Below are 104,753 nucleotides of genomic sequence, written 5' to 3' on the forward strand. Positions count from 1 at the left end.
ACGAACCCTGAGCGCCGCCTCGCTGGCCCGCCCCCCCCCGCCCCCCACCGGCGGTCCCACCGTGCCCCGGACCCACCGGGGAGCGCGCCGACTGGTGGTGGTACGACCCATTCCAGCCACCCCCACCCACCACCAACTAGGCCGGGTCAGGCGGGTCACGAGCCGCACGCTGTGTCAGCTCAAACCAGTTGAGGCAGAATACAAATCGCCTGCACTGCGCGCTGCGATCCTCCTCAGATAGCGGGTTCCGGCGCGCGGACCGCCGCGAAGAACCCGCGCGGTGCGGCCTGACCGGTCGGCAAGGCCCATGCCAACTCGCAAGAATGGGATCGGTAGGTGTCCGGCGGTGCCCCATACTTCGAAGATGACCCTCGACGACCGGCCGGCGACGTCGCGCCAATACGTGGCATCTGCTGTCGTGCCGATCACCATCTCCGAACGGGTGCAAATAAATTTCAAATGGTGGCCCCTGGGGCTCATAGTGTCGGCCGTTCTCGTTAGCGTCGCGCAAGCGGCCGCCCCGGGACCATACATCGATTGGCTAGTGCCCATACCAGCCATTCTTTTCGGGTTGCCCCCTCTGGTGCTCGCCAGTCGGTTTGCTGTCCGCTTCTTGAGGTCCAGAAAGATCCTCGTTTGCGTCACGAGTAGTGGCCTGACCGTCAGCCGCTGCCCTGATGATGTGTTCTTGTTCAGTGAGGCACAGTTGGGCCGATGGAACTTTTCCGACCGCCGGTTCGGCGGGATGACGAACGGGACCGCGCTTCACCTACGAAGCGGTGATCACCGCTTCGTCCTCGGCGGACGAGATCATCGCGTGGGGGCCAAAGCACGGCTGCAAGCAGAGCCTGTTGACATCGTCGACGCATGGATGTGGGCCGGGGAGTTCACTGAACTTCTGAGCACGATCTCCGGCCGCAGCGAGCTGGATGTGCGGCCGCCTCTGCCGGAGGAACCGACGCGCTGTCTGCTGTTTCGAAAGCCGTCATATAAAGCCGTGGCCTCGAAACCGAGCAAGGCTATTGAGGTTGGCGCACAACAGATCTCGGTGATCAACTCAGATACGAGCGCGCGAATTGAGTCCGCTCCACCCGCCCAGGTGACGGCGACACCAGCACAATGGACCTTCTCCGGTCGGATCAAGAGCACCCTGCCCGTCCTGGTCGTGCGCGGTCCTGGAGTCCAACCGCTCAGCATCGGATGTCTGGATGGCATCGGCGTGCAAGGACCTCGATTCTCGTTCAACCCCAAGGGCCAATACCGCTTTGGGTGGCGCGGCGAAGTAGCTAAGACGAAGGAACCCGCGTATTGGGTCTCGGGCGCCGATTGGCTGGCGCTCGTTGAGAAATTCGGGCTGACCTCGCAGCTGGAAGACAAAGCACGTCATTGACCCCAATCCTCGAAGGCGCAGTCCGCACACAGCTCTTGCGCAAGGTCCCACGACGGCATTCGTGAGTTTCAGGCGGGCTCGGGCGTGCGCACGGTCACGAAGAACCCGCGCAGCGAACCCGCCAGGAGTGCTCGCACCGGCGCGCCAGAGATGACCACGTCGACCATCCCCAACGACTGATGGGTGTGGCCGCGCGCGCGGACATGCTGCGTCGGAACGCCGGCCGCATCGAGCGCGGCGGCGTAAGCCTCACCGTCGTCGCGCAGCGGATCGAACTCCGCCGTCACTACAATCGCCGGCGGCAGCCCGGACAGATCGGCGGCATGTAAGGGTGCGAAACGTGGATCGCCCCGATCCGCCGGGTCGATGTAGTGGTCGTAGAACCACCGCATCATCGCAGTGGTGAGGCCATAGCCATCCGCATTTTCGGCGAAGGATGCACTCGTCGTGCCGCCGGACGTTGTCGGCGTCAACAACGCCTGCCCGACGATATTCGGCCCACCCAGGTCCCGCGCCAGCTGGCATACCGCCGCCGCGAGCCCACCGCCCGCACTCCAGCCACACACCGCGAGTTGCCCCGGCCGGCCGCCGAGCGCCTGGGCATTGTCGGCGACCCACTGCACCGCCGCCATGGCGTCATCGATCGCAGCAGGGAATCGGTGCTCGGGCGCGTGGCGGTAGTCCGCCGAGACGACGACCGAGTCGCTGTGCACGCAAAGGTCGCGGCATAGCGGATCGTCCGAGAGCGCGTCGCCCAGAACGTAGCCGCCGGCATGGAAATAGACGACGACCGGATGCGGACCCGGGGTGGGCGGCCGGTAGAGCCGGTACGCCAAATCTTCTGCGGCGCCGGGCAGGACGCCGTCGACGATCTCACCGACCCCTGGCCCCGGCGGGCGGACCGTCGCCATCTGCGTGTAGCGGGCGCGGGCATCCGCCACCGACATCGATTCCATCGGCGGCAGATTCAGCGCAGCCACCGCGTTGAGGAACATCTCGACGTCCGGTTGCAACCGGCGCACCACTCCGTCGTTGCACTGCGAGGCGCCGGGTCCGGACAGCCTGAAGCCCAGGTAATCGCGGGCGACCACCTCCTCGCAGCTGAGATGGTAGAAGTCGAGGCCGGCGCAGTAGGGCAGAAAAACCCGTGGCTTACCAGGCACATTGGCGCCCATGTACCAGGAGTTCGCCGCCGGGTAGAGAGTGATGTCGGCGCAGTCGTGGACGTGTTGCGTCCAACCGGCTTCCGCAGTATCGGTTGGCTCGATGACATCGAAGCCGGCTGCAATCAGATAGCCGAGGCAGTCGAGCACCCAATCCGCGTGCTGTTCGATCGACACGGCCATGTTCGACAGCACCGAGGGACTCCCGGGACCGGTGATGAAAAACAGGTTGGGGAATCCGACCGTTGCCAACCCGAGGTAGGTGTGCGGCCCGTCGGCCCATTTGTCCTTCAGCGCCAAGCCGTTTCGGCCCCGGAAGTCGACGGCCGTTATCGCACCGGTCACGGCGTCGAACCCGGTCGCCAAGACGATCATGTCCAGGGTGAACGACTCGTCGACCGTATCGATACCGGTTTCGGTAACCTGTCGGATCGGATGTTTGCGGACGTTGACGAGGCGCACGTGCGGCAGGTTGTAGGTAGCGTAATAATCCGTATCCAGGCAAGGTCTTTTCGTCCCGATCGGGTGATCGGTGGGACACAGATCGGCCGCGGTCTCCGGGTCGTCGACGATGGAGCGGATCTTGTTCCGGAAGAACTCGGCGAATTCGTGGTTGGCGGCCGGGTTGCTCATCACGTCGGCGAAGGCGTTGACCGATTCGAACAGGAAGCCACCTTCCCAGACGCGCTCATAACGTTCCTGGCGTTCGGTTTCCGAGACACTGAACGTCGGCGTGATGCTGCGCTCCATCGGGATGCCGGCGGGCGACACGCGCGCCGCCGCACGGTATTCCGACTCATTCGCCAGTTGCGCGAGCTTCTCCGGCGACAACGGGCCATTGCGGGCCGGGATCGAAAAATTCGGGGTGCGCTGGAGTACCACGAGCTCTCGCGCTTCCCGGGCGATCATCGGAATTACTTGAACGCCAGAGGAACCTGTCCCGATCACCGCAACACGCTTGTCCCGAAAGTCTACTGGCTCGTGCGGCCAGCTGCTGGTGAAGTAGACCTCGCCGCCGAACCGGTCGAGTCCACCGATTTCGGCCGGCTTGGGCATGGACAAACAGCCCGTGGCCATAACGACGAAACGGGCGGTGACGTCGTCGCCACCGGAGGTGCGCACATGCCATAGCGACGAGTCGTCGGACCAGCGTGCCTCCTGGACCCGCGTCGAGAAGGTGATGTGGCGCCGCAGGTCGTGCTTGTCGGCGACATGGTTCAGGTAACTTAGGATTTCGGGCTGGGTGGCGTACTTCTCCGACCATTGCCAGTCGCGCTGCCAGTCCGGATCGAAGCTGTACATGTAGTCCACGCTGGGCACGTCGACCCGGGCACCCGGATACCGGTTCCAGTACCAGGTGCCGCCGAGGTCGTCGGCCGCTTCGAATACGCGGAACCGGTATCCAGCGCGGCTGAGACGGTAGGCGAGGTACAGGCCGGCAATGCCTGCGCCTACCACGATGACGTCGACGTCCGGCGTCGGTCGGTCTGTGCTGGCGGTATCGGTCATCGATCGATCATCGCGCCGCGCCGATCAATTGTCCTGAGTACGGCAATACTTGATTGCCATAGGCCCGGCGCCGGGCTGTGCACCGGGACGAGTCGTGGATGATGGTATCCGCCCTGACCGGGACTTATCGTGGTGACATGAGCGCGCAGACCGCCGAGTACTTAGACGTACTGATCATTGGCGCCGGGTTCTCGGGCATCGGCGCCGCTTACCGCATACGGGAACGCAACCCGCGGCTGAGCTATGCGGTACTCGAACGGCGCTCGCGACTTGGCGGGACGTGGGACCTGTTCCGCTATCCGGGCGTACGCTCCGACAGCGATATCTACACGCTGTGCTTTCCGTGGGAGCCATGGACCCGGCCCGAGATGATCGTCGACGGCGACCACATCTGGGAGTACCTGGACGAGACGGCGCGCAAGCAGCACATCTACGAGCACATTCAATTCAACACTTACGTGCGGTCCGCCGACTGGAGCTCCGAGACCGACACCTGGACAGTGCATACGCGACGGGACGGCGCCGAGAAGACCTTCGGGTGCCGATTCCTGTTCTTCGGGACCGGCTATTACGACTACGACAATCCCTATCAACCGACGTTCCCGGGCATCGAGGACTTCGCTGGCGAGGTGATACATCCGCAACACTGGCCAGAATCATTCGACTACGCGGACAAGCGGCTTGTGGTCATCGGCAGTGGTGCGACGGCGGTCAGTCTGGTCCCCGCCTTGGCCGAGAAAGCTGCGCACGTGACAATGCTGCAGCGCACGCCGTCCTATATGATCTCGGCGCCGAAGGTGGAGCCCACGGCCAATGCGCTGCGAAAAGCCTTGCCACTGCGCCTCGCTCACTGGATCGTTCGGTGGCGCAACGCGTTCGTCGCCCAACTCATGTGGGTTATCGCACGCAAGGCACCACAGTTCAGCAAATGGCTGCTGCGTCGCATGGCCGAGCGCAATCTGCCCGAAAACTATCCGATTGACACCCACTTCGCGCCGCCATACGACCCGTGGGATCAGCGACTGTGCTTCCTCGTTGAGGCCGACTTGTACAAGGCGATCAGTGACGGCAGTGTCGAAATGGTGACCGACCACATCGATCACGTCGACGTCTCCGGTATCGCGCTCAAGTCCGGCCGGCGCATCGACGCTGACGTGATCATCGCGGCGACGGGGCTACAGCTGCAGGCGCTGGGCGGCGTCACCGTGAGCGTCGACGGCAAGAAGATGGACCCGCACGAGCACTTCCTGTACAAGCGGCACATGTTCTCCGACGTCCCGAACATGGCCTGGAGTTTCGGCTACATCAATGCTTCATGGACGCTCGGGGCCGACCTGACCGCCCAGTCTGTCGCAAAACTGTTGGAGCACATGAACTCTCACGGTTACACCCACGCGTATCCGCACCTGGGCGAAGCGGAGATGGCTGAGCAGCCGACGTTCCACCTGGAGTCGGGTTACGTGCAACGTGGCCGAAGTGTGCATCCCAAATCCGGCACACGCAGGCCGTGGAAAGTCAGCCACAACTTTTTGAGTGATGCACTGAGCCGGCCCTTCGACCGCATCGACGAGTCGATGGTGTTCGGCCACGCCCGGGATGAACGCGCGTGGCAGGTCGGTGCGAGGCACGCGGTTAGTGGGTGAATGCCTGCGGGTAATGGGCCGACGAGTTCCGTTATGGCATCGCCTCAGCCCACTTGATGTGGCCCTCGAAACCTAGCGTTGTGGCCATGGCGCGGTAGCGGTTCCGATGGTCGCGGTAGGCGGCCTCTTCTCCGCGAGCGCGAGCAAGCAGCGCCCTCAGTCGAAGCAGCGAGATCTCGTTCAGTACGAAGCCGGGATCCGTCGGCACAGCCGCCAACTGATCCATCGCGTTCTCGGCCTCGTCGAGATCGCCTTCGCCGCCGCGTTGAACCAGTGCCTCCACCAGGACGGTGACTGCCAGCGCGGTCCAGATGCACCCACCGGAATTGAACATGTCGTCGACGACGGAGCGAGCCAATTCGATTGCGCCGCCCAGTTCGCCGGTCCGCGCCTTCTCCCGCGCGACGTGGATGTCGGCCATCGGCAAACTGGTCACCGTGAAAAGGTTGTTCGCGGCGCGCTCCCGCACTTTGGCCAGCAACTCGAAGCCATGTTCGCGCGCGGAGCCGTCCTGATACGCGAGAGCGAGGCCATGAACTCCTCGAGCCAGGTCGAGGGCGAGATTGTCACCCGATTGCTCTGATATTGACAGGAATTCCGCGGTGTGGCGCAGGGCTGTCGCGTCGGGCAGCAGCACCCCGTACGGGATCGCGTAGGCGTACGTGAACCACATGACACCCCCATGCGTTCCGGGGTCGGTCATGAGGGCGCGCGCCGTCGCGATGGCCCGGTCGAAGTCACCCTTCCAACCGGCAATGCCGAGGCACCATCGGGCGAAACCGCGCATGCTGATCGCCTGCGTCAAGGGAGACTCGAAGACTAGCTTCCCTTTGGCGGGATCATCCTCCGCAAGGTCAATGGCGAGCTGGGCAAAACGAAGCACGTCGGCCATTTCGGCGGTCTCGTGCTTGGGAATCATCGCGGCGAAGGACAGCGCGACCGTCAATGTGGGATCGCCAATCGCCTCCAGCAGTTCGACGAGTTCGTCGGCGAGACGCGATGCCTCGCGGCGGGTCGCTTGCATCGATCGCCACGTCAAGAAACCCGACATTCCAACGGCGAGCGATTGCCGATCTGCTGCAGCGGTGCACAGCTCACGCAGCTCCTCGAAGCCGGTATCTGCGCCACTGCCGCCCACTCGATACGCGGTCGCGCACAGCAGGGTGCGGGGCTGGATCCGCATGTTCAAACTGTCAGGGTCGTCGTGGGGGAGCCGATCGGCCACCTGCTGGGCCCGTCGCCAACTCGTCCGCCCCGCGCGCATGTCGCGGAAGACGGACCACGAGCCGGCGCGCATGTGCCAGTCGAAGGCCTCATGCAAATCCCCCGCCGCCTCAAGGTGTTCGGCGATCAGCGCCGCGTTCTCGTCAGCCGACCCGCCCGCCTCGATCGCTGCTGCTAGCCTCCGATGCGACTGCGCACGAACGGATTTCAGTTGTGACTCGTAGGCAACCGTGCGGATCAGCGGATGACGAAACGCATACTCGGCGTCCGGTGCGAACCTCACCTGAGTGACAAGTTCCCCCTGTATGAGCGGCGCCAGGTCCATGTCGGGAGTTAGTACGGCCAACAGATCGGCGTCGAAGCGCCCCCCGATGACCGCCGCGGCATTCAGCGTCCGTTTGGCCGACGCCCCAAGGCGATCTATGCGTGCGCCGATGGCGGCCTGCAGCGTGGCCGGTACATCGGCATCCGCAACGTCACCGCTCGGTTGGTAGGCACCGGGCTGGCCTCGCAGCAACCCTCGTTCAGCGAGATCGCGCACGATTTCCTCAACGAAGAACGGGTTTCCGGCGGCGCGACCGGAGATTTGTGCCACCAGTTCGTCGGTTGATGATCCAGCGCCGAGCAGCTCAGCCATCAATGCCCGCGTGTGCGCTTCGCTTAGCGGACGCAACGCAATTGTTTGGGCGCCAGGAACGCGGCTTAATGCGCCTTGGTATTCCGGGCGATAGGTGATCAGGACCAACGACGGAATCTGGGGCGTGACAGTCATAAACTCGGCCAGCATGGACTCGCTGATTTCATCGATCCAATGCGCATCTTCGACGATGTAGACCGCGGCGTCGGGCCGGTCCAGTGCTCCGGCATTGATCAGCGCGGTCAGTCGTCGGCGGCGCGCGTCGGCGGCGATATCCGGAAGCGGCATGGCCGAATCGCGGATACCCAGGAGATCGTCGAGCAGTAGCAAGTCTTCGGGGTCGGCCCACGGAAACCGTTCACGGACTTGGATGCGCGCGGCGTCGGCCGCAGATTCGTCGATTCCTAACGCCGACCGGAGCATCCTGCCTACCACGTGGAACGGGACATCACTGGTATGCGACTCGCAGTACGTACCGAACACCGGTACACCGCGGCCATCCGCCAGCGCGGCGGTTTCCCGGACCAGCCTGCTCTTGCCGATTCCCGCCGGCCCCACGATGTTGACGACGCAGCCCCTCCCGGCTATCGCCTCTTCGAGGATTCCGCTGATGGTCGTGAATTCCCAGCCTCGCCCGACCAGCTTGGACTCGGTGCGGCGATGAGGCCGGTGCTCGCCGATGGCCAACAAGCGCCGGGCGATCACCCGATTGCCGCCCTTGATCTCAACCGTTTCGGGCTCACCAAGGACGACGGCGCTCCCAACCAACCTGGCCGTCGAGTCGCTGAGCGCCACCCCATCCGGCGGCGCCACCGACTCCATCCGCTGAGCCATTCCGACTTGCTCACCGATGGCGGTATATCCCACTGGGCCCGAACCGATCTCGCCGGCAATTACCTGGCCGGAATTGAGGCCCACCCTCAATCGCAGGTCCACGCTGTCGAGTTCCCGGACATCGGCAGCAAGTCCCTGTGCGGCTTCCTGAAGCCCCAAGGCCGCCAGACAAGCACGAATAGCGTGGTCTTCCAACGCCACCGGCGCACCGAACACGGCCATGATGCCGTCGCCGGTGAACTTGTCCACCGTGCCGCCGTAGCGCTGGACCACCTTTACCGCACGATCAACCAGGTCGGCCATGATCTCTCGCAGGCGCTCGGGACCCACCGCGGCAGCGATCTCCATCGAATGCACGACGTCGGCGAAGAGAACAGTGACCTGCTTGTACTCCGCCGACTGCGCCGTCGTAACCGGTGCGCCGCACTCATTGCAGAACTTGGAGTTCGGCGGCAACTCGGTGCCGCACGAACCACACGTCAGTCCCGCCGCCGTGGGTGCACCGCGACCTTCATCCACGCCAGTCATCGTGTCATCGCTGGTAGACGATGTCTGCCATATCGATGTGTCGAGTCAGCAAACCACTATTCATCGTCCGGTGAATTGTGCTATGGTCGGAGATATTCATCAATCGATGATTTGTTATGGGAGGTCATCGCATGAGCACAGTTGACGTGGTTGTCGTCGGCGCCGGGCCCACCGGATTGATGCTGGCCTGCGAGCTCGCGATGCGCGGTGTTCGCGTGCGGGTCTTAGAGGAGCGGGGCGACCTGCCGAACATCACGCGGGCTTTCGGACTGCACGCACGCACCCTCGAGCTGCTCGACGCACGCGATATGGCCGATGAGATCGTGCAGCGCGGCGTTCCCGTCCGCGAGGTGGTGCCCGCCCCCGGGGCCACGCTCAACCTGAGGGAGCTACCTAGTCGCTATCCGATGGTGCTCATAGCGCCTCAGAGTCTCACCGAACGTGTGCTGTCTGCCAGGGCATCGCAACTCGGCGTCGACGTCGCGCACGGAAACAAGGTGGTCGGCCTCGAACAGGATCAAGCGGGTGTCGCCGTGCGACTAGCGGACGGCACCATTCAACGCGCCGACTATGTGGTGGGGTGCGACGGTGCGCGCAGCGCCGTGCGAAGACTGCTTGACATCGACTTCGTCGGCAAGCAATACCAGACACACATCCTGCTCGCCGACGTGCACCTGGCGCAGCCGCCGTCAGAAGGGCTGTCCGCCAAGGCAAGTGCTGACGGCGTCGTGCTCTTGGTGCCGTTCGGCGATGGGTGGTTCCGCGCGATCGCGTGGGATCGAACACGTGAACAGGCTCCGCTTTCCGAGCCCGTTACCTTGTCCGAGATCCGGGCCGCATTCCTCCGTATCGCGCACACCGACTTCGGCATGGCCGACATGCGGTGGAGTTCGCGTTTCCTTTCCGAACGACGGCAGGCCAGGCGCTACCGGGTGGGCCGGGCTTTTATCGCAGGCGATGCGGCGCACGTACATTCGCCACTCGGCGCGCAGGGCATGAACACCGGCATTCAGGACGCGATGAACCTTGGATGGAAGCTCGCCCAAGCAGTCGGCGGATCCGCGCCACCGTGGCTGCTCGACAGCTACGAGGAGGAGCGACACACGGTCGGGGCGAACGTGCTCAAGCTCACCGACGGCTTCAACCAGCTCGTGCTCGGTCGCAGCCTGTTGCGAAGGGTGGTGCGTCGAGTTGCCATCACATTGCTGCTGAACATCCCCGCGACCAGGCACATGCTGGAAGGCCGCCTCAGTGGGATCGGGATCAAATATCCCCACCCGCGCAACGCGCATCCATTGACCGGGCATCGGATGCCCGACATCGACTGCTCAGGCACGAGGCTGTACGAGCTGATGCGCGACGGTCGGTTCATCCTGCTGACGCGCGACAAGGTTGATATCGGCCGCTTCGACGTGACGGTCGCGGTGCACGTCCACGCGGGGCTGCCGTCCGGGGTGTTGGTGCGACCGGACGGATACGTGGCCTGGGCCGGTGAGCAGGCGGAAGCTGCGGCGGCGGTGGACCATTGGTGCGGCGCAACGCAGCCAAGCGCCAATCCAACGAAGTGATTCGGCACCGATCTTTGGTTGACACGGTCGGAAAACCGACGATAGTCAACTGGTATGGCGCTGCTGCCGGATCCTGATCCTCGGCAGCGACAACACGTCGTCATCTCGGTCGACGACCACGTCATCGAGCCGCCCGACATGTTCACCGGCCGGCTTCCCGCCAAATTGGCCGACAAGGCACCCAAGGTTCTCGAGACCGACGACGGTCGCCAGGTGTGGCGCTACGAAAACCGCGAGTACCCGAACATCGGACTCAATGCGGTGATCGGGCGCCCGCACGAGGAATGGAGCATGGAGGCCGCGCGGTTCGACGAGATGCGCCGCGGCTGCTGGGACATCGACGCGCGCATCGCCGACATGGACTTGGCCGGCATTTGGGCCTCGCTGAACTTCCCATCGCTGATCGCGGGTTTCGCCGGGACAGTGTTCTGGAAGAGCGACGACCTGGAGTTGGGTCTGGCGACATTGCGCGCCTGGAACGACTGGCACCTCGAGGTGTGGGCGGGCAGCTACCCGGATCGGATCATCCCGTTGCAGCTGCCGTGGCTTGCCGACCCTCAACTCGCTGCCGAGGAGATACGCCGCAACGCCGCGCGTGGTTTCAAGGCGGTCAGCTTCCCCGAACTACCTGCCCAATGCGGTATCCCGAGCCTGCACAGCGGCGCATGGGAGCCGTTCTTCGCGGCCTGCGAGGACACCGACACCGTCGTGTGCCTGCACACCGGATCGGCCCAGTGGGCGCCAATTCCGGCTCCCGACACGCCATTTGAGACAATCACCACCCTGTTCCCGGTCAACGGCCTGGTGGCCTGCGCGGACATGCTGTGGTCGGGCATTCCGGTCCGATACCCACGGCTGAACATCACCCTGGCCGAGGGGGGTCTGGGCTGGGCGGCCATGCTCGCCGACCGAGCCGACTACGTCCTGGCCCACTCCGCGTGCGGGCGTGAGGGCGGCTCCTGGAAGAGCGACCTGCTGCCGAGTGAGGTGCTGAAGCGCAACTTTTGGTTCTGCTCCATCGACGACCCGTCGGCGTTCGGCGCACTCGACGCGATCGGGGCCGAACGCATCCTCGTCGAAAGCGACTACCCGCACGCCGACTCCACCTGGCCCGACACCCAGCAGGTCGTCGCGCGCAACGTCGCCAACCTGTCGAAAGAGGACGCCGCGCGGATCACCCATCAAAACGCCGCGCAACTGTTCCGTCACCCCTTGCCGGACGACGGGTGGCTGGCGGCGCCAGTCTAGGGAGGCTGAAGTGCTCGACCTGTTGATCCGCGATGCCCAGATCGTCGACGGCACCGGCGCGCCCGCGCGGCACGGCGATGTCGGCATCAGCAACGGCCGCATCGCCGCCGTCGGCGAAGTCGATGAGCTTGCCACCAAAACCGTTGATGCCCAAGGCCTTACATTGGCTCCCGGCTTCGTCGACCTGCACACCCACTACGACGCTCAGCTGTTCTGGGACCCGACCGCCAGCCCGTCTCTCCAACATGGTGTCACTACCGTCTTCGGTGGCAACTGCGGCTTCACGCTGGCGCCCGCGACCGAGGACCAGCATGACTACCTCACCCGGATGCTCGCGCGTGTCGAAGGGATGCCGCTGGACGCGTTGCGGGCCGGACTGGATTGGGGCTGGGCATCTTTCGGCGACTGGCTCGACCGGTTAGAGGGCCGTATCGCCGTCAACGCCGGCTTCCTGGTTGGTCATTCGGCGCTACGACTGGCCGCGATGGGCGGCGACGCCGTCGGCGGTCACGCCTCGCCCGAGCAGATTGAAAAGATGGTCGGGGTGCTGCACGACGCCCTCGACGCCGGCGCGCTCGGCTTGTCGACGTCGCAATCGCCGACCCACAACGACGGCGCGGGCCAGCCCGTCCCCTCACGCAGCGCGTCACGCGACGAACTGGTGTCGCTGGCGGCGGGCCTGCGCGACCATCCGGGCACGACGCTGGAAGCCATCATCCCCGGCTGCTTGTCGGGATTCACCGACGAGGACATCGCGCTGCTCACCGACATGTCCGTCGCCGCGGACCGGCCGCTGAACTGGAACCTGCTGGCTGTTACGGCGGCCAACCCGGACGGGCACCGAAAGCAGTTGCGCGCCGGGGAGATTGCCGCCGAACGCGGTGGTCGAGTGGTGGCGCTGACCCTGCCCCAGGCCATGAAGATCCGGCTGTCCTTCCTGTCCGGCTTCGTGCTCGACGGGCTGCCCGGGTGGCGCGACACCATGCATCTGCCCGTCCCCGAGCGGCTGGCCGCCCTCGCCGACCCCGAAACCCGTCGACGCCTCGCCGAGGGCGCTTCGTCGAAGGAGGCGGGCATGCTGCGCGGCCTGGCGCAGTGGGACCGGCTGGTCCTGGCCGAGACATTCGCCGACGAGAACGCCGACGCCACCGGCCACAGCGTCGGCGAGGTCGCCGCCGCCCGCGGTAGCGAACCGTTCGACACGCTGTTGGACATCGTGATCGCCGACCAGCTGCGTACCGGGCTCAGTCCGCCGATGGCCGGCGACGACGCGGCGGACTGGCGGATGCGCGCCGAGGTGTGGCGCCATCCGGGGGCGGTGATCGGCGGCTCGGACGCCGGCGCTCATCTCGACATGATGTGCGGCGCGATCTATACGACGTCGCTGCTCGGCCGCGGGGTCCGCGAGCACCGGGTGGTGACGCTCGAGGAAGCGGTCCGGTTGATCACAGACGTGCCGGCGCGGTTCTACGGCTTGACCGAGCGTGGCCGCATCGCGCCGGGCTGGCACGCCGACCTGGTGCTGTTCGACCCGGCGACCGTCGGGCATGGGCCCGAGCGCACCCGCTACGACCTGCCCTCCGGCGCGCCGCGCTTGGTCGCCGACGCTCACGGCATCGCGTCGGTGCTGGTGGCGGGAGTCGAGGTATGCCGCGACGGCACGGCCACCGGCGCCCTGCCCGGCACCGTGCTGCGTTCTGGCCGCGACACGCAGACGGTGCCGGCTCATGGCTGACACCGCGACCGAACAGTTCGACCCCGCCACGCTGCAGGACGGGCTGCTCTTACAGGTCGACAACGTGCACGAACGGCTGCGCGAGGCACGGGCCCGGCACCGGGTGATGCGGGGAAATCCATTCGCCGAGGTCAGCGGGGGGCAGCTCAGAGATCTCGGGGTGACCGTACTCGGTTTCGACGAATGCCAGCACGTGCTGACCCATCCGGACACGTTCTCGTCGTCGATCTACGACCAGATCATGGGCCCGGTGATGGGTCGCACCATTCTCGAGCTCAGCGGCGCCGAACATCGCGCCCACCGGGCACTGGTGTCACCGTCGTTCCGATCGGCACTCTTGGAGCGGTGGCGCAGTGACCTGGTGGAGCTGGTGGTCGACGAACTCATCGACCGGTTCGCCGCACGGGGGCACGCCGAGCTGGTCCGCGAGTTCACCTTCGCGTTCCCGGTCCAGGTCATCGCGCGCATCCTGGGCTTGCCCCGCTCCGATTACCCTCGTTTCCAGCGGCTGTCGATCGAGCTGCTCAACGTGGTCTACAACTGGGACGCCGGTATCGCCGCGTCGACGGCGCTCAAGGCGTATTTCGGTGAGGTGCTTGCCGATCGGCGCCGCAACCCGCAAGACGACTTGGTCAGCACGCTGGCGGAATCCGAGATCGACGGCGCGCGGCTCAGCGACGACGAGATTTTCGCGTTCCTGCTGCTGATCCTGCCGGCCGGTGTGGAGACGACGTATCGCTCCTCGGGCAACCTGCTGGTCGCGCTGTTGACCGAGCCGGGACTGCTGGAGGCGGTGCGTGCGGATCGCGGCCTAGTCCGCGAGGCGATCGAGGAGGGGCTGCGCTGGGAACCGCCGATCAGCTCGGTGGTGCGGCTGGCGGTTCGCGACTGCGTGCTGGGCGGGGTGGAGATTGCGTCGGGAACGAACGTCAACGTGAGCGTCGCGGCGGCGAATCGGGACCCGGCGCACTACCCGGACCCGGACCGCTTCGACCCGACCCGAACACACATCACCCACCTCACGTTCGGCGGTGGCCCGCACCTGTGCCTGGGCATGCATCTGGCCCGGATGGAGACGACGGTCGCCCTCAACGCGCTGCTGGATCGGCTGCCCGACCTGCGGTTGGACCCGAGCGCGCCGCCGCCGAAGATCGCCGGAATCGCGTTCCGCTCACCGGCAGCGTTGCCGGTCGAGTTCACCGCGGCGTAGCCGGTGCCGACGATGTTGCTGCTCAGGTTGACCAGCGCGGTGCTGGCTGTGGCTGGTATCGCGGCGGCGGGATGCGCCTCACATTCGCCCAGATCGGCTGGGCCGTCGACGACCGGATCCGCAGCGGCCTCGTGGGTGGAGGATGCCGTCAGGTTTCCGGTGGGAGAGATGACGGTCTACGGCACGCTTCGTCACCCCGCCGGCGAGGGTAGGCCGGTGCCGGGCGCACTGCTGATCGCCGGCAGCGGGCCGACGGACCGCAACGGAGACTCAGCCATCATGCCCGGCCCAATCGACACCCTGCGGAACCTCGCCAACACCCTGTCCGACAACGGCGTGGCCAGCTTGCGCTACGACAAGCTCGGCACCGGTGAGACCGGCCTGGGGCCCTACGCCAGCGACCCGGCGAAACTCGACATGGCTGTTTTTCAAGATGAAGCGACCGCTGCGCTCGAGTTCCTGGCCGGCCACTCCGGCGTCGATCGTGATCATCTGATGGTGATCGGCCACAGCGAGGGCGCCCTGTATGCGCTGCTGCTGGCCACTGCCGCGCCCGGAACCACTCCGCCGGTGCGGGCCCTGGGTCTGCTGGAGCCGCAGAGCCGGCGCATCCTCGATCACATATCCCTGCAGGCGCACGCGCAGGCCGGCGCCGCGGTCAAGGCTGGACAACTCTCCGCCGCGCAGGCCGCCGAGAGCACCGCGGCGATTGACCGAGCCATCGCGGAGTTCCGCGCGACCGGAAACGTCTCGCCCGACGAACCAGCCGGACTGAAGCCGGTCATCAACCCCGCCAACGCGCGGTTTTTGCAGCAGGAAGATCCCATCGATCCGGCGGACTTGGCCGGCAAGCTGCCCAGCGGCATGCCGGTACTCGTCGCGTGCAGCGACGCGGACACACAGATCAGCTGCGAAGACGTCGACCACCTGGTGTCCGGCCTGACCAATGCCGGGACCAAAACCGATTACGTGCACTTGACCGGCGTGAGCCATGTCCTCAAGGAGGATTCCAGCAAAACAGCGGGCAACTACACCAAGCCGTTGCCGTTCTCCGCTCAACTCGCCGCGGCACTGGCGTCGTTCGTCAAACAGAACCTCGCGTGAGCATACGTGAAAGCTTCACAGAAACAGCGGATTTGGTGCTCTGCAGCACTCTTGCTATAAGCAGAGGTTTCGAGTGGCGGTCGGCCCATCGCCAGGCCCAATGGGATTAACGGCTTTCGGTGTGAGCTGACGGCTTTCGGTGTGAACTTACGGCTTTCGGTGTGACTGTAGGGTGGGAATCGGCGCTGATCCTCCGCCCAGGCTTCACACGCAAAGCCCAGGATTCACGCTCAAAGCCAAGAAATCACAACCAAACCCGAGATCAGGAAACCGCGGGCGACTGACGCGCCACAAAGGTCGCTGTGAGCCGGGCCCAAGCGGTGCCAGCGATGCACCGACGTCCGGCCACCCACGAACTTCGGTAACTGCAACAGTCCTTCTGATGGGGCACTTGCCCGCAAGCGGCGCTAGAGGTAACCCGTCTGGTTCACCAAGCGCACCGAAGATGCTCCGTCGGAATAGAATTCGGCGATGCTGAGCGACGCCAGGTCGAGGTGCAGCCGATACAGGATGCCCGGCCCGGCATCCAGCGCGAGCCGCAGCAGCATCTTGATCGGCGTCACGTGCGACACCACCAGCACCGTGGCACCTTGGTATCCCGCGATGATCCGTTCGCGGGCCCGGCGCACCCGCTCCAGTGCGGCGTCGAAGCTCTCCCCGCCCGGCGGTTCCGTGCTGGTGTCGCGCAGCCAGCGACGATGCAGCTCCGGATCGCGCTGAGCGGCCTCGGCAAAAGTCAACCCTTCCCAGGCCCCGAAGTCGGTCTCGATCAAATCGTCGTCGACGGTCACGTCCAGCCCGAGCGCCTTGGCCGCTGCCGCCGCCGTGTCGTAAGCGCGCTGCAGCGGCGACGAAATCACCGCGGCGATCCCGCCGCGCTCTGCCAGATAACGTGCCGCGGCCCCGGCCTGCTGCCGTCCCAGCTCGGTAAGCGCCGGATTGCCGCGCCCGGAGTAGCGGCGCTGCACCGACAACTCGGTCTGCCCGTGGCGCAACAGCAGCATCCTGGTCGGCGTACCCCGAGCACCGGTCCAGCCCGGCGGAGACTGGGGCGCAACATCTTTCGAGGACCCAATTACCGATGCCTCTTCGGCCACAATGGCCGCGGCGTCCATCGCCTCGTTGGCCAGCCGGTCGGCATGCGAATTGCGCTCCCGCGGAATCCAGCTGTAGCTGATCCGGTCGAATCGCGACGCCAGCGCTCGCGCCTGCGCGTAAAGGTTCGCGAGGCCATGGTTCTTGACCTTCCACCGGCCGGACATCTGCTCCACGACCAATTTGGAGTCCATGGAGACGGCCGCCTCGGTGGCGCCCAGTTTCACAGCAGCGTCCAGACCCGCGATCAGGCCTCGATACTCGGCCACGTTGTTGGTCGCGCGGCCGATGGCCTCCTTGGTCTCGGCCAGTACGGTGGCGCCGTCCGCGCTGCGGACCACCGCGCCGTATCCGGCCGGCCCGGGGTTCCCGCGCGATCCCCCGTCAGCCTCGATGCGCACCTTCACTGCTGAAATTCCTTGACCCGCAGCAGAATAGCGCCACATTCCGGGCAGCGAACGACGTCGTCTTCGGCGGCCGCGGTGATGCGAGCCAGCTCGCCGCGGCCGATCTCGATCCGGCAGGCGCCGCAGCGATGTCCCTGCAATGGCCCAGCGCCGGGTCCCCCGCGGGCACGCTGTCGTTCGTAGAGCGCGGAAAGGGCGGGGTCCAGTGCCGCTGCCAGCTGGTCGCGTCGTGACGAACGTTGCTGACGGGCCTGGTCGATATCGCCGACCGCGGCATCGAGGGCCTGCTGGGCGTTGGCCAGATCGGCCTGCAGCGCCTCGATCGCTTTCAGCTCGGCGGCGAGCTGCTCCTGCAGTTCCTCGCGGTGCTCCATCACCTCCAGCAGGGAATCTTCCAGGCTGGTCTGACGGCGTTGCAGAGTCTCCAGCTCGTGTTGCAAATCCGCCAATTGCTTGGCGTCCGTGGCACCCGACTTGAGCAACGACCGGTCCCGGTCTTCGCGCTGACGCACCGCATCGATCTCCGACTCGAAGCGCGACACCTCGGCGTCCAGATCCTCCACCGCGATTCGCAGGGCGCCCAGCCGATCATTGGCCGTGTCATATTCCGCCCGCAATCGCTCGCACGCCTCCCGCTGCGGCAGATGGCTGGCACGGTGCTCGATCCGGGACAGCTCAGCATCCAGCTCGGTCAACTCCAGCAGCGATCGTTGCTGTGCTACTTCAGCTTTCATCACTGACCTCGTCCGCCCACTCTGTTTCCAAGTTCCACGGGTCGGTGCGGACACTGCACACCCGAACCGAAAGTGCCTCATTGAACTTGCGCCGCAGCAACTCGGCAGCCTGGCCGCACCACGGGAATTCGCTTGCCCAGTGGGCGACGTCGATCAGCGCGACATCCGAGGCCCGCAGGTGCTCGTCGGCCGGATGGTGCCGCAGATCGGCCGTGACGTAGGCCTGCACATCCGCGGCGGCCGCGGCTCGCAGCAGCGAGTCGCCGGCGCCACCGCATACCGCTACCCGCGATACCAGCATGTCGGGGTCTCCCCCGGCACGCACTCCCCAGGATGTCTTCGGCAAGGCGGCGTGGACCCGGGAGACGAAGGCGCGCAACGGTTTCGGCCGCATCAGAGTACCGACGCGCCCCAAGCCGGTACCCGACGGCGGCGGTACCAGGGCGAAGATGTCGAACGCCGGTTCCTCGTACGGATGCGCGGCGCGCATGGCCGACAGCACCGCCGCCCGCGCCCGCGCCGGCGCGACCACTTCGAACCGGTCTTCGGCCACCCGCTCGACGGCGCCGACGCTGCCGATCGCCGGCGACGCCCCCTCCTGCGGCAGGAACTGACCGATGCCACTCACGCTCCAGCTGCAGTGCGAATAGTCGCCGATGTGACCGGCGCCGGCCTCGAACACCGCCGCCTGGACGGCTTCGGCGTTCTCGCGCGGGACGTAGATGACCCACTTGTCCAGATCGGCGCCGCCCGACGACGGCTCGAGCACCCCTTCGACGGTCAGGCCGAGCACGTCCGCCAAGGCGTCGGACACGCCGGGCACTGCCGAGTCGGCGTTGGTATGGGCGGTGAAAAGTGAACGGCCGGAACGGATCAGGCGGTGTACCAACGCGCCCTTGGCGGTGCTGGCCGCGACGGAGTCGACGCCGCGCAGCAACAGCGGATGATGCGCCAGCAGCAGGCCGCCGTCGGGGACCTCGTCGACCACCGCGGCCGTGGCGTCCACCGCGACGGTCACCGAATCCAGTAATTCGTCGGGGTCGCCGCACACCAGCCCGACCGAATCCCACGACTCGGCAAGCCGCGGCGGGTATGCCTCGTCCAGCACGTCGATGACTTCGGCCAGGCGCACGCTCATCGGGGCATCTCAGCGATCGCCTCGACCAGCGCCGGCCACTCCGGGCGCACCGCCGCGCGCAGATAATGCTCGTCCAACCCGACGAACGTGTCACAGCGGCGAATAGCAATACCCTTGTTGTGCAAGCTCTTTCGTATCGTTTCGGCGTCAGGGACGGTGAACAACACAAACGGAGCCCGGCCGTCGACCACGTCGGCGCCCACCGATTCCAGGCCGGCTGCCATCTGGGCGCGCAACGCGGCCAACCGCACTGCCCCGTCGGCAGCGTGGGCGACCGCTTCGGCCGCGCAGCACGCCGCTATCGCCGCCAGTTGCAACGTGCCCAGCGGCCAGTGCGCGCGCCGCGCGGTCAGCCGGGCCAGCACCTGCGGCGCGCCGAGGGCGTAGCCCACCCGCAGCCCGGCCAGCGACCAGGTCTTGGTCAGGCTGCGCAACACCAGCACGTCGGGTAACGACTCGCCGGCCAGCGATTCCGGTTCGCCAGGAACCGAATCGGCGAACGCCTCGTCGACCACCACAATCCGGCCCGGCCGCCGCAGCCTGAGCAACTGCTCGCGGGGATGCAGCACCGCGGTCGGGTTGGTCGGGTTGCCGACCACCACCAGGTCGGCATCTTCGGGCACGTCCGCGTCGGCCAGCCGGAACGGCGGGCTCAGCACCACCTGCTGCACGGGCACCCCCGCCGCGGTCAGCGCCAGCGCCGGTTCAGTGAACGACGGCGCGATGATGGCCGCCCGCGCCGGCCGCAGATTGGGCAGCAGAGCGAACCCCTCGGCCGCCCCGGCCAGCGGCGCGACCTCGTCGGGACGGCAGCCGTGGCGCTCGGCGACGGCGTCGCAGGCTTCCCGGAGGTCCTCGGCGCTGGGATAGCGCGCCAGGTCCGGCAGCCGCGCGGCCAGCCGTTGCAGCAGCCACTGCGGCGGCTGGGTATCGCGCACGTTGACGGCGAAGTCCAGCATGCCCGGCGTGACGGCCTGATCGCCGTGATAGCTCAGACTCGCCATCCCCGAAACATTAGTGCGCCGCCGCGCGGCGGCTATCTGGGCACCACGCTCATCGTGCATCGAACTTGGCTGGCACGACCCAACCGTGCATCGGCTGTCACTAGCGCACAATCGAGAGCTTCGGCCAGCGCGACATACGTGGCGTCGTACGCCGACAAGTCCTCGCGAAGTTCCCACATGCGTTCGAACAGGCCATATGCGGGGTAGCGGGTCACGGCCAGCCGGCGCCATGTCTGCAGCGCAGTCCACCCGTGGGCCGCGCTTACCCGATCTCGCTGAACTTGCCTGCGCAGCCCGCTGACGATCTCCGAATCAATCAGATGCGGGGCATGTACCCGCTCGGAGCCAATCAAGTGGCGCGCCGGCCCATCGTTGAGCAAGGCAGCCAACGCAGCCGAGGCGTCGACCACGATCATCGACCGGCACGCTCGGCGTCCATATCACCGACCAGCTCGGCCATATTGACATTGACGTCCGGCAGGTCCCCGAGCAAGGCAGGATTGTCCACGCGCCGAGAAGCCTCGGCAAGCTCACGCACGGCGACCGCCGAGACTGAGGTCCTGTCGCGTTCGGCGAGCCGTTCCAGCCGCTCGACGACGTCGTCGGGCACGTTGCGCAGGTACAGTGTCTTCACCACACCCAGGTTAGCACTGAGCTAGCTCAGCGCTTGTGCAATGCTAGCAGCCGTGCTCCTCCCGGTTGACCCGCCACCGGATCACCCACAATGGGAGCGTGACTGACACGATGCGGCCGAGCGAGACGAAGACCCCGCAACTGGTCGTCTTCGACCTCGACGGCACCCTCACCGACTCCGCCGAGGGGATCGTCGCCAGCTTCCTGCACGCGCTCGGCCACATCGGTGCGCCGGTACCCGAGGGCGACCTGACCGCCCGCATCGTCGGCCCGCCCATGGACGAAACCTTCCACGCGATGGATCTGGACGGGCGCGCCGACGACGCGATTGCCGCCTTCCGAGCCGAATACGGCAGCCGGGGCTGGGCGATGAACACCCTGTTCGACGGCATCGCTACCCTGCTGGCCGATCTGCGGGCCGCCGGCGTCCGGCTGGCCGTCGCCACCTCCAAATTGGAGCCGACAGCGCGGCGCATCCTCGCCCACTTCGGCCTCGACCAGCATTTCGAGGTCATCGCCGGCGCCAGCCCCGACGGCTCGCGCAAGACCAAGGAAGAGGTGCTGGCGCACGCGCTGGCACAGCTGGAGCCGCTGCCCGAACGGGTGCTGATGGTCGGCGACCGCAGCCACGACGTGGATGGCGCGGCCGCCCACGGTATCGACACCGTGGTGGTCGGCTGGGGTTACGGGCAGGCAGATTTCGCTGACGGGTCAAGCCCAGCGACGCACGCCGCAACCATCGACGACCTGCGGAGGGCGCTGGGTGTCTGACCATCCGCTGCACGTCACGTTCGTGTGCACCGGCAACATCTGCCGGTCACCGATGGCCGAGAAGATGTTCGCACACCAGATCCGCGAGCGTGGTCTGGCCGATGCGGTCCGGGTGACCAGCGCGGGGACCGGTGACTGGCATGTCGGCAGCGGTGCCGACGTGCGGGCCGCGCGAGTGCTGCACGCCCACGGCTATCCCACCGATCATCGCGCCGTCCAGGTCGCCGACGATCATCTGACGGCCGACCTGCTGGTGGCTTTGGGACGTAACCACGTTCGCTTGCTGCAGCAACTCGGCGTCGACGAAGAGCGGATACGCATGCTGCGGTCATTCGACCCGCGTTCGGGAGCCTATGCCCTCGACGTCGACGATCCCTACTACGGCGACCATGACGACTTCGAGGAGGTTTACGACGTCATCGAGGCCGCCCTGCCCGGCCTGCACGCCTGGGTCGACGAACGACTGGCGCAGAACGGACACGGTTGATGCCCCGTTTGACGCGGGGCCTGACGTTCCTGCTGCGGCCGGGCTGGATAGCGCTGATCCTGGTGGTCATCGCCTTCACCTACCTGTGCTTCACGGTGCTCGCGCCCTGGCAGCTCGGAAAGAACACCAGGACATCGCGGCAGAACCACCAAATCGAGACCTCTCTGAACACCCCGCCGGTGCCGTTGAAAACCCTGCTACCGCAGCAGGATTCGCCGGCGCCGCACCAGCAGTGGCGCCAGGTGACGGCGACGGGGCATTATCTGCCCGACGTTCAGGTGCTGGCCCGGTTGCGCGTGGTCGAGGGCGACCAGGCGTTCGAGGTGCTCATGCCCTTCGTCGTCGACGACGGACCGACGGTACTGGTCGATCGTGGCTACGTGCGTCCTGAGCAGGGCTCGCACGTGCCGCCGATCCCGCGTGCGCCGGAGGGCACGGTGAGTATCACCGCGCGGCTGCGAAACTCCGAGCCACTCGTCAAATTCAAGGAACCGTTCTCCAGAGACGGTGTGCAGCAGGTGTATTCGATCAACACCCAACAGATCGCGATTCTGACCAAAGTCCCGCTGGCCGGGTCGTACCTGCAGTTGGTCGACAACCAACCCGGCGGCCTCGGCGTGATTGGCGTGCCGCACTTGGACGCCGGCCCGTTCCTGTCCTACGGCATCCAGTGGATCTCGTTCGGCATCCTCGCTCCGATCGGCTTGGGTTATTTCGCCTACTCCGAACTGCGTGTCCGACGTCAGGAAAAGCAAAAGGCACCCCGGCCCGACGCTCCGATGACCGTGGAGCAGAAGCTCGCCGACCGCTACGGCCGTCGACGATAAGCCAGCAACCCGGCGAGCACCGCCGCGGCCGCCTGCACTACCCGCGACAGCCGCACCGCGCGGCGCAGATCGGCCACCGTGGGTGCCCGGCCATCGCCCAACTGCGGCCGGATCTGCAGCCCATGGTGGTACTGAGTAGGCCCGCCGAGCCGCACGCCGAGCGCCCCCGCGAAAGCGGCCTCGACGACGCCGGCGTTCGGGCTGGGATGACGGGCGGCGTCGCGCCGCCAGGCCCGCACCGCACCCGACGGCGATCCTCCGATGACCGGCGCGCACACCGCAACCAGATTTGCTGTCACCCGGGCAGCTATGTAGTTGGCTACATCATCGAGACGTGCTGCAGCCCAACCGAATCGCGCGTACCGCGGCGAGCGGTGACCAATCATCGAGTCCAGCGTGTTGATCGCGCGATAACACAGCACGCCGGGCGCGCCTCCCACCGCCGCCCACAGCAACGGCGCCACCTGCGCGTCGGACGTGTTCTCGGCGACCGATTCCAGCGCCGCGCGGATCAGTCCGGACCCGTCCAGCCGGGTTGGGTCGCGCCCGCACAAGGACGGCAGCAGACGTCGGGCGCCCTGGATGTCGTTGCCTTCCAGCAACTCCGACATCAAAATGCCGGTGCGCACCAATGACGTTCCGCCCACCGATATCCAGGTGGCTACCGCGGTGGCCGCGACGGCTGAAAGCCGGCGCTGCAGCGTCACGCCAAGCAATCCCACCGCGCCGACCAGGAGACCCACGTGCACCGCGCCGGCCATCCGCTGGTCGCGGTAGGTGATCCGCTCCAAATGCGTCGCGGCCGTGCCGAACAACGCAACCGGATGCCCCGTCGCGGGGTCAGCGAACGCGAGGTCGGCCAGGTAGCCGGCGGCGACACCGACGGCCTGGGGCTGTCGTGTCGCGGCAAGCATCCCGGCAGCGTCTCATAACGGGCTAGACGACCAACAGAACGACCAATATGACAACTACGAAAAGCTGCGAACCTAGCAGCCACCACACCTCTGGGTCGTGCTTGAAAGTTCCCTCCGACAGCCCGGAATAGGGGCTGGTAATCGGTGGAGAACCGGCGTCGGCGGGCGACGGTTCAGTTGACATGCGTCAAACATGCCCGTTTCCGGGCCCGCTAATCGCAGGCCGTCGAAAAAATTCTGCCCGGCAGCGCCTCATACGTGGTCTACTCGCACTTATGACGCCATCCGGCGGGCATCAGCGATGAAGCGGCCCGCAACCCGAGTTGCCGACCTGTTGAACCCGGCGGCGACCTTATTGCCGGCCGCCAACGTGATCATGCAGCTGTCGTTGCCGGGCGTCGGTTACGGCGTGCTGGAAAGCCCGGTGGACAGCGGCAACGTCTACAAGCATCCGTTCAAGCGGGCCCGCACCACCGGCACCTACCTGGCGGTAGCCACCATCGGGACCGAGTCCGACCGCGCACTGATCCGTGGCGCCGTGGACGTCGCGCACCGCCAGGTGCGATCAACATCGGCAAGTCCGGTGTCCTACAACGCATTTGACCCCAAATTGCAGCTGTGGGTGGCCGCGTGCCTGTACCGCTACTTCGTCGACCAGCACGAGTTCCTGCACGGCCCGCTCGACGACGCCAGCGCCGACGCCGTCTATCTCGACGCCAAGCGGCTGGGCACCACCCTGCAAATACCCGAACGCATGTGGCCGCCGGACCGGGTCGCGTTCGACGAGTATTGGAAGCGCTCGCTCGACGAGCTGCAGATCGACCCGCCGGTCCGAGAGCACCTGCACGGGGTGGCCTCGATGGCGTTCCTGCCCTGGCCGTTGCGAAAGCTGGGTGGACCGTTGAATCTGTTCGCGACGACGGGATTCCTGGCCCCCGAGTTCCGGGCGTTGATGCAGCTGAACTGGTCGGAGTCGCAGCAGCGCCGCTTCGAATGGCTACTGTCCGCGCTGCGGCTGGCCGACCGGCTGATTCCGCACCGAGCCTGGATTTTCGGTTACCAGCTCTACCTGTGGGACATGCGCTCACGCGCGCGGCGCGGACGGCGGATCGTCTAGGCCCATGACCTTCCCGGCGCTCAACCATGTCGCTGTCACCGTTCGTGACCTCGAGATCAGTGGCCCCTGGTACCGCAAGCTGCTGGGCGAACCAGTGCTTGACGAACACACCGACGCGGGCTTTCGGCATCTGGTGTGGCTGCTCGACGGCCGCACGTTGTTCGGTATCCATCAGCATGACCGTCCGGCGGCCGACGAGAAATTCAGCGAATTCCGCGTCGGATTGGACCATATCGGCTTCGGGTGTGCGAACCGCGCCGAGTTGGATCAGTGGGTCACCCGACTCGCCGAGCTGGGCATCGAACACGGCGGCATTGTGGACGCGCCCTACGGCTCGGGGTTGAGCTTCCGCGACCCCGACGGGATTGCCCTGGAGTTCTTCGCACCGCCCGGCTAGAGCGACCCGGCACTCGCTTGCGCGGGACTGCTCACCGGACCGTCGCGAAGAACGCGCGCACGTCGTGGACAAACAGCTCGGGTTGCTCGAATGCCGCGAAATGCCCGCCGCGCGGCATGCTGGTCCAGTGCGTGATGTTGTACACCGGCTCGCACCAGCGCCGCGGCGCCTTCAACAGCTCACCGGGGAAAGCGGCTACGCCGGTGGGCAATTCGACGCGGTCCATTTGGCCCCAGACCTTGAAGCTCTCCCAGTACAGGCGCGCCGAGGAAGCGGCGGTGCCGGTCACCCAGTACACCATCACGTTGTCGAGCAACTCGTCGCGGGTGAGCACGTTCTCCGGGTTGCCGTCGCAGTCCATCCACGCTTCGAATTTCTCGACGATCCACGCCAGTTGACCCACCGGCGAATCGACCAGGCCATAGCCCAACGTCTGCGGCCGGGTGGACTGCTGCTTGGAATAGCCGGTGCCCCACTGTCGGTGCTTGGCCAATTCGGCCAGCGCGTACCGCTCTTCCTCAGTCGGATCAGCCATCGCCTCGGCCGTCGGCCTGCCGATCGGCATGTTCAGATGGATGGCCGCGCAGTGCCCTCCAGAAAGGCTACTGTCGCGGCCCATCTGCGTGGTGACCGCGGCGCCCCAGTCGCCACCCTGGGCGCCGTAACGCTCATAGCCGAGCCGCAACATCAGCGTCTCCCACGCCTGCGCTATCTTCTCGACACCCCAGCCCATGCGAGTTGGCTTGCCCGAGAACCCATATCCCGGCAGCGACGGGCATACCACGTGAAAAGCATCCTCGGGCCGCCCACCGTATGAGGTCGGATTCGTCAGCGGCTCAATCACCTTGTGGAACTCGACGATTGAGCCCGGCCAGCCATGAGTGATCACCAGCGGAAAAGCATCCTCATGCGGGGATCGCTGATGAATGAAATGGATGTCGAGCCCATCGATTTCGGTGACGAACTGATCAAACCGGTTCAGCGCGGCCTCCCGCGAACGCCAGTCATATCTGTCGGCCCAATACGCGGCCAACTCACGCGTGTAGGAGAGTGGAATGCCCTGACTCCAGTCGTCGACACATTCGGCCTCCGGCCAGCGGGTGCGCGCCAACCGCGACCGCAAATCGTCAAGAACATCATCGGGAACCTCGATACGAAACGGCTTCACCCGTTCATAGTGCCGGGTGCCGCTCGCGAGCGTCCCTGAAATGCCGGCCAAAGCGGCTTTTCGGTGTACAAGTACGGACGCTCGCGTCTAGAGCTTGCCCACTTTGTCAGCGATCTGGCGGGCGATGTTGACCGCGGCGCCGGCCGCGGGGTTGGTAGCGCACGCGGCGACGTCGACGACGACGTTGTTGCTTGCAGTCAGTGCGCGCTGGCACGCCCAGCCATTGCCGTCCTGCAGCGTATCGGTTGTGCTCAGGACGTTGTTGGTGTTGTCGATCGGTCCCATGGTGAATACCTTGTCCGGTCCGCCCGGCGACAAGACTTGGTATTCGTGGTTGGCGCACAGCGGCCAGAATTCGGCAGATGCCTTGAAGAAGTTCGAAGCGCCCTTGGCGTCAGGGAATTGCACGACGGCCTGGATGACGTGATGAGCAAAGTTGGGCACAGGTTCCTGCAGCTCCTGCGACCGCACGGCTTTCCACCCGCTGCTCGCGTATATCGTGGACTCCGCCGGTTGGGTGAATCGGCAATTCTTGTCTGGCTTTCCGGCGCTGGTGTCGGCCATCTGAGTGAGCGTCGCCTTGACCGGCACCTCGGCGTCCGCCGCCATCGCGGTACCGATCTCGGCCGGACTGAGCAACAGCCCGTCGAGGGCGTCCGCCGCAACCGGGGGCCGTGATGGCGCTGTGGAGCCGGATGTACCGCTCGTTCCGTCGGAGTTTCCGCCACTGCCGCAGCCGGCGAGCAAAACGACGGCGGCGGCCGCCACCGCTAACCGCTTCGAAGGGTCCAATCCCCCTTGGCCTTTGAACATGGAACTCAGCACGAAAACCACTCGGTGGCCGTCACCAGTCCACCGAGAGCCGTTGACCCGTTCACGCTCCCGACCTTGCCACACCCTCCCTAACTGGGCAAACAACTCTGGTGGCCGGACGCGACGTAGGCATACCCGAGCGGCAACTATCGGCAATTTTGCCGATGATACGTAGCACTGGCGCGCCACATGCTGGCTAGCATGAGCGAATCAGAGCGAAGCGACCCAGAGATGGTTGAACTGCCCACCGGAACCGTGACGTTGCTACTGGCCGACGTCGAGAGTTCGACGCGGTTGTGGGAAACCCAGCCCGAGGCGATGAAGGCCGCGGTCGCGCACCTGGACCAGGTACTTGCCAAGGCGACCGCCACGCACAACGGTGTACGGCCTGTCGAACAGGGCGAGGGCGACAGCTTCGTCATCGCGTTCACGCGGTCCGCCGACGCCGTCGCCTGCGCGCTCGACCTGCAACTGGCCGCGTTGACACCGATCAAACTGCGCATCGGTGTGCATACCGGCGACGTACAGCTGCGCGACGAAGGCAACTACATCGGCCCGACGATCAACCGCGCCGCACGCCTGCGCGACTTGGCCCACGGTGGTCAGACGTTGTTGTCAGGCACGACGGAACCACTTGTCGTCGACCAATTTCCGCCGGAGGTCACCCTCACCGACCTTGGTACCCATGCCCTTCGTGATCTACCCCGCCCGGAACGCGCAATCCAACTGTGCCATCCGGACCTGCGAAACGACTTCCCACCACTACGCACGTCGAATGCTGCTGCGGCCGAGCGTCTTCCGCTGCAACTGACGAACTTCATCGGTCGTCAATCAGAGATGAAAGACATCCGCGCGGCACTTGCCGAGAACCGACTCGTCACCCTGACCGGCGCTGGCGGCGCCGGTAAGACGCGGCTGGCGGTCCAGGTCGCCGCGTCAGTTGCGTCGGAATACGCCGGCGGCGTCTGGTATGTCGATCTGGCGCCGATCACCGACCCCGACGTGGTACCGACGACCGTGGCTCGCGCGTTGGGCCTGCCTGACCAACCCGGTCAACCCGTCACAGAGCTGATCCTGCGGTTCATTCGCGATCGCCACATGCTGATGCTGCTGGACAATTGCGAACACCTACTCGACGCCAGTGCCGATTTGATCGCCGCCTTGCTTGCCGGCTGTCCGGCATTGACCTTGCTGACCACCAGTCGCGAACCGATCGGCGTTCCGGGCGAGGTGAGCTGGCGGGTACCGTCGCTGTCGCTGGCCGACGAAGCCGTCGAACTGTTCAGTGATCGCGCCCGACGGACCAAGCCCGACTTCCGCATCGCCGCAACCAACAAAGACACCGTCACCGAAATATGTCGCAGGCTGGACGGCCTGCCGCTGGCCATCGAGCTCGCCGCGGCCCGGGTCCGCGCCCTGTCGCCGAACGAAATCCTGCACAGCCTGCACGACACGTTCCGCCTGCTGACCGGTGGAGCTCGCACCGCCGTACGCCGCCAGCAGACCCTGCGCGCATCCGTCGACTGGTCGCACGCATTGCTCAGCGAACCCGAACAGGTGCTCTTCCGAAGGCTTGCAGTGTTTTTCGGCGGATTCGACCTGGACGCGGCCCAAGCAGTTGTCGGTGAGATGGAGCGGTATCAAGTGCTCGACCAGCTCACGCTGCTCGTCGACAAGTCGCTCGTCGTCGCCGAGGACAGCCCGCAGGGCACCCGCTACCGGCTGCTGGAAACCGTCCGCCAGTACGCACAAGAAAAGCTTCACGAGTCTCGCGAAGGCAACGACGTCCGCGCTCGTCACCGCGACCACTACACCGCGATGGCCCGTCTGCTCGATGCACCGGCAGACGCGGCCCACCAACGGCGTATCGACGCAGCCGGAACCGACATCGACAATCTGCGAGCAGCTTTCGCATGGAGCCGGGAAAGCGGTGACACCGAACTTGCGCTGACATTGGCGTCGGCGCTGTTATCTCTTTGGTTGTCGCGCGGCCTGATGCGAGAAGGGCTGAATTGGCTCGCAGCCGCGCTTTCCGATGCGGACCGCGACGGTGTCGATGCTCCGGTGGCGCGGGTGCGGGCTGCTGTGGCCAGCGTCGTGTTGGAGTCTTTCCGGGGCCTGACCGTGGATCTCGACGATGCGGAGCGAATCCTGCCGAGGACGCGCGAATGTGGCGACCCGACGCTGGTAGCGCGAGCACTGACAGCCTGCGCCTGCCGCGCCGCCGACGATCGCGAATTGTGCGTTACCTACTTCACCGAAGCGGCGGAAATCGCGCGTGACATCGGCGATTCATGGTGGCTGGGGCAGACACTCGCTCTAGAGGCAATGTACGCATTGTTGTTCGGCGAATCCGTAGTCGCGGGACAGGTCGCCGCCGAAGAAGCCCTCCAGATCGCCGACAGGATCGGTGACGTGTTCGTATCCCACCAGTGCCGCTACGTCCGGGGTTGGGCGCAAATCTTACGCGGCGACCTGACCAACGCCCTTACGCAGCTTCGCGAGGTCGACGAGGAAACCACAGCGGCCGGCGAAGCGATGTTCTCGATGCAGGCAGCGTCGATTCAAGCAATCGCGCTTGCCTACCAGGGTCAGATCGACGCTGCCCGAACGACGGCCGAAGTTGCCCTCGAACGCGCAACCGACCTCTTTGACACCTACTCGGGAATCGTCTACGCCGCGTCGGCTCACGTCCACCTGGCCGTGGGCGACGGGTCCGCGGCGTGGGAGGCGTATGAAGCGGCGCGCGAACGCACCGCTATGGACCCGCAGCTGGCGCCGATGCACATCTGGGCGGCTTTGGCCCCGTTGGCTTGTGGTGATCTGGCCGCGGCCCGTCGGTGGGCCGATGACGTGGTGTCCTTGACCAAAGGCTGGAGTCTGGCGGCGGCCACGATAGCGCGGGCACGCGTAAAGATCGCGCAGGGAGAACTCGACTCCGCCGAACGCGACGCCTACGACGGACTTGACCTGGCCGCTCGGGTCGAGGGTGATCTACTCATTCCGTTTGCTCTCGACTGCCTCGCGATTACGGCCGCCGACGCCGGAAATCACCCGATATCGGCGCGACTGTTCGCTGCGGCCGACGCAGCCCGCCAGCGGATGGGCATGGTCCGCTTCAAAGTTCTCGAAGACATCGACGACGCCTGTATGGCCGTGGTACGGGAATCACTGGGCGACAAGGACTTCGACGTGATATGGGCGGAGGGCGCTGCGCTGTCACTCGACCAGGCGGTCGCCTACGCCCAACGCCGCAGGGGCGAACGTAAGCGGGCCAGTAGCGGGTGGGCATCGCTGACGCGAGCCGAACACGACGTCGTGAAGTTAGTCAGCGAAGGCCTGGGCAACAAGGAAATCGCCGCACGGCTTTTCGTGTCACCTCGGACCGTCCACGCTCACTTGACCCACATCTACACCAAGCTCGGGCTGAGCTCGCGACTGCAGCTTGCCCAAGAAGCTGCGCGTCACAGCGGCTAGCGTCGAACCGGGCCTAACCGCCCGTACCGCTCAACGAGCACACCCGCTTGCCGGTCGGCCAGTGCCATCACGGTCAGCATCGGGTTGGCCATCGGGCTGGATGGAAACAAACCCGTGTCGCACACATAGACGTCGTCGAGACCATAGACAGCGCCGAATGAGTCCGTCACATGCCTGCGCGGATCGGCACCCATCGCCGTCGAACCGAACACATGGTTGGACGCGACCGGAATATCCTGCGGCTCAAGGCGTGCGCTGCGAATGACGTCCGCGGCCCCAACATCGTCGTACCGCGACGCCAGTCCGTGGATCCCCGGAAGCACACTGCGCGCTCCGGCGGCGAAGAACATCTCGACAAGCCGCGCCATCCCCTCCTGCAGACGGCTGACGTCGCCTGCACCCAAGTCGTAGCGAAAGCAGGACCCGCCGCCGGGCCGAATCCGCGCGCTTCCCAACGAATCCGCGCCATTCACCCACACCGCCCACGGCGCCATCCGGCCGATCTCCGCTCCGACGCCGAGAGGCGGGACGCCGAGTACCGAAGGGCTGGACCACACTGACTCGAGCGTGATGCCCTCGTCGAGAGACCCGGTCACATGATAGCCCTGCGTTGCGCCACTCCACGGCGACACGTCATCGTCGAAGATTCCGAAAACGATTGCACTGGGGTGCATTCGGACGTTACCGCCGAGGCAATCGGCGCGGTGTCCACTGCGCTGCAGGATCAGCGGCGACGACAGGGCCCCGGCGCAGAGCACGGTGCACCGGGCGTCGACTCGGACTCGGTGTGTGCGTCGCCCGGTGATCGGATCGATGACGGCACCGCGCACCCCGCGAACACGATTCCGGTCCATGACGGCCTTGTCGACATGCACGGATGTGTACACCCGCCCGCCGGCGGCCAATAGTTCGGAGACGACGCTGCAATTTTGACCGTTTCGACAGAACGGCTCGACCCGATACCCGAGCGATTCGGCGCCCGCGCGGAACAGTTCGTTGCGACGGCCCTGCACCTCGTCGCCGACGGGATGCGCTCCCATGAAGCGCTCCACCGCGTCGTAGTGGCGGGCCATGACTTCGGCCGAAAGTCCGTCGACGCCATCCACATCCGCCCATTGCCGGAACACGAAGTCGGGGGCGCGCATACGGATGGCGGAGTCGAACACCGAGCCGCCACCAAGGCATCGTGCCTGCAGGGTCGGCAGTCTCACGTTGCCTCGGGTAGTGCGCAGTCCACCGTCCCAGAAGAACCGAGCCAGAGTCTCCCCCGCCTCGCCACCCTTGTCGTGCTGCGCCAGAACGGGTCCGGCTTCGAGCACCACCACGTCGAGCCCGGCCGTCGCCAAGCGCTTCGCGAGCACCACACCCGCCGGACCGGAGCCCACCACGCAGACATCGCACTCGAGCGCCAGCGCCCGGTCGTACTCGGAATGCACACGCACACGCGCGGTTTGCGCCGCCACACTCATGTTCGGCGCAGGCCGTCGCGCCTCCAGCTTGGCCTGAACACCGTGGACCACATGCCGTGCCGCTCCGCCGGCCAGGCCGGCGACTGGTCCCGATACCGGCCGACGATATCCCGCCAGCACCTCCTCGAACGCTTCCAGGAAGCGCCGTACGTCGGGCTCTTCGAGGATCAGCGGCGGAAGGAGTTTGATCGCATTGACCCCAAAACCCGGTATATGCACCAAGATACCGCGCCGGTGCAGGTCGACATGCACTGCGGCGGCGAAACCGGCCGGCTCTGCGGCACTCAGGATGCGCTGCTGAACACGCAACGCCAGGTGGGCCGAAGTCTTGAAGTGAATGCCGATGATCAGTCCGGCACCGGTGATCCGGTCGATGACGTCGTATCGTTCGGCCAGTTCCCACAGGCCGCTGCGAATCCGGTCGGACAGCGCCTTGGCGCGGGCGGGTGCGTCGAGCTCGTCGAGCACCTCCAACGTTGCCAGCCCGGCCGCCATGGACAAGTTGTTCTCGGCGTAGGTATTCCAGTAGATGGGCCCGGACTTGAAGTCGGCATAGACGCGGTCGTAGATATCCTGGGTGAGCAGCGCCGCACTCACCGGCGCCTCCCCGCCCGACAGGATCTTGCTGATGGTCAGCATCTGTGGCCGAACACCTGCTGCGTGGCAGGCGAACCATGAACCCAGCCGTCCCAATCCCGTTTGCACCTCGTCCATGACAAACACCGTGCCGTAGCGTTCGCACAGCTGCTCCGCCGCGCGCAAGTACTCGTAAGACACCGCCTCGCAAGTCATGCCCTGAACCGCCTCGACGACGAGTGCCGCGACGTCACCATATGCCAGCTCGCGGCGCAGTGTGTCAATGTCGTCACGCGGCACCGGCGTACACGTCGGCATCAGCGGTTCCTGGCCGGACTTCATCTCGGCGAAGCCGCACAACGAGATAGCGCCATAGGTGCGCCCGTGAAACGCACCGTCGAGGTATAGCCACCGACGCCGCCCGGTCACCTGCCGGGTGAAGCGGAGGCAGATGTCCACCGCCTCGGAACCGGAGTTCGCGAACACCACCTTCTGGAACGGCGGCCCGGCCAGGGTCAACAGGCGTTCCGCGAGTAGACCGCCCAGCACCGATGCGTTGACCGCGGTCAGGTTCGGCAGATCCATGTCCAGGACGTCGCGCAGCGCCGCACGCACATGCGGATGATTGCGGCCGACGAAGTAGACACCGCCGCCGGTGAGCATGTCGAGAAACTCACGCCCGTCGTCGGTCCACAGGTAGGCGCCCTGGGCGCGGGTGAAAACCGCGTCCATTCCGGCGATTTCGAACATGTGCAGCAACCGCGGATGGACATGGCGCTTTGCTAAGTGCGTGCTCGAGTGCAGATGTTCCTGCACGAAATCGCCGAACGTCATGATACGCGATGGTCGGTCGAGTAGCCGTACTCGGTGAATACGGAACTCCAGTGTTTACGCACGAGATCGGCCAGGTGGTCGTCGATGGTCAACACGTTTGTTCGGTATCCCTTCAAGCTGTCGAGGTATCTGCCGATAGTGGCGTCGTACTCAGGTACTTTCGGCAGGTCGAGGTGGCGGTAGATCTGGTCGAGGACGTCACGCGGGCGTGCGTCGAGATCCGCGTAGGTTACTTCGATGAAGTTTTCGGGCGGGATGAGCGCGCGGTCTTCGAAGAAGCGCTCGTAGAGACGCTGGCCGACCACCACCACCTGATTGGCACGTTCGGCGATGTACTCAGCTTTGGGCACCTGCAGGAAGTTGTCCCAGTCGACGTGGCCACGCATGTGCACGGTCGACGCGGCTACGACGAACGGATTCCGGTGGATGTGAACGAATTTCGCGTCGGGAAACACGTCCAGCAACATTCTGATCCGCGCGGTGTGCAGGCAGCTTTTCACGACGGGCCGCCGTCCGCCGGAGTGCATCCGGACCTTTGCGACGAACCAGCGCAGTGCTGCCTTCCACTCGTCGCGCTCGTCCTCACGGGCCTCGAGGAAGTCGATGTAACGCTCGAATCTCGGCGAGCGGTCGGGCATCATGACCGACAGGAACGGCGACAGCCCGGTCAACTTGGCCAGCGCGATCTCGTCCTCGCCCTCCTCGTCCCAGCCTTGCGCCATGTTGTCGAATCCTCTTGTCTCCGAGAGGAAGCCGGCGGTGAGTTTAGGAAAGATCGTGCGGCTGGTCGTCATGAACGTGGTGGGGAAAACCACTTGATACATAGTTGTGTGCGTGTTCGCGGGGTCGCGGCCCAACAGGTTGTGCAGATGTGTGGTGCCGGTTCGCCAGTGGCCCAGGATGATGATCGGCGGTGGGTCCACGACGCTTTCGGCGATGCGCCGATCGTATCGGGCGCGCTCTATCGACCCCACCGCGGTGGCAGCGACGCTCCATGCGGTGATCCACGCCGCACGGGGAAGGTAGCGGGCACTCACTCGAAACCGGGCTTCGGCGAGTATCCGAAACCACATCGGCAGCTCGATGCCGGTGAGGATGTGATCGGTCGAGAAATACCGCTCGAGCCGCTGGACCCGCGGGGCCGCGGTCAGTCGGTCGGCCGAACGCCGGACCGGCGCGGGTGGCTGCGGAATGCCGGCGGGAATGCCGATCCGCTGCTGTACTTCAGGGTCTGCCAGGTAACCGAGGGTGAAAATCCGCTGCAGCGTGGCGAATTGGGTGCGCACGGGGTAACGCTCGGATAGTTCCCACGAGCGGAGCCGGGCAACTCGTTCGTCGAGGGCTGCCGCTGAGAACAGCCTGCCGCGTCGCTGTATTGCCGTCCCGACTTCGATCATCAGCAACAGGGTTCGCAGCTGCACCCGTTTGGCGAGCGGAAGCCGGGCCAGCAAAGTGTCCACGTACGACGCCACCCCTGTTGTCGCTGCGCCGGTTGGCTCGCTTGACGAAAACAGAGCCTCGGCGATCGCAGTGACGACGACGCATTCTCTGGTGGTCAGCACGTGCACAGGGACCCCCACACGTCGTCATCAATCAGGTAACTGTAGTCCCGATCGGGCGGTTGAAGGGGCGGATCGCAGGACGAAAACGGATCCAGGGTCCAGTTGCTGGCTGTCTCGTCGGCAAAGGCCCGTAAGGTGCCGCAGACCTGGTGCGCAGGCAGTTCCTCGTGGGCCGAATTCGAGCCACGCCGCCGCACTAGTTGATGGTCACCCCGGCATCGACCTTGAACTGCAGTCCTGTGACCCATTTGGACTCGTCGGAAATGAGGAAGAGCACGGCATTACTTACATCGACGGGCTCCACGGCCGGCGTGGGCATCGCATTGACGAAGATGGGGATCAGATCGGCCCGCTCCTCGCCCAGGATGGTTCCGAAGGACGGCGGAATCATCCCGGTATGTGCACCGGTCGGAAGCACAGAATTGACGCGCACATTCTTCGCTGCCAATTCGTTGGCCAGGGCCAGCGTGAGGCCGACCACGCCGTACTTTGCCGCGGTGTAGGGCGACTGTAAGGGAAAGCCCTTGATGGCACCCGCCGAGCTGATGTTGACCAGGCTGCCGCCGCCCTGGGCGAGCAAGTGGGGAATCGCGGCGGCACAGGTGTTCCACACTCCGATCAGATTTACGTCGACCACGGTGCGCCACTGATCTGCAGTCGTCTTGTCCCATGTCGCGACCGTCAGCACACCGGCGTTGGCCACCGCACCGTCCAGTCCGCCCAGCTCGGCGACGCCATCGTCGACGGCGGAACGTAACTGTTCCTCGTCGCGGACGTCGGCGACGCAACTCACACAGCGACGGCCGAAATCCCTTACCAGACGCGCTGTTTCGGCGAGGTCCTGTTCCGTCGCCAACGCATACTCCAGCTCTGGAAGGGATTGGCAGATGTCGACCAGGATCAGGTCCGCCCCTTCCTCCGCGAGCCGCAGCGCGTGGCTGCGCCCCAAACCTCGGGCGGCACCGGTGATGAGTACGCGCTTGCCGCCAACGCGTCCCGACGGTGATGCCTTCACCTACCGGTCGTTCCACATCAGCCCGCGCATCGTCGCGGACAGAGGTATGTCCTCCACCGCGACGAGGCCTTGCGGCGCGCGACATACCCAATCGATGGCGTTGACTGCTCGACCCGCCGTCGAGATACAACCGGCGTCAGTGGGATCGAGAACCGGATGTGAAACGTGCGTGTTGATCTCCACCCTTGGTTCTCCCTCCACGACCACGCGGTGTACGCCGGTGTGCCCGTCGGGTGGGAATTCCCAGTCGGGCGCGGCGGCGGTGGTAAGTCGGGTGACGTGCTCGAGGGTGATCACCGGTTCGCCGTCGCGAACACCCTCGGTGGCGAATCGAACCGCGGCCATCTGTCCTGGTTCAACAGTCATCATTGTGCAGTCGATCCGCTCGGGCGTGAACCAGCGTTCGGTGCGCTGGCGTACTTCGTCGAGTTTGATGTCGAGATGGCCGGCCAGACTGCGCACCTGACCACCCCACATCGAAACCACTACCCCGGGCAGGAACAGCATCGGCGGGTCGTCGTCAGCGGCGGTACCGAAACCCATTGCCGCACCGGTGAATTCAGCATCATCATAGTTGCCGTAGTCAAAGATCTCCTGCACGGTGATCGACGAGACACGGGTGGTCAGGCTGACGGCGGCGTGCACCAGCGTATCGCCAGAGAATCCGGGATCGATGCCATTGACGTAGAGCGAGGAGTTCCCGGCCTCACAGGCACGCTCCAGGGGCGCCCGCAACCAGTCGTCGGCGTGATGCGGCGTGACGAGCCAAACCATCGACGTGCCGACGACATTCGTGCCCGCCGCAAGGAACTTGACCATCTGATCGATTGCCTCCATCGGCCGAGTCTCGCCCTGTGACGTGTAGACGACACAGTCGGCGCCGAGGGACACCAGGGCGTCGACGTCATCGGTGGCAATGATGCCGGTCGGCTCGTCGAGTCCGCACAGCTGCGACGCATCCCGGCCGATCTTCTGGGCGCTGGCCGCATGCACTCCGACCAGTTCGAGGTCCGGTCTGCCGATGATCGCGCGCAGCGAATGCCGCCCGACGTTCCCCGTCGAGAATTGAATTACTCTGCGCACTGCAGGCTTCCCCTTCGCCACTTCAGGATCAGTAGTCGGGTATCGGCAGCGGCGAATTGTTCGAGTCGATGCCGCCGTCCACGTGGAATGTCGCGTTGGTGGCGTAACAGTCGCGCGTGCAGAGATACACCGCAAGCCGGCCGAGATCCTCCACGTGGCCCAGACGATGAAGCGGCGTGGCCTCTTGCATCTTCTCCAGCGACCCGGGCATCAGATCCAGGCTGCTCTGCAGACCGTCTGTGGCGAATGAGCCAAGCGCGATGGCGTTGACACGAATCTTTGGCGCCAGTTCTTGTGCCATGGCGCGCGTCAGCGCCTCGAGACCGCCTTTGGCGACGCAATAGGCGGTCAACGCCCGAATCCCGAACCGGGCTGAACCCGACGAGATGTTGATGATGGAACCATGTCCGGCATCGAGCATGTGCGGGGCCACGAGCTGACTCATGATGAAGGCCGAGGTCACGCACCAGTCGAAGGTATGCCGGAAATCTTCGTCGGTGATGTCTAGGAAGCGCGCGTAGGTAGAGCCACCGACGTTGTTGACGAGAATGTCGATGCGGCCGAAGCGCTCCATGGCCGTGTTGACGACGCGCTCTCCGTCCGAACGGCTCATCGCATCGGCAACCAGTGCCAGGCCCTTGCCGCCAACCTCCTCGATGCCCTCAATTGAGCGCACGATCTCCGACTCGGTACGTGCGGTGCCCACAATCGTGGCGCCGGCCTCTGCCAAGACCCGGGCGATCCCGGCCCCTACCCCACGCCCCGCACCCGTGACAATCGCGACCTGTCCATCCAGCCGGAACTGCTCCAATGCCATGCTGGCCCCTTCATTCGTATCGTGTGCGCCGTTCAATCTAAGAACGCAGCCTGACTAAAGTCAATGAACGGGTCAGCGCTAAACACGCTCCTACATTGTCAGTGCGACGAGGGCCGAGGCGGACAAGCCTTTCTGAGGAGCACGGATCATGATGTTTGCGTTACTCTCGTAAGTCCTGGGTGAGTCAGGTCAACTGTGAGGAAAGAAATGGCTGTGACGGACAGGCTGTCTGCGCGAGAAGCGAAACGCTTGCAGACGAGGGAGCGATTGATGGGTGCCGCGATCGCGGAGTTCACCAGAGCGGGGATGGCCGAGGCCGACGTAAGTGCCATTGTGGCGGCAGCGGGGGTCGCCCACGGAACCTTCTTCTTCCACTTCCCGACCAAGGAGCATGTCCTGCTGGAGTTGGAGCGTCGGGAAGAAGACCGCATAGCCAGGCAATTCGCGCAGTTCTTGAAGTCCGACCACGATCTTGCATCCGCCTTGCACGAGGCCGTGCTCCTGGTCGTCGGATTGGAACGTCGACTGGGCTATCTCCTCTTCAATGACTTTCTTGCGCTGCACTTTTCCCAGACTCGTCCGCCTACTGAAGACGGCAGGGATCACCCCTTGATCGTCTTGGTTGCCCAGGAGATCGCGCTGGCTCAGGAACGCGGTGAGGCGGACGAGAAAGTGAATCCCATGAACAGCGCGGTGTTCTTCTTGCTCGGCCTCTACGCTTTGTTGGTCACTACGAATCACTGGCCGACCGGCCACGCCCTGCTGGAAGACTACGTCGCGAGGACGTTGCGGAGTGTGAAGCCCTGATCCGCGCGCGTCAGGGGCGTATCACTCCGCGCAGGGGCATGAGCCCGAGTTCCTTGTGGGAGAGGAATCCCGGCGGTGCGTCGCAGACTGCGGGGATCGCGTTCGCGGGACCCATCGCCGTCCAGGTGTAGCCGGGCAAAGCGTAGCCGCCGTCCGGGTCCTGAGCCCCTTGGAGGATCAACTCCGTGGATGAGTCGCCTTCGATCACGATCCGGTAGTGATAGTGCTGAGGCCAATTCTCCTGTGGCTCAATGGCATCGTAGGTGTCCATTGTGTAGATCTCGTGAAAGACGATGAGCGGCCGGCCCTCGACCCACGCTGTCCATTTGTGATGCTGGCGGGCGACGGTGCCCGCCTTGATCACGCCCTTGAAGCCCGGCATGTCGCTGGTCTCCCCTCCTTCGAAGGGAATGTCACGCGTGGCGGCCCCAAGCTCCACCTCCGTCGTGTACCGTTCGACCGTTTTACCCATATTCTCGACGATCATGGCCATCGACTGGGCGAACAGTGGCCAGGCTTGCCCCAGCAGATTCGGGCCGTCCTCGAACCCGGCGGGATCGCTCCCCATCCCCATCTCGAACAAGTACTTCAGGGTGTCCCTGCCGAAATTCACGACTTCGTAGATGTGGATGATGTCGATCTGGCTGACGATTCGGGCCAGCGTCAAGACAAGAAGATCTCCCGCGAAACCGGGGTTGATACCACCTGCGTGGAACGACGTACCGCCCTCCAGGCACGCGGCATGGATCTTGTCGATGTCCGCCTGACTGTGCTCGGTTCGGTACCACCACGCGCCACCCGACGCCACCACATTTTTCCCGCCGCGCAGCAGGCGGCACACTTCATCGGGATCGGACCACAGCGGCGCATAGAACACGCAGTCGGCATCCAGGGCCTCGATCGCTGCCTTGTCGTCGGTAGCGAGCACCCCGGTCGGTGGTTTACCGCAGAGCTCGCCGGCGTCCTTGCCAACCTTTTCCGGCCGGTTGCAAAGCACTCCGACCAGTTCGTAGGCCGGGTTATGGGCAAAATGGCGGAGCGCCACCGTTCCGACGTTGCCGACGCCCCATTGGATGACCCGATACTTCCTCTCGGCCACCGGCTTTCGAGTCGCTGTCTGCTCGTGGGTGAGCGTCATTGCTACTCCTTTGCATGCACCGACACTTCGACCAACCAGTGGCTCTTCGCCGGACACACGGCGCCGGCGCAGGAGGCTGGGCGCCCGCTGAGCGTAGGCACTTCCTGAACAGCATGTCAACGGCGTAAAGGCTGACTATAGTCAGTCTGTTATAGTGCACGAGCGTCTCCACTCAGCCTCTGATGAGGAGGGTTCGTGAATCTGCCGAAGCTACAACAGCGCAAATCCGGCGGCGTTGGCACCGCGGGAGAAACCGACTCCGCGCGACCCGAGCTGACTTTCGACGAGCACATGGAGCAATCGCAACGCGCACAACGTCAGGCTGACAAATGGCTTATCTCTGGCAGTCTCCTGATCGGCACCGCCGCCTTGGGCATCTTCGGGCTGCCACTTTTTCTCTGGGGAGTGCGGTTGCTGCGCCGCGCCCAGCGGGACGGACTCTCGGTTCGTCCGACATTGGTCACGTTGCTCGGCTATCTCGTCATCATCGACGCTGCCATCAATACCGTGGGATGGGCGCTTGACCTGATCGCGAATCACAGTCTGCTGGCTCGCGTGCTGCTGAACGGCTGGGGCAACATGTTTGATGCGGGCTATTTCTGGCATTACAACGAGCTGTGGGTCGGCGGTGCGGCGGGCCCGGGCGAAAAGGCTTGGGAAGTCGGCCTGATTCTGACCGTCTTCACCATGCGCATTGCCGCCGCCATCGGCTTCCTGCAAATGAAACGTTGGGGCCACCAGTGGATGGTCATCACCTGCTGGATGGGTGTGGTGATCTGGGTCGGATACGTCTTCAACATGACGATGTTCGCCGACGTGCGCTTCGCCGGTGTCGTGTTGCCGGTTGTCGGCTGGTGGCTCTACGACATCTTCTACATCACTCCCTTCCTCGCGATTCCCTATCTTCATACCGTCAACCGAGAAATCTTTTCCGACTGATTACGTTCTCACCGAGGGTATTTCGATGATCGACAGCAATGAGCAAGCCTCGCATGGGCAGGCGTTTGGATCCCTCGGCGGCCTAGACAGACGTCCGCCGCGACCGTTACCGTTGACTTCAATCAGTAAAACGGAGGGCAAAGGGTGGGCCATGCTGTCACCGGCTAACAGCTCCGAACGGGATCCGCGTGTCAGGCGCCACCCACGGGCCGCGGCTCGGATGTCTGCGCTGCGGATCACGCGTCTGTTGGCTGGGAGTGCGTCGCCAAGGAGGTTGAATTATGGGTTATCTGTGGGAGATCCTTCGCTACGTCGCCGCTTGGGGCGGGACCGGCCTGATCATCCTGTTCTGGTATTGGCTCTTCTCCAACATCGGTACGTTCTGAGCGGTCGCCGCGAGCCGGGTAGCCGAGCTGCGTGGGATCACGGCAATGGCTGAACTCGCCGATGCGCACGCGCTGGCGCTCGAACGAAGTTGTGCCGTGACAGCGGTCGCACTCAGTGAACGACGCCGCGAAGGTGTCCGCCTGGTCACCGGTGACCGGCGCGCTTTTGGGTTGAGCGGAAAGCTCAACTTCGTTCATGTCCCCTATCCCGCCCCCGAGCTGTCCAGGTCTGAATGGACGCGCAGAACCCTGACATGCGGTGTGGCCCTGCAATGTTCGCCTTCAAAGGAGCGCGTCACCGAATATCGCCTGAACGAGTTAACCGGTCGCGAACTGCGCGCACTCACACTTGTCGAAGCCGGTGTCGCCCTCGGCTGGATCGCGTCGCGCTGGCCGGGACTGCTGTCCGAAGTCCGACGCGTGCTACCGGAACTCAATAGCGAAGCCGCTGACATGGATGCCACTGAAATGCTCAACCGAGCTGTTGCGCTGGCAGCGACGGGGCAGGCGCTCACGGTGCACCCGCTGCTGGGCCGCCTGCCGCTGGCCTACACAATGCCGCAGGGTTTGGCCGACAAGTTGCGGCGCAGCTTTGGCCGGATGCCTTGGACGACAACGCAGAAGCGGGTGCCGCGACCGTATTCGGTTCCCGTCGGCGGCGACGGCGGCGTCCGCAATCCCAACCTGCCGCCGCCGAGCCGGCCGCAGGACAACGACTTCGACATCACGCCCGATCATCGGCCCGGCATTCCCTATCCAGAGTGGAATGCGTGGACGAAGAGTTTCATGCGGGACCACGTGGCGGTTCTCGAGCGGGTGCACACCAGCCGCAGTGGGCAACCCGCCTCCGTCTCCGCCGACCTTCGAAAATGGTTTGAGGAACACACCCATCGCGCGATGCAGAATCGCCTAGAAGATGGCTCCGACCTGGATGTCGAACAATACGTGAGCCACTATGTCGACACGGCGACCGGCGAGGCGAGCCAACCCCGTATCTTCCGCGAACTGCTGCCCAGCGGCCGCGACGTCACCACCGCGCTGCTGCTGGACGGGAGTTCATCGTTGGGTGTGCACGGCGGCCGCATCTTCCGACTGGAATTGGCTTGTGCCGACGCGCTTTCGCGCGCGATGAATCGTGCCCGCGAGCGCCACGGCATCTTCATGTTCACCGGAAATACCCGCCACCGCGTCGAAGTTCGGTGCCTGAAGGACTTCCAGGACCCCCGGTTTGTGCCGCCCGGCGCCCTGGGGCTGCAGACAAGTGGCTACACCCGACTCGGTGCGCCCCTTCGCCATTTGACGAGCCGGCTGCTGGAGCAGCCGTCCGAGCGGCGCCTGCTCATCGTCATCGGCGACGGTCTGATCTCCGATGAAGGCTATGAGGGCCGCTATGCCTGGGCAGACGCTGCACACGCGGTCGATGAAGCCAACGAAGCAGGGGTGTCGATGTATTACGTCGGCGTCGGTCCAACCCGAGTCGATCCCCTACCGGAGGTGTTCGGGCCCCGTCGTTCGCAACGCATCCGGCGCGTAGAGGAGCTTCCGCGAGTGCTGGCTCATGTCCATCGTGAACTGGTCGCCGCATGACGGATACCTATCTCGCTAACGGCAACGAAGTCCAGCTCTTCGAACAGGCCTTCCGCCAACACATGCCGGTGATGCTGACCGGCCCGACTGGGTGTGGCAAGACACGGTTCGTGGAACACATGGGCCTGCTGTTGGAGCGGCCGGTGGTCACCATCAGTTGCCACGACGATCTGACCAGCTCCGATCTCGTCGGCCGCTTCATGGTCACCGGCGGCGATGTCGTCTGGACCGATGGTCCACTGACCCGGGCCGTCAAAGCCGGAGCGATCTGCTACCTCGACGAAGTCGTCGAAGCCCGCCACGACTCGTTGGCCATTCTGCATTCGCTCACCGATCACCGACGATCGCTTTACCTCGACCGTGCCGGCGAGGTCGTGAAAGCGCCGGACACGTTCATGCTCGTGTGTTCGTACAATCCGGCATATCGCAGCTCGCTCAAGGAACTCAAACCGTCGTTCCGGCAGCGGTTCGTCACGCTCGCGATGACGTATCTGCCACCCGACCGCGAAGCCGAGGTCATCGTCGCCGAAGCCGGAATTCCCCTGGCCACGGCGCAGCGGCTGGTCAGATGCGCGGTCGCGATCCGCACCGCCGACGAAGCCTTTCACTTCGAGCCGCCGTCGACCAGGGTGCTGGTCACCGCTGCGCAGTTGATCGCCGCCGGCGCAACCGAATTGGACGCGGCCGACGCTTGCATACTCGCACCGCTGAGTACCGACGGCGCCGTCACCGACGGTCTACGTGAAGTCGCGGCAGCCAGCCTGGCCACCCCGAGCGCTTCGAGCAATTCGCCCTAGGAAGGAGCAACCTGCATGGATCGACAGGAGCAGAAGCGCAAACGGGCGCTCATCGTATTCCAGATCGTCATTTACGGCTATCTGCTGGTGATGTTCGGAATCCAACTCTATATGTCATTTGCCCGAGGCTGGTGGGATCTGTGAATCTCCCTCTGCTCAACCGTCTTTCGGGCAGCGGATCCACCACTGCGGACTCAGGCACCCTTGAGGATCACCATGACGCATCTCGCCAAGCTCAGCGTCGTGCCGACAAATGGATGATCATCGGCGCCGCGTTGATGGGCATGTGGGCCCCGGGTCTGATCGGGTTTCCCATTTTCATGCGCGGCGTCTGGCTACAACGTCAAGCCCTTCGTGCCGGCCTGTCGGTCCGGCCCATGATCGTGACGCTGATTGGTTATCTGGTCCTGATCGACGGAATGCTCAACAGCCTGGGCTGGGCGCTGGACCTGGTCGCCAACCACACGTTGATCAACCGGGTTCTGATGGTCGGGTGGGGCAACATGTTCGATGCGGGCTACTTCTGGCATTACAACGAACTCTGGGTCGGCGGAGCGGCGGGGCCAGGCGAAAAAGCTTATGTGGCAGGGCTGATCCTGACGGTCTTCTCCATGCGGGTCGCCGCGGCGATCGGGTTCTTGCAGATGAAGCGGTGGGGTCACCAGTGGATGGTCATCACGTGCTGGATGGGTGTGGTGATCTGGTCTGCCTATGTGTTCAACATGACGATGTATGCCGATGTCCGCTACGCCGGCGTCGTGTTTCCGGTCATCGGCTGGTGGCTCTATGACATCTTCTACATCACTCCGTTCCTCGCGATCCCGTATCTGCACACGGTTAACCGCGAAATCTTCTCCGACTGAACAGGTTCAAGGAGCATAGCGATGACGACCCCATCAACTACCGAAGAACAAGGCGCGGCGCACGAACTCGAACCGGGTACCACGCCGTACTACGCGCGTATGCATAAATGGATCAAGCGCGCCGTCTTGGTGTGCCTCGTGGCGCTGGTGATCGAAGGCGCATTCACCTTGCCATTCATGGCGGTCTATTACGGGTACCCCACCCTTAGCCTCACCGAAATCTGCAGCGAGTTGCTGAAGGTCCGGTACTCCAACGACACGCTCGAGTGCCAGTACCCTTACCCAATTCTCGGACCGCCGGAGGGCGCCGCGGGCAAAAGCACCGCTCAGGATGTGTGGGGGATCCAGCCGACGCCGAAGTACCACCGCCTCGGGTTCCGCGAACTCGTCAGGATTCACAACGAACGCCTCGCTCGCCAAGCCGCCCAACAGCACGCGGCGCCGCATCCATGACGTATCGCGTCGTGCAGTGGACGACCGGTAACGTCGGCAAGAGTTCGGTGCGGGCGATAGCGTCGAACCCAACCTTGGAGCTTGTCGGCTGTTATGCCTGGTCGCCGGAGAAGGTCGGGCGCGATGTCGGCGAGCTTTGCGGAATCGGACCTCTCGATGTGAAGGCCACCAACGACATTGAGGCGCTGCTTGCGCTGAAGCCAGACTGCGTGATCTACAACCCGATGTTCGCCAACGTCGATGAGCTTGTCCGCATCCTCGGCGCGGGCATCAACGTGGTGGGCACTGCCGGGTTCGTCACCGGCCACTTCCTCGGCACCGGACGTGATCGCATCGCCGAGGCCTGCGAGCAAGGTGGGTCGACCATCTTTGGCAGCGGCATCAATCCGGGTTTCATTCAGATGTTCGCCATTGTGTCGGCAGGGCTTTCGGACCGGGTAGACAAGGTTTCCATGTTGGAATCCGCTGATACCACCATCTACAACTCCCCCGAGACCGAAAAACCAATGGGCTTCGGTTATCCCATCAATCAACCAGATCTGCCGACGATCACCGAGCAGGGCTCCGGCGTATTCCGGGATGCGGTGCTGCTGGTGGCCGAGGCTCTGGACGTCGAGCTCGACGAGGTGCGTTGCGACGTCGAATATGCCCAAACCGTCGAGGATCTCCATCTGCCCGGCGAGTGGACGATCGCAAAAGGCTGTGTCGCCGGCGTGGATGTCCGCTGGAAGGGAATTGTCGCAAACCACGAAGTCATCGAGATCCGCGGGCGATGGCGCAAGGGCCAAACGCTGGAACCGGATTGGCCATTGGACATGGGCTACACCATTGAGGTGCAAGGCCAACCGACGATCAAGACCACACTGAGTTTCCTTCCGCCACCAGACTTTAAGGGCGAGACACTCGACGACTACATCATGTTGGGTCTCACCATCACCGCCATGCCCGCGATCAACGCGGTTCCTGCCGTTGTCGCCGCTCCGCCCGGCATCGCCACCTACAACACCCTGCCGCTGCTACTTCCACGGGGAGTGCTGGCACGAAGCTGAGGGGACGCGCGTTTGACGCCTGACACGAAACCCGGAGGTCATGGATGAACGACTCGCCGTCGCGGTTGCATCACGTCGTCTTCGCGGTGGCTCGCGAGCGACACGATGTGGTGGGAGAACTGTTTACGAAGCTGGGCTTCAGCTTCGACGAGATCGATTTGGCCCAACTCGGGCTGCGGGTGCTCCTGGACTGGAATCGGGGCATCGAGCTGATCAGCCCGAACCCGGGATCCACGAGTGAGGTAGCTGCATCGGTGACCGAATTCCTGACCAGCCACGGCGATGGTGGCGTTTTTACCGTAGTGGTACAGGTTCCCGGAGCGTCAGATGCAGAGGACATCGCCAAGCGTTACGGTTCGGCCACACGTTTCCGGCAGAGCTTCGAGGGCGAGGGCAACTATCTCGAAGAAATCGACTTATCGGTGTTCGGGTTGCCCCTGACATTCCTGTCGACCAACCTGCCGTGAGAAAGTATGAAAATCTATGCATCAATCCCTTTCTCGCAAAAGCTGTTTGAGGAGTTGAACCACATTCGAGACTGGAAGCCAGGGAGACATCATGACCATCGGTGCGGCAAAGCCCAGTGTTTTTGACGCCGGGCTACCGGTACTGACCTACAACGTCGCGGACACACCACAGGAGATCTATCCACAGTTTCGGGCTGCCCAACAGGTGGCGCCAATCGCGCTGGGTCCCGTTGGGCCAGAGGTGCTTTCCTACGAACTTGCCAGAACCGTGCTCGGCGACCCACGGTTCAGGATCCCTCCGGGCATTCACCTCACCGCTCACGGCATAACGTCGGGTGAGCTATGGGACCGCGTCGTGCGCAGCATCCTGTGCATGGAGGGCGCCGAACATCGTCGGTTACGTAGCCTGGTGTCGAAGGCCTTCACCCCGCGGGCCACCGCGCGCATGGATGAAACGATCCACGCCGTCATCAACGAGCTCGCCGATATCGTTGTCGCGGAAGGAAGTTGTGAATTCGTCGAGGAGATCGCGCGGCCATACCCGATCCCGGTGATTTGTGCCCTATTGGGCGCGCCCCGGCAAGACTGGCAGCTGTTCTCGGAATGGGCACAGGACATATTCAAGGTAGTCAGCTTCGACTGCAACCTCGCCGACGAAGAGCCCAAGGTCCTGAAGGCCTGGGATGCTTTCGACGAATACATCAACGGGATGATCGCCGATAGACGCAAGGCCCTGACGGAAGATCTACTCTCCGAACTCATCCGGGCGGAAGATCGCGGCGATCGCCTCGACGCCGGGGAGGTCCGGATGCTGGCGTTCAGCATCCTGCTGGCGGGAACCGATACCACGCGTACGCAATTGGCGGCCTCGATGCAAGTACTGTGTGAGCACCCGCAACAGTGGGAGTTGCTACGCGACAGGCCCGAGCTCGCGATGAACGCCGTCGAAGAAACCATGCGGCACTCCCCGTCGATGTGCAGCACCCTTCGCAGTGTCACTGACGCCGTCACGGTCGGCGACCACACATTTCCGGCCGGCACTTTCATCATCGTGAACACCTATGCCGCCAATCGGGACCCGTCTATTTACGACGACCCCACGCGTTTCGATATCACTCGCAACGACCCACCGCCGATCCTCACCTTCGGCGGCGGCGCCCACTACTGCCTGGGTGCGAACCTCGCCCGGCGAGAACTGTCCGAAGCGCTCAAGATTCTTGCCCATCGTCTGCCGCATCCGCGGTGCATCGAAAACCCCCCGTGGCGGCCACTTCTCGGCATGAGCGGACCCACGCGTCTACCGCTCGAGTTCGATACCTGAGACGCGATCGAGGCGTTCCTCGTGCATCGCTCACCTCAGAGCCTGTACAGCAGGCTCGCATTGAAATAGGTCAGGTAGACAACTGTGGCGGCCACTGCCGCTCGACGAGTGCGAGAATTGAGTAGCGCTAAGCCCAGGCCCGCTTCGATGCTGCCGTTGATAAGCACGTGGGCGCGAATGCGGTCCGTGAAGGCCATTCGATTCACCGATTCGAACGCACTCGGGCACAGCAGGTGCGCAATACCGGAAGCCATGAGTCCTAGCCCTCCAAGCAAGGCCCATTTTTCGGATCGTGCGGACTTCAAGGGGTCGACCTCGCGTGGAGAACGACGGGAAGGTGGGTTGGGCCACGCAGAGAGCTGTTGGTGGACCACGTTGTGGGTCCGGTGAGCGAGATGCGGGACACGCGGTCGACCAGTTCACGGAGAACGGCTTGTGCCTCCATCCGTGCCAGCGGCGCTCCTAGACATAAGTGTGGACCGTAACCAAATCCGACGTGCGAGCGCGGGTTTCGGTCCGCGCGGAAGGTGTTGGGGTCATCGAAGGCAAGTGGATCGCGGTTGGCCGCTCCAAATGACATCAGCACACGTGAACCCCTTGGGATGGTGACGTCGCCTACTTGATAGTCGGCACGGGTGTAGCGGTAGAGGTTTTGAATGGGACTGGTGTAGCGGACATGTTCTTCGATGGCCTGAGGGATGAGGTCGGCGTTGGCTCGGATCACGTCGTATTGATCGGGGTAGTGGGCGTAGGTGTGGAGCATCCCGCCGAGAAGGTTAGTTGTGGTCTCATTACCAGCGATCAAAAGCAAGATGGCGATATAGAACAACTGATTGTCGGTCAACGCACCGTCAGTGTTGTGCTCCAACAGCCGGCCGAGTACGGTGTCCGATCCCTTGAGGTGTCCATCTGCGAGGTGCTTCAGGAAATAGCGGCGCAGCGCTACTGCGGCACGCATGGACCGCGCCGTATTCGCAACGCCGTTCACAGTGGGGGTGAAGTTGATGATTTGGGTGGCTTCGTCTGACCAACGGCGGAAGTCGGCGATGTCGCTTTCCGGGACGCCGAGGATAGCGGCGATCACCCGGAGCGGCATCGGCATTGTGAGCCGCTGTACGGCGTCACACTCGCCGGCAGCGATCATGTCATCGACGAGTTCGGCGGCGAGCTTGTCGATGATGTCGCGCCAACTGTCCAGAGCGCCTTTTGTAAACGCCGGCTGGACTTGTCTCCTGAGGCGGCTGTGCTGCTCGTCGTCGGTAACCACGACGAGATCGGCGACCATTTGTACTCGGGTCACTCCATGACTGCTGGTCACCTGATCTGTGTCGCGTAGGGCTGCGCGGACATCGTCGAGTCTGTGCAGAATCCATGTCGCGCGCCGAGGGTTGTAGTGAACACGTCCGCTGCGGTGCAGGTCGTCGTACGCAGCGTGGGGCTGCGCTGCGACGGCTGGGTCCAACGGGTCGTAGTTGCTATTGACCGCACCCGTCCACCCGCTGTACCCACGGCGGCGTGTGCGTATCGCCGCAGAGACGTTCAATCGCGCCGCCGCAATGAGTGGCGAGAACATCGTTGTGGCACCGTTAGCGGGCCTTCCTCCGACGTTCACAATTCAGCGCACCTTTCCCAACAGCACGTATCCCAGCGTCGGTACCGAACGCGCAGGCGGTCAATAGCTGGCAGCGAAGTTGAAAAGTCCCCCGCACGAGGCCGAGGAGCACTTCTGGTCCCAAATCGGCAGAAGCTGCGCATACTGATGAGACGTCCAGTCCAACGTGTCTCGCCGTGATAGAACCGATTTGTTGTGGCTGTTGTCGTGCTACGGGTTACGCCGGTCGGAAGTGCTCGGCCTGCGGTGCAGTGAGGTGCTTACCTGCACCGATTACGGTGGGCGCGGACGGGATCGAACCGCCGACCGCTGGTGTGTAAAACCAGAGCTCTACCACTGAGCTACGCGCCCATTACCCGCCGGGCAGGCTACACGCCCGAGGGCCAACCACCCAAAACGGTCAAGATCGCAAAGCCATCAGCGCGTCGGTCCACGCCCGCTGGTCGCGGGCCTCTCCGGGCTGCTTCATCTCCGCGAACTGGATGATCCCGGACCGATCGACGACGAAGGTCCCGCGGTTGGAATAGCCGGCGTCGCTGTTGAACACGCCGTAGGCCTGGCTGACCTGGCCGTGCGGCCAGAAGTCCGACAACACCGGGAAGGTGAACCCACTCTGGGCCGCCCAGATCTTGTGGGTCGGCGGCGGGCCCACCGAGATGGCCAGCACCGCGCTGTCGTCGTTCTCGAATTCGGGCAAGTGATCGCGCAACTGGTCGAGTTCGCCCTGGCAGATCCCGGTGAAGGCCAGCGGGAAGAACACCAGCAGGACGTTTTGGGATCCGCGGTAGTCGCCGAGGCTGACGGGCTGATGGTTCTGGTCGCGCAGGGTGAAGTCCGGGGCTGTGGTCCCGACAGCCAGCATCAGCGCTTACCGGCCCGCGACTTGGGCTGTACCAACCGACTGGCGCTCCAGTCACCGAGGTTGACCGACGACGTCGGCATCAGGCCGGCGGTGGGGGCCGCTTCGGCGATCTCGGCGGGCAGCACGTGCCCGGGTCTGCCGGTCTTGGGGGTCAGCACCCAGATCACGCCGTCTTCGGCCAGCGGAGAGATCGCGTCCATCAAGGTGTCCACCAGGTCCCCGTCACCGTCTCGCCACCACAGCAGCACAACGTCGATGACCTCGTCGGTGTCTTCGTCGAGCAACTCACCGCCGCAAGCTTCCTCGACCGCTGCGCGGATGTCGTCGTCGGTGTCTTCGTCCCAGCCCCACTCCTGGACCACTTGGTCTCGTTGGATGCCCAGCTTGCGAGCGTAGCTCGGGGCGTGATCCGCCGCGACCACCGTGGGACCTCCTTTAGCCATGCACGCGCCGTGCGATGGGCTTAATCGTCGCACATGTCGCGCACGTCGAACATGCCCGCCTCAGGAGGCCACACACAGTTTCAATGACTTGGTCTTGGCCGCGTTGAGACGGTCGACCCGTCTGTTGAACTCCGCCGTTCCCACGTGCGTGGCGATCGCGTTGGCAACGCCGCGCACCGCGTCGACGTACTCGCGGAAGGCGTCCTGCATCTCCTGCGACAACGGGGGCCCGATGCTGCTCTCCACGGTGTTGCCGCTGTTGTTGCTGGCGTCTATGGCCGGGCCTTCGGCGGGGCCGGTGTTACGTCCCGCGTTGAACGCCGCGACGAAGGCGTTCACCTTGTCGATGGCGTCCTTGCTGGTGGTGGCCAGACCGTCGCACGCGCTGCGAATGGCGCGGGTCGTCAGCGACTGTTGCCGCTGGGTCTCCCGGATACTCGACGATGCCGCCGACGCCGACACCGACATCGACACCGACGAGCGGTAGGCCGGGGCCAGACTGCCGTTGGCCTTGCCGGTGCCGCTGGTGACCTTGGTACAGCCTACGATCCCAATCACCACAACCGCCACACAACCGAGCGCCAGAGCACCTCGCCTGGGGAACTCCCCCACGTGCCTGCGAGGGTAGGCACGCCATCCGATGAGCACGGCTCCTGACGTTACCGGGTCGCGGTTGCTGCCGCCGTGGACGCACCGATTTCGCGCGACTAAGTCGAGCCCAGCCGCGATCGGACGGTAGCTACCCGCCCGGCGCATCGGTGCGGCACGATAGGAGGAAGATCGCCAAGCAGATACCCCGCCAACTACAGGAGCGGAAGTTGACCACCGAGTTCGCGCGCACCGATTTGGCCAAAACCCCAAGCAGCACAAGCGAACCCGACCGTGTTCGGGTGATCCGCGAAGGTGTCGCGTCCTACTTGCCCGACATCGACCCCGAGGAGACGTCGGAGTGGCTGGAGTCCTTCGACCAGCTGCTGGAGCGCTCGGGACCCGCGCGGGCGCGTTATCTGATGTTGCGGCTGCTGGAACGGGCCGGCGAACAGCGCATCGCCATCCCTGCGCTGACGTCAACCGACTACGTCAACACCATCCCGACCGAGCTCGAACCGTGGTTTCCCGGCGACGAGGACGTCGAACGCCGGTATCGGACCTGGATCAGGTGGAACGCCGCGATCATGGTGCATCGCGCGCAGCGGCCCGGCGTTGGCGTCGGCGGCCACATCTCGACCTACGCGTCGTCCGCCGCGCTCTACGAGGTCGGCTTCAACCACTTCTTCCGCGGCAAATCGCACCCCGGCGGCGGCGACCAGATTTTCATCCAGGGCCACGCGTCGCCCGGTATCTACGCGCGGGCGTTCCTGGAGGGTCGCCTCACCGCAGATCAGCTAGACGGATTCCGTCAGGAACACAGCCACCCCGGCGGCGGCCTGCCGTCCTATCCACACCCGCGGTTGATGCCCGATTTCTGGGAATTCCCAACGGTGTCAATGGGACTCGGCCCGATGAACGCCATCTACCAAGCCCGGTTCAACCACTACCTGCACGACCGCGGCATCAAGGACACCTCCGACCAACACGTGTGGTGCTTCTTGGGCGACGGCGAGATGGACGAGCCGGAGAGCCGCGGGCTGCTGCACCTTGGAGCGCTTGACGGCCTCGACAACCTGACCTTCGTGATCAACTGCAACCTGCAACGCCTCGACGGCCCAGTGCGCGGCAACGGCAAAATCATTCAGGAGCTGGAGTCCTTCTTCCGCGGCGCCGGATGGAACGTCATCAAGGTGGTGTGGGGACGCGAATGGGACGCGTTGCTGCACGCCGACAAGGACGGCGCGCTGGTCAACCTGATGAACGTCACGCCGGACGGCGACTACCAGACGTACAAGGCCAACGACGGCGCGTATGTGCGCGACCATTTCTTCGGTCGCGATCCGCGTACCAAGGCGCTGGTGGCGGACATGAGCGACGACGAGATCTGGAACCTCAAGCGCGGCGGCCACGACTACCGCAAGGTCTACGCCGCCTACCGCGCCGCCATCGACCACAAGGGACAGCCGACGGTCATCCTGGCCAAGACCATCAAGGGCTACTCGCTGGGCGCACACTTCCAGGGCCGCAACGCCACTCACCAGATGAAAAAGCTTGCGCTGGCTGACCTCAAGTACTTCCGCGACGCCATGCGCATCCCGATCAGCGACGCCCAAATCGACGAAGACCCCTATCTGCCGCCGTACTACCACCCCGGCCCGGATGCCCCCGAAATTCGCTATCTGCTCGACCGGCGCCGCACCCTGGGCGGCTTCATCCCGGAGCGCCGGACCAAGTCCAAAGCGCTCATGCTCCCCGGGCGCGATGTCTACAAGGCGCTGAAGAAGGGGTCGGGTCAACAAGAAGTCGCCACCACCATGGCGACCGTGCGCACCTTCAAAGAAGTGTTGCGCGACAAGGAAATTGGACCGCGGATCGTTCCCATCATTCCCGACGAAGCCCGAACCTTCGGGATGGACTCCTGGTTCCCCAACCTCAAGATCTACAACCGCAACGGCCAGCTGTATACCGCCGTGGACGCCGAGCTGATGCTGGCTTACAAGGAAAGCGAAGTCGGGCAGATCATGCACGAGGGCATCAACGAGGCGGGGTCGGTGGCCTGCTTCACCGCGGTCGGCACGTCGTATGCCACGCACAACGAGCCGATGATCCCGATCTACATCTTCTATTCGATGTTCGGGTTCCAGCGCACCGGCGACGGGTTCTGGGCGGCTTCCGACCAGATGGCGCGCGGCTTCGTGCTCGGGGCCACCGCCGGGCGCACCACGCTGACCGGTGAGGGCCTGCAACACGCCGACGGCCATTCGCTGCTGATTGCCGCGACCAACCCGGCGGTGGTGTCCTACGACCCGGCGTTCGCCTACGAGATCGCCTACATCATCGAAAGCGGGCTCTCGCGGATGTACGGCGAGAACCCGGAGAACGTGTACTTCTACATCACCGTCTACAACGAGCCCTACGTGCAGCCGCCGGAGCCGGAGAACTTCGACCCCGAAGGCGTGCTGCGCGGCATCTACCGTTACCAGGCAGCCAAAGAGCGACGCGCAAACACCGCGCAGCTCCTGGCGTCCGGGGTGTCGATGCCGTCGGCGCTGAAGGCAGCGGAGATGTTGGCCGCCGAGTGGGATGTCGCCGCAGACGTCTGGTCGGTGACCAGTTGGGGCGAGCTGAACCGCGACGGTGTCGCCATCGAGCGGGCGAAGCTGCGTCACCCCGACCGTCAGCCCGGGGTGCCATACGTGACTCAGGTTTTATCCGAGGCACAAGCCTCGGGTGCGGCCGGGCCCGTCGTCGCCGTCTCGGACTGGATGCGCGCCGTTCCCGAGCAGATCCGGCAGTGGGTGCCCGCCACCTACGTCACGCTGGGCACCGACGGCTTCGGCTTCTCCGACACCCGGCCCGCCGCGCGCCGCTACTTCAACACCGACGCCGAATCGCAGGTGGTCGCGGTGCTGGAGGCGCTGGCGAGGGACGGGGAAATCGACCCGTCGGTGCCGGTCGCGGCCGCCCGTCAGTATCGGATCGACGACGTGCTGGCCGCGCCGGCGCAGACTTCCGATCCGGGGCCGGGCGCCTAGCAAGCGCCACCCACCGCGCCGAGCGCCACGCCAGCATGGCCGTCGACGTCGAGTGGCACGCCGGCGTGACACCCGCTCGACGCCTTTGGCGGAAAGTTCCAGAAAACTCTTGTAGCTTTTAGGGATGAGCGACAACCAATTCGTCCGCCCGAAATCGCCGCTCGAACTCCTGGACACCGTGCCCGACTCGCTGCTGCGGCGGTTGAAGCAGTATTCGGGCCGACTGGCCACCGAGGCGGTCTCGGCCATGCAGGAGCGGCTGCCGTTCTTCGCCGAGCTGGAAGCGTCCCAGCGCGCCAGCGTGGCACTCGTGGTGCAGACGGCCGTCGTCAACTTCGTCGAATGGATGCAGGACCCGCACAGCAACGTCAGCTACACCGCGCAGGCATTCGAGCTGGTTCCCCAGGACCTGACCCGACGGATCGCATTGCGCCACAGCGTGGAGATGGTCCGCGTCACCATGGAGTTCTTCGAAGAGGTGGTGCCCATGCTGGCCCGCTCCGAAGAGCAGCTGACGGCGCTCACCGTGGGCATCTTGAAGTACAGCCGCGACCTGGCGTTCACCGCCGCCACGGCCTACGCCGACGCGGCCGAGGCGCGCGGCACTTGGGACAGCCGGATGGAGGCCAGCGTCGTCGACGCGGTGGTACGCGGTGACACCGGCCCCGAGCTGCTGTCCCGCGCGGCCGCGTTGAACTGGGACACCACCTCGCCGGCGACGGTGGTGGTGGGAACGCCCGCGCCCAGCCGCGGCGAACCCAACGCGGAACTCGACAGCGAGCGCGCCAGCCAGGATGTCCGCGATATCGCCGCCCGCCACGGCCGGGCCGCACTCACCGACGTACACGGCACCTGGCTGGTGGCGATCGTCTCGGGCCACCTGTCGCCGACCGAGAAGTTTTTGGGCGACCTGCTGGAGGCGTTCTCGGACGGCCCAGTGGTCATCGGACCTACCGCGCCCATGCTGACCGCGGCCTACCACAGCGCGAGTGAGGCGATTTCCGGGATGAACGCGGTCGCCGGGTGGAGCGGCGCCCCGCGGCCGGTGCTGGCCAGAGAACTGTTGCCGGAACGGGCCCTGATGGGCGATGCGTCGGCGCTCGTGGCACTGCATACGGACGTGATGCGGCCCCTGGCGGACGCCGGTCCGACGCTCACCGAGACCCTTAACGCTTATTTAGATTGTGGCGGCGCGATTGAGGCCTGCGCGCGCAAGTTGTTCGTTCATCCAAACACCGTGCGGTACCGGCTGAAGCGGATCACCGACTTCACGGGCCGCGACCCCACGCAGCCACGGGACGCGTACGTCCTGCGTGTGGCCGCGACGGTAGGCCAGCTGAACTATCCGGTACCTCAGTCCAGTGCCGGGAACAACGCCCTGACTCAGCTTCCCGCGCCGGTCAGAGGCGCTGTTGTCGGCGTGTCGGAACTATAGTGACTCAGATGACAGATCGCGGGACGATATCAAACGGGTAGCTTACGGAGCTGTTTTGTAGGGTGTACACAAAAACCTAAGATAAGGTTCATAATCTGTTACACCCGCTAAAACCGTTTCCACAGTGTTCTCTTAGACACGTGATTGCGTTTCTTGCTCCCGGACAAGGTTCCCAGACCGAGGGGATGCTGTCGCCGTGGCTGGAACTGCCTGGCGCAGCAGACCGGATTGCATCGTGGTCGAACGCCAGTGGCCTGGACCTCGAGCGGCTGGGTACCACCGCGTCGATGGAGGAGATCACCGACACCGCGGTCGCCCAGCCCCTGATCGTCGCGGCCACCCTGCTGGCTTACCAGGAGCTGACTCGGCGCGAACTGCTGGCCGACAAAGAAGTTATTGTCGCCGGCCACTCCGTCGGGGAGATCGCCGCCTATGCGATCGCCGGAGTCATGGCCCCCGACGACGCCGTCGCGCTGGCCGCCAGCCGCGGTGCCGAGATGGCAAAAGCCTGCGCGCTCGAGCCGACCGGCATGTCGGCGGTGCTCGGCGGCGACGAGGCCGACGTGCTGGGCCGGCTTGAGCAGCTCGACCTGGTGCCTGCCAACCGCAACGCCGCCGGCCAGATCGTCGCGGCCGGCGCGCTGACCGCGCTGGAGAAGCTTGCCGAAGACCCGCCGGCCAAGGCGCGGGTGCGCGCATTGGGCGTGGCCGGAGCGTTCCACACGAGGTTCATGGCTCCCGCGCTAGACGGCTTTGCCGCCGCGGCGGCCGGCATCGCGACCGCCGAGCCCACCGCGACGCTGTTGTCCAACCACGACGGCAACCCGGTAGCCTCGGCCGCAGCCGCGATGGACACACTCGTCGCTCAGCTCACCAAGCCGGTGCGCTGGGACCTGTGCATGGCCACCTTGCGTGAACACCCCGACTATCAAGTCACGGCGATCGTGGAGTTCCCGCCCGCGGGAACCCTCAGCGGTATCGCCAAACGAGAACTTCGGGGAGTGCCGGCGCGTGCCGTCAAATCACCCGCAGACCTGGACGAGCTGGCCAACCTCTAACGCCGGCTTGGCCTCGGCGAGACCAGTACAAAGCAAGTCAATTCCATTTGCACACAACAACGAAGGGAAGCAAGAACGTGGCCGTAACTCAGGAAGAAATCATCGCCGGTATTGCCGAGATCATCGAAGAGGTAACCGGTATCGAGCCGTCCGAGATCACCCCGGAGAAGTCGTTCGTCGACGACCTGGACATCGACTCGCTGTCGATGGTCGAGATCGCGGTGCAGACCGAGGACAAGTACGGCGTGAAGATCCCCGACGAGGACCTCGCTGGTCTGCGTACCGTCGGTGACGTCGTCGCCTACATCCAGAAGCTCGAGGAAGAGAACCCCGAGGCCGCCGAGGCGCTGCGGGCCAAGCTCGAGACCGAGAACCCCGACGCCGTTGCCAACGTCAAGGCGAGGCTGGAAGCGGAAAGCAAGTGACCAAGCCTTCCACTGCTAATGGCGGTTACCCCAGCGTTGTGGTGACCGCCGTCACAGCGACGACGTCGATCTCGCCGGACATCGAGAGCACGTGGAAGGGTCTGTTGGCTGGCGAGAGCGGCATCCACGTACTCGAGGACGAGTTCGTCACCAAATGGGACCTGCCCGTCAAGATAGGTGGCCACCTCAAGGAGCCGGTCGACAACCACATGGGCCGGCTGGACCTGCGACGCATGTCGTACGTCCAGCGGATGAGCAAGCTGCTCAGCGGCCAGTTGTGGGAGTCGGCGGGCAGCCCCGAGGTCGATCCCGACCGGTTCACCGTCGTGGTGGGCACCGGTCTGGGTGGCGCCGAGCGAATCGTGGAGAGCTACGACCTGATGAACGAGGGCGGGCCCCGCAAGGTGTCCCCGCTCGCCGTTCAGATGATCATGCCCAACGGCGCCGCGGCGACCGTCGGGCTCCAACTGGGGGCGCGGGCCGGGGTGATCACCCCGGTGTCGGCCTGTTCGTCTGGCTCGGAGGCCATTGCCCACGCATGGCGTCAGATCGTCATGGGTGACGCGGACATCGCCGTCTGCGGCGGCGTCGAGGGACCCATCGAGGCGCTGCCCATCGCGGCGTTCTCCATGATGCGGGCCATGTCGACCCGCAACGACGAGCCCGAGCGGGCGTCGCGCCCGTTCGACAAAGACCGCGACGGCTTCGTGTTCGGCGAGGCCGGTGCGCTCATGCTCATCGAGACCGAGGAGCACGCCAAGGCCCGCGGCGCCACGCCGTTGGCAAGGCTGATGGGCGCCGGTATCACCTCGGACGCCTTCCACATGGTGGCGCCCGCGGCGGACGGTGTGCGGGCCGGCCGGGCCATGACGCGTTCGATGGAGTTGGCGGGTTTGTCCCCCAAGGACATCGACCACGTCAACGCCCACGGAACTGCCACTCCGATCGGTGATTCCGCCGAGGCCAACGCGATCCGGGTCGCCGGTTGCGAACACGCCGCGGTATATGCGCCGAAGTCGGCGCTCGGTCACTCGATCGGCGCGGTCGGCGCGCTCGAATCTGCACTCACGGTGTTGACCCTTCGGGACGGCGTCATTCCACCGACTCTCAACTACCAAACCCCGGATCCCGAGATCAATCTGGATGTTGTCGCGGGCGAACCGCGCTACGGCGAGTACCGCTACGCGATCAACAACTCCTTCGGGTTCGGCGGCCACAACGTGGCGCTCGCGTTCGGGCGTTACTAGGCCGGACAGGCACGGCGTCCGGAGACGATGCGGGCTGCAAGCGGCCCGAGGAGGAGCCGGACAACACGGAAGGAACATTCGCTAGACCAATGGCCAAGTTGAGTACGGGAAACGGCTTTCCCGACGTTGTCGTCACGGGCATCGCCATGACGACCGCCGTGGCAACCGACGCGGAGAACACCTGGAAGCAGTTGCTCGACGGACAGAGTGGGATCCGCACGCTTGAGGACCCGTTTGTCGAGGAGTTTGACCTCCCGGTCCGGATCGGCGGGCACCTGCTCGAGGAGTTCGACAGCACCCTGACGCGCATTGAGCTGCGTCGGTTGTCGTACCTGCAGCGGATGTCCACCGTGCTGGGCCGGCGAGTCTGGGAGAACGCCGGGTCGCCCGAGGTCGACACCACTCGTCTGATGGTGTGCATCGGCACCGGAATGGGCTCCACCGAGGAGCTCATCTGGGGTTACGACGAGCTGCGCGAGCGCGGCACAAAGGCTTTCAACCCGTTGGGAGTGCAGAAGTACATGCCCAACGGCGCGGCCGCGGCGGTCGGGCTGGAGCGGCATGCCAAGGCCGGGGTGAGCGCTCCGGTGTCGGCGTGTGCGTCGGGCGCCGAAGGCATCGCCCAGGCCTGGCGGCACATCGTGCTCGGCGAGGCCGACATCGCGATCTGCGGTGGCGTGGAGACGAAGATCGAAGCTGTACCGATCGCGGCGTTCGCGGCCATGCGCATCGTGTTGTCGACCAACAACGAAGACCCGGCCGGCGCCTGTCGCCCGTTCGACAAGGACCGCACCGGCTTCGTGTTCGGCGAGGCCGGCGCGCTGATGGTGATCGAGACCGAGGAGCACGCCAAGGCCCGCGGCGCCAACATCCTGGGCCGGGTCATGGGGGCCAGCATCACTTCTGACGGCTTCCACATGGTGGCTCCGGACCCCAACGGCGAGCGCGCCGGGCATGCGATCAAGCGGGCGGTCGAGCTCGCCGGGCTGACCCCCAGCGACATCGACCACGTCAACGCGCACGCCACCGGCACGCAGGTCGGCGACCTCGCCGAGGGCAAGGCCATCAACAACGCCCTCGGCAGCCACAAGCCGGCGGTGTACGCTCCCAAATCTGCTCTCGGCCACTCGGTGGGTGCGGTCGGTGCAGTGGAGTCAATCCTGACCGTGCTCGCGTTGCGGGACCAGGTGGTCCCGCCGACACTGAATCTGGAAAATCTCGATCCCGAGATCGACCTGGATGTGGTGGCGGGCAAGCCGCGGCCGGGTGATTACCGGTATGCGGTCAACAACTCGTTCGGATTCGGCGGGCACAACGTGGCGATCGCTTTCGGGCGCTACTAGACGACGCCTTTTAGACGGCGCTTTTTAGAAAATGCCAAGGACCATCGGCTAAACCTGAGCACCACCCGGAACTAGGAGACCTGCGATGACAATCATGGCCCCCGAGGCGGTTGGCGAGTCGCTCGACCCCCGCGATCCGTTGTTGCGTCTGAGCAATTTCTTCGACGACGGCAGCGTGCAACTACTGCACGAGCGTGACCGCTCCGGTGTGCTCTCCGCGGCCGGCACCGTGAACGGCGTCCGCACCATCGCGTTCTGCACCGACGGGACCGTGATGGGCGGGGCCATGGGTGTCGAGGGCTGTGCGCACATCGTCAACGCCTACGACACCGCCATTGAGGAGCAGAGCCCGATCGTGGGCATCTGGCACTCCGGTGGGGCCCGCCTCGCCGAAGGCGTGCGGGCGCTGCACGCTGTCGGGCAGGTTTTCGAGGCCATGATCCGCGCATCGGGCTACGTCCCGCAGATCTCGGTGGTCGTCGGCTTCGCCGCCGGCGGCGCCGCCTACGGACCGGCGCTGACCGACGTCGTCATCATGGCGCCGGAAAGCCGGGTCTTCGTCACCGGGCCGGACGTGGTGCGCAGCGTCACCGGCGAGGACGTCGACATGGCGTCGCTGGGTGGTCCGGAGACTCACCACAAGAAGTCCGGGGTCTGCCACATCGTGGCCGACGACGAGCTCGACGCCTACGAGCGTGGCCGTCGTCTGGTCGGATTGTTCTGCCAGCAAGGGCATTTCGACCGCGGCAAGGCCGAAGCCGGTGACACCGACATCCACGCCCTGCTGCCCGAGTCGGCTCGGCGCGCCTACGACGTGCGTCCCATCGTCACCGCGATCCTGGACGAAGAAACGCCTTTCGACGAGTTCCAGGCCAACTGGGCGCCGTCGATGGTGGTCGGGCTGGGCCGGCTGTCCGGTCGCACGGTCGGCGTTCTGGCGAACAACCCGCTGCGCCTGGGCGGCTGCCTGAACTCCGAAAGTGCCGAGAAGGCAGCACGTTTCGTGCGGCTGTGCGACGCGTTCGGTATTCCGTTGGTCGTGGTCGTCGACGTGCCGGGCTACCTGCCGGGTGTCGACCAGGAGTGGGGTGGCGTGGTGCGCCGCGGCGCCAAGCTGCTGCACGCGTTCGGCGAGTGCACCGTTCCGCGTGTCACGCTGGTCACCCGAAAGACCTACGGCGGGGCCTACATTGCGATGAACTCCCGCTCGTTGAACGCCACCAAGGTGTTTGCGTGGCCGGACGCCGAAGTCGCGGTGATGGGCGCCAAGGCGGCGGTGGGCATCCTGCACAAGAAGAAGCTCGCTGCCGCACCCGACGACGAGCGCGAAGCGCTGCACGACCAGCTGGCTGCCGAGCACGAGCGGATCGCCGGCGGCGTGGACAGCGCCATCGACATCGGTGTGGTCGACGAGAAGATCGATCCCGCGCACACTCGCAGCAAGCTCACCGAAGCGCTGGCCCAGGCGCCGGCTCGCCGCGGTCGCCACAAGAACATCCCGCTTTAATAGCGCGAGCTGGGCCCACGCGCGCCAGCTGGGGAACGCAAAATCCCCCGACACGCGGTGCGTGCGGGGGATTTTGAGTCTGCTCACCCGCGGCACAGGATCGTCGAAAGCGCTTGGCGTAGCTGGCTTTCTGGATCCGAGGGCAATAGCTCGGCCCGCCAGCCGACGAAATTGTCGGGGCGCACCAACAGCGCACCTTCGGGCGCGAGTCCGGTGACATGGGCCCATTCGTCGCTCTGGATGCAATGCGTTGTGATCGGAACGCCGAGGGCGGACGACACCGAGGATGCAGCCGCGCGCCAGCGATCGTCGCCGGTGAAGACGGTGAACCCGGTACCGAGCAGGTCTATCGTCGACACCCGCTCGCCGCGATGCTGCACCCACACATGCGGCACCCGGGTGCCGGGCTGTCCGCGCAACTTGTCCACCAGCGCTCCGGCGTCCGCCTCACCGTCGACAATTGCGGCCGACCGGTATCGGTAGCCGATCAGCAGCGCGAACATCGGCGCTTCCTCGTCCGCAGGCAGCCCCGGCCCCTGGTCTTTGAGCCGCAGAAATGCCAACGCCGGCCCGATCAGGGACTGACGCGCATTGAAGCGCCCAACCGGGTGTCGCTCGGCGTGATAGGTAGCGAGCAGCGGAGGCTCGGCGTTTCCTTGCAATACCGTGGCCAGCTTCCAGGCCAGGTTGTGCGCGCTCTGGATGGCCGTGTTGGCGCCGCCACCCTTGAACGGCGGCATGGTGTGCGCTGAGTCGCCGACGAGAAAGACTCGGCCGCTTCGGAATTGGTCGGCCACCCGCTCGTACGGCTGCCATGGCGCCACATCGATGATTTCCACCTCGATCGGCTCACCAACGGCTTTGACGAGCAGCTCGCGGCAATGCTGCGGCGTGAACTGAGCGGCGGTCTCACCGTTGTCGGGAAAGTAGGTGGTGATGAACATGCCCAGGTCGTCGCGCACCGGCAGAAATATCCCGTTCACATCCGCGTTGTCAACTTGCACGGCATCGCCATCGCCGAGCTGGGGGACGAACTTTCGCCACGGCGCCCGGAAATAAATGAAGACGACATAGATCGGCAGGGCTCCGTAGCCGGAGGTCGTCACGCCGAGTGCATCCCGGATCGGACTGTGCACGCCATCGGCGGCCACCAGATAGTCGGCGCGCACGGTTTCCGAACCACCCGAATCCCGGTCGCGCAACACGGCATTCACGCCGGTGTCGTCTTGTTCGAAGGAGCACAACTCGGTGTGATAGCGCGCCTCGTTGCCGGACCGTCGGACGTGGCCGAGCAGGATCGGTTCCAACGCGCTCTGTGGGCAATACTGTCCGGCGGGCTCAGGACTCAGTCCATCGAACGGCGAGAAAATGGCGTTGGCGTCGAACGCCTGCTTCTGCTCGGTGGCGGCCAGCGTGGGCTTGCTCACCATGTCCGAAACTCCGTCCGCGATCGCGTGGACCTCGTCGGCGAGGCCCAGACCGCGCAGGATCTCCAAACTGCGGAAGCTCAGGTTGCGTGCCTTCGGATAGATGAACACCTCGCCGCGCTTCTCCACCAAGAGCGAGTGGATGCCATGTCTGGCAAGCAGCGCCGACATGGTCAGGCCACCGGCGCCGGCGCCGACGATGAGCACGGGGACGTGGTTGGCATTCATCGTCATCTCCCCATCTGTACGGAACGAATCAGTTCCGTTTCAGCCCATGCTGGCACTCCGGCAGGGAACACGCAAACTGCTACGGGGCCGATCCGCCGGCTAGCGGCAACAACACGTCTTCGAGTACGCGGCGGACATAGACCCGATCGACAGGTCGACCGGTCAGCAGCCGCAGCACGTTGAGGCCCAAGGCGACGTCCGGCATCAGGCTCAGATCGCGACCGGACGGGATTTCCCCGCGCGCCACCGCTTGGTCGAGCACACCTCGCACGATGTTGCGTGGCCTGGACAGCACGAGATCATCCAGGGCAGCGGCCAGGACGGGATTGTGCATTGCGGCCGTCGCCACTCCGACAACCACCTGCATCGTGCCGTAAGCAGTGTCATCGATGTCCGGGACTGCGGCGACCAGTGCCTCGATGTCACCGCGCAGGCTGCCGGTGTTGGGCAGCTCGACGGGTCCGAGCTGCCGGCGCCAGTGGGCGATCGCGTCGGCCACCACCACCGCCTTCGACGGCCAGCGACGATAGATTGCGGCCTTGCCGACACCCGCGCGCGACGCGATGTCGTCCATGCTCAGCCGGTCGTACCCCAGTTCGGCAACACCGACCAACGCCGCGTCGAGGATGGTTCCGTCCAGGGACCGGTCCAGCCGTCGCGGACTTCGTGCGCGCGCTACGCGATCATTTCCGGCGCTCCCATCGGCCATCGCGGTGACCTCATCCTCTCGATACGATACGGTTCCGTCTAAACATACTCCGTGTCCGGCCACTCGTGCCGGGCAGCCGCAAAAGCTCCCGAAACCCGGCCTTGGCCTGAGTGGGTGCACGTCGTTGTCGCGCGCTATGGCCCGTGCCCGGTGGCCCCGGACGTGGGGGGTCGCTCCGAAGAATCCTCCAAGGCGGCCCGCTGGATTCTCATCGATATCACGTTGCGGCCAAGGGGGCGACGCAGCAGAGTAGAGAAATAGTGAATCTGATCACGTCAGGCCGGGCGATCGCGGAATCCGCGCTCGCGCTGTCGCCGTGGGTTCCGGCGCCGAAGCCTCGGTCGGCGGTGGACGTCGATGCGACGTGGATAACGGCGGTATTCGGTCAGCGGGTGCCAGGCGCGGTCGCGCTTCGCGTCGAGACCATGGAGGGCACGTCAGGGCTGACCGACCGGCGACGTCTGGCCATCGAGTGGAACGCCGCCGGCCAGGACGCCGGGCTGCCCACGGGCGTGTTCGTCAAGGCGACGCCGTTGTCAGCGAAAAACCGTGCGATGGTGGCCGCCCTCGATATGGCGATGAACGAAGTCGGGTTCTACCAGGCGATCCGGCCAGGACTCGGGGACGACGTCGCGCCGCAGGTGTACGCGTGCCACGCGGGCCATGGTGGCCGTTACCTGCTCCTGTTGGAGGACCTCGCCGGGGCTGGCGCAACCTTTCTCGAGAGCCCTCACGACCTCGACCTGCCCTACGCGGAGGGCGTCGTGCGCGCCCTGGGCCACCTGCACGCGGCGTTCTGGGACAGCCCGCGTCTGAATAACGACCTCTCCTGGATCGCGTCGGAGAGGCAGCGGCCTGGATTTGCCGTCATGCTTTGGCAGTTCCGCCGCATGCGCAAGAAACTACTCGCTTCCGCCGAATACGAACTGCCACCGTCGGTGCGACGCATGGCCGAATTCGTCAACCGCAACGATCATGCGCTGCACGCTAAGTGGAAGGTCGGTCCGCAGACAGTGCTGCACGGCGACGGGCATGCCGGCAACACCTACGGTCTTCCGGACGGGCGAAGCGGGCTTCTCGACTGGCAGCTGATCCAGCGTGGACCCGGCATCCGTGAGATCAGCTACTTCTTCACGCATTCGCTGCCGATCGAGTTGCGCAGGCAGCATCAGGAAGACCTGATCAGGCTTTACCTGTCGACCTTGCAGGAATACGGCTTGACCGACCCGCCGACGTTTGACGAGGCGTGGCAGGCCTACCGATTCTTCGTCTTCGACGCGTGGGATTTTGTCGGCCTGTGCATGGTATGGCCTGGGCTCCAGCCCCCGGGCTTCGCCGAGGAAGGATTTCGCCGTGCGAACGCCACGGTCGCCGATCTGGAGGTCGACAAGGCGGTGATGGCCGCGCTGTCGTGACCCGGGACGTAACTGTGAACTTGGATCGGCTGGGTCCACGAGACTGGATGTTGGACAAGGCTTTTGAGCCGGTGCGGCAAGGAGGGCAACCATGTTGAAGGCGGAGATCATCCCCGCAATCCTGGCCCTGCTCGGCGCGCTGTCGGCCGCGATCGGAATTGTGATCCGTCATCGGTCCGCTCATTCGGTCACCGAGGGAGACGTTGGCCACCTGACGCTGTTCAGCATGCTGGTGCGCAACCGCCGCTGGTGGCTGGGTGGTATCGGGGACGTCGCCAGCAACGTATTCATTGCTATAGCCCTATACGATGGCTCGGTCATGCTGGTCACCTGCCTGCAGGTGACGGTGTTGCTATTCGCCATGCCCATCTATGCGCGGGTGAGCGGTCATCGCATCACCCGCTCGGAGTGGGTGTGGGCGGTAGTGCTTGCCGCGGCGTTGGCGCTGCTCATCATGGTCGGGGATCCGACGGCGGGCGAGCCCCGGGGCGCGGTGAGCGACTGGCTCATCGTGGCCATGGTGATGGGCCCGGCGTTGGTGCTGTGCGTGCTGGGGGCCCGGGTTTTGAAAGGCCGTCCGGCCTCGGCGGTGCTGCTGGCCGCGGTGAACGGGTCGTCGATAGCATTGTTCGCCGTCCTGACCAAGACCATCGTCCACGTGCTGCATCACGGCGACCACCAGTTGCTCGACAAGTGGGAGTTCTACGTCTGGATCCTGGCCGCGGTGTCCGCGATTATCTTCCAGCAGTCAGCGTTCCGCGCTGGCTCTCTGACCGCCTCCCTCCCGACGATGATCGTCACACGGCCTGTGGTGGCCGTGATACTGGGCGTCGCCGTGCTCAAGGAGACGCTGCAACTAAAAGGCCACCCGGAGTGGGCCATGCTGATAGCGCTAACGGTGCTGGTGATCGTGGCCACGGTAATGCTGGCTCGCGGTGAGGCCGCCACCATGGAGGAAGACAAAGAACACGACGTGCATGACGTAACAGCCGGTGACGAACCGGACCAGGTGCCATCGGAACGCATGGGCGACGGACGCCTACCCGGCAGCGCTTCTACTGGGTGACGGGACGGGCTGCGCTGTCGACGGACTGCACGGTCTGCTCACGACACTGAACTCAGAAACTCCTCCGCCACCGCGACCACCCGTTCGCGGTCGCGTGGCACCAAACCGATGCGCGTGCGCCGGTCGAGGATGTCGTCGACATCCAGTGCACCCTCATGCGTCACCGCGTATTCGAACTCCGCGCGAATGACGTCGATGCCCTCCGCGACGGGGTCGGTCGGCCGCTCGCAACTAGCGGTGACGATGACGTTGGGCGCCTCGGCCCCGTACCGGTCTACGAGGGAAGCCGGCAAACCGCGTCCCGGGCCGGCCGCAGGCCCGGGGTTGGCGGGCGCTCCGATCAGCGGGAGGTTGCGGGTCCGGCACTCCGCGGCATGTAAGTGCCGCAGGCGGATGGCATGGTCGAGGACATCCTCTGCCATGTAACGGTATTCGGTCAGCTTGCCGCCGATCACGCTGATCACCCCCGAAGGCGACTCGACCACGGCGTGATCGCGAGAAACGTCGGCAGTGCGACCTTCGCCGGCGTCGATCAGCGGCCGCAGACCGGCGTAGGCACCGATGACGTCGCTCGTCGCCAACGCAGTCCCCAATGCGGTGTTCACCGTGTCCAGCAGAAATGTGATCTCCGCCGAAGATGGCTGTGGCACATCGGGAATCGGCCCCGGCGCGTCCTCGTCGGTCAGCCCGAGATACACCCGGCCCAACTGCTCGGGCATGGCGAACACGAAGCGGTTCAACTCTCCCGGTATCGGAATCGTCAGCGCCGCAGTCGGATTCCCGAAAGATTCAGCGTCGAACACCAGATGCGTTCCGCGGCTGGGGCGCAACTTCAACGTCGAATCGATGTCGCCTGCCCACACACCCGCCGCGTTGATGACGGCACCGGCCGACACATAGAAAGACTGATTGGTGCGCTGGTCGGTCAGCCGCACCGAGGTACCGGTTGCCTCCGACGCTGCCACATAGGTGAGGATGCGTGCGCCGTGCTGTGCTGCGGTGCGTGCCACCGCGGTGACCAAGCGGGCGTCGTCGATCAACTGCCCGTCGTAGGCGAGCAATCCGCCGGCAAGCCCGTCGCGCCGGACGGTGGGCGCCATCTCCACGACGCGCCGCGCCGGGATCGATCGCGAACGTGGCAGCGTCGCGGACGGCGTGCCGGCCAACTTGCGCAATACATCGCCGGCCAGAAAACCGGTGCGCACCAGCGCACGCTTGGCTTGATTCATCGACGGCAGCAACGGAACCAGCTGCGGCATCGCCCGTACCAGGTGAGGCGCGTTGCGGGTCATCAGGATCCCGCGTTCGATGGCGCTGCGCCGGGCAATTCCGATGTTCCCGCTGGCCAAATAGCGCAGCCCGCCATGGACCAGCTTGGAACTCCAGCGGCTGGTGCCGAATGCCAGATCGTGCTTTTCCACCAGCGCCACCCGAAGGCCTCGCGACGCGGCGTCCAACGCGATTCCGGCGCCGGTGATGCCGCCGCCGATCACGACGACGTCCAGCGGCTCTCCGTCGGCAAGAGCGGCGAGTTCCGCGCTGCGGCGGGCAGCGTTCAGAGCAGTCGAGTCGGTCATTACGACAGGTATCCGTTCAGTGCGTAGGTGAGTTCGCTGGCCAGGGCTTCAGCGTCTAGGACGGGCTGGACGATGTCCGCGGATTGAATGGTCGACTGGGTAATCAGCAACACCATGGTCGCCAGTTGCATGGGGTCGCCGGTCCGGACGCTGCCGTTGTCTTGGGCGACCTTCAGCCGGGCCGCCAGCCCCTCGATGAGGAACTGCTGACTGGTTCCGAGGCGCTCGGTGATGTACACCCTGGCCAGCTGCGAGTGCATCACCTTCTTGATCAGCTCGTCGTCGCGCAACCGGTCGGCTACCGCGACGGTCTGTTTGACCAGCGCGTCCCGGTCGTCGCCGTCGAGCGGCACTTCGCGCACCACCTCGAGGAGATGGCCGGTAAGCAGGGCCGACATGATCGACGGCGTGTCCGGCCAACGGCGGTATACCGTCGGGCGGCTCACGCCCGCGCGCCGGGCGATCTCGGCGAGCGTCACCCGGTCCACGCCGAAGTCGAGAACACAACTCGCCGCTGCCGCAAGAATGCGGTCTCCGATGTCCTCGCCCGCATTACTGATTGACAACATGTGTAATACTGTAACGCATGACGCATCTCGAGGAACTCCTTCCGCCGATGAAATGGAACGCGTGGGGAGATCCCGCCGCCGCCAAGCCACTCTCCGACGGCATCAAAGCTCTGCTGAAGCAGGTTGTGGGCCTTGAGGATTCGGGTGAGGCCGAGCTGAAACCCGACCAGGTGCAGCTGCGTCCGTCGGCCCTGTCGCAAGCCGATCGAGAGGCACTGGCCAAGATCGTCGGCGAAGAGTACCTGCGCACCGCGGACCGCGACCGGCTACTGCGCGCCGGCGGCAAGTCCACGCCCGACATGCTGCGCCGAAAGGACCGCGGCATCCAGGACGCGCCCGACGGGGTGCTGCTACCCGACGCCGAAGACACCGTCGCCGCGATCCTGCGGTATTGCTCCGACCACGGCATCGCCGTGGTCCCATTCGGCGGCGGCACCAGCGTGACCGGCGGGCTCGATCCTGCTCGAGGTCAGTTCAGCGCGGTGATCTCGTTGGACTTGCGCCGCTTCAACGAGCTGCATTCGCTCGACGAGGTGTCCGGCATCGCCGAATTGGGCGCCGGCGTCACCGGTCCGGACGCCGAACGCCTCCTGGGCGAACGGGGGTTCTCGCTCGGGCACTTCCCGCAGAGCTTCGAATACGCCACCATCGGCGGCTTCGCGGCGACCCGATCATCGGGTCAGGATTCCGCGGGTTACGGCCGCTTCAACGACATGATCATCGGGCTCCGCATGATCACTCCCGTTGGGGTGCTGGATGTGGGCCGGGTAGCGGCGTCGGCGGCGGGCCCCGACCTGCGCCAGCTGGCGATCGGCTCGGAAGGGGTCTTCGGCGTCATCACCAAGGTGCGGTTGCGGGTGCACCGGGTGCCGGAGACCACCCGCTATGAGGCGTGGTCGTTTCCGGACTTCGCGACGGGCGCCGCGGCTCTGCGCGCAGTCACCCAGATCGGTACCGGACCCACCGTTGTGCGGCTCTCCGACGAAGCTGAGACCGGAGTCAATCTCGCGACCACCGAGTCGATCGGCGAAAACCAGATTACCGGCGGCTGTTTGGGATTGACATTGTTCGAGGGGACCAAGGACCATACCGAAAGCCGGCACGCCGAGACGCGCGCGCTGCTGGAATCCCTGGGCGGCAAATCGCTGGGCGAAGGCCCGGCGCAGGCCTGGGAACGTGGGCGGTTCGCCGCGCCCTACCTGCGCGACTCGCTGCTGTCGGCGGGCGCACTCTGCGAGACGCTGGAAACCGCTACCGATTGGTCCAACTTGCCGGCGCTGAAAGCCGCTGTCACGGAGGCTCTTACGTCGTCGCTGGCCGAGTCGGGAACGCCGGCGCTGGTGATGTGCCACATCTCGCACGTCTACCCCACCGGCGCGTCGCTGTACTTCACTGTGCTTGCCGGACAACGCGGCAATCCGGTCGAGCAGTGGATGGCCGCCAAGAAGGCCGCCTCCGACGCGATTATGGCCACCGGCGGCACCATCACCCACCACCATGCCGTCGGCGCCGATCACCGCGCCTGGATGCGTGACGAGGTGGGCGATCTGGGCGTGCAGCTGCTGGCTGCCGTCAAGGCGACATTGGATCCGGCCGGAATCCTCAACCCCGGCAAGCTGATTCCGTGAACCGGCGAGAGATCAGCAAGGTCACGGCGCTGACCAATCCACTGTCGGGGCACGGCGCCGCGGTGGCGGCCTCGCAGCGCGCGATCGCCCGGCTTCAGCACCGTGGTGTGGAAGTCATCGAGATCGTCGGCGAAAATGCCGCAGACGCACGGTATCTCGTCGCCGCGGCCGTCGAGAAGGGAACCGACGCAGTGGTCGTCACCGGCGGTGACGGCGTCATCTCCAACGCGCTGCAGGTGCTGGCCGGCACCGACGTTCCGCTGGGAATCATCCCGGCGGGCACCGGCAACGACCACGCCCGTGAATTCGAGATTCCCACAAAGGATCCCGAAGCCGCCGCAGACGTCGTCGTCGACGGCTGGACGAAAACCATTGACCTGGGCCGGGTTCGGTCCGACGACAACGGCGGCCAGAAGTGGTTCGGGACCGTGGCGGCAACGGGATTCGATTCCCTGGTCACCGACCGGGCCAACCGGATGACGTGGCCACACGGGCGTTTGCGCTATTACGTTGCGATGTTCGCCGAACTGTCGCAGCTGCGGCTGTTGCCCTTCCGGTTGGTGCTCGACGGAGCACAGGAGATCGAGGCCGATCTCACGCTGACCGCCTTCGGCAACACCCGCAGCTACGGCGGGGGGATGCAGATCTGCCCCAACGCCGACCCCTCCGACGGCCTGCTCGACATCACCATGGTGGCGTCGGCATCGCGAACGAAATTGGTCCGCTTCTTTCCCACCGCTCTCAAAGGCACCCACATCGAGTTGGACGAGGTGACCACCACGCGTGCCAAGACCGTGGAAGTCGAGTGCCCCGGGATCAACGTGTATGCCGACGGTGACTTTGTCTGCCCGCTACCCGCGGAGATCTCGGCGGTGCCGGCCGCGTTGCACATTCTGCGTCCGCACGCCGCCAGCGGCTAGAGGGGTATCTCCTTTGAGATGGTGATATCACCGGCGACATCGCATTTCAGAAGTGGAAGAGCCTGCCGCGGCGGTGCTGAAGTGACGCATGTGGCTGGGACCGACCGCGTCAGCCGACTCCCCGACTGAGCCACGTCACCTCACCGGCGTCGCCGCCGTCGCGGTAGACCTCGAGCGCCTCGTCCCACGCCGTTCCCAACACGGAGTCGAGCTCGGCGGCAAGTGTGTCGGCACCCTGCGCCATCAGCGCCCGCAGCCGCATCTCCCCGACCATGATGTCGCCGTTGGCGCTCATCGACCCGCTCCACAAGCCGAGCTGCGGAGTGTGGCTGAATCGCTGGCCGTCGACCCCCGGACTCGGGTCCTCGGTGACCTCGAACCGCAATACCGACCAGGAGCGCAGCGCGTCGGCCAACCGGGCGCCGGTGCCCACCGGCCCCACCCAGTTGGTGACCGCGCGCAGCTGTCCCGGCATGGCCGGCTGCGGCGTCCACACCAGGTTCGCCTTGGACTGCAGAGTCGACGACAACGCCCACTCGACATGTGGGCAGACCGCCGCGGGCGAGGCGTGCACGTACACCACGCCAGTCGTCACATCGGCGAATTGATTCGATGCACGCATCTGCTGCTCCTTCGGTTCCACGAGGGACGTCTTCCCCAACGACCTGGTGAACCCGATAAGCAGGATGCTCAAGATGTATTTGTGTCTTGCGTGTCTATTGTGCCTCGTGATACCCGTGTTGCGCTAGTGTCCAGTTTCTATCAGATGTATTGCGATAGGACCGCATCTGAAAGTGCTGGCCAGAGGTCCAGCGCCCATTCGCCGAAATCGCGGTCGGTCAGCACCACCAACGCCACATCCGCCTCGGGATCTGCCCAGACGAAGCCGCCCGCCTGGCCGAAATGGCCGTACGTGCGCGCCGAGTTGCGCGAGCCGGTCCAGTGCGGCAACTTGTCATCCCTGATCTCGAAGCCCAGCCCCCAGTCGTTGGGCCGCTGCGCGCCGTAGCCGGGCAAGACACCGTCCAGCCCGGGAAACTGCACGCTGGTGGCCTCGGCGTGCATCGAAGCGGAGACCGTCGACGGCCGCAGCAGCTCCCCGGCAAACGCCGCAAGGTCAGCAACCGTCGAGGCTGCCCCGAACCCGGCGGCCGCAGCGCCACCGTCCAACCGGGTGGCCTTCATCGCGAGCGGCTCGCACACCGCCTCGGCCAGGTAACGGTCGAACTCGATCCCCGACTCTTGCTGCACCGTCTCGGCCAGCACCGTGAAGCCGGTGTTCGAATACACCCGTCGGGTACCGGGCCTTGCCAGCACCTTGTCGGAAGTCATCGCCAGGCCCGAGGCGTGCGCCAGCAAATGCCGGACGGTGGAACCCGGCGGGCCCGCCGGAGTGTCCAGGTCGACGACGCCCTCCTCGACGGCTACCTGCACCGCACGGGCGACCAGCGGTTTGGTGACCGACGCCAACGCGAAAACCCGGTTGGTGTCGCCGTGGGTGGCCAGCACACCGGTGGGTGCTATGACCGCCGCGGCAGCCGTCGAAACCGGCCAATTTTCCAGGATCTCGAGCGCGGCCATCAACTTCCCTGCTATTTCCGGGCGATGTAGTAGAGGTTGATCGGATCCGACTCGACCTCTGCCACTTCCACGTCGTCGAACCCGGCGTCAGCAAGCATCGAAACCGCCAACTGCCGTCCCCATACTGCGCCCAGCCCGGCGCCGTCCATGGCCAGCGACACCGTCATGCAGTGCATCATCGAGGTGGCGTAGAGGTAGGTGCTCATCGGGACGCCGACGTTTTCCTCGAGCCGGCTAGACGCCTTGACGTCGGCCATCAAGAGGACACCGCCCGGCCGCAGGGCGCGATGGATGTTTTCCAGCACGCGGGCCGGCTGGGCCTGATCGTGGATGGCGTCGAACACCGTGATCACGTCATATTCGGCGACCTTGTCCAAGTCGGCCAGATTGTGGCTCTCGAAGCTCGCGTTCGTCAGACCCAGCTCGGCCGCTTCCGAGCGCCCGGTCGCGATCGCCTCTTCGGAAAAGTCGACGCCGGTGAATCGGCTGGCCGGGAACGCCCGGGCCATCAGGTTGATCGCATGCCCGCTGCCGCATCCGAAGTCGGCCACGTCGGCTCCGGCTCGCAGGCGCTGAACCAGGCCGTCGACCAACGGCAGCACCACATCGATCAGCGCGGCATCGAAGACCACGCCGCTCATCTCGGCCATCAGCGCGTGAAAGCGGGGGAATTCGCTGTAGGGCAGGCCGCCGCCGGCCCGCACGCAGCCGATGATCTTCTGCTCGACTTCGCTGAGCAACGGGATGAACGAGGCCACGACGGCAAGGTTGTTGGGCCCGGCCGCCCGGGTCAGCACGCCGGCGCGGTGGGCGGGCAATGCATACGTCGCGGTCTGCGCGTCGTAGTCGACGACGTGGCCGGTGGTCATGCCGCCCAGCCACTCCCGGACGTAACGCTCGTTGAGGCCTGCGGCCGTAGCGATTTCGGCACTGGTGGACGGCGGCAGCCCGGCCATGGTGTCCAGCAGACCGGTCTGGTGCCCGATGCTGAGCAGAATCGCCAGACTGGCGCTGTCCAGAGCCGCGGTCATCCGCTCGGTGAACTGCTCCGCCGTCTCGGTCATGCTCTGGGACGCTACACCCGCCTAATGGCGCGTCGAGCCTGCCGTCAGGGCGCCCGACTTCGCCTAATCGAGTGCCTCAGCGCAGGATCGGCGCCACCACGGCAGACTCGATGACTATTGCGGATGGTGGCGACTAGTTTGGTGCCCATGAGTCAGACAGTGCGAGGCGTCATTTCCCGCAACAAGGGCGAACCGGTCGAGTTGGTCGACATTGTCATCCCTGATCCCGGGCCCGGCGAAGCCGTGGTCGACGTCATCGCCTGCGGGGTCTGCCACACCGATCTCACCTACCGCGACGGCGGCATCAACGACGAATACCCGTTCCTCCTCGGGCACGAAGCCGCCGGGACCGTCGAAGCCGTCGGCCCCGGCGTGACCGCCGTCGAACCCGGAGACTTCGTGATCCTGAACTGGCGCGCGGTCTGCGGCCAGTGCCGGGCCTGCAAACGGGGCCGGCCTCGCCTCTGCTTCAACACCTTCAACGCCGAACAGAAGATGACGCTGACCGACGGCACCGAACTGACCCCGGCGCTGGGCATCGGGGCATTCGCCGACAAGACCCTGGTGCATTCCGGCCAGTGCACCAAAGTCGACCCCCAGGCCGATCCCGCCGTCGCCGGTCTCTTGGGCTGCGGAATGATGGCCGGCATCGGTGCGGCGATCAACACCGGCGGTGTCACCCGCGACGACACGGTGGCGGTCATCGGCTGCGGCGGGGTGGGCGATGCCGCGATCGCCGGTGCCGAGCTGGTCGGAGCCAAACGCATCATCGCCGTCGACACCGACAACACGAAACTGGACTGGGCCCGCAAGTTCGGCGCCACCCACACCATCAACGCCCGCGAGTTAGACGCCGTCAAAACCATCCAGGACCTCACCGACGGCTTCGGCGCCGACGTGGTGATCGACGCCGTCGGACGACCCGAGACCTGGAAGCAGGCCTTCTACGCGCGCGATCTCGCCGGAACCGTGGTGCTGGTCGGGGTGCCTACGCCCGATATGCGTCTGGACATGCCGCTGGTGGACTTCTTCTCCCACGGCGGGTCGCTGAAGTCGTCGTGGTACGGCGATTGCCTACCCGAACGCGACTTCCCCACCCTGATCGACCTCTACCTGCAGGGCCGGCTACCGCTGGACAAGTTCGTCTCCGAACGAATCGGGCTCGGTGACATCGAGGAGGCATTCCACAAAATGCACGACGGCAAGGTGCTGCGTTCGGTGGTGATTCTGTAATGGTTGCAATCGAAAAGGTCGTCACGCACGGCACATTCGAACTCGACGGTGGCAGTTGGGAAGTCGACAACAACATCTGGCTGGTCGGCGACAACTCCAATGTCGTGGTCTTCGACGCCGCCCACACCGCGGAACCGATCATCGAGGCCGTCAACGGCCGCCACGTGGTCGCGGTGGTGTGCACACATGGCCACAACGATCACGTCACGGTGGCTCCCGAGCTGGGCAAGACACTCGATGCACCGGTGCTGCTACACCCCGGCGACGATGTGCTGTGGCGAATGACGCACCCCGACAAGGACTTTCAAACTATTTCCGACGGGCACACACTGACCGTCGCGGGCATGCAATTGCAGGCGCTGCACACTCCGGGCCACTCGCCCGGATCGATGTGCTGGTATGCCTTCGACCTGGGTGTGGTCTTCAGCGGCGACACGCTGTTCTCCGGCGGCCCGGGCGCGACGGGCCGTTCGTACTCCGACTTCCCGACGATTCTGCAGTCGATTTCCGAACGGCTCGGACAGTTGCCCGGCGAGACGATCGTGCACACCGGCCACGGCGACGACACAACCATCGGCGACGAGATCATTCATTACGAGGAGTGGGTCGCCCGCGGACACTAGTCACCGCCTCGTCGAGCGTGCGCAAAATGCCGGCCATTCCGCCGTATCGCGGTACAAACACGCACCCTCGCGGTCAGATCTGCGTGGCCATCACCGCCGACCTCACGGTGCGCCTGCTGCGCCCCAGCCACATCACCGAAAGGGCCAGATCGGCCAGGCCCACCACGAACAGTCCGACGAATACCCACACCAGATAGCCATACGAGCTCTGATGGCCGAAGGACAGCCGCGGACTGATGTAGCCGTTGACCTGGCCGTCGGTCGTGACGTTGTAGGTGCCCTCGGCCGGAACGTGCACCAGCCAAACCCGGACGTGCGCATCGTTGTTGACAGTCGTTGTGCTACCGATGCTTTCGGTGACGACGGGCTGCGCAACACCTTCCGGCGGGATGATCGTCACACCTAGCGGCGGCACCGGCAGACCACCGCCGTTGGTTCCGCCGATCACCACCGTGTGCAGGCTGGCGGTCACCTCACCGGCGGGCAGGTGCACACTGCCCGAGCCCGGGATCGGCACTTCGCCGTAGGCGTCGTACTTGTCCAGAAAGAACGCGTTGAGGATCAACGTGGTGATGAACCCCGCGACCGACACCACCAAGATCACGATGGCGGCAGCTACCGAAAACTTGGCGAGCCGTCTGCTGCTCATCCAGGCAGTGTGTCACGTACCAGCCTGCGGCGCCGACTGAGTACCGCAAAGCAAACGGTGGCGCCCAGAACGACGAACGCCGTCACCAATACCCAGTCGTCGAGCCGTTGGTACAGCGTGGCATTCGACCCCAGCGGGACATTGACGACGGTGACGCCGCGGAAGTCCGACGGACACCAGGCGAGCCGACGGCCCCGGGTGTCGAAGACCGAGCTGTCCCCGGACAGCCCGACGTGAACGGCGGGGCGGCCCACTTCGACGGCACGCACTGCGGGCTGGCCGGCCAGCTGCGGCTGTGCCCAACTTCCCTGGAACGACGAGGTCGAACTCTGGTACACCAATAGCCCGGCACCGAGCTGTGCCTCACGCCGGCTCAGATCGGGAAAGGTCATCTCGTAACTGATCAACGGGCCGATGGCCAGTCGGCCGGCATCGAGCACCACCGGCCCGGAACCTCGTTGCCGGTCGGCGGCGGCCGCCTTGGTGTGGCGGGTGATCCAGCCGAAAAGCGTTCGCAGGGGCACATATTCGCCGAACGGCACCAACCGGGTCTTGCGGTAGCTGCCCAACAATCCGTGTTCGCCGATCAGCACCGCCGACTTGTAGATGCCACCGCTGGGCGCCGGCGCATCCACGTTGACCAACAACTCCGCCCCCACCCGCCGCGACAACTCCGTGAGGCGGTCCAGCACCTCCGGATGGCTGGTGAGGTCTTGTCCGACACTGCTTTCACCCCAGACCACCAAGTCCGGCCGCTGGCCGGCCAACGTAGCGGTGAGCGCTTCGCTGGCCGCCTCACGCGCTACGGCGTCGGCGATGTCGCCGGTTTGCACCAACGCCACACGCACGGTCGCAGCTCCGGACGGCACCGGCCCCAGCAGGTACCACGCCGGGCCGAGCGCCGTACACGCCGCGGCACACGCCAACATGACGAGCCGAGCTGCCAACTGCCGGTGCAGGATCACGCCGACGATCGCGGTATTGGCCGCGACCAGAAGAAAACTCGTCAGCCACACCCCACCCACGGAAGCCGACGCCAGCGTCACGGGCTGGTTCCACTGCGATGCTCCTAACGGTGCCCATGGGCCTCCGATCCACGGAAAAGATCGCACCGCTTCGGCCGCAACCCACGCGCTGGGCATTACCACCAAGGCGGCAACCGTGCGACCGATGACGAGCGGCGACAGCAACCGGCGGGCGATCCAACCCCATGGCAGCCACAGCGCGCCGAGCCCGAAGGCCAACGGCCCGAGCGCCGGCCCGATGCTGCTCGCCAGCCAGTATTGCGTGGTGAGCACGAATGCGCTCATACCCAGCCAGGCCCGCACCGCGCCCGCCCACGGCGACGGCGCAGCACGGACCACCAACAGCAGCGGCACCAAACCGATCCACGCCAACCACCAGCAGGACGGCGCCGGAAACGCGAACGCGGGTATGGTCCCGAAGACCAGCGCCGCCGCCCAACCGGGGAAGCCCATGTCGATCAGAATGCCGCTCCGATTCGCACACGGCGCCGGAAAGAGCAGACTGGGACGCAGACCCACGGGAAAGGAGAGTGATTCGCATGGCCAACGATCTCGTCACCACGGTGCCCGATCTGACCGGCAAGCTTGCAGTCGTCACCGGAGCCAACAGCGGTCTGGGGTTCGGGCTGGCCCGACGGCTGTCCGCGGCCGGAGCCGACGTGGTCATGGCGATTCGCAACCGCGCCAAGGGTGAGGAAGCGATCGAGAAAATCCGCGCGACGGTCCCGGACGCCAAGCTGACCATCAAGGCGCTCGACCTGTCGTCGCTGGCGTCGGTCGCCGCGTTGGGCGAACAACTCAACTCCGAGGGTCGCCCGATTGACATCCTGGTCAACAACGCTGGCGTCATGACGCCACCGGACCGCGACAAGACCTCGGACGGATTCGAATTGCAGTTCGGCAGTAACCATCTCGGCCACTTCGCGTTGACCGGACACGTGCTGCCACTATTGCGCGCGGCCGAGGGCGCACGAGTTGTCTCACTGAGCAGTCTCGCGGCACGGCAAAGCGGCAAAATCCACTTCGACGACCTGCAGTTCGAGAAGTCCTATGCGCCGATGGCCGCTTACGGCCAGTCGAAGCTGGCGGTGTTGATGTTCGCCATTGAGCTGGACAAGCGCAGTCGTGCGGCGGGATGGGGCATCGTCTCCAGCGCGGCGCACCCCGGCTTGACCAAGACCAACCTGCAGATCAGCGGACCTTCACACGGCAGAGAGAAGCCCGCCCTGATGGAGCGTTTGTACAAGACGTCATGGAAGTTCACGCCCTTCCTTTGGCAGGAGATCGAGGAGGGCATCCTGCCCGCGTTGTATGCGGCCGCGACGCCCCACGCCGAGGGAGGCGCGTTCTACGGACCCCGCGGCGTCTACGAGCTCGCCGGTGGCGGTGTGAAACTGGCCCACGTTCCCAAACGCGCCCGCAACGACGACGACTGCCGACGACTGTGGGAGATCTCCGAGGAGCTCACCGGCGTCAGCTACCCCAAGCCCGACTGACGTTCGCGCTACACCAAATGAGTTGGGGTGCAGTGCGATTCCCGCAATGCCACTGAATACTGTGGGTCCGGTTGCAATGAGGCGGCGACGCAGGAGCCTTTCGGCGTCGTGCTTGACGGTGGCGTCAACGATCCGCGCGGCACTGAATTGAATTCAATAGCTCGGGGTCCGGCATTACGCGGCCGCCGGCGCCTATGCGAATTTGCTCGCGTTAATTGTGCTGGCCAAATGGGAATACTCAGCGTTTCGACACCGCGCTACAGCGGGTAACCCTGACCGAAGGGTGGTCGCCAACCATAACTCCAAAAGGGGGCAACGCATGACAACCCAGGAAAACGTGCCGGACTCGGCCGACGAGCGCGAGCGTTCGTCTGAGGAATCGCGCGAGCCTTCGTCAGAGGAATCCCGGGCTGACCAAGAGGCTTCGAAGAACAAAGAAGCTCCATCCGACAAGCAAGAGGGATCCGACCAGCAAGAAGGATCCGACAAGCAAGAAGGATCAGGCGACTCAGAAAACCTGACCGAGAAGCCAGAGCCGGACGAAGACGACAAAGAAGAAGCCAAGAAGATGATGACGGCCTACGAACCCCGGCCGACGCTGGTGCTGCCGGGCACAGGCGGGGCGGTTTCAGGCACGGCGGTCAACGACTGGCTCGACGACGAGGGAAACCCGAGTGCCATGGGCGACGACGATTCTCCTGCGGCCAAGGCCGAGTCAGAAGGCGATGAGTCTTCCGGCGAAGCCAAGTCAGGCGAGACGAACCCATCAGGCGTGCGAAAGTCAGACGAGGGCGAGTCTTCGCACGACGCTCGCTCCTCTGATGATGAGAAGTCATCCGAAGAGGAGGAGTCGTCCGATGAGGGGCTCTCCATGGAAGAACAGATAGAAAAAGACAAAGAATTCAACAAGGCAGTCATCGAACAGGCCGAGCATGAGGAAGGCAAGAGCGAGGAAGAACTTGCCGAGGCCGAACAAGAAGAGAAATCGGTAACCCGATAGGTTCAGCGGTCCGAGTTCGCCCCGGCTACCGTTTCGCGGGCATCCTCGAGACCACGTGTTGCCCGCAGCGCGCCCCCGACGGCTGCCGCCAGCTGTGGACGCGGCGTGGTGACTACGGGGATATGTAGGCGCGTCGAAAGCGTTGTGGTCACCGCGGGTATCTGCGCCGTCCCGCCCACCGAGACCACCGCGACCAGATCCGAGTTGCGAATTGCATTGCGCGACAACGTTTCTGGTACCGCCGCTATGAAGTTGTCCAGCGGCCCACGAATGGCGTCGTCGAGTTCGCCGCGGGTCAGCCGGATATCGCTGCGCAGGTCCGACTCCTCGGACAGCGTGGTCACCGTGCTCGACGAGAGCTGCTCCTTGGCGATCCGGCAGCCGGTCCGCAGGCGGCTCAACGAACCGACCGCGGAGCTAGCGCCCCGAACGAACGCACCCGCGCTCGGCATGTTGTCTAGGACCGCGGTCAGCAGCGCCTGATCAACCAGCCGGCCGGAGAAGTCGTGGTGCCGCACGGTCGGGGCGACGGGCTGATACTCGGCGCTGGCGTCGACCAGCGTGATGCTGGTGCCGCTGCCGCCGAAATCGCACACCGCGACGATGCCGTCGTCAGGTATGCCCGGGCTGGCCCGCACGGTGAACAGCGCCGCCGCAGCGTCCGAAATCAGGGTCAGCGGCTGCGTGCGGTTCGACCATTCGGACACCCGGCTCAGCGCCGAGCCCAGCGCGTCCACCGCCCTGGCGCCCCAATGTGCGGGGTAGGTCACCGCGACACGCTCCGGTAAGGGCCGTCCGCCGGTTGCCGCGTAGGCGAGGGCCCGCAGCCCGTCGGCAACCAAGGCCTCACTGCGGTGTGCCGAACCGTCGGCCGCCACGATGCCCGCCGCGTCACCCACGCGGTCCACGAAATCGCTGATCACCAGGCCCGACTCGTCCAGCCTCGGGTTCTCCGACGGCACGCCGACCTCGGGCGGACGCTGACGATACAGCGTCAGCACCGGCCGGCGGGTGACCGCGTGATCGAGGGTTACCGCAGCCAGGTTGGTGGCACCGATCGACAGGCCCAGCGCCGGCATCGCTAGTTCGGCCATGTTCAATGCCCTGGTCAGCGTATTGTTCCGGCGCCGGGAATCAACGGTAGGTCCAGTGCGGTGACCCAGCCCGGCGAAAGATCGTTGACCGCCGGGACCGCGTTCAGCGCCCGCATCCCGGTGGCCAGGCAGCCCGCCGCGGCAGCGTCGCGGCCGGAGCCGTCAGTGAACCGGAACGCAGTCTCCTGGAAGATGCTCGGGGTCCCCTCGATATCTACGCGGTAGACGTCGTTGTCGTGACCGGTCGGCCAGTCGGGTGCGGCGTCGAGCCCAATGCGGTTGACATGTTCCAGCTGTATGCGGGTCTCGCCCTGGTAGACACCGTTGATGGTGAACCGCACGGCTGCGACATGGCCGGCCTTGATGACGCCTTTGGCGGTGCTGCGTTCGGTGGGTGTCACCCACTTTTCCCAGGTGGTGGTGATTTCGTCGAGCATGATTCCGGCGGCGTGGGCGATCATCGGGACGGTGGCGCCCCACGCAAAGATCAGCACGTCGCGGTTTTCCAGCATCGGACTGTATTCGGGCTCGCGGCCGATGCCCATCTCGACTTCGTAGTCGCCTTCGTAGTTGGTGTAGTCCAGCAGCTCCGACGCGCGCACTCGCCGCACTTCGGAGCACAGGCCCATCAGGGTCATCGGGAACAGGTCGTTGGCGAAGCCCGGGTCGATGCCGGTGGTGAAGCATGACGACTCCCCCAGCTCGCAGGCCTGGGTGATGGGCTCGATCCACTGCGGCGGATTCAGGTGCATCGTCGGCCACACCCACGGCGTCATCGCGGTCGAGCACACGTCGATTCCGGCGCGCAGGAAACGGGTGATCAGCGAAATGTTCTCCTTGGCTTTCATCGCGGTCGGGCCGTAGTGCACCAGCGCGTCGGGTTTCAGCGCGATCAGGGCGTCGACGTCGTCGGTGGCGGTGACGCCGACCGGTTCGGCCAATCCGCAGATGTCACCGATGTCGCGGCCGACCTTGTCCGGGTTGCTGACGCCGACTCCGACCAATTCGAACATCGGGTGCTTGACGATTTCGGCGATCACCATCTTGCCGACGAAACCGGTGCCCCAAACCACCACTTGCTTCTTGTCGCGTACCGACATACGCCGCCACCTTCCGATCCCCCGATGTCCGCTTCACCTTAAGCATGTCGAGCGGCTGATAGAAAAAGCTCGCTTGTGGTCGCGGGTTTTGACAGCATGGGAAACCATGAAGCATCTTCGTGGCGCCTCGGCCCTGTTCGCTGTCGGCATCGGATTCGCGGCCACTTGCGGTGTGGCACACGCCGGCGACTTTCCGGAAATCCGCTACGAAGTCAGCGGCAGCGCCGGCGTCGCCGAGCTGATCAACTACCAAACCGACGCCGGTCAGCAGCGTGCCGTGAATGCGCGGCTGCCGTGGTCGGCGACTTTCACCTCGTTCGGGGGGCAGGTGTTCGTGCTCAGCGCACAGGCGCAAGGCAGCGTCACGTGCCGAATCGTCGTCGACGGCAACGTGATCAAGGAGGCGACGGCCAACGGCACGCCGGCTCATACCGTCTGCTCGCAGTGAGTTCTGTGCTGAGCGGCCGCGAGGCGCTTTGCCTGCGATGGCTTTTGGGGCTAGGAGGTTCGATGTGACGAGCGGTATCGCGAACCGGGTAAACGGAGCGGCCCCGCCGGAGATTCCGCTTGCCGATATCGATCTCGGCTCGCTCGACTTCTGGGAACTCGACGACGACATTCGCGACGGCGCCTTCGCGACGCTGCGGCGCGAGGCCCCGATCTCGTTCTGGCCCGCGATCGAGCTGGCCGGATTCCCGGCCGGCGAGGGGCATTGGGCCCTGACCAAGCTCGACGACGTGTTCTACGCAAGCCGTCATCCGGACGTTTTCAGCTCCAACCCCGGCATCACCATCAACGACCAAAACCCAGAGGTGGCCGAGTACTTCGGCTCGATGATCGTCCTCGACGATCCGCGGCATCAGCGGTTGCGCTCGATCGTCAGCAGGGCGTTCACCCCGAAGGTGGTGGCCCGCATCGAGGCGTCGGTGCGCGAACGGGCCCGCCGGCTGGTCAGCTCGATCATCGCCAATCACCCTGACGGACAGGCCGATCTGGTCAGCGAACTCGCCGGACCGCTACCGCTGCAGATCATCTGCGACATGATGGGCATCCCCGAGGAGGACCATCAGCGGATATTCCACTGGACCAATGAGATTCTGGGCGTCGGCGACCCGGACCTGACAGTCGATCCCGAGGAGTTCATCAAGATCTCGATGGACATCGGCGCCTACGCCAGCGAGCTGGCCGAGGACCGACGGGTCAATCACCACGACGATCTGACGACGAGCCTGGTCGAAGCTGAGGTCGACGGCGAGCGACTGACGTCGGCGGAGATCGCGTCGTTCTTCATCCTGCTGGTGGTGGCCGGCAACGAGACGACGCGCAACGCGATCAGCCACGGAGTGCTGGCGCTGACCCGTTATCCGGAGCAGCGGGAGAAGTGGTGGTCGAACTTCGACGCTCTGGCGCCGACCGCGGTCGAGGAGATCGTGCGATGGGCATCGCCGGTGATCTACATGCGCCGCACCCTGACTCGGGATGTCGAGCTGCGCGGCGTCAAAATGGCCGCCGGAGACAAGGTTTCGCTGTGGTACAACTCGGCCAACCGCGACGAGTCGAAGTTCGCCGATCCCTGGACTTTCGACGTGGCACGCGAGCCGAACCCGCATGTCGGGTATGGCGGCGGGGGTGCCCATTTCTGTCTGGGCGCCAACCTGGCCCGCCGCGAGATCCGGGTGATGTTCGAAGAGCTGCACCGCCAGATTCCCGACATCGCCGCGACGGCGGAGCCGGCGCGGCTGCTGTCGCAGTTCATTCACGGCATCAAGAGCCTGCCGGTCACCTGGTAGCGCGAGCAGACGCAAAATCCCCTCAGACACGGCGTGTCGAGGGGATTTTGCGTCTGCTCGGCATTGACTGCTCGGCTTTATAGCGGTAGGCCTAATCACCATGGCTGACGTCGACGTTTGCGTGGTGGGCGGGGGTTTTGCGGGTCTGACTGCGGCCCTTCGCCTCAAGCAGGCCGGCCGTTCGGTGGCGCTGCTGGAAGCCCGCGACCGCGTCGGCGGCCGGACCTTCACCGTGAGCCGCGACGACGGGTCGTGGATCGATAAGGGCGGCGCGTGGGTCGGCCCGACGCAGGACCGCATCTATGCGCTGATGAACGAATTCGGCGTCCAGACTTTCAAGCAGTACACCGACGGCGAAGCGATGATGGTCGTAGACGGCAAGCAGTACCGTTACCGCGGCACGATCCCGTGGAGCATGAGCCCATGGGCGTCGTTGAACCTCGGCGCCGGTTTCTTCGGAATCAGCCAGTTGTGCAAATCGATCCCGCTGGATGCGCCGTGGAAGGCCAAGAACGCCGCCAAGTGGGATCGCATGACGTTGGCCCAATGGCTGGACAAGAACGTCATGTCCAAGGCGGCCCACGACCTGCTGGATACGGCGGTCAGCGGCTGCTACACATCGGCGGCTTCCGAGGTGTCGATGTTGTTCGTGCTGTATCAAATGGCGTCGGGCGGCGGACCTGGCTTTGTACTCGGCGGCAAGGGCGCATCGCAGGACGCCCGGGTGGTCGGCGGAATGGGGGCGATCTACCAGCCATTGGCCGCCGAGCTTGGCGATGCGATTCAGCTCTCGCAACCGGTGCGATCGATCACGCAGGACGCCGACGGGGTGACCGTGCGGTCCGAACGCAACGACATCCGGGCGAGGCACGCGATCGTCGCGGTGCCGCTGGCGATCGCCAGCCAAATCGCCTACGAGCCAATGCTTCCCACCGATCGGGCTTTCCTGCATCAGCGGATGCCCGGCGGCGCGATCGTCAAAATCTCGATCGTCTACGACGAGCCGTTCTGGCGAGCCGACGGGCTGTGCGGCCAGTCCGCGGCACCGGGAACGCTGGCCCAGGTCACCATCGACGCCTGCACCGACACCGGTACGCCGGGCATCTTGTGCGTGATTATCGAGGGTCCTACCGCACGCGAATACGACCGTCTCGACGAAACCGACCGCCGCCAAGCGGTTCTCGACACGCTCGTCCACCGGTTCGGCGCCAAGGCCGTTAAGCCCGTGGACTACGTCGAGCAGAACTGGAGTCGCGAACCCTACTCCGGCGGTGGGATGCTCAGCCACGCCCCGCCGGGTGTGCTCACCGAGTTCGGGCATGCGCTGCGCGAGCCGTGCGGTCGCATTCACTGGGCCGGCACCGAGAGTTCGGCGAAGATGTGCGGCTGGATCGACGGCGCGATTCGCTCCGGTGAGCGAGCGGCCAGCGAAGTGATGGCCAGCGAAGCGGTGCCGGCTTTCGACTAAGCGCTCTGCCGCGCTGCCTCTTGAACCAGCTGCACCCGGGAACTCACGCCGAGTTTGGTGTAGACGTGCGTCAGGTGTGCTTGCACCGTTCGGGGCGATACGAACAACCGCGTCGCAATGTCCTTGTTGCCCAGGCCTTCACAGACCAGCCGCACGACGTCGTTCTCCGCCGGCGTCAGAGACGCCCAACCACTGGCAGGCCGGTTGCGTTCACCGCGGCCGCGCTGCGCATAGGCGATCGCGTCTTCGGTGGACAACGTGGCTCCCTCCGACCAGGAAGCGTCAAACTCGCTCTCCCCCATCGCCTCTCGCAGCAGCCGTACGCACGCGTCGTGGTCGGTGTCGTAGACCTTGAACCGCACCGCGCCCATGCGATCGCGCAATGCCTTTGCTGCGCCGAGGATTCGGGCGGCATGTTGATGACTGCCGGCGTCGGCGCGTAGCGCGGCAATGACCTCGAAGATGTCGGGCAACGTCAGGTATATCTGGCCACTTGTCGCCGTGGCGAGCGCATCGTAGGCATCGCGTTCAGCGTCTTCCCGCCGACCGTCGGCGATCGACACCCGCGCACGCGTCGTCAATGCCACCGCCAGGTGCCAGCCCTTCGTCGCCGCGATCGCCTCGTCGGCGTAGCGGCGAGCCGCGTCCAAATCACCCATCGCCAATGCAACTTTGGTGAGGACGTGAGCCGTGTGTGATGTCGCGGCGTAGGGCTGCAGGCTGAGGCACCGACGAGCGGTTTCGCTCGCTTCGTACGCCGCCGCAACGTCACCCGTGGCTAATTCGGCGTTCGCCAACGCTGTGTAGCCCATCCCTGGCAGGAATTCGCCGAGATCGGCCGCGGCCCCGATGCCCGCGTGGGCCGCTGCGCGCGCCGCAACTACCTCACCTTGATGTGAGAGTGTAAGCCCAAGGCCCTGGAACGTGCCTGGCTTGAATAAATCCTCGTTCGCCGCCTCGGCTGCGGCCGCTAATGCGCTGAATTCCGTTACCGCGCCGGTTAATTCGCCCTGCATCAGCAGTGCAAACGCCAGTGCCTGATGGCACTGTCGTGAGTAGACGCGATCACCGATGGCGTCGGTCAATGCACAACCTTCTTCCGCGGCGGAGCGCGCTGCGATTGGATCACCGCCGACGATAGCCACGAACGCCTGATAGGAGAGGATTTGGCTCAACCGCCAGGAGTCCTCCAGCATCCGGGTCAGACCAATGGCCTCGTCGAAGAATGGCTGTGCGACCTCGGGCCCGTGTCCATATCCCGTGGACCAGCTGTATGCGGCGAGTGCCCGTGCCAACAACGCCGGGTCGTCGACTTCGCGCGCCATCGCCACGGCCTCTTCGGCTTGATCCAGGCTCGCCGTAGACCCGGACCAACAGTCCAGTAGCGCTTTGTCGACCAGTGCCCGGACGCGCACTGCCGCGGCAACTTTGGCTATGTCGCTACGGGCGTCAGCGAATACGGTGTCGAACCAGGCGCGGCCCTCTCGAAGGCGGCCCCTGCTGGTCCAGAGCGGTTGCAGCGACGATGCGAGCGCCAATGCTTGCTCGGTGTCGGCATTCTCCATGCTCCACCCGAATGCGCTTCGCAGATTGTCCATCTCGATTTCGGCTTGCAGGACGCGTTGCTCGTAGTCGCCACGGGCCGGAGCGTCGAGCACGGCCGCCATCGAGGTGTAGTAATCCCGGTGACGCGATCGCACGGCGTCGGCTTCTCCGGATTCACCGAGTTTTTCCTGCGCATACTGGCGCATCGTTTCGAGCAATCGGTATCGGGTTGAGCCGCTGGTCTTTTCGGCGACTACCAGCGACTTGTCGACGAGCAGGCTCAGCTGGTCGAGGACCTGGTGGCGCTGCACGCCATCGGCGCCGGCGACCGCCCGGGCGGCGTCGAGGTCGAATCCGCCGAGGAATACGGCCAGTCGGCGGAACAAGATTCGTTCGGTGTCGGTCAGCAGCGCATGCGACCAGTCGACCGAAGCGCGTAACGTCTGCTGGCGGCGGACCGCCGTGCGCGAACCACCGGTCAGCAGGCGGAAGCGATCGTGCAGGCTGTCGACGATGTCGGTCAAGGACAAAGCGCGCACCCGCGCCGCGGCAAGTTCGATGGCAAGCGGCATTCCGTCTAAACGGCGGCAGATTTCCGTAACGGTGGCGACCGTGTCGTCGGTCAGGGTGAAGTCGGCCTGGGCCAGGCGAGCGCGGTCGGTAAACAACTCGACGGCCTCGTCGCCGACGGATAGCGATGGCACCTGCCACGTTGCCTCGCCGGCCACCAAAAGCGGCTCGCGGCTCGTTGCGAGCACTTTGAGGCTCGAAGCGCCACCGAGCAACGCAACGACCACTTCCGCGCTGGCGTCGAGGAGGTGCTCGCAATTGTCGAGCACCACCAGCATTTGGCGGTCACGCACAAACCGCAGCAGGGTGTCCATCGTCGAGCGACCGGGCTGATCGGGAAGCCCGAGCGCGCGGGACACGGTGAGCGTCATCACCTCGGGGACGGTGATCGGCGCCAAATCCACGTACCAAACTCCGTCGGCGAATTCCTTCGCCACCGCTTCGGCTACGTGGGTAGCGAGGCGGGTCTTGCCTACTCCACCCGTGCCTGTCAACGTCACCAGCCGGTTGGCGGCCAGCGCATCCCGCAGGCTGATGATTTCGGCTTGGCGCCCAACGAAACTCGTCAGTTGTGCCGGAAGATTGTGAGCGGCAACAGTTCCGGCTGTGCGCAACGGCGGGAAGTCGTTTCGCAGGTCGGGGTGACACATCTGCACCACCCGTTCGGGCCGCGGCAGATCACGCAGCGGATGGGATCCGAGGTCGATCAAGGTCACCCCGTCGGGAAGCTGGTCGACGACGAGCGACTCGGTGGTCCCGGAGAGCACCGTCTGTCCGCCGTGGGCGAGATCGCGCAGCCGCGCCGTGCGGTTGATGGTCGGGCCGACGTAGTTGCCCTCGTCACGGAGCCGGACCTCGCCGGTGTGCATTCCGATGCGCAGCCGGATCGGCGCCAGCGGTGCGCGCTGCAGGTCCAGTGCGCAAGCCCCAGCGTCGGACGCGCGGCCGAAAGCGATCACGAAGCTGTCGCCTTCGCCCTGTTCGACGGGGCGCACACCGTCGTGGGCGGCCACCGCGTCAGACACCAGTTGGTCCAAGCGCGCGAGGGCGGCCGTCATTTCATCGGGCTGGGTTTCCCACAGCCGCGTCGACCCTTCGACGTCGGCCAGCAGCAACGTCACCGTTCCGGTCGGTAGTTCGTTCACACCAACGTCATTCCACTCGGTTGTGCTCATGCTAGCCAGCATGCGACGTTGCAGGTCGCAGAACATCAGCAAAATGGCTGATACCGGCGGAGGCGCGCGCCTCGTGACTACGCGCTTAGCAGCCGAGCTGATCGGCGAGGTCCAGAAAGTCGGACGCGTTGAGGTCGAACTCGCCGGAATAGTCGATGTCGGCGACACCGCCAGCGCCGAACTCAAGCGGGCGTGCGATGAAGGCTGTTCGGAAGCCGAGACGGGCCGCGGCCCGGATGTCGTACTTGTGGCTTGCCACCATCATGATCTCGGGCGGGTTCAGGCCGAGATAGGTCGCGGCCATGCGGTAGATCGCGGGATCGGGCTTGAAAACCCCGGCCATTTCGGCGGCGAAAATGGCGTCCCACGGCAAGCCGGCGCGTTTGGAGATGTTGACCACCGCGGCAACGTCGGCGTTCGACAGGGTCGCCAGTGTGTACCTCGATTTCAGACGAGTCAGTCCGGGTACCACGTCGGGCCAGGGCTTCAGTCGCTGCCAGGCCGACGTGAGCTCATCCCGCTCGGCATCCGACAGTGCGGTGACGCCGTACTCCCGGAGCACGGTGTCCAGCGTGTTGCGGTAAATCGAGTGCACCGAAACCCATTCGTCGCCGGTGGCCGATTCCAATGCAGCGAAATACTCTGCGCGCCAACGGCGTACCAGCTCTGGCCAATAGACGTTCGGCCACCGACCGTTGCTGATCCGCTCTGCTTCCCCGCGCACGGTGGAATGAAAATCCGTTGCGGTGCCTTGCACGTCGAACAGCAATGCCTTGAGGCCCTTTCTCGAAACCACCTGCGCATCGCGAGCAGACGCAAAATCACCCGAAATCGGACGATTTTCGGTGATTTTGCGTCTGCTCGGCGCGTTACCAGAGGTAGACAACCGCGTCTTGTCCGCCTGTGCACTTGATCCACGGATTGGACCCGTCGCCGGCGCACTGCATAAGGAAGTTTCGGCTGTTGATCGGGTCGCAACTAACGCCCGAAAGGCCGTTGCAGGCAACAGCTCCCGACGCCGATACGGTCCGCATCGCGAGGCTCGCGTTGCCGTATGTACCCCAATACGCAGTGAGCACGGAATTGGCGAAGAAGCAGGAGGTTCGGGCTGAGCCACGTCCCGCGCGTGTGCCGAATCCGGTCCTATCCGGCAGCTGAACGATGTCGCACGTCTTGTGGTCCGGGCTCGCGTCCGGTCCGGTCATATATGGCGGGGGTATGTTCCCGCTCGGGAGCGACTCGGTTGAACTCAGGGGCGACTGAATGCCGCTCGACGTAGCCGAGGGGAATCTGGCGGTGCTCGAAGGCTCTGCAGTCGGCGCCGGCGTCGAATTCATCTTTGCGAGAAGACCGATGATGATGCCGACCGCGCCGAGCACCAGCGCAGCCGCGACCGTGATGACGGTAGGAACCACCCATCGTGATCCACCGCGCCTCTCGCTGTAGGTGACCGGCGCAACTTCCGTTGGTGAGTTATCGGGTGCGGGTGATGGGAAGTATTGCGGCGCAGCGGGTCTGAGCGAGGGGCCCGGCGGCGACGGTCTTGGCTGCGCAGACGGCCGCGACGCCCACTGGGTCGGGGCCGCTTCCGGCATGCTGATTTGGGTTCCGGTGCCTCGTAACGCCCGAGTGGCCGCGCGCCCCAATGCGCCCGCGCTCCCGTACCGATCGTCTGGTTCTTTGGCCATGCCGCGGGCGATGACATCGTCGAAGGCCGGTGGGACGCTCGGGTTCGTGACACTCGGTCGAGGCGGCGCCGCCGTCAGGTGCGCCGCGATCACGGCCTGCTGGCTACTGGTCGCGAATGGCATTGCGCCCGTGAGGCATTCGTACAGCACGCAGGCCAGCGAGTAGATGTCAACAGCCGGGGTGATCTCCTTGTCGCCAAATCGTTCCGGCGCCATGTAGGCCCAGGAGCCGATGCGGGCGCCGGCCTGCGTCAGGCGGGTATCGCCGATCACCTCGGCGATGCCGAAATCGACCAGGTACGCGAAATCAGCTGGTGTGACGAGGATGTTCTGCGGCTTGACGTCGCGATGGATCAGACCGTCGGCGTGCGCCGCGTCGAGCGCAGCAGCAATCTGACTGACGATGGCCACGGCCCGCTCCGGATCGAGCGGTTGCTCCTCCAGAATGGTCTGCAAGTCGGTCCCGCGGACCAGCCGCATGTCGATGAACAGGCAGCCGTCGATCTCACCAACGCCATGAATCGGGATCACGTGCGGCTCTTGGAGTTTCGCCGCTGCGCGCGACTCTCGCTCGAATCGTAGGCGGTATCTGCGGTCATCCGCGTACTGACTCTTGATGATCTTCAGCGCGACGGTTCTGCCGATCTCGTTGTCGTATGCCTCATAGACTTCGCCCATTCCGCCTTTGCCGACAACGCCGACGATCTTGTACTTGCCGAATGTCGTACCGACACGCGAATCGGTTGCGGCCACGGTCACCTCCTCCCGCGCGGACAATATGCGACGCATCGCCAAGAGCTCTGTGAGGCAACGGCATTCATGTCACTCACCACACTTTCCGGCGGGCAGCGACCCGAAATGTTGCTTCAGCCAGTTAGCTACTTCGCCGAGAGCCTTGGTGCCGTCGTCGAATTGCCCCGATGCGGGCTCTGCGGCGATAGCCACCGCGATCTTTCCGGTCGGGGTGGTGAGGATGCCGATCTGTCGCACAAGGTATTTCCCGGACGGTGACGGACCCCATCCCCCTTTGAACTGGGTGCCGGGAATGTCCCCGATCCCCCAACTCTGGTTGGCTACGACCTGCCCCATCAGAGCGAATATCGGGTCGTTCTTACTGTTGCAGGCGGCGCTGGCGAGAAACCGGACTTGATTGGTCAGCGACCAATCGGTCTGACCGAAAGCGGTATACGGCGGCCGCACCCTTTTCCACTCGACGGTGGTCGGATCGCCGGTTTCCCGCAAGACTTGCTCAACCTTTTGGCCCGCGACTTGTGGCTCGCCGAGTTGCGCCCAGACGCTTTCGGCTGCCGCGTTGTCGGATTCGGTGATGGCGGCTCGCATTGCGTCGGTGATCTGCTGGGGGTTCTGTTGCCGGTAGGCCGCGATCACCAACGGCACTTTGATCGTCGACCAGGCCTTTCCCTCTTTCCACTCCCCCAACGTCGTGACGTTCTGGCCGCCCCCGACAGCGCCGACCACGACGCCCAGTTTTGCGTTCACTTTGCCCTGCAGGGAGGCGAAGTCTGCGGCCAGCGGATCGTTGGACGACGGCGGCGATGGGGTCGCCGGGGGCGCTGACGGTTGGGACGCCGCCGGCCCGGGCGGTTTGGTCGGCGTCTGGTTCGACGGCTTCGCTGCGGGTCGTGGCGCGTGGTGGTACGTGAAGACGGCGGTGAACGTCACGATCGCGGCCATCACGATCAGCGTCGCGACAATCGCGATCACACGTTTTCCCCGCCAGGTACGCCGGGGCTCGGGAGTTCGGCTGTGCCGCCCACCAGGTTTTCCCGTGAGCGTCATCGTCGGCGCCTGTCGCAGCGAATTGCTGACATCGTGAGTTGACGATCCGTTATCGCACCTTCTGATGTCAACGGGACGACCGCTAGCCTGTTCCTGCTTTCGCGCCAAGGAACGCCGTTATCCCTTTGACGACGGCCGCGGCATACTGCGCCCGGCCGTCCGCGCTTTCGATCTTGGCGGCGTCCTCCGCATTTCGCATATTGCCGAGTTCGACGAGCAGGGCCGGGTACTCAGCCAGGTTCAAGCCGGCCAGATCCGCGCGCCCATACAGCCCGTCGGAGCCGATGTAGTTGGCCGGCTGCATGCCCGAAGCGGCCAACGCATCGCGCATCGTATGCGCCAACTGGACCGCGGGACCGGATTGGGCGTCGTTGAGCGGCGGGCTGGAGTAGTTCACGTGGAATCCGTGCCCGGACGGTGGTCCGCCGTCGGCGTGGATGCTGATGATCGCGTCCGGATGCATCGCGTTCCCCAGCGCCGCGCGCTGATCGACGCACGGTCCCACCGAGCTGTCGTTATCCCGCGACAGCTGTGTGCGTACCCCGAGGTCGTTGAGCGCCGCAGCTATCCGCCCGACGACGTCCCACGTGAACGCATGCTCCGGATAGCCGCTGCTGGTTGTGGTCCCCGAGGTGTTGCACTGTTTCGTGCCCCCGCGACCATTCGGAACTTGGCGCGTTATCGAAGCGTCGGCCACCGCGTTGTGGCCGGGGTCGAGGAACACCGCCATTCCGGCGATGCCGGCCGACGCGCGCGGGGGATCAATCGACATGGCGCCCAGTATGACCGGTGCGACACCGGCAAATTTGAGGATGTCGCGCCTGGTAACCGGTCGCAGTCCGTACGGATCGCTCACCGCGCGATGGTAACAACCGGGCCCGGAAAGGCCCTAGATGCGCCCTTCACGCCGCCAAGACGGTGCTACGGGCTACGGCCGGACCGCGCGGAAGGGCGCTTCACAGCGTCCAGCGCCGGATACAGATAGTGCATGAGTTTGGCGCCTTCGACGCCGTAGATCCCACGGTCGTCGCCTTGCAGCACCCAGCTGTGCTGCTCGTCGGCCCGGGCGGCAAGCGCATTCGTATATCGCGCGTATTCAGCTGCACGTTCTCGGTGCCAGTGCGCGATGGACCGCCCGAGGAAGAAGAGGCCGATGAGGACCAGCGCCCCGACAATCCACCAGAAGAACTTGACGATGATGGCGATGAGGAACAGCAGGCCCAGCACGCCGCCGAATCCGCCGTTCGCGTTCGCCTTGGTAGCACTCATGCCCCGCAAGCTACTCAGGGGCACCGACAGAATTGACTGTCGCGGTTCAGTGTCGGCAGATCCGTCGACCCTGAACGATCACACACTGCTGGTAAACGGCCGGATACACCACCGGGGTGTCGCTGTGGAGATGGCATGCCTGGTCGGTGCACGCAGACTGCGCGCCTGCGCTCGCAATAGCCGGCCAACCGACCATGACACTCGCTACAAAAGACGTCACGCAGGCGATACGCAGCTTACGCAGCACAGTCGACGAGCATACGTCATCGCGGACATTATGAGTATCAGTTAACTTGCCGTGTCGCAACGGCTTAGCTCGTAGCAAACAACATTCACGTGTACATACAAAATAGTATGGTACGGTGGCGGCATGTCGCTGGTCGATAGCCGTCCGACGTATGGGATTACCAACGAGTTCGTCGCTCGCCTGGCAGAGCGCGCAGAGGAGGCCGAGCGGCTGCGTCGCCTTCCCGCGGCGACGGTCAGCGAGTTCAGGCAAACGGACATGCTCCGCCTGTTGCTCCCCGCCCGCTACGGCGGCATTCAAGCGTCGTTTCCTGAACTGCTGCAACCGATTCGGCGAATGGCGCACGGATGTCCGTCGAGCGCCTGGACGCTGGGGTTCTACGCGCTGCACAACTGGATGCTGTCGCTGTTCGACCCGAAGCTTCAGGACGAAGTCTTCGCCTCCGGACCCGTCCTGGCGCCGGCACCCCTGGCCCCGACCGGCCGTGGCACCCCGGCCGACGGCGGTGTACGCCTGAGCGGTCGGTGGTCATGGGCAACCGGCTCGATGGACGCGGACTGGGTGATCGTCGGCGCGCTCATCGAACGAACCGACCGCATCGATCCGGCGCTCGTGGTGGTGCCCGCCGACGAGGTCGAGGTCGACGATGTCTGGCACACCGCAGGTATGCGCGGCACCGGTTCCCACGATGTCGTCGTGACCGACGTCTTCGTACCCGAGCACCGCATCGTCGCCGTCGCCGACATCTATGGCGGCACCTCACCTGGCGCGCGCGAGCACGGGGTGCCCACCTACCGGTGGCCGATGGTTCCCGCACTCGCGCTCGTAGCGTCGATGCCTGTCCTGGGGGCCGCCGAACGGGTCACCGAACTCTTCGCAGAGCGACTCAGCGCCCGCGTACTGGCGTATAGCGGTGTGGCGCAGAAGGATCAGCCAGCGGCGCAGATCAGACTGGCGAACGCCCGGGTGCGGCTGCGCGCCCTCAGCGCGCTCATTGCCGAAACCGCCGACGGCATAGAACAACTCGTGACCGAGGGCACCCGTGTCACCCGGTCGGTGCGCGCAGATGCGCGACTGGCGGCGGCCCACACCGTGCGCGAATCCCGGGCGATCATCGCCGACCTGCTGGAAGCGTCCGGCGCCAGCGCGCAGTTCCTGTCAAATCCCATGCAGCGCTTCAAGCGCGACGTGGACATCGTCGCGGGGCACGTGGTGTTCGACTACGACATGAGTTGCGAGCTGGCCGGCGCGCTGGCGATCGGCGCGAAGATCTCTCCGATCGCGATGGTCTGACGAATCAGCCTGCGCGCGCACGCAAAGCGCGATATGCGGCGCGGCCGACGATGTCGGCGAGAGCATCCGGCGACCACGCATCCGGCTGCTCGAGTATCATGCGTGCCGCGGTTTCGCACATCCCGACGAAGATCTCGGTGAGTACCGGCCCGACGTGGTCGATGTCGTCGACCTGCCATCGCTCGAACAGCGGCCACATCACCGAGGCGACCTGCTGGCGGATTCGTCGCCGTCCATGCGAGATCGCCTCGGCCAGAAGCGGTTCGGGATCGTTGGCGAAGATGATCCGCCATGATGCGGGACGTCGCTTGACGTCGTCGAGCAGGGATCGGAACCCGTCGACGAACATCTGCTCAACAGACGTCGTCTTCAACGGCGGCAGGATCGACAGCAGCGCGTTGAGTGCGACGTCTGTCTCGCGATCGAGCAGGGCGCGCAGCACGTCACCCCGACCGCTGTAGCAGTCGTAGACGACCGGCCGGCTCACCCCCATGCGCGCCGAGATGGCGCCCATGGTGACCGCGGAAACCCCTTCGGCGGCAGCCAGTTCGAGCGCCGCATCGAGCACCTGGGGTCGGCGTCGTTCCGGGCCGAGATGTTCGGCCCGCTGGCGTTCCTGCGGCGTGCTGCGCGGTGTCACACCACAGAACCGAGGATCGGCTGGGATTCGATGATGCCGTCTTCGCTGGGCGTGAGGCCCTGGTCGAACACCCGGGCCTTCTGTCGGTCGCGGAACTGCTTGTGCGCTAACGCGGGAGCATCGAAGCCAAGCCGAGCCTGTGCCTCATGCGGCGTGGCGGTCACCGGGTTCTGCGCCGGAACCGAGCACAGCACGGGTGCCGCGACCTCCACGGTGGTGGGAGACAGCAGCTGCAACAGCATCAACTGGAATCGGGTGCTCATGCTGATCGTCTTGAACGCGAGACGCAAGACCGGGACCACCGCCGCGTCGAGCACGGGATTGACTGGCAGACCGGACATCTGGCGCATCCACTTGGGCATCGTGGCCAGCGTCCCGCGGCGCAGGAATGCGGCAATCAGTAGGGCACCGGGCCGCATCAGTGGCGGCATCGGCGGCAGCATCACCTCCGCGCGCAGCAGGTGGTTCATCGCTTTCTTGGCGATGTCGGAACCCAGTAGCTGTGGCCGCATCTCGTCGAAGTACCGCCGGATGCCCCAACGCGTCGTCGGCACGTCGGCCGGAGCGCAGGTTTGCAGCTCGGCGGCCAGCGCGCACTCGGCCCAGTACTGCTGCTCCTCCTCCGCCGAGAGCTTGCCGGGCCCGTACTTCTCGTAGGCGACGAGGATGGAGTGCCATGCCGTGAGATGGATCCACAGCTGCGACGCCGGGTCGTTCGCGTCGTAGCGGATCCCGGTCACCTCGTCGGTGCCGACGGCTTTCGAATGGATCTTCACCAATACGTCGGCGGCCTTGACGGTGGATGCGCTGTCGCCGAACGCCACCATCGAGAAGTAGCGCAGTGTGCGGTCATAGCGGGTACGTGGGCGTTTGTAGATTTCGTGCGTCTTGTCGACGGCAGCGACGAGAGCGGGGTCGAGTTCTTCGATCACCACCGAACGCTGGAAGCCCACGGTCAGCGACGTCGGGTAGCTCCACACCTTCCAGGTGACCGAGTCTGGGCCGAAGAAGCCGTAGTCTTCGGCCGCCTTGACCTGCGGCAATGACATCAATTCGCGGATCGCGCCCATCTGCGCCCCTTTTTCCGACACTGTGTAGGAATTTCCGACAACGTGTAGGATAACCGGCTGTGGGGCCCGCGTGTCAAGCTGACGGCTACGTCGGATCGGTCAGCATGAGGTCGAGGAATCGTTCGCGTTGGGCGGCCTTTTGCGCCTGGGCGGCCGAGCCGGCGAGGTGCAGTAGGCCGATTCCGGCGGCGAAGGTCAGCTCTGCGCGCAGCTTGGCGTCGGACGCGTTGAAGCCGTAGTCCGCGTAAGCCTTTGTGACAGAGCGGAGCAGACGCGCGTCGGCCGCACGGATATTGGCGGCGGCGACGGGGTCGGTACGCGCCCATTCCCGCATGGCGCGTTCCAGCATCCAGTGTTGGGGGCTGGTGAGCGCAGTCATCATGGCGGACAACCGTTCTCGAGGTGGCAGCGTGTCGAGTTCGGCCAGCGAGTGCCGGTCGTCTTCCAGGAACGCGTTCCACGATTCGACGAGCGCGGCGCGATAGCTCTCCATGTCCTCGAAGTGCCAGTAGAAGCTGCCACGCGTCACACCGACGCGCTGGCAGAGCCGTTCGACTTTCAGCGCGCGTACGCCGTGCTCGGCGAGCAAGTCGTAACCGGCCTGCAGCCAATCCTCGACCGTGAGGCGAGACTGGGGCTTGCGTACTGCCACACCGTGAAGATTACGGGTGGCTCGCGTCGTCCTCGTTCTCGGCGTCGGCCACCGTCAGGGGCAGCGCCAGTTCCTCCAGGGGGCGTCGTTCGGCGGCGACACCGAGCCAGATTTCGACCAGCCCCGCGATTGCCATCACGACGGCTCCGATCAGGAACGACCACACCACCTGGCCGCGCTGCCCCGAATTGATCAACTCGCCGAACAACAACGGCCCCGTGATACCGCCGATCGCGGTTCCCACCGCGTAGAAGAACGCAATCGCCAGCGCCCTGGTCTCCATGGGAAAGATCTCGCTGACGGTCAGGTAGGCAGCGCTGGCACCCGCCGACGCCAAGAAGAACGCGGCTCCGAGCACAGCGATGAAGGTCCAGGGACCGCCAGTCTGGGTCACGAACAGCACCGCCAGGACGACGACCACGGCCGCCGAACCGATGTATGTCAACGCGATCATCGGTTTACGGCCGACACTGTCGAAGAGGTGCCCGAGCAATAGGGGGCCCAGGAAATTGCTCAGCGCCCACACGATGAAGAACAGCGGCACATGCCCCGACGGGACTCCGTAGAAGTTCTTCTCGTTCAACAGCGTGCCGAGATTGAACGTCACGCCGTTGTAGAGAAATGCCTGCCCGATGAACAGCGCGAGTCCCAGCACCGCGCGCTGCGGATAAAGCTTGAATGCCACCTTGGCGATCTCGGCGAACGAAATCGTTTCGCGCTGCCTAATTTTCAGTGGTCGCCCTTGCGGTTCGGACAGCGGTTCGCCGGTTTGCTCCTGGACTTCGCCTTCTATGTCGCCGACGACTTGCTCGGCTTCGTCATTGCGCCCGTGAATGAACAGCCACCGCGGACTTTCCGGAACGTTGCGCCGCACCACGAGGACGAAAATGCCGAAGATGGCGCCGATGCCGAAGGCCAGCCGCCATCCGATGTTCGCCGGGAAGTTCGACGTGTCGAGCAGTACCAGTGCGCCAGCCGCCCCGAGGGCGGAACCCAGCCAGTAGGTCCCGTTGATGATCAGGTCGACGCGACCACGCAGACGTGCCGGGATCAACTCATCGATGGCCGAGTTGATGGCAGCGTATTCGCCGCCTATGCCGGCGCCGGTGAAGAAGCGTGTGATGAAGAAATACCAAGGGGCGAAGGCGAATGCGGTCGCGACGGTGGCGGTCAGATACAGCACGAGGGTCAGCACGAAGAGATTTCGTCGGCCGAAGCGGTCCGTCAGGTGACCGAAGAACAATGCGCCCAAACATGCCCCGACGATGTAGACGGCCCCCGCCATGCCGATGTTTGCGGCGTTGAGGTCGATGCCGCTGCCCGGCTCCTTGAGGCGCGCCGACACGTTGCCGACCATCGTGACCTCGAGCCCGTCGAGGATCCACACGCCGCCCAGGCCGACGACCACGCGCCAGTGGAACCGCGACCAGGGCAGCCGGTCCAATCTCGCGGGTATCTGCGTGGTGATGGTTCCGGTCTGCACGCCTTCGCTCATGGGTTCTTCACTACCCGTTGCGCCGCCGAATCGCACCTACGGTCTTTCGGCGAGCAGACGCAAAGTCGCGCTCTGAAGGCCTGCGACGTGCGATTCTGCGTCTGCTCGTTGGTGTCAATCCTGCGCAAACGTCTGCGAACCTGACCCTCGCCAGCGGATACTTACCGAAGCGCGGCAAGGCAGGGGGTTCGGTGAAGTCGCTGGTCGGCGGGTCGTTCGGCAAGTACCGCATCAACCGGATGCTGGGCAAGGGCGGCATGGGCGAGGTGTACGAGGCCTACGACACCGACAAGGGCCGAACCGTCGCCCTGAAGGTGCTTGCCGATCAGTATGCGCAAGACGACACCTTCCGCACGCGGTTCCTCCGGGAGTCGCGCGCCGCTGCCGTCCTGCAAGAGCCGCACGTCATCCCGATCCACGACTGGGGCGAGATCGACGAAACGCTCTACATCGACATGCGGCTGGTTCAAGGCCAGACGTTGGCCGAGATGCTCAAGGTGCGGGCGCTTGAACCGCAACGGGCTGTCGATATCGTGCGGCAGGTTGCGGCGGCATTGGATGCCGCCCATGCCGAAGGGCTGATCCATCGCGACGTCAAACCGCAGAACATCATCGTGACGGCAGACGATTTCGCGTACTTGGTGGACTTCGGTATCGCCGAAGCCCGCGGCGACACTCATCTGACGATGACGGGTTATCACATCGGCAGTTTCGATTACATGGCGCCGGAGCGGTTCCGCGAGCAGGCGGCCACAGCGGCTGTCGATATCTACGCGCTGGGATGTGTTCTCTACGAAGCGTTGACGGGCCGCAAGCCGTTTCCCGGTCCGAGTGAGCAAGTCATCACGGGTCACCTGTCGATGCCGCCTCCGCGGGCGAGTGCGGTGGATGCTCGTGTCCCGGCGTCTCTTGACGACGTCATCGCTCGCGCGATGGCGAAAGAGCCAGATGATCGTTACGGCAGCGCCGGAGCGCTGGGCCGGGCCGCCATGCGTGCGCTTACTGAGGTTTCGACGGCTCCGCGTCCCGCGCCGGCGATGCCTCCCCCCGTGTACATGCCGCCGCCCACTGCGCCTCCTCTCCCGAATTACGGGTTTCCCAGCGGACCTCGGCCTTATTCTCGTTCTCCTGCAACGGGTCCCGATCGTGTAGCTACTCCACCAGTTTCCGAGGAACCTTCGTCGAGATCCGTAGTGCCGATCGTTGTCGCGGTGGCAGCTGCGGTGGTGGTGATCGTTGTGGCCGCAACCATTGGTGTGCTCATTAGCCGAAATTCCGGGTCGGACAACGCAACTCAGCCGACGATCGGTTACTCGACGCCTAGTTCTAATCCGTATGACACCGGCTCGCTATCGACAACTTCGTCGCGGACGGTTGCCCCGACGTCCCAAGATCCCACACAGCAACTACGTCAAATCGCCGATGGTGACCGATCTTTCGTCTCCGCTCAGCTGGCCGACAAATGGGTGCCACAGCTCAGCTCGAAGCAGCTTGGCATGTTCGCCGAAGGCAGAGTCTGGGATGGTGCCGCGATATTGCAGGAATACCAGCAGCTACAGCAGCGGTTCCCCGGCGCGAGACTGCTTAAGTCAGGCGAGTGGTCCACATTCTCGGGTCCGGACTACTGGGTCACCGTGGCGGGCATTAGATTTGACGACTCGGCGGGTGCGCTGGCCTGGTGCCGCGGTAATGGGTTCGATCGCGACCATTGCATCGCCAAGATCGTCAGCACGACGCATCCGGTTGCGGGAAGTACGGCATACAACAACTGAGTAGCTGTTGCGTCGACCGACAGACGCTCCAATGAGCCAAGTCTTATTGGGGGCAGCCCCTTTTCGATTCAGGATCCGCTTGCGGAGTGTCCGATCGCCTGTTCCAACGCGTCGATCGCATCTTGTAGCTCGACGACCATGCCCCGATGGCACCGTCGGTTCTTGTAGACATCGAGTAGGGCTCGGTAGTACCACACATGCAGTCGCGGATCTTTTTCGTTGAAGCGGTTCCACAGTTCTTCGCCGACGTCTCGGAAATCCCGCAGGATCGCGCGGGCGTTGTGCAACTTGTCGGCCAGCGACACCAACAGCGCGCCATCAGACGCCGCGGGCAAATGGTCGACGTACCTCTGCTTCCGTTCGCGCCACGGGGGCTTCGGCGTCTCGACGGTGTCGCTGCATTCTCTGACGATCTCTGCCACGTCGGCGCCAAACTTCTTGCGGATCTCGGCCAACGTTTCTTCACCGCCTTGGTCCTCCGCGGCGTCGTGCAGCAACGCCGCGATGGCCTGTTTCTCCGTCCCGCCCGCGTCGATTACCAAGCCGGCCACTGACAGGAGGTGTCCCAGGTATGGGATCTCGCTGGTGCCTTTGCGTGTCTGCGTTCCGTGCCTTTCCATCGCGTAGTCGACGGCTTCGAGGAAGTCGCGTGTGAGGCGTGGCGACGCGGCCTGACTGTTCATGCTTGCCCCTCCCGTTGATCGGCTCGTTGTCAGCTTCGGACAAGGATGTGACACGTCAGTCCTCATGGTTCTGGCAATGCGTCCCCCGCTCGCGGGTTACCCGGTGCTGTGGCCATCAAGTTCTTCTGGTTTCGCGTTCCTAGCGAGCCCGCCTCCTACTCTTTCCCGAGAATCTATAAAACTGACCGATCCGCTCCGGCATCCCTAACGTGACCGCCCCTCGACAAGCCGCGCGGAAGACCGTTTCTTCCTCCCCGACGGTCGCCGACTGGGCTACGCCGAGTCCGGCGATCCGGCAAGGCGCGGTGGTGCTGTCGTCTTACGGCACACTGGGCGCGGCGTCAGTTCCCCTAGCCGGTCGTCGCGCCGCCACGAAGCTGGGCTTACGGTCATTTTCGTGGAACGGCCGGGCTCGGGTATGTCCGATCCGCACGCCTCCGCCGCCATCGCCGACTGGGCACCCGACATGGCACACGTGCCCAGATTGGACGAGGCCCGCCTCGTAGGGGACACGAGGCAGATGATCTAAGGTGCTGGGCGCCGCTGGCCTTCCCAACTAGCCTGAGACCGTGCTGGCCATCCCAACTCTCAAGTTCAGCTATGGCAATCTGCTGCTCGCCGGCCTTCACGAGCGTGGCTCGGCGAATATCGTGGAGTTGCTCAGCGACGATCCAGCGCAATTCTTTAAGTCCGAAGGTCCGTTCGAGAACCCGGAGAGACGGGCTCGTGATTGTCTTCGGTTCGCTCAGATGCTTGGTCTGGCGGTGGAGGACGAGCGCAGGTGGAAGCTCACCGCATCGGGCACCACCTACGCTAAAAATGTCGATCCAAGCAATCCATGGATTGTCAATGACATCCAGGCTGAGGTCCTTCGTGACCGACTAGCCGGTGACGCTCCGCTGTATGAGGACGTTCATATTGCTCTTCAAGTTGTTCGTGACTTGCCCACCGGCTTCTCTAACGACGACCTAGGGCGCGCGCTAGCTGAGCATTCGAATTCCGACCAGTGGCAATCGGACCGAACCTTCGAATCGCAGGGTGCCCGCTACCGAGAACTTCTTCGTGAGAGCGGTCTCATCGATCGAAACGGTGAACTCACCGAGGAAGGGGTCATCTTCCTCGGACAACAGCCTTCAGTCTGGTGGGTGAATCAAAACGTTACCTACACAAAGGAGCGCGATGGCGGGTTCCTTTGGGCGCCAACGTTGGATAAGGCCGGCCGACCGCAATACCACTGGGACACTATGAATGAAGTTCGCGAAGGCGACGTTGTCCTGCACTACAGCAATGGCTCGTTGCGAGCCGCGAGCCACGTAAGCGCAGCTGCCAGGCCGGCGCCGAATCCATTCGACAGCCAAGCCTGGGATAAGGCGGGCCAGCTGGTGGAGACGCAATACCAGGAGCTGAATGAGCCCGTCGCACTCGCCGCCATCGACGAGGATGCCCGAATCAGGCAGGGCTCACCCTTCACAGTCTCTGGATCCGTCCGCCAAGGCTATCTCTTTCGCCTTCAGGGAGACTTCGTAAGTGAACTGGCCCAGCGGTTTCCCGAGCTCGCGGCTCACCTCACTTCGATCCCAGTCGCTGCGAGATCAACCCCGACATCGCCGGAGGCGCCGATGCCGTCCGAACTATTCCAAGAGTTTGCCAACGCAGTGGAAGCCTCTGGACTCCGCTTCCCGGCAGGCTCGAACCTCGTTCGATCGTTCTTGAGCAGTCTGCTTGCCAAACCCTTCGCGATCCTGACGGGCCTCGCTGGTTCGGGCAAAACGCAGCTCGCGATGAGACTCGGTGAGTGGTTCGGCACAGATGAACACGGACGTCATCGCCACGTCGTCGTACCCGTACGGCCTGACTGGACAGGTCCGGAATCGATCTTTGGGTATGAGGATGCGCTGCGTAAGTCCGCATCTGGGGCGCCGGTGTGGTTTGTTCCGGAAGCGTTCGAGTTTGTTCTTCGCGCGGCCAACGATCCCGAGCACCCGTACCTGCTGATCCTGGACGAGATGAACTTGGCTCATGTCGAACGGTATTTTTCGGACTTTCTCTCCGGAGTCGAATCGCGGCGTCCGGTCTTACCCGATCTGGTGCTCGATGAAAATTCTCGCCAATGGGTCCTGCGTGACGTGGAGGCGCAAAGGCTGCCATTGCCACGAAACCTTTTCGTTGTCGGCACGGTCAACGTGGACGAGACGACCTACATGTTCTCGCCGAAGGTTCTCGACCGGGCCTCTACCTTTGAGTTCCGGGTGACCTCCGATGATCTCGACCCTGAACTCCAGCGGCCCATTGCTGCGCCGGCGGGAGAGGACCAGCGAGTGCGCGCCTTCGCGTCGCTGGCGGAAAGCGACGATTGGCAGCGAGAGCATCCTCATCCGGCCCGCGCCGAGATTGTGTCTACGCTTCGAGAAGCGCACGTGATCTTGGCTGGAGCAAACCAAGAGTTCGGGCACCGCACGTTGTACGAGATCCTGCGGTTCTGCGCGTTCTTCGCGGCGACGGGAGACACCGATGTCGATACGGCGCTGGACCTCGCGATGATGCAGAAGATCCTGCCGAAGGTACACGGGTCGCGACGGCGCGTCGAACCCGTTCTCACTGAGCTCGATGCGCTGGCAGTTGGCGCCGGTCCGGCCCCGCGGCTACCTATCACACACCACAAGATCGTCCGCATGATCGAATCAGTTCGCGCGAATCAGTTCGTCAGCTTCGCTGAGTAGCCATGCCCCAAGATTCGATGCAGTTGGAGCTTCGAAATGGCGAAGGCCATGTCGTCGGTCGGCTGCTTCTCGCCAACCTTCCTGGGCGGCCGGACATCACATTCTCGGCGCACGGTGACGTCGCGTTGCGTGAGGCGGGTGTCTACCGCTACGAAATATCTACCGTTGCAGCCAATGTCGACGTTGAGCCCCGCGAGTTGTTCGATCCTGATGATGAGAGTCGGAAGCGAGGGCGGCTATGTCCCGGTCAAGCCGTTGGGCGTCTCCGAATACAAGTGGTTGATCGCGCCACCGGGCAAACAGGGACGACCGATGTCGACGTCCTAGCCGTCAAGCTCGATCACGAGACCGAGTATCGCCAAATGCTCACGGATATCTCGTCATTCGCTGCCGAGGCAGTGTTGCAGGGGTTTGCACCAAGCTTGTTAGATCTTGCGCCAAGTGAATTGCCGCCCGACCTCCTGTACCTTCGCTTCGCGATGATTGCGGCATATTTGCAGGATCCGGCGTTCGAGGCCGCAATTGCACGCGTCGCCTCGCAACCACACCGGACTTGGGTTGCCGAGCAAGAGATCCGTCCGATTGGATCACCGTTTCCAGCTGGGGCGAATTTTCGTCGTGCAGTTTGCGTGCCCGGTCGGCGAGTGCCGTGGTCGGGCGGTTCGGGCGCGCTCGCTTCCCTGCCTGCTGCTCTAACCCGGGATCGCACTGAAGCTAGCGTCGACAATTCAGCTAATCAGTTCGTCAAGTTTGCTTTGGAGCGTTGGCAAGCCGTCGCGCTGGAATTGTTGGACCGGCTTTCGTTAACGTCACATAAGGTCGAGTCAGGTCCGCTGCGCCGCGGTCAGCAGATCGCTGCTGACATCGTTTCCCAACTCGTCGAGTACCTGGCGCACCCGCTCTTCCGGGAAGTGAGTTCGCTACGGAGGACGCCCATTTCGGATCAGGTGTTACTCAAGCGCGCAGGCTACCGCGA

89 protein-coding genes, 1 tRNA gene and 1 pseudogene are annotated in these 104,753 nt (G+C 64.8%); 46 read left to right on the top strand and 45 right to left on the bottom strand.

Going from position 1 to position 104,753, the window contains the following annotated elements; all coding sequences use genetic code 11:
* Window positions 1-364 precede the first annotated feature (364 nt).
* Entirely contained in the window at window positions 365-1,390 is a 1,026-nt protein-coding gene (locus tag A9W99_RS24005) for a hypothetical protein (protein ID WP_067384368.1), read from the top strand.
* A gap of 68 nt (window positions 1,391-1,458) precedes the next feature.
* Here the strand turns inward: A9W99_RS24005 and A9W99_RS24010 are convergent, their stop codons facing one another.
* The gene (locus A9W99_RS24010) at window positions 1,459-4,062 is read right to left on the bottom strand and encodes an FAD-dependent oxidoreductase (RefSeq protein WP_067384371.1); all 2,604 of its coding nucleotides are present in this window, start codon (window positions 4,060-4,062) and stop codon (window positions 1,459-1,461) included.
* 137 nt (window positions 4,063-4,199) lie between these two features.
* On the opposite strand from A9W99_RS24010, the gene A9W99_RS24015 reads away from it, so the two are divergent.
* Window positions 4,200-5,705, top strand: coding sequence for an NAD(P)/FAD-dependent oxidoreductase (locus A9W99_RS24015; RefSeq protein WP_067384578.1), 1,506 nt, complete (start codon window positions 4,200-4,202; stop codon window positions 5,703-5,705).
* A gap of 31 nt (window positions 5,706-5,736) precedes the next feature.
* Here A9W99_RS24015 and A9W99_RS24020 read toward each other — a convergent pair whose 3' ends face one another.
* Window positions 5,737-8,928 carry an adenylate/guanylate cyclase domain-containing protein gene (locus A9W99_RS24020; protein WP_067384374.1) on the bottom strand — a complete coding sequence of 1,064 codons (3,192 nt, stop codon included), beginning with the start codon at window positions 8,926-8,928 and terminating at the stop codon, window positions 5,737-5,739.
* Between the two features lie 131 nt (window positions 8,929-9,059).
* On the opposite strand from A9W99_RS24020, the gene A9W99_RS24025 reads away from it, so the two are divergent.
* The 5 genes from A9W99_RS24025 to A9W99_RS24045 are packed head-to-tail and all read left to right on the top strand — an operon-like array spanning window position 9,060 to window position 15,793.
* The gene (locus A9W99_RS24025) at window positions 9,060-10,496 is read left to right on the top strand and encodes an FAD-dependent monooxygenase (RefSeq protein ID WP_067384377.1); all 1,437 of its coding nucleotides are present in this window, start codon (window positions 9,060-9,062) and stop codon (window positions 10,494-10,496) included.
* A 54-nt stretch (window positions 10,497-10,550) separates the two neighbouring features.
* Entirely contained in the window at window positions 10,551-11,744 is a 1,194-nt protein-coding gene (locus A9W99_RS24030; RefSeq protein ID WP_067384380.1) for an amidohydrolase family protein, read from the top strand.
* Window positions 11,745-11,754: 10 nt separating this feature from the next.
* Window positions 11,755-13,479 carry an amidohydrolase family protein gene (locus A9W99_RS24035; protein ID WP_067384382.1) on the top strand — a complete coding sequence of 575 codons (1,725 nt, stop codon included), beginning with the start codon at window positions 11,755-11,757 and terminating at the stop codon, window positions 13,477-13,479.
* Window positions 13,472-14,689: a cytochrome P450 gene (locus A9W99_RS24040; protein WP_067384386.1), complete on the top strand. Its 1,218-nt coding sequence runs from the start codon at window positions 13,472-13,474 to the stop codon at window positions 14,687-14,689. Before A9W99_RS24035 ends, A9W99_RS24040 begins: the two co-directional genes overlap by 8 nt.
* Window positions 14,690-14,701: 12 nt before the next feature.
* Window positions 14,702-15,793 carry a S9 family peptidase gene (locus A9W99_RS24045; protein WP_253870341.1) on the top strand — a complete coding sequence of 364 codons (1,092 nt, stop codon included), beginning with the start codon at window positions 14,702-14,704 and terminating at the stop codon, window positions 15,791-15,793.
* Window positions 15,794-16,200: 407 nt separating this feature from the next.
* On the opposite strand, the gene A9W99_RS24050 is transcribed toward A9W99_RS24045, so the two are convergent.
* From A9W99_RS24050 to A9W99_RS24075, 6 genes are read right to left on the bottom strand one after another with little or no spacing between them, the layout of a single operon-like run.
* The gene (locus A9W99_RS24050) at window positions 16,201-17,295 is read right to left on the bottom strand and encodes a bifunctional RNase H/acid phosphatase (protein ID WP_067384389.1); all 1,095 of its coding nucleotides are present in this window, start codon (window positions 17,293-17,295) and stop codon (window positions 16,201-16,203) included.
* Entirely contained in the window at window positions 17,292-18,029 is a 738-nt protein-coding gene (locus A9W99_RS24055; RefSeq protein ID WP_067384392.1) for a zinc ribbon domain-containing protein, read from the bottom strand. The genes A9W99_RS24050 and A9W99_RS24055 overlap by 4 nt, the downstream gene beginning before the upstream one ends.
* Window positions 18,019-19,167, bottom strand: a complete 1,149-nt coding sequence (locus A9W99_RS24060; RefSeq protein ID WP_067384394.1) for a Nif3-like dinuclear metal center hexameric protein — start codon at window positions 19,165-19,167, stop codon at window positions 18,019-18,021. The genes A9W99_RS24055 and A9W99_RS24060 overlap by 11 nt, the downstream gene beginning before the upstream one ends.
* Window positions 19,164-20,171, bottom strand: a complete 1,008-nt coding sequence (gene cobC / locus A9W99_RS24065; RefSeq protein WP_067384396.1) for an Rv2231c family pyridoxal phosphate-dependent protein CobC — start codon at window positions 20,169-20,171, stop codon at window positions 19,164-19,166. The genes A9W99_RS24060 and cobC overlap by 4 nt, the downstream gene beginning before the upstream one ends.
* A 32-nt stretch (window positions 20,172-20,203) precedes the next feature.
* Window positions 20,204-20,587, bottom strand: coding sequence for a type II toxin-antitoxin system VapC family toxin (locus A9W99_RS24070; protein ID WP_067384401.1), 384 nt, complete (start codon window positions 20,585-20,587; stop codon window positions 20,204-20,206).
* The gene (locus A9W99_RS24075) at window positions 20,584-20,805 is read right to left on the bottom strand and encodes an antitoxin (protein WP_067384583.1); all 222 of its coding nucleotides are present in this window, start codon (window positions 20,803-20,805) and stop codon (window positions 20,584-20,586) included. Before A9W99_RS24075 ends, A9W99_RS24070 begins: the two co-directional genes overlap by 4 nt.
* Window positions 20,806-20,915: 110 nt before the next feature.
* Here A9W99_RS24075 and A9W99_RS24080 point away from each other — a divergent pair, with 110 nt between their 5' ends.
* From A9W99_RS24080 to A9W99_RS24090, 3 genes are read left to right on the top strand one after another with little or no spacing between them, the layout of a single operon-like run.
* Window positions 20,916-21,575 carry an HAD-IA family hydrolase gene (locus tag A9W99_RS24080; RefSeq protein WP_067384586.1) on the top strand — a complete coding sequence of 220 codons (660 nt, stop codon included), beginning with the start codon at window positions 20,916-20,918 and terminating at the stop codon, window positions 21,573-21,575.
* A complete protein-coding gene (locus tag A9W99_RS24085) occupies window positions 21,568-22,062 on the top strand; it encodes a low molecular weight protein-tyrosine-phosphatase (RefSeq protein WP_067384403.1) in 495 nt (164 codons plus the stop codon). The genes A9W99_RS24080 and A9W99_RS24085 overlap by 8 nt, the downstream gene beginning before the upstream one ends.
* On the top strand, window positions 22,062-22,889 hold the full coding sequence (locus A9W99_RS24090; RefSeq protein ID WP_067384404.1) for an SURF1 family protein: 828 nt from the start codon (window positions 22,062-22,064) through the stop codon (window positions 22,887-22,889). Before A9W99_RS24085 ends, A9W99_RS24090 begins: the two co-directional genes overlap by 1 nt.
* On the opposite strand, the gene A9W99_RS24095 is transcribed toward A9W99_RS24090, so the two are convergent.
* Complete coding sequence (locus tag A9W99_RS24095; protein ID WP_067384406.1) at window positions 22,871-23,803, bottom strand: cobalamin biosynthesis protein; 933 nt, start codon at window positions 23,801-23,803, stop codon at window positions 22,871-22,873. The two genes, A9W99_RS24090 and A9W99_RS24095, sit on opposite strands and share 19 nt — an antisense overlap.
* 301 nt (window positions 23,804-24,104) lie before the next feature.
* Here A9W99_RS24095 and A9W99_RS24100 point away from each other — a divergent pair, with 301 nt between their 5' ends.
* Both A9W99_RS24100 and A9W99_RS24105 read left to right on the top strand, forming a co-directional pair.
* Window positions 24,105-24,920, top strand: a complete 816-nt coding sequence (locus tag A9W99_RS24100; RefSeq protein ID WP_067384409.1) for an oxygenase MpaB family protein — start codon at window positions 24,105-24,107, stop codon at window positions 24,918-24,920.
* Between the two features lie 4 nt (window positions 24,921-24,924).
* Window positions 24,925-25,317, top strand: coding sequence for a VOC family protein (locus A9W99_RS24105; protein ID WP_067384411.1), 393 nt, complete (start codon window positions 24,925-24,927; stop codon window positions 25,315-25,317).
* Between the two features lie 31 nt (window positions 25,318-25,348).
* Here the strand turns inward: A9W99_RS24105 and A9W99_RS24110 are convergent, their stop codons facing one another.
* Entirely contained in the window at window positions 25,349-26,485 is a 1,137-nt protein-coding gene (locus A9W99_RS24110) for an epoxide hydrolase family protein (RefSeq protein WP_067384588.1), read from the bottom strand.
* A gap of 87 nt (window positions 26,486-26,572) precedes the next feature.
* Window positions 26,573-27,298 carry a sensor domain-containing protein gene (locus tag A9W99_RS24115; protein WP_067384590.1) on the bottom strand — a complete coding sequence of 242 codons (726 nt, stop codon included), beginning with the start codon at window positions 27,296-27,298 and terminating at the stop codon, window positions 26,573-26,575.
* A gap of 201 nt (window positions 27,299-27,499) precedes the next feature.
* Here A9W99_RS24115 and A9W99_RS24120 point away from each other — a divergent pair, with 201 nt between their 5' ends.
* Window positions 27,500-30,775 carry a LuxR C-terminal-related transcriptional regulator gene (locus A9W99_RS24120; RefSeq protein ID WP_253870345.1) on the top strand — a complete coding sequence of 1,092 codons (3,276 nt, stop codon included), beginning with the start codon at window positions 27,500-27,502 and terminating at the stop codon, window positions 30,773-30,775.
* Here A9W99_RS24120 and A9W99_RS24125 read toward each other — a convergent pair.
* The 5 genes from A9W99_RS24125 to A9W99_RS24150 form a co-directional block, all read right to left on the bottom strand.
* Window positions 30,772-33,654 (bottom strand): aminotransferase class III-fold pyridoxal phosphate-dependent enzyme, encoded by a 2,883-nt coding sequence (locus A9W99_RS24125; RefSeq protein WP_067384414.1) that lies wholly within the window; start codon window positions 33,652-33,654, stop codon window positions 30,772-30,774. The genes A9W99_RS24120 and A9W99_RS24125 overlap by 4 nt on opposite strands.
* A complete protein-coding gene (locus A9W99_RS24130; RefSeq protein WP_156623265.1) occupies window positions 33,651-35,234 on the bottom strand; it encodes a sulfotransferase in 1,584 nt (527 codons plus the stop codon). Before A9W99_RS24130 ends, A9W99_RS24125 begins: the two co-directional genes overlap by 4 nt.
* A gap of 178 nt (window positions 35,235-35,412) precedes the next feature.
* Window positions 35,413-36,231, bottom strand: coding sequence for a mycofactocin-coupled SDR family oxidoreductase (locus A9W99_RS24140; protein ID WP_067384424.1), 819 nt, complete (start codon window positions 36,229-36,231; stop codon window positions 35,413-35,415).
* Complete coding sequence (locus A9W99_RS24145) at window positions 36,232-37,314, bottom strand: dihydrodipicolinate reductase (RefSeq protein ID WP_067384427.1); 1,083 nt, start codon at window positions 37,312-37,314, stop codon at window positions 36,232-36,234.
* 28 nt (window positions 37,315-37,342) lie between these two features.
* The gene (locus A9W99_RS24150) at window positions 37,343-38,131 is read right to left on the bottom strand and encodes an SDR family NAD(P)-dependent oxidoreductase (RefSeq protein WP_067384430.1); all 789 of its coding nucleotides are present in this window, start codon (window positions 38,129-38,131) and stop codon (window positions 37,343-37,345) included.
* Window positions 38,132-38,338: 207 nt separating this feature from the next.
* Here A9W99_RS24150 and A9W99_RS24155 point away from each other — a divergent pair, with 207 nt between their 5' ends.
* On the top strand, window positions 38,339-38,938 hold the full coding sequence (locus A9W99_RS24155) for a TetR/AcrR family transcriptional regulator (RefSeq protein WP_067384433.1): 600 nt from the start codon (window positions 38,339-38,341) through the stop codon (window positions 38,936-38,938).
* Between the two features lie 10 nt (window positions 38,939-38,948).
* Here the strand turns inward: A9W99_RS24155 and A9W99_RS24160 are convergent, their stop codons facing one another.
* The gene (locus A9W99_RS24160) at window positions 38,949-40,076 is read right to left on the bottom strand and encodes a dihydrodipicolinate reductase (RefSeq protein WP_067384436.1); all 1,128 of its coding nucleotides are present in this window, start codon (window positions 40,074-40,076) and stop codon (window positions 38,949-38,951) included.
* 291 nt (window positions 40,077-40,367) lie between these two features.
* Here A9W99_RS24160 and A9W99_RS24165 point away from each other — a divergent pair, with 291 nt between their 5' ends.
* The 9 genes from A9W99_RS24165 to A9W99_RS24200 all read left to right on the top strand — a co-directional run bounded on the left by A9W99_RS24165 (window position 40,368) and on the right by A9W99_RS24200 (window position 47,938).
* Window positions 40,368-41,015: a hypothetical protein gene (locus tag A9W99_RS24165; protein WP_172828940.1), complete on the top strand. Its 648-nt coding sequence runs from the start codon at window positions 40,368-40,370 to the stop codon at window positions 41,013-41,015.
* 431 nt (window positions 41,016-41,446) lie between these two features.
* Window positions 41,447-42,988, top strand: coding sequence for a nitric oxide reductase activation protein NorD (locus A9W99_RS24170; RefSeq protein ID WP_067384442.1), 1,542 nt, complete (start codon window positions 41,447-41,449; stop codon window positions 42,986-42,988).
* The gene (locus tag A9W99_RS24175; protein WP_067384445.1) at window positions 42,985-43,785 is read left to right on the top strand and encodes a CbbQ/NirQ/NorQ/GpvN family protein; all 801 of its coding nucleotides are present in this window, start codon (window positions 42,985-42,987) and stop codon (window positions 43,783-43,785) included. Before A9W99_RS24170 ends, A9W99_RS24175 begins: the two co-directional genes overlap by 4 nt.
* Before the next feature lie 15 nt (window positions 43,786-43,800).
* A complete protein-coding gene (locus A9W99_RS27570; RefSeq protein WP_256389966.1) occupies window positions 43,801-43,929 on the top strand; it encodes a hypothetical protein in 129 nt (42 codons plus the stop codon).
* Complete coding sequence (locus A9W99_RS24180; RefSeq protein ID WP_067384448.1) at window positions 43,926-44,648, top strand: hypothetical protein; 723 nt, start codon at window positions 43,926-43,928, stop codon at window positions 44,646-44,648. The genes A9W99_RS27570 and A9W99_RS24180 overlap by 4 nt, the downstream gene beginning before the upstream one ends.
* Window positions 44,649-44,669: 21 nt before the next feature.
* Window positions 44,670-45,101, top strand: coding sequence for a hypothetical protein (locus A9W99_RS24185; RefSeq protein ID WP_067384451.1), 432 nt, complete (start codon window positions 44,670-44,672; stop codon window positions 45,099-45,101).
* Window positions 45,098-46,150 (top strand): dihydrodipicolinate reductase, encoded by a 1,053-nt coding sequence (locus A9W99_RS24190; protein ID WP_067384453.1) that lies wholly within the window; start codon window positions 45,098-45,100, stop codon window positions 46,148-46,150. Before A9W99_RS24185 ends, A9W99_RS24190 begins: the two co-directional genes overlap by 4 nt.
* A 44-nt stretch (window positions 46,151-46,194) precedes the next feature.
* Window positions 46,195-46,617 carry a hypothetical protein gene (locus A9W99_RS24195; RefSeq protein ID WP_067384456.1) on the top strand — a complete coding sequence of 141 codons (423 nt, stop codon included), beginning with the start codon at window positions 46,195-46,197 and terminating at the stop codon, window positions 46,615-46,617.
* A gap of 91 nt (window positions 46,618-46,708) precedes the next feature.
* On the top strand, window positions 46,709-47,938 hold the full coding sequence (locus A9W99_RS24200; RefSeq protein ID WP_067384459.1) for a cytochrome P450: 1,230 nt from the start codon (window positions 46,709-46,711) through the stop codon (window positions 47,936-47,938).
* Between the two features lie 35 nt (window positions 47,939-47,973).
* On the opposite strand, the gene A9W99_RS24205 is transcribed toward A9W99_RS24200, so the two are convergent.
* From A9W99_RS24205 to A9W99_RS24230, 6 genes are all read right to left on the bottom strand, one after another.
* Complete coding sequence (locus A9W99_RS24205; RefSeq protein ID WP_067384462.1) at window positions 47,974-48,192, bottom strand: hypothetical protein; 219 nt, start codon at window positions 48,190-48,192, stop codon at window positions 47,974-47,976.
* 47 nt (window positions 48,193-48,239) lie between these two features.
* Complete coding sequence (locus A9W99_RS24210; protein WP_067384464.1) at window positions 48,240-49,511, bottom strand: cytochrome P450; 1,272 nt, start codon at window positions 49,509-49,511, stop codon at window positions 48,240-48,242.
* Between the two features lie 318 nt (window positions 49,512-49,829).
* Window positions 49,830-49,901, bottom strand: a tRNA-Val gene (locus A9W99_RS24215).
* 49 nt (window positions 49,902-49,950) lie between these two features.
* Complete coding sequence (locus A9W99_RS24220) at window positions 49,951-50,412, bottom strand: peroxiredoxin (RefSeq protein ID WP_067384467.1); 462 nt, start codon at window positions 50,410-50,412, stop codon at window positions 49,951-49,953.
* Complete coding sequence (locus A9W99_RS24225; protein WP_067384470.1) at window positions 50,412-50,834, bottom strand: DUF3052 domain-containing protein; 423 nt, start codon at window positions 50,832-50,834, stop codon at window positions 50,412-50,414. The genes A9W99_RS24220 and A9W99_RS24225 overlap by 1 nt, the downstream gene beginning before the upstream one ends.
* An 81-nt stretch (window positions 50,835-50,915) precedes the next feature.
* Complete coding sequence (locus A9W99_RS24230) at window positions 50,916-51,503, bottom strand: hypothetical protein (protein WP_082930190.1); 588 nt, start codon at window positions 51,501-51,503, stop codon at window positions 50,916-50,918.
* Window positions 51,504-51,673: 170 nt separating this feature from the next.
* Between A9W99_RS24230 and aceE the strand changes: the two genes are divergently transcribed.
* The 7 genes from aceE to A9W99_RS24265 all read left to right on the top strand — a co-directional run bounded on the left by aceE (window position 51,674) and on the right by A9W99_RS24265 (window position 61,496).
* On the top strand, window positions 51,674-54,481 hold the full coding sequence (gene aceE, locus A9W99_RS24235; RefSeq protein ID WP_067384476.1) for a pyruvate dehydrogenase (acetyl-transferring), homodimeric type: 2,808 nt from the start codon (window positions 51,674-51,676) through the stop codon (window positions 54,479-54,481).
* A gap of 124 nt (window positions 54,482-54,605) precedes the next feature.
* Window positions 54,606-55,916 (top strand): CdaR family transcriptional regulator, encoded by a 1,311-nt coding sequence (locus A9W99_RS24240; protein ID WP_067384479.1) that lies wholly within the window; start codon window positions 54,606-54,608, stop codon window positions 55,914-55,916.
* Window positions 55,917-56,056: 140 nt separating this feature from the next.
* On the top strand, window positions 56,057-56,974 hold the full coding sequence (locus A9W99_RS24245) for an ACP S-malonyltransferase (protein ID WP_067384482.1): 918 nt from the start codon (window positions 56,057-56,059) through the stop codon (window positions 56,972-56,974).
* Window positions 56,975-57,051: 77 nt separating this feature from the next.
* Window positions 57,052-57,399 carry a meromycolate extension acyl carrier protein AcpM gene (gene acpM, locus A9W99_RS24250; protein WP_067236939.1) on the top strand — a complete coding sequence of 116 codons (348 nt, stop codon included), beginning with the start codon at window positions 57,052-57,054 and terminating at the stop codon, window positions 57,397-57,399.
* A complete protein-coding gene (kasA, locus tag A9W99_RS24255) occupies window positions 57,396-58,646 on the top strand; it encodes a 3-oxoacyl-ACP synthase KasA (RefSeq protein ID WP_067384485.1) in 1,251 nt (416 codons plus the stop codon). Before acpM ends, kasA begins: the two co-directional genes overlap by 4 nt.
* An 89-nt stretch (window positions 58,647-58,735) precedes the next feature.
* On the top strand, window positions 58,736-59,989 hold the full coding sequence (kasB, locus tag A9W99_RS24260; protein ID WP_067384488.1) for a 3-oxoacyl-ACP synthase KasB: 1,254 nt from the start codon (window positions 58,736-58,738) through the stop codon (window positions 59,987-59,989).
* 85 nt (window positions 59,990-60,074) lie between these two features.
* Window positions 60,075-61,496, top strand: a complete 1,422-nt coding sequence (locus tag A9W99_RS24265; protein ID WP_067384490.1) for an acyl-CoA carboxylase subunit beta — start codon at window positions 60,075-60,077, stop codon at window positions 61,494-61,496.
* Between the two features lie 83 nt (window positions 61,497-61,579).
* On the opposite strand, the gene A9W99_RS24270 is transcribed toward A9W99_RS24265, so the two are convergent.
* Complete coding sequence (locus A9W99_RS24270; RefSeq protein ID WP_067384596.1) at window positions 61,580-63,151, bottom strand: FAD-dependent monooxygenase; 1,572 nt, start codon at window positions 63,149-63,151, stop codon at window positions 61,580-61,582.
* A 79-nt stretch (window positions 63,152-63,230) separates the two neighbouring features.
* Complete coding sequence (locus tag A9W99_RS24275) at window positions 63,231-63,860, bottom strand: TetR/AcrR family transcriptional regulator (RefSeq protein ID WP_067384493.1); 630 nt, start codon at window positions 63,858-63,860, stop codon at window positions 63,231-63,233.
* Window positions 63,861-64,120: 260 nt separating this feature from the next.
* Here A9W99_RS24275 and A9W99_RS24280 point away from each other — a divergent pair, with 260 nt between their 5' ends.
* Entirely contained in the window at window positions 64,121-65,275 is a 1,155-nt protein-coding gene (locus tag A9W99_RS24280; RefSeq protein WP_067384494.1) for a phosphotransferase, read from the top strand.
* A gap of 91 nt (window positions 65,276-65,366) precedes the next feature.
* Complete coding sequence (locus A9W99_RS24285) at window positions 65,367-66,341, top strand: DMT family transporter (RefSeq protein ID WP_067384496.1); 975 nt, start codon at window positions 65,367-65,369, stop codon at window positions 66,339-66,341.
* Between the two features lie 38 nt (window positions 66,342-66,379).
* On the opposite strand, the gene A9W99_RS24290 is transcribed toward A9W99_RS24285, so the two are convergent.
* Complete coding sequence (locus tag A9W99_RS24290) at window positions 66,380-67,918, bottom strand: glycerol-3-phosphate dehydrogenase/oxidase (protein ID WP_067384499.1); 1,539 nt, start codon at window positions 67,916-67,918, stop codon at window positions 66,380-66,382.
* Window positions 67,918-68,487: a TetR/AcrR family transcriptional regulator gene (locus A9W99_RS24295; protein ID WP_067384501.1), complete on the bottom strand. Its 570-nt coding sequence runs from the start codon at window positions 68,485-68,487 to the stop codon at window positions 67,918-67,920. The genes A9W99_RS24290 and A9W99_RS24295 overlap by 1 nt, the downstream gene beginning before the upstream one ends.
* A gap of 47 nt (window positions 68,488-68,534) precedes the next feature.
* Here A9W99_RS24295 and A9W99_RS24300 point away from each other — a divergent pair, with 47 nt between their 5' ends.
* Together A9W99_RS24300 and A9W99_RS24305 are read left to right on the top strand one after the other, a co-directional pair.
* Entirely contained in the window at window positions 68,535-70,115 is a 1,581-nt protein-coding gene (locus A9W99_RS24300) for an FAD-binding oxidoreductase (protein WP_156623270.1), read from the top strand.
* Window positions 70,112-71,035, top strand: coding sequence for a diacylglycerol kinase (locus tag A9W99_RS24305; RefSeq protein ID WP_067384504.1), 924 nt, complete (start codon window positions 70,112-70,114; stop codon window positions 71,033-71,035). The genes A9W99_RS24300 and A9W99_RS24305 overlap by 4 nt, the downstream gene beginning before the upstream one ends.
* A 109-nt stretch (window positions 71,036-71,144) precedes the next feature.
* Here the strand turns inward: A9W99_RS24305 and A9W99_RS24310 are convergent, their stop codons facing one another.
* The 3 genes from A9W99_RS24310 to A9W99_RS24320 form a co-directional block, all read right to left on the bottom strand.
* Window positions 71,145-71,657 carry a DUF3145 domain-containing protein gene (locus A9W99_RS24310; RefSeq protein WP_067384599.1) on the bottom strand — a complete coding sequence of 171 codons (513 nt, stop codon included), beginning with the start codon at window positions 71,655-71,657 and terminating at the stop codon, window positions 71,145-71,147.
* A 140-nt stretch (window positions 71,658-71,797) separates the two neighbouring features.
* Window positions 71,798-72,616 (bottom strand): serine hydrolase, encoded by an 819-nt coding sequence (locus A9W99_RS24315; protein WP_067384506.1) that lies wholly within the window; start codon window positions 72,614-72,616, stop codon window positions 71,798-71,800.
* Window positions 72,617-72,627: 11 nt separating this feature from the next.
* A complete protein-coding gene (locus tag A9W99_RS24320; protein WP_067384508.1) occupies window positions 72,628-73,680 on the bottom strand; it encodes a class I SAM-dependent methyltransferase in 1,053 nt (350 codons plus the stop codon).
* 147 nt (window positions 73,681-73,827) lie between these two features.
* Here A9W99_RS24320 and A9W99_RS24325 point away from each other — a divergent pair, with 147 nt between their 5' ends.
* Both A9W99_RS24325 and A9W99_RS24330 read left to right on the top strand, forming a co-directional pair.
* Window positions 73,828-74,913 (top strand): S-(hydroxymethyl)mycothiol dehydrogenase, encoded by a 1,086-nt coding sequence (locus A9W99_RS24325; protein ID WP_067384602.1) that lies wholly within the window; start codon window positions 73,828-73,830, stop codon window positions 74,911-74,913.
* On the top strand, window positions 74,913-75,536 hold the full coding sequence (locus tag A9W99_RS24330; RefSeq protein WP_067384510.1) for an MBL fold metallo-hydrolase: 624 nt from the start codon (window positions 74,913-74,915) through the stop codon (window positions 75,534-75,536). Before A9W99_RS24325 ends, A9W99_RS24330 begins: the two co-directional genes overlap by 1 nt.
* Before the next feature lie 73 nt (window positions 75,537-75,609).
* Here A9W99_RS24330 and A9W99_RS24335 read toward each other — a convergent pair whose 3' ends face one another.
* The gene (locus A9W99_RS24335) at window positions 75,610-76,185 is read right to left on the bottom strand and encodes an SHOCT domain-containing protein (RefSeq protein ID WP_253870348.1); all 576 of its coding nucleotides are present in this window, start codon (window positions 76,183-76,185) and stop codon (window positions 75,610-75,612) included.
* Entirely contained in the window at window positions 76,182-77,663 is a 1,482-nt protein-coding gene (gene lnt / locus A9W99_RS24340; RefSeq protein ID WP_067384605.1) for an apolipoprotein N-acyltransferase, read from the bottom strand. Before lnt ends, A9W99_RS24335 begins: the two co-directional genes overlap by 4 nt.
* Before the next feature lie 86 nt (window positions 77,664-77,749).
* On the opposite strand from lnt, the gene A9W99_RS24345 reads away from it, so the two are divergent.
* Both A9W99_RS24345 and A9W99_RS24350 read left to right on the top strand, forming a co-directional pair.
* The gene (locus A9W99_RS24345; RefSeq protein WP_067384512.1) at window positions 77,750-78,706 is read left to right on the top strand and encodes an SDR family oxidoreductase; all 957 of its coding nucleotides are present in this window, start codon (window positions 77,750-77,752) and stop codon (window positions 78,704-78,706) included.
* A gap of 319 nt (window positions 78,707-79,025) precedes the next feature.
* The gene (locus tag A9W99_RS24350) at window positions 79,026-79,706 is read left to right on the top strand and encodes a hypothetical protein (protein WP_067384515.1); all 681 of its coding nucleotides are present in this window, start codon (window positions 79,026-79,028) and stop codon (window positions 79,704-79,706) included.
* A gap of 17 nt (window positions 79,707-79,723) precedes the next feature.
* Here the strand turns inward: A9W99_RS24350 and A9W99_RS24355 are convergent.
* Both A9W99_RS24355 and A9W99_RS24360 read right to left on the bottom strand, forming a co-directional pair.
* Window positions 79,724-80,800, bottom strand: a pseudogene (locus A9W99_RS24355) (Hsp70 family protein); the annotation flags it as partial.
* Window positions 80,801-80,814: 14 nt separating this feature from the next.
* Window positions 80,815-81,900, bottom strand: a complete 1,086-nt coding sequence (locus tag A9W99_RS24360) for a dihydrodipicolinate reductase (protein ID WP_067384520.1) — start codon at window positions 81,898-81,900, stop codon at window positions 80,815-80,817.
* Between the two features lie 106 nt (window positions 81,901-82,006).
* Between A9W99_RS24360 and A9W99_RS24365 the strand changes: the two genes are divergently transcribed.
* The 3 genes from A9W99_RS24365 to A9W99_RS24375 all read left to right on the top strand — a co-directional run bounded on the left by A9W99_RS24365 (window position 82,007) and on the right by A9W99_RS24375 (window position 85,158).
* Entirely contained in the window at window positions 82,007-82,348 is a 342-nt protein-coding gene (locus A9W99_RS24365; RefSeq protein ID WP_067384522.1) for an MmpS family transport accessory protein, read from the top strand.
* A 64-nt stretch (window positions 82,349-82,412) separates the two neighbouring features.
* Window positions 82,413-83,690, top strand: a complete 1,278-nt coding sequence (locus tag A9W99_RS24370) for a cytochrome P450 (RefSeq protein ID WP_253870365.1) — start codon at window positions 82,413-82,415, stop codon at window positions 83,688-83,690.
* A gap of 100 nt (window positions 83,691-83,790) precedes the next feature.
* Window positions 83,791-85,158, top strand: coding sequence for an FAD-dependent oxidoreductase (locus tag A9W99_RS24375; protein WP_067384526.1), 1,368 nt, complete (start codon window positions 83,791-83,793; stop codon window positions 85,156-85,158).
* On the opposite strand, the gene A9W99_RS24380 is transcribed toward A9W99_RS24375, so the two are convergent.
* From A9W99_RS24380 to A9W99_RS24405, 6 genes are all read right to left on the bottom strand, one after another.
* Window positions 85,155-88,448: a LuxR C-terminal-related transcriptional regulator gene (locus tag A9W99_RS24380; protein ID WP_082930192.1), complete on the bottom strand. Its 3,294-nt coding sequence runs from the start codon at window positions 88,446-88,448 to the stop codon at window positions 85,155-85,157. The genes A9W99_RS24375 and A9W99_RS24380 overlap by 4 nt on opposite strands.
* A gap of 85 nt (window positions 88,449-88,533) precedes the next feature.
* Entirely contained in the window at window positions 88,534-89,244 is a 711-nt protein-coding gene (locus A9W99_RS24385; RefSeq protein WP_067384535.1) for a haloacid dehalogenase type II, read from the bottom strand.
* A gap of 73 nt (window positions 89,245-89,317) precedes the next feature.
* Window positions 89,318-90,889: a serine/threonine protein kinase gene (locus tag A9W99_RS24390; protein ID WP_067384611.1), complete on the bottom strand. Its 1,572-nt coding sequence runs from the start codon at window positions 90,887-90,889 to the stop codon at window positions 89,318-89,320.
* A 69-nt stretch (window positions 90,890-90,958) separates the two neighbouring features.
* Entirely contained in the window at window positions 90,959-91,861 is a 903-nt protein-coding gene (locus tag A9W99_RS24395; RefSeq protein ID WP_156623267.1) for a hypothetical protein, read from the bottom strand.
* 157 nt (window positions 91,862-92,018) lie between these two features.
* Window positions 92,019-92,792, bottom strand: a complete 774-nt coding sequence (locus A9W99_RS24400; protein WP_067384550.1) for an Rv3717 family N-acetylmuramoyl-L-alanine amidase — start codon at window positions 92,790-92,792, stop codon at window positions 92,019-92,021.
* Between the two features lie 65 nt (window positions 92,793-92,857).
* A complete protein-coding gene (locus A9W99_RS24405) occupies window positions 92,858-93,205 on the bottom strand; it encodes a hypothetical protein (RefSeq protein ID WP_082930189.1) in 348 nt (115 codons plus the stop codon).
* 370 nt (window positions 93,206-93,575) lie between these two features.
* Between A9W99_RS24405 and A9W99_RS24410 the strand changes: the two genes are divergently transcribed.
* On the top strand, window positions 93,576-94,745 hold the full coding sequence (locus tag A9W99_RS24410) for an acyl-CoA dehydrogenase (RefSeq protein ID WP_067384557.1): 1,170 nt from the start codon (window positions 93,576-93,578) through the stop codon (window positions 94,743-94,745).
* Window positions 94,746-94,749: 4 nt separating this feature from the next.
* Here A9W99_RS24410 and A9W99_RS24415 read toward each other — a convergent pair whose 3' ends face one another.
* The 4 genes from A9W99_RS24415 to A9W99_RS24430 all read right to left on the bottom strand — a co-directional run bounded on the left by A9W99_RS24415 (window position 94,750) and on the right by A9W99_RS24430 (window position 98,602).
* Window positions 94,750-95,385: a TetR/AcrR family transcriptional regulator gene (locus A9W99_RS24415; RefSeq protein WP_067384560.1), complete on the bottom strand. Its 636-nt coding sequence runs from the start codon at window positions 95,383-95,385 to the stop codon at window positions 94,750-94,752.
* A complete protein-coding gene (locus A9W99_RS24420; RefSeq protein ID WP_067384561.1) occupies window positions 95,382-96,455 on the bottom strand; it encodes an oxygenase MpaB family protein in 1,074 nt (357 codons plus the stop codon). Before A9W99_RS24420 ends, A9W99_RS24415 begins: the two co-directional genes overlap by 4 nt.
* A gap of 85 nt (window positions 96,456-96,540) precedes the next feature.
* Entirely contained in the window at window positions 96,541-97,107 is a 567-nt protein-coding gene (locus A9W99_RS24425) for a TetR/AcrR family transcriptional regulator (protein WP_067384566.1), read from the bottom strand.
* Between the two features lie 10 nt (window positions 97,108-97,117).
* Entirely contained in the window at window positions 97,118-98,602 is a 1,485-nt protein-coding gene (locus A9W99_RS24430) for an MFS transporter (RefSeq protein WP_067384569.1), read from the bottom strand.
* A 191-nt stretch (window positions 98,603-98,793) separates the two neighbouring features.
* Here A9W99_RS24430 and A9W99_RS24435 point away from each other — a divergent pair, with 191 nt between their 5' ends.
* Window positions 98,794-100,374 carry a serine/threonine-protein kinase gene (locus tag A9W99_RS24435; protein ID WP_067384571.1) on the top strand — a complete coding sequence of 527 codons (1,581 nt, stop codon included), beginning with the start codon at window positions 98,794-98,796 and terminating at the stop codon, window positions 100,372-100,374.
* 68 nt (window positions 100,375-100,442) lie between these two features.
* Here A9W99_RS24435 and A9W99_RS24440 read toward each other — a convergent pair whose 3' ends face one another.
* On the bottom strand, window positions 100,443-101,057 hold the full coding sequence (locus tag A9W99_RS24440; protein WP_067384574.1) for an HD domain-containing protein: 615 nt from the start codon (window positions 101,055-101,057) through the stop codon (window positions 100,443-100,445).
* A 397-nt stretch (window positions 101,058-101,454) separates the two neighbouring features.
* Between A9W99_RS24440 and A9W99_RS27875 the strand changes: the two genes are divergently transcribed.
* The 3 genes from A9W99_RS27875 to A9W99_RS24450 all read left to right on the top strand — a co-directional run.
* A complete protein-coding gene (locus A9W99_RS27875; RefSeq protein ID WP_371514985.1) occupies window positions 101,455-101,586 on the top strand; it encodes a hypothetical protein in 132 nt (43 codons plus the stop codon).
* Window positions 101,587-101,626: 40 nt separating this feature from the next.
* The gene (locus A9W99_RS24445) at window positions 101,627-103,777 is read left to right on the top strand and encodes an McrB family protein (protein WP_067384576.1); all 2,151 of its coding nucleotides are present in this window, start codon (window positions 101,627-101,629) and stop codon (window positions 103,775-103,777) included.
* 2 nt (window positions 103,778-103,779) lie between these two features.
* A partial coding sequence (locus tag A9W99_RS24450) for a DUF2357 domain-containing protein (RefSeq protein WP_156623268.1) occupies window positions 103,780-104,753 on the top strand: 974 nt, incomplete at its 3' end.

The organism is Mycobacterium sp. 1164966.3, assembly GCF_001665395.1.
Taxonomy (GTDB): domain Bacteria; phylum Actinomycetota; class Actinomycetes; order Mycobacteriales; family Mycobacteriaceae; genus Mycobacterium.

Coding starts and splice junctions, on each gene's coding strand:
- A9W99_RS24005 (WP_067384368.1), top strand. CDS start 365: ATGACCCTCGACGACCGGCCGGCGACGTCGCGCCAATACGTGGCATCT.
- A9W99_RS24010 (WP_067384371.1), bottom strand. CDS start 4,062: ATGACCGATACCGCCAGCACAGACCGACCGACGCCGGACGTCGACGTC.
- A9W99_RS24015 (WP_067384578.1), top strand. CDS start 4,200: ATGAGCGCGCAGACCGCCGAGTACTTAGACGTACTGATCATTGGCGCC.
- A9W99_RS24020 (WP_067384374.1), bottom strand. CDS start 8,928: ATGACTGGCGTGGATGAAGGTCGCGGTGCACCCACGGCGGCGGGACTG.
- A9W99_RS24025 (WP_067384377.1), top strand. CDS start 9,060: ATGAGCACAGTTGACGTGGTTGTCGTCGGCGCCGGGCCCACCGGATTG.
- A9W99_RS24030 (WP_067384380.1), top strand. CDS start 10,551: ATGGCGCTGCTGCCGGATCCTGATCCTCGGCAGCGACAACACGTCGTC.
- A9W99_RS24040 (WP_067384386.1), top strand. CDS start 13,472: ATGGCTGACACCGCGACCGAACAGTTCGACCCCGCCACGCTGCAGGAC.
- A9W99_RS24045 (WP_253870341.1), top strand. CDS start 14,702: ATGTTGCTGCTCAGGTTGACCAGCGCGGTGCTGGCTGTGGCTGGTATC.
- A9W99_RS24055 (WP_067384392.1), bottom strand. CDS start 18,029: ATGAAAGCTGAAGTAGCACAGCAACGATCGCTGCTGGAGTTGACCGAG.
- A9W99_RS24060 (WP_067384394.1), bottom strand. CDS start 19,167: ATGAGCGTGCGCCTGGCCGAAGTCATCGACGTGCTGGACGAGGCATAC.
- cobC (WP_067384396.1), bottom strand. CDS start 20,171: ATGGCGAGTCTGAGCTATCACGGCGATCAGGCCGTCACGCCGGGCATG.
- A9W99_RS24070 (WP_067384401.1), bottom strand. CDS start 20,587: ATGATCGTGGTCGACGCCTCGGCTGCGTTGGCTGCCTTGCTCAACGAT.
- A9W99_RS24080 (WP_067384586.1), top strand. CDS start 20,916: ATGCGGCCGAGCGAGACGAAGACCCCGCAACTGGTCGTCTTCGACCTC.
- A9W99_RS24090 (WP_067384404.1), top strand. CDS start 22,062: ATGCCCCGTTTGACGCGGGGCCTGACGTTCCTGCTGCGGCCGGGCTGG.
- A9W99_RS24095 (WP_067384406.1), bottom strand. CDS start 23,803: ATGCTTGCCGCGACACGACAGCCCCAGGCCGTCGGTGTCGCCGCCGGC.
- A9W99_RS24100 (WP_067384409.1), top strand. CDS start 24,105: ATGAAGCGGCCCGCAACCCGAGTTGCCGACCTGTTGAACCCGGCGGCG.
- A9W99_RS24105 (WP_067384411.1), top strand. CDS start 24,925: ATGACCTTCCCGGCGCTCAACCATGTCGCTGTCACCGTTCGTGACCTC.
- A9W99_RS24115 (WP_067384590.1), bottom strand. CDS start 27,298: ATGTTCAAAGGCCAAGGGGGATTGGACCCTTCGAAGCGGTTAGCGGTG.
- A9W99_RS24120 (WP_253870345.1), top strand. CDS start 27,500: ATGAGCGAATCAGAGCGAAGCGACCCAGAGATGGTTGAACTGCCCACC.
- A9W99_RS24125 (WP_067384414.1), bottom strand. CDS start 33,654: ATGACGTTCGGCGATTTCGTGCAGGAACATCTGCACTCGAGCACGCAC.
- A9W99_RS24150 (WP_067384430.1), bottom strand. CDS start 38,131: ATGGCATTGGAGCAGTTCCGGCTGGATGGACAGGTCGCGATTGTCACG.
- A9W99_RS24155 (WP_067384433.1), top strand. CDS start 38,339: ATGGCTGTGACGGACAGGCTGTCTGCGCGAGAAGCGAAACGCTTGCAG.
- A9W99_RS24160 (WP_067384436.1), bottom strand. CDS start 40,076: ATGACGCTCACCCACGAGCAGACAGCGACTCGAAAGCCGGTGGCCGAG.
- A9W99_RS24165 (WP_172828940.1), top strand. CDS start 40,368: ATGGAGCAATCGCAACGCGCACAACGTCAGGCTGACAAATGGCTTATC.
- A9W99_RS24170 (WP_067384442.1), top strand. CDS start 41,447: ATGGCTGAACTCGCCGATGCGCACGCGCTGGCGCTCGAACGAAGTTGT.
- A9W99_RS24175 (WP_067384445.1), top strand. CDS start 42,985: ATGACGGATACCTATCTCGCTAACGGCAACGAAGTCCAGCTCTTCGAA.
- A9W99_RS27570 (WP_256389966.1), top strand. CDS start 43,801: ATGGATCGACAGGAGCAGAAGCGCAAACGGGCGCTCATCGTATTCCAG.
- A9W99_RS24185 (WP_067384451.1), top strand. CDS start 44,670: ATGACGACCCCATCAACTACCGAAGAACAAGGCGCGGCGCACGAACTC.
- A9W99_RS24190 (WP_067384453.1), top strand. CDS start 45,098: ATGACGTATCGCGTCGTGCAGTGGACGACCGGTAACGTCGGCAAGAGT.
- A9W99_RS24195 (WP_067384456.1), top strand. CDS start 46,195: ATGAACGACTCGCCGTCGCGGTTGCATCACGTCGTCTTCGCGGTGGCT.
- A9W99_RS24200 (WP_067384459.1), top strand. CDS start 46,709: ATGACCATCGGTGCGGCAAAGCCCAGTGTTTTTGACGCCGGGCTACCG.
- A9W99_RS24205 (WP_067384462.1), bottom strand. CDS start 48,192: ATGGCTTCCGGTATTGCGCACCTGCTGTGCCCGAGTGCGTTCGAATCG.
- A9W99_RS24210 (WP_067384464.1), bottom strand. CDS start 49,511: ATGTTCTCGCCACTCATTGCGGCGGCGCGATTGAACGTCTCTGCGGCG.
- A9W99_RS24220 (WP_067384467.1), bottom strand. CDS start 50,412: ATGCTGGCTGTCGGGACCACAGCCCCGGACTTCACCCTGCGCGACCAG.
- A9W99_RS24240 (WP_067384479.1), top strand. CDS start 54,606: ATGAGCGACAACCAATTCGTCCGCCCGAAATCGCCGCTCGAACTCCTG.
- kasB (WP_067384488.1), top strand. CDS start 58,736: ATGGCCAAGTTGAGTACGGGAAACGGCTTTCCCGACGTTGTCGTCACG.
- A9W99_RS24265 (WP_067384490.1), top strand. CDS start 60,075: ATGACAATCATGGCCCCCGAGGCGGTTGGCGAGTCGCTCGACCCCCGC.
- A9W99_RS24270 (WP_067384596.1), bottom strand. CDS start 63,151: ATGAATGCCAACCACGTCCCCGTGCTCATCGTCGGCGCCGGCGCCGGT.
- A9W99_RS24275 (WP_067384493.1), bottom strand. CDS start 63,860: ATGGCCGATGGGAGCGCCGGAAATGATCGCGTAGCGCGCGCACGAAGT.
- A9W99_RS24285 (WP_067384496.1), top strand. CDS start 65,367: ATGTTGAAGGCGGAGATCATCCCCGCAATCCTGGCCCTGCTCGGCGCG.
- A9W99_RS24290 (WP_067384499.1), bottom strand. CDS start 67,918: ATGACCGACTCGACTGCTCTGAACGCTGCCCGCCGCAGCGCGGAACTC.
- A9W99_RS24295 (WP_067384501.1), bottom strand. CDS start 68,487: ATGTTGTCAATCAGTAATGCGGGCGAGGACATCGGAGACCGCATTCTT.
- A9W99_RS24300 (WP_156623270.1), top strand. CDS start 68,535: ATGAAATGGAACGCGTGGGGAGATCCCGCCGCCGCCAAGCCACTCTCC.
- A9W99_RS24310 (WP_067384599.1), bottom strand. CDS start 71,657: ATGCGTGCATCGAATCAATTCGCCGATGTGACGACTGGCGTGGTGTAC.
- A9W99_RS24315 (WP_067384506.1), bottom strand. CDS start 72,616: ATGGCCGCGCTCGAGATCCTGGAAAATTGGCCGGTTTCGACGGCTGCC.
- A9W99_RS24320 (WP_067384508.1), bottom strand. CDS start 73,680: ATGACCGAGACGGCGGAGCAGTTCACCGAGCGGATGACCGCGGCTCTG.
- A9W99_RS24325 (WP_067384602.1), top strand. CDS start 73,828: ATGAGTCAGACAGTGCGAGGCGTCATTTCCCGCAACAAGGGCGAACCG.
- A9W99_RS24330 (WP_067384510.1), top strand. CDS start 74,913: ATGGTTGCAATCGAAAAGGTCGTCACGCACGGCACATTCGAACTCGAC.
- A9W99_RS24335 (WP_253870348.1), bottom strand. CDS start 76,185: ATGAGCAGCAGACGGCTCGCCAAGTTTTCGGTAGCTGCCGCCATCGTG.
- lnt (WP_067384605.1), bottom strand. CDS start 77,663: ATGGGCTTCCCCGGTTGGGCGGCGGCGCTGGTCTTCGGGACCATACCC.
- A9W99_RS24345 (WP_067384512.1), top strand. CDS start 77,750: ATGGCCAACGATCTCGTCACCACGGTGCCCGATCTGACCGGCAAGCTT.
- A9W99_RS24350 (WP_067384515.1), top strand. CDS start 79,026: ATGACAACCCAGGAAAACGTGCCGGACTCGGCCGACGAGCGCGAGCGT.
- A9W99_RS24360 (WP_067384520.1), bottom strand. CDS start 81,900: ATGTCGGTACGCGACAAGAAGCAAGTGGTGGTTTGGGGCACCGGTTTC.
- A9W99_RS24365 (WP_067384522.1), top strand. CDS start 82,007: ATGAAGCATCTTCGTGGCGCCTCGGCCCTGTTCGCTGTCGGCATCGGA.
- A9W99_RS24375 (WP_067384526.1), top strand. CDS start 83,791: ATGGCTGACGTCGACGTTTGCGTGGTGGGCGGGGGTTTTGCGGGTCTG.
- A9W99_RS24380 (WP_082930192.1), bottom strand. CDS start 88,448: ATGAGCACAACCGAGTGGAATGACGTTGGTGTGAACGAACTACCGACC.
- A9W99_RS24405 (WP_082930189.1), bottom strand. CDS start 93,205: ATGAGTGCTACCAAGGCGAACGCGAACGGCGGATTCGGCGGCGTGCTG.
- A9W99_RS24410 (WP_067384557.1), top strand. CDS start 93,576: ATGTCGCTGGTCGATAGCCGTCCGACGTATGGGATTACCAACGAGTTC.
- A9W99_RS24420 (WP_067384561.1), bottom strand. CDS start 96,455: ATGGGCGCGATCCGCGAATTGATGTCATTGCCGCAGGTCAAGGCGGCC.
- A9W99_RS24430 (WP_067384569.1), bottom strand. CDS start 98,602: ATGAGCGAAGGCGTGCAGACCGGAACCATCACCACGCAGATACCCGCG.
- A9W99_RS24440 (WP_067384574.1), bottom strand. CDS start 101,057: ATGAACAGTCAGGCCGCGTCGCCACGCCTCACACGCGACTTCCTCGAA.